The organism is Streptomyces sp. CA-210063 (genome assembly GCF_024612015.1).
Classification (GTDB): domain Bacteria; phylum Actinomycetota; class Actinomycetes; order Streptomycetales; family Streptomycetaceae; genus Streptomyces.
The window spans coordinates 9,762,380-9,877,722 of the sequence record NZ_CP102512.1 but is presented as its reverse complement, the minus strand read 5'-3'; the positions used below and the strand labels follow the sequence as shown (position 1 = coordinate 9,877,722).

Below are 115,343 nucleotides of genomic sequence, written 5' to 3'. Positions count from 1 at the left end.
ACGCGGTCGCGGACGCCGCGGGGCGCCCCCGTCCACGTATCTGGGTGTCGTTCCGTCCGATCATCGCGCCCACCGAGGAGCTGGCCTGGGAGAAGGCCCACCGCACGCTGGGCGTGCTCCAGGCCGAGTCGGCGTCGTCGGACGCGTTCCGGCACTACCGGACCAGTGGGCGCCCGGCGAACGTCGGCTCGCAGCGGCTGCTGGACATCGCCGAGCGCGGGGAGGTGCACGACCGCTGCCTGTGGACCGCGCCGGCGGTCGCCACCAACGCGGCCGGGGCCTCGACCGCCCTCGTCGGCACGCCGGAGACGGTCGCCAAGGCCCTGCTCGACTACGTCGACATCGGCTGCGACCTGCTGTCGATCCGGGGCTACGACCCGCTGAACGACGCCATCGACTACGCCCGCCATGTCCTGCCGCTGGTCCGGCAGGAACTCGCCCATCGCGCCGCCGGCGCCCAGGCCGCCTGACCTCCGCCGGTCAGCGACACCCCCTCATGGAGATCCCGTGTTCCAGCGCACCCTGCGCGCGTCCGCCGCCGCTCTGTTCCTGACGCTCACGGCGGCGTGCGGCGCCTCCGCCGAGGCCGAGTCCTCGTCGTTCTCCTCGTCGTCCTCCTCCGACCTGTCGTCCGTGACCTTGAGAGTCGGTGCCACCGGCTGGAAGAACGAGGAGGCGATCCTGAAGTACGCCGGCCTCGACGACACCCCGTACAAGGTCACGTGGAACCTCTTCCAGGGCGGTGACCAGCAGCTCCAGGCGATGCGTGCCGGGGCCCTGGATCTGGCGTCCTCCAGTGAGATCCCGCCGATCTTCGCGGCGGCCGACGGCGAACCGAACTTCAAGGTCGTCGCCGTGCAGCGCGCCGCCACCCTCAACCAGGAGGTGGTCGTCCCCAAGGGATCGAAGGTCACCGACATCGCCGGCCTGAAGGGCAAGAGGGTCGGCTATGTGCAGAACACCACCGCCCACTACTTCCTGTACGAGCTGCTGAGGCAGGCGGGCCTGGAGTGGTCCGACATCGACGCGAAGCCGTTGCTGCCCAACGACGGTCTCGCCGCCCTCAACGGCGGCAGCCTCGACGCCTTCGCCTCCTACGGCACCTCGATCATCACCGCGCACCAGCAGGGCGCCACGACGGTCGGCTCCGGCAAGGACATCCTGTCGGGCAACTTCCTGTGGTCGGCCAAGGACAGTGTGCTGAAGAGCCCCGCTCAGAAGGCCGCGGTCGCCGATCTGATCGCCCGGATCACGCGGGCGTACGCGTATGTCCGGGACGGGCACGAGGACGGCTTCGCGAAGATCACCGCCGAGGCCACGCACCAGCCCCTCGCCCAGGCGAAGAAGGATCTGCTCGACGCACAGGCCCAGCGGCCGACGGCGGCCCGGACCGTCGGCGACGACACGATCGCCTCGCAGCAGGAGGTCGCCGACGTGTTCACGGAACTGGGCGCGTTGAAGACCAAGTTGGACGTGAAGTCGTTCTGGTCGACGGCGCTCGACGCCGATCTGGAGAAGGCCCTGTGAGCAGCCGCCGACAGGTGATCGACCGTCTCGCCGAACTGGCACCCGTGTACGACCGCTCCGGCGACTTCCCCGCCGAGTCACTCCAGGTCGTCCACGAGGCCGGGCTGCTCACCGCCACCGTCGGAGAGCGGTACGGCGGTCGCGGCGCCGGGGTGGAGGAGACGGCCCGCATACTGCACGCCCTCGGGCGGGGCGATCCGTCCGTCGCCCTGATCTCGGCGATGACGCTCGTCGCGCACGCCCGGCAGGCCGCACAACCGCACTGGCCCGAGGAGCTGTACGCGCGGATCCTCAAGGAGTCCGAGGAGGGGCCGGTGCTGATCAACCATGCGCGCGTGGAGCCCGAGTTGGGGTCCCCCGCGCGGGGCGGGCTGCCCGCGACGCGCGCCCGGCGGACGGCCGACGGCTGGGCGATCAGCGGCACCAAGCGGTTCGTGACGGGCGCGGAGGGGCTGGGCTGGTTCCTGGTGTGGGCGACCACCGAGGAGGCCGAGCCGCGGGTGGGCACGTTCCTGGTGGCCGGCGGCTCGCCCGGTATCGAGATCGCCGGTGACTGGGACCAGTTGGGGTTGCGGGCCAGTGGCAGCCACGACGTGACGTTCCGGGCGGTGCAGGTGCCGTACGAACAGGTCATCGGGCTCACGCCGTACGGGCCCGCCGCCGAGCAGGACAACCGGGCGGGCGCGGCGATCCATCTTCCGCTGGCCGCCCTGTACTTGGGGGTGGCGCGGGCCGCGCAGGCGTTCTTCCACGCGTTCGCCCATGAGCGGGTGCCCGCCCGTCTCGGGCATGCGGTGGCCCGTACGGAACGCTTCCGTACGACCGCCGGGGAGATCGAGCTCCTGCTCACGGCGGCCGAGGAGCTGGTGTTCGGCGGCGCGGCGAAGGTCGACGCGGGTGACTCGTCGTACACACCCGAACAGGCCCTCGGTGCGAGGGCCTTGGCGGATCGGCACGGGGTGCGGGCGGTGGAGCTGGCCGTGCGGTTGCTCGGCAATCCGGGGCTGGCGCGGGGCAATCCGCTGGAGCGGCACTTCCGGGACATCCAGTGCGCGCCCGTCCACGCACCGCAGGCGGACATCGCACTGCTCGCGATCGGCGCGAAGGCGCTGGGCCTGTGACGGCGGCACCGGAGACAACCGTGTCCGCGCGGCTGCTGGGGCTGCTCGCCCGTGATCTGCCGCTCGACCGGCTCACCACCGACCCGGCGGGGCTCGCCGCGCACGCCACCGACCGTTCGGGCACCCGGCCGGACGGGGTTCCGTCGGCCGTGGTGCACGCCCGGCGGACCGAGGACGTGATCGTGACCCTGCGGCACGCGAACGCCCTGCGGGTGCCGGTGGTGCCACGCGGGGCCGGCACCGGCCTGTCGGGCGGGGCGAGCGCGGGCGAAGGGTCGCTCGTTCTGGACCTTTCCGGGATGAACCGGATCCTGGAGCTGTCGGCGGACGACCAGCTCGCGGTCGTCGAACCCGGTGTGATCACCGCCGAGCTGGACCGCGCGGCCGGCCCGCATGGTCTGCGCTACGCGCCCGACCCGGCGAGCGCGGCCCTCTCCACGATCGGCGGGAACATCGCGACCAACGCGGGCGGGCTGCGCTGCGCCAAGTACGGGGTGACCCGGGACAGCGTGCTGGGCCTGGAGGCGGTGCTCGCGGACGGCACCGTGGTGCGCACGGGCCGCCGTACGGTCAAGGGTGTCACCGGATACGACCTGACGGCCCTGCTCACCGGCTCGGAGGGCACTCTCGGGGTGATCACGTCGGCGACGCTGCGGCTGCGGCCCGTGCCGGTGGCGACGGCCACGCTCGCCGCGTACTTCGACACCTTCGAGGCGGCCGCAGAGGCCTCGTACGCGATCCAGCGGGCCGGAGTCGTACCGGCGCTCGCGGAGCTGGTCGACGGGTCGGTGCTGCACGCGATCGATCCGGCGCTGCGGGAACGGGGTGCGGCCCTGCTGGTGGTGCAGTGCGACGGGGCGGGCGCGGCGGCCGAGGCGGAGGTGGTCGCCCGGGCGGTCGGCCCGCTGGCGACGACGGTGGAGACGACCTCCGACCCGGCGGAGGCGGAGGCCCTGCTGGCCGCGCGCCGTCTCGCGCTGCCGGCGCTGGAGCGGCTGGGGCGGCCGTTGATCGAGGACATCGCGGTGCCGCGCTCCCGGCTGGCGGAGGCGGTCCGGGAGATCCGCGCGATCTCCGTACGGCACGACGTGCCGGTGTTCACGGTCGCGCACGCCGCCGACGGCAACCTCCACCCGATCGTCGTCGTGGACCCGGCGCTGCCGGAGCTGCCGGACGCGGCCTGGGAGGCGGCGGGTGAGATCTTCGCGCTGGCCCTGCGGCTGGGCGGCACGCTGACCGGGGAGCACGGGGTGGGGGTGCTCAAGCGGCAGTGGGTGGCGGAGGAGCTGGGGTCGGCCGCGCACGGGTTGCAGCGCCGGATCAAGGAGGTGTTCGACCCGCACGGGATCCTCAACCCCGGGAAGGGGCTGTGAGGGCCGTGAGGGCCGTTCCCTCGTCGGTTGTCCGTACGGGTCAGATGCCGTGTCCTCCCAGCAGGGTGCCCACGTCGTGGGCGTCGAGTGTCAGGCCGTGCGGGGAGCCGGCGTCGATGGTGAGGGACAGGTCGACGTCGGCCGGCCACTGGGAGGCGAGGGCGCCCAGCGGTACCAGGCGGTAGCGCGACACGTAGGGCAGGAGTTCGGCCATCGCCGGTTCCGAGGTGAAGACCGGCACGACCTGTTCGCCGCCCTCCTGCTCCAGGACGGGCAGCGCCACGGCCGTCGGATCGCTCACGGCCGCATCGTCGGCGTCGTCCGGTACGGGCACCAGCACGTCACTGTCGGCGAGCGTGTTCAGCGCGGCCGTGTCGTGGGTGTCGCGGGCGAGTACGGTCAGCGCCTGCTGGGCCGGCGAGGCGGCCTGGGGCGCGGGGTGGTTGTTCGAGGGTATGTCCATGGAAGATCCCAGGTAGTGATGGAAAAGGCCGCCCGGGACAGCGTCCGACCCGGGCGCGACGTCCCTCGCGTACCCGACAGGAGCGCGAGCATTCCTGTGCCGGGCCGATGCGCCTGATGTGCGCGGGGCTCAAGGGATCAGAGGGTTAGCGGACTCAGGGGACGCCCTGTCAGGGGGCCTGCAAGAAGAACCGGAAAATTCCTGAAACCTTCTGCAGAGCGGAAGGTACAGGGACATGACAGACGCGTACGGGATCGAGCAGCCTGCGAACGCGAGGGGGAAAATGAACCACCAGTGGTGACCGGCGCCCACGCGCCCTCCCCGACGCCCCGCCTAGCGTGGCCGCATGGCCATGCAACCCTGGTTTCCCGCCGCCAAGCTGGGCATCTTCATCCACTACGGCATCTACGCCGTGGACGGAGTGCCGGAGTCCTGGTCCTTCTACTGGGGCGAGGTGACGCACGAGCAGTACATGAAACAGCTCGACGGTTTCACCGCGTCCGCGTACGACCCGGGGGCCTGGGCCGAGTTGTTCGCCCGGGTCGGCGCGAAGTACGCGGTGCTCACCGCCCGGCACCACGACGGCATCGCCCTGTGGGACACCGCCCAGGGCGATCTGAGCGTCGTCCGGCGCACCCCGGCGGGCCGGGACCTGGTCGCCGGGTACGTCGACGCGCTGCGCGAGCAGGGCCTCAAGGTCGGCCTCTACTACTCGCACTCCGACTGGAACCACCCCGACTACGCGAGCATCCGCCACACCGAGATCGACGAGTGGCCGGACACCCACCCGGGCGGCAACGACGCCAACCCCTACGCGCACGCCGCACGCGGCGAGGAGGACCCGGCGGCCTGGGACCGCTACCTCGCCTACCGGAACGCCCAGGTGGGCGAGCTGGTCGAGCGGTTCCACCCCGATCTGCTGTGGTTCGACGGCGAGTGGGAGCGCACCGAACAGCAGTGGCGGATACGGGAGTTGGCGGAGCTGATCCTCGCGGAGAACCCGGACACGGTCCTGAACGCCCGGATGCTCAGCCACGGCGACTACGCCACCCCGGAGCAGGGGGTGCCGCTCGAAGCGCCCGACGGGCCCTGGGAGTTGTGCCTGACCATCAACGACTCCTGGGGTTTCCAGCACCAGGACGACAACTACAAGTCGGTGCGGCAGCTGGTGCGTTACTTCGCCGAGACGATCGGCATGGGCGGCAATCTGCTGCTGGACGTCGGGCCGAGGGCGGACGGGACGATTCCCGCCGAGCAGGTCGAGCGGCTGGAGGGGCTCGGCGCGTGGATCGGGCGGCACTCCGACGCCGTGTACGGATCGGTCGCCGGTGTGCCCGCCGGGCACCACTACGGTCCCAGCACCCTCTCCGCCGACCGGCGCACCCTGTACCTGATGTGCTTCGACGTGCCGCGTGAGTCCGTGGCGGTGCGGGGGCTGCGCAACCCCGTCAAGAAGGTCACCGTTCTCGGCACGGGCACGGAACTGGGCCACCAGGTGATCGGCGGCCTCGACGCCGTGCCCGGCGTGACGTGGATCGACGCCCCCGCGGAGGCCGACCTCGACCCGTACGCGACCGTGCTCGCCGTGGAGTTGGAAGGGGAGCTGGACCTCTACCGGGGAGCGGGCCGCGACTGACCGAGGACCTCGTCGACGGCCACCACCCGGACGAGCGGCCGGTACAGGTCCAGCACATCCAGGGCCTTGGCGTGCGACTCGTCGTCCGCACCCGCGCAGGCGTCGGCGACCACCAGCACCTCGACGCCCGCGTCGGCCGCCGCGAGGGCGGTGGACAGCACACAGCAGTCGGTGCTGACCCCGGCCAGGACCAGCCGTCCGTCCGTTCCCAGGCGGGCGGCCAGGTGCGGTCCCCACTTGCCGAAGGTGGGGGCGTCGACCAAGTCCCTTGTCTCGTCGGCGAGTTCGTCGACGAGTTGCCAGAGCCGTGCTTCGGGTGGCTGCAGCGCGAAGGGCCACTGATCGTAGTACGGCCGCCAGGCTCCCTCGGGGTGCTCGGGTGCGAGGAAGCGGGTGAACACGGTCCGCTCGGCGAAGGCCGGCAGCAGACGTCGTACGCCCGCCGCGGCCTCGTCGAAGCGTGGGGTCGCCCAGGGGCTGTCGGGCTCGGCGAACACGCGTTGCATGTCGATGACGGCGAGCAGGCCGGGTGGTGTGACCGGGTCGGCGTGGGGCACGTCCGTGCTCATGCCTTTGCCCCCGCGCCGCTCGCCGTCTCCTGCGCGCGCACCCGGCCGCGCGCGAGGAGCAGGGTGCCGAGGAAGCCGGCCGCCAGGGCGATCAGGACGCCCAGGTTGGCGTAGGCCCAGTCGCCGTTCCTGCCACCGAGGCCGAGGGGACCGAGCAGATAGCCCTGCCAGTCCAGCCAGCCGGCCGTCGAGTTGGTGACGAGACCCCAGCCGAGGGCGGTGGCGGCGAGGGTGAGGAGGAGGGGGCCCGGCGGGAGGTCGCCGTAGCGGCCGTCCGTGCGGAACAGGTCGTCGTCGGCGTAGTCGCGGCGGCGCAGCAGGAGGTCGGCGAGCATGACGCCGCACCAGGCGGCGATGGGGACGCCGAGGGTGGTGAGGAAGCCGATGAACGGGCCGAGGAAGTCGTCGGCGAGGAAGACGATGTAGACGGCTCCCGCGATCATCAGCAGTCCGTCGACGAGCGCGGCCAGCGGGCGCGGCACGCGCAGGCCCGCCGCGAGCAGGGCGAGGCCGGAGGAGTAGATGTCGAGGACGGCGCCGCCGACCAGGCCGAGCACCGCGACGGCGGCGAAGGGGATCAGGAACCAGGTGGGCAGGAGCGTGGTCAGCGCGCCGATGGGGTCGAGGCCGATGGCCGCGTTGAGTTCGGTCGAGGAGCCGGCGAGGAGCAGGCCGAAGACCAGCAGGAGCAGCGGGGCGAGGGAGGCGCCGAAGGTGGTCCAGCCGACCACGCCCCGGCCGGAGGAGTCGCGGGGCAGATAACGGGAGTAGTCGGCCGCCGCGTTGACCCAGCCGAGGCCGAAGCCGGTCATCATGAAGACGAGGGCGCCGATGAACTCCTGGGCGGAGCCGGCCGGTACGGCGCTGACGGTGTTCCAGTGGATGTGGTCGGCGACCAGTCCGACGTAGACGACCGTCAGCACTCCGGTGACCACCGTGACCACGGTCTGGAAGCGCATGATCAGGTCGAAGCCCATCACGCCGACCACCACGACGAGTGAGGCGACCAGGACGAGGGCCATCACCTTGGTCTCGGTGCCGCCGCCCGTGCCGAGCCGGCGGAAGACGGTGGCGGTGGCCATGGTGGCGAGCGCGCACAGCACGGTCTCCCAGCCGACGGTGAGCAGCCAGGAGACGACCGCGGGCAGCCGGTTGCCGCGCACCCCGTACGCGGCCCGGCTGAGCACCATCGTGGGTGCCGAGCCGCGTTTGCCGGCGACCGCGACGAAGCCGCAGAGGAGGAACGAGAAGACGATGCCGACGACGCCGGCGGTCAGGGCCTGCCAGAAGGAGATGCCGAAGCCGAGCGCGAACGCGCCGTAGCTCATGCCGAGGATGGAGACGTTGGCGCCGAACCAGGGCCAGAAGAGGGTGCGTGGCGTGCCCTTGCGGTCGGCGTCGCCGATCACGTCCAGGCCGTGGGTCTCCACCTGGAGCGGTCGGACGGCGGCGGTGCCGTCGGGGGCGCTGGAGTCCGTCATCGTCGACCTGCCTGTCTGATCGCGGACCTGTCCGTCCGATCACGCTGATCGCGTCGAGGGGAACCTAGGTGCGCCGGTCAGGGGCGTCAAGGTGGCACCCGTAGGGGTGCGGAGACCGGGCCGCCGACAATGTCCCACCGACTCCCCAACGCACCTTTTGCACATGTTTGCCGCACCTGCCAGCATCGAAGGGAAGAGCCAACACAAGGCGACACCGGGGGTGGGCGCTGTTCGCCGGTACGTCGGTGGCGGTGCCCCAAGTCGCGGGCGCTGCGGTGGTACTGCTGGGCGCCGGCCCGTGGGCGCGAAGCTGGTGAACGTCGACGCCGCCCTGTCCTACGTCCTGAGCCACTTCTCGTAGCTGTGCGCGACGGAGGGTGGAAGAACCATGTCGCTGTGGGACCGCACCCCTGAACGCCGGCGGGCGACCGCCTGGCCGGAAGCCGCGGCTACGGCTACGGCTACGGCTACGGCAGCGGCAGAGCCGGCGTTCGGCCCGGCGGACGAGGGCGGCGGGCTGCGGCCGGGGACGCTGTACCGCGGCGTCAGTGGCGTGGACCGGGGCCCGGTGCCCATGCCCGCGGGGCAGGCCACCGGGCTGCGGGACCCGATGGCCAGGGTGTTCTTCCAGCGGGATCGCTGGCCCATGACCCTGGAAGAGGTGCTGGACGGGCTGACGGGGGCGGGTGAGCTGACTGCGCAGTCCGTGTACTTGATCAGTGAGGCCGGGCAGATCCCGCCGGACGAGGCTCCGGGGCTCCGCCGCGACTTCCGTTTCGCGGTCTCCCGCGCGGCACCGGGCCAGGACCCGGACCTGCTGGTCAGCAGCGACCCCGGCTCGGTCTTCCTCCAGGTCGCCGCCTGGGACCCGGTGGCCCAGATCTTCAACTACTACATGCGGATCTCGCCGGCCTGGGTGTGGACGGGGGACTCCTGGTCGTCGATGGCGCCCGAATCCCGGGGGAAGGGCTGCTTCGACAGCCATGTCAACGGCAGCGTCGTCATGAAGGAACTCAAGCAGCCCTGGAGCAACTGGCAGTCGATGTCCGCGACGATCCAGCTCGCCCCGGACGACCCGTTGCGCGACAACCCGCTCCACGGCCAGGTCATCGGCGCCGAGCGGCTGGAGCTCACCGTGAAGGGGCTGGTCTCCCGGTGGACCTCGGCACGGCTCTCGGCGGTCGTCGACGACGGCATGGTGACCCACCCCGACCATCTGCTGCGGCAGTTGTTCACCACCACCACGGTCAACCTCGCCAGTACGTCCACGCAGAGCGCGACGGTCGCGTCCGGCGGCGGAGAGCTGAGCCTGCCCCTGGGCTTCTGGCTGAACGCCGACGCCCTGCTCAACGATCTCGGTCTGCCGGTGAGCACGGGGACCGTGCCGTCCGCGCCGGCGTCCCTGTACGCGGACAGCCTCAAGGCCTTCGGCTTCCGGCTGGAGGAGCAGGTGAGCGACTTCTCGCAGCGGGGCGACACGTTCTTCGCCTTCGTCGTCCCGGAGGCCGCCTACGAGGACAACGACGTGGTGCGGCAGCTGGTGGAGAAGGGCCTCGTGCCGGCCAGATTCGCGGCGTGCGCGCTGATGGTGGACTTCACCAACCCGGTCTTCAGCCCGGCCCGCGCCCGGCTGATGACCTATGTACCCACCGACCCCGTGCCGGCCCCGACGTGGTGCGACGACATCGCCGCGGCCGTCGTCGCCGCCGCGCGGACCGGGCCCGCCGACGGCCCGGAAGCCGAGTTCGCCCGCAACTGGGCGCTCCCCGAAGCCGATTGGCGCGGCGTCTTCGCCCGGCGCGTGGACGTGTACCTGGAGAAGGTCGCGGCACGGCTCCGTACGGCCTCGGGATTCGACGAGTTCACCAGGCTGGCCGAGTCGCGCCGCCGTGTGTTCAAGGAGATGAGGCTCAACGAGTTCGCGCTCACCCTGCCGACGACCGACATCCCGGCCGACGCACCCCGGCTGCGCATGCACGAGGACGGCACCGTCGGTGTCGTGACCACCGGAGGATCTCCATGACCACCATCACCGTGTACGGGCCTCCCGGACGGCTCACCGACCTCGACGACGTCGGGACGAAGGCGTGGCACGTCTTCATCAGCGACAGTGTCGACCGGGCGATCACCGGGCCGGACCCGGCCGAGGTGCTGCACGACAGCCCCCGGCCGCAGTTCTACAACCTCACCAAGACGGACACCGCGACGGACGCGGTCCAGGCGGCCGTCACCTGGACCGCGTTTCCCAACCGCCTCAGATCAGCGATCTCGGACCGGCAGCGCTGGCAACGCGCCGACGCCAGCCGCGATGTGCAGGACGAGTACTGCGAGTGGAGCGTGACCCGCGACAGCACGGGCAGGATCACTCGCGTCACCTTCACCTGCGAGGGCCCCGAGTACTGGGACGTGCTGGCGCAGACCAGCCCGGACAAGGCCCTCGACCTCTACCGCGCCCACATCGACCCGGCCGTGGGCAAGAGCGACCTCTTCGGTCCGAACGGCCGGTACGTGCGGCGCAACCAGTGGAACGACTCCACGACACAGGGTGCGATGCACCTCATCCAGCAGTCCAACACCCTCGGTGCGGAGATCGAACTCGCCGCCGCCGCCACGATCCGGCGCCTCATCGGCGGCCGGGAACTCACGGGCGCACAGGAACTCATCGCCTGCGGCAAGTACGGCGTGCCGGACCGCAACAGCGACCCGCACATCGGCGAGGTGGTCAACTCGATCGCCCGGCAGAAGGCGGACATCGCGCTCAGCGACCCGGTGGGGATCTACTTCGACGACCTGGCCACCGACGGTTGGCGCGCTCCCGACGGCTCCGATCCGAAGAGCTTCTGGACCTTCGAACGCGGCGCCGCCGGCTTCCCGGTACGCGCGGTCTACGAGGTGCCCGCGGACCGGGACTTCACCGTGGGCGACATCACCATCGCCGGCAGGCCCATCGAGTTCGGCGCCCAGATCGCCGACTTCGTCACCGTGAAACTCATGGCCACCGCCTGCCGCCTGGGGCAGAGCGAGGTCCAGCCGCGGACCTCCTGCGTGGAGCTCGCGGCGGGCGACGACGTCACGCCGGGCGCCTTCTCCCCCGCCGCGTTCTCCGCGCACGGCTACCTCGGGACCCACCCCGACCAGGCGTCACGCAGCACCCGGCTCGTGGCGTAGCGCGCCGCACACCACCTGCACCGCCCACCACCTACAACGCCCACGACCTGCACCGCCCACCACGGAAGGCGGACCCATGACAACGGCGGAACTCTTCTCCCCCACCGAATCCCACTACCTGTCACAGCTGACGAGGGCCGCGGAACGCTATGCGAACCGGTCCGGCGAGCGGGAGCGAACCCGAGAGCTGCTCCGGACGCGTGGCGTGCTGTACGCCGACGAACCGGAGCGGGTCGAGAAGCGGCTGGCCCGCCTCGGCGCCGACTGGTCACTGGCCAGGGCGATCGAGCGGGAGCCGTCGGAGCCGGTGACCGCGGCCGGGAGCACCCTGCGGCTGCCGCCGGAGAGCTTCGGCAGCGACGTGCTGGGCCTGGAACGCCTCATCGGGCGCAACAACCTCGCTCCGGTCGCGTTCCTGGAGGAGGGCGCCCTCGTCTCCCGCTCGGTCGGCCGGATCACCCTCAGCGGCCCCGGGGGCGGCCACGGCACCGGTTTCCTGGTGTCCCCCTCCCTGCTGCTCACCAACAACCATGTGCTGCGCAGCCAGGAGGAGGCTCGTCGCAGTGTGGTCGCGTTCTCGCTGCAGGCCGGGATCGACGGACATCCGCTGACACCGGCGGTGTTCCAGCTGGAACCGCACCGGTTCTTCGTCACCGACCGCGGACTGGACTTCAGCCTGGTCGCGGTGGCCGAACGCGGGGCGCGGGGCGAGGCGCTCTCCTCCTTCGGCCGGCTGACGCTCAGCGAGGCGCTGGGCACGGTCGTCATCGGGGAGTTCGTGAGCATCATCCAGCATCCCCGGGGCGAGCCCAAGCAGCTCGCGCTGCGCGAGAACCAGGTCGTGGACATACTCGACCGCTTCATGCACTACGAGTCGGACACCCGTGAGGGTTCATCGGGTTCGCCGGTCTTCAACGACCAGTGGGAGGTCGTCGCGCTGCACCACTCGGCCGTCCCGAAGACCGACGACGAGGGCCGACCCCTCAGCGTCGACGGAACCGTCTGGACGCCGGACATGGGCGACGACCGGCTGGCGTGGAAGGCCAACGAAGGGGTGCGGATCAGCCGTGTGCTGCGCGCCCTGCACGAACTCACCCTGACCGGTGCGGCCGCCCGGCTCCGCGACGAGGTGTTCAGCGCCGGGACCACGGCCGGGCCCGCTCCGGCCCCGGTCGAGAGCGCCCCGCCCGCGCCCTCGGGTGACGGGGCGGCCACGCTTCCGGGACCCGACGGGGCGCGGGCGTACATGACCGACGGCACCGCCCATCTCACCGTCCCGCTGCGGATCAGCGTCGGCCTCGACGCGTCGGCGTTCCCGGTGGAGACCGCCACCGCCCCACCGGCCGGGCTCACGCCCCCGGCAGCGCCCCCGGCCGGGCGGCCCGACGTGGCCTTCGCGGTCGAGCGGGACCTGAACGCGGCGCTGGTCAACCACCGGCTCGCGCGGGAGCGGCCGTACTACGACCGGACCGCCGACACCGCCGCCCGCGACGCCTACTACGCGGGCATCGGCACCGACAACGGGGACGCGCTGCGCCGCGCGCTCACCGAACTGCTGACGCGCACACACGACCCCCGGCCCAAGTACAAGCCGATCCGGCTCGTCTATCCGTGGGTCGACCTGCACCGGGACGGCCGGCTGCGCAGCATCTACTCCGGCAAGGACTTCTCCGCGGAGGAGTTCATACGGGCGGACGCCGCCGTGGAGGAGGCCCGGATGGCGCGCATCCAGGAACTCTTCCTGCACGAGGGCACCGCGGGCCCGGCCGAGTTCGAGGCGGAGTTCGACGCGCTGGAGGCGTCGATGCCGTTCAACTGTGAACACGTCGTACCGCAGTCGTGGTTCCTCAAGAAGGAGCCGATGCGGGGCGACCTGCACCATCTGTTCGCCTGCGAGGTCGGCTGCAACAGCTTCCGCGGCAACTTCCCCTACGTCGACTTCGCCGACTTCGAGGAGAAGATCCGGGACGCCTGCGGGATGCGCGAGGACATCGGGTTCGAGCCGAAGACGGGCAAGGGCGCGGTCGCCCGGGCCACCCTGTACTTCCTGCTGCGCTACCCGAAGCAGGTCGGCGACACCCGGCGCGAGTTCCCCGAGAACCGGCTGCCGACCCTCCTGGCCTGGCACGTCAATGAGCCGGTGACCGAGTACGAGCTGCACCGCAACGCCGCCATCGCCGAACTGCAGGGCAACCGCAATCCGTTGATAGACCACCCGGACTGGGCCGAGAAGATCGACTTCTCCGGTGTCTGGCCCTGACCTGCCGAACCTCGGGCTGACCCGCTCAAACGATCACGCCATCGCGCTCATGGGCCCCGATGGCGTGATCTGATCGGCGACCGTTTAGCATATGAGCGCCGCCTAGCTCGAAAGATAAATCTGTGACTGTCAACGAGGACTCGTTCACCAACTGGAAGAACCGCGAGGAGATCGCGGAGTCGATGATCCCGATCATCGGGAAGCTGCACCGCGAGCGGGACGTGACGGTCCTGCTGCACAGCCGCTCCTTGGTCAACAAGTCGGTGGTCAGCATCCTGAAGACCCACCGCTTCGCCCGCCAGATCGCCGGTGAGGAGCTCTCGGTCACCGACACCCTGCCGTTCCTGCGGGCCCTCACCACGCTCGACCTCGGCCCCTCCCAGATCGACATCGGCATGCTCGCCGCGACGTACCGGGCCGACGACCGAGGCCTGTCCATCGCGGAGTTCACCGCCGAGGCCGTCGCCGGCGCCACGGGTGCCAACAAGATCGAGGGCGGCGAGGGACGCGACGTCGTCCTCTACGGCTTCGGCCGCATCGGCCGTCTCGTGGCCCGACTGCTGATCGAGAAGGCCGGCTCGGGCAACGGTCTGCGGCTGCGCGCCATCGTGGTGCGCGGGGGCGGCGAGCGGGCCGCCGAGGACATCGTGAAGCGGGCCTCGCTGCTGCGCCGGGACTCCATCCACGGGCAGTTCCAGGGCACGATCACGGTCGACGAGGCGAACAGCACGATCGTCGCCAATGGCAACACCATCAAGGTGATCTACGCGAACGACCCGTCCGAGGTGGACTACACCGAGTACGGCATCAAGAACGCCATCCTCATCGACAACACGGGCAAGTGGCGCGACCGGGAGGGCCTGTCGACGCATCTGCGCCCCGGCATCGACAAGGTCGTCCTCACCGCGCCCGGCAAGGGCGACGTCCCGAACATCGTGCACGGCGTCAACCACGACACGATCAAGCCGGACGAGCAGATCCTGTCCTGCGCGTCCTGTACGACGAACGCGATAGTCCCCCCGCTGAAGGCGATGGACGACGAGTTCGGCGTACTGCGCGGCCACGTGGAGACCGTCCACTCGTTCACCAACGACCAGAACCTGCTGGACAACTACCACAAGTCCGACCGCCGTGGCCGCTCAGCGCCGCTCAACATGGTCATCACCGAGACGGGTGCCGCCTCGGCCGTCGCCAAGGCGCTGCCCGACCTGAAGGCGCCGATCACAGGCAGCTCGATCCGCGTCCCCGTCCCGGACGTCTCGATCGCGATCCTCAGCCTGCGCCTGGGCCGTGAGACCGACCGCGAGGAGGTCCTCGACTACCTCCGCGATGTCTCGCTGACCTCGCCGCTCAAGCGCCAGATCGACTTCACCAACGCGCCCGACTCGGTCTCCAGCGACTTCATCGGCTCCCGGCACGCCTCGATCGTCGACGCCGGCGCCACCAAGGTCGACGGCGACAACGCGATCCTCTACCTCTGGTACGACAACGAGTTCGGCTACTCCTGCCAGGTCATCCGCGTCGTCCAGCACGTCTCCGGGGTGGAGTACCCGACGTACCCGGCTCCGGCGGTCTGATCCACCGGGCCGTACGCCCTCGCAGCCGTGGGCCGGGAGAGCGATCCGCTCGCCCGGCCCGTGGTGTGATGACGCCGTGAGCCGAGCTTCCGAAGAGTCCAACCGCCGTATGCTGCGGGCCCGGGACGCCATGGACCGCGCCTACGCGCAGCCGCTGGACGTCCCCGCGCTGGCCCGGATCGCCCATGTGTCCGAGGCGCACTTCACGCGTACCTTCCGGACCACGTTCGGCGAGACACCGCACCGCTATCTCCAGCGCCGCCGGGTCGAGCGGGCGATGTTCCTGCTGCGGGAGACCGACCGCAGCGTGACGGACATCTGCTTCGAGGTCGGCTTCGGCAGCCCGGGGACCTTCAGCCGGACGTTCCGCGACATCGTCGGCCGGTCACCGAGGGAGTACCGCAAGGAAGCCGTGCCCGTGACCGTACCGATGTGTTTCGCGAAGGCGTGGATGCGACCGAGCGTCTGACGAGCCGGCCGGCTGAGCGGCTGAGCAGTTTTGGATAAGTTTTCGTCCGGCCCGCTCGGTAGCGTGATGCCCATGTTCACCGCTATCACGCACTCGCAGATCTACGTCCTCGACCAGGACGCGGCCCTCGACTTCTACGTCGGCAAGCTCGGCCTGGAGGTCAACACCGATGTCGACCTGGGCTTCATGCGCTGGCTCACCGTCAACGTGCCCGGTCACCCGGAGCGCCAGATCCTGCTGGAGAGGCCGGGGGCCCCGGCACTGTCCGAGGAGACGGCGGAGCAGGTCCGCGAACTGCTGACGAAGGGGGCCATGGGCGGCCAGCTCTTCTTCAGCACGGACGACTGCCGCAAGACGTACGAGACGCTGCTGGGCCGTGGCGTCGAGTTCACCGAGGAGCCCACCGACCGCCCGTACGGCATCGACTGCGGCCTGCGCGACCCCTTCGGCAACAGCATCCGCTTCGCCCAACTGAAGGGCTGAGCGCCGCTCGCTCCGGCGGCGGGCGGCGGGGGGCGGCGGCCGCGTCGTCGGTGGCCGGGGAGAGGGCGGCGGCCGCGTCGTCGGTGGCCGGGGGGAGGGCGGCTGCCGCGTTGTCGGTGGCGGGATCTACGGTTCGGCCATGCCCTTTCCCCTGCCTGACGGTCTGCCCGCCGGCCGGTTCGCCGCCCGCGGACCGGCGCACCTGTGGATCTCGGACGAATTCCCCGACGACCTCGAAGAGTTGTGGCCCCGGCTGCTGAGCGAGCACGAGGCCACAGGCCTGCTGCCGGTCCTGTACCGGGCCGATGCCATCGGCGAGCCCCTGGACCCGGGCCTGGTCGACGCCGTCCGCCTGGAGGACGTGCTGGCGGCGGACTTCGCCGAATACCGGCGTCGGCGGCTCCCGTTCTGGACGGACGCGACGCCGGAGCCGGTGCCCGAGGACGTCGAGCCGTGGCCGCACGATCCGGGCCCGCCCTTCGAACAGTGGCCGGGACTGGCACCGGCGATGCCGGCCACGCCCGGCGACCCGCAGCCTCGGGAGGCGGCCACGGAAGCTCCGGCCCGGCTCGCCGACACGGATGTCGACGTGTTCGACTGCCGTCTCGTGCTCGTGCCCGCCCGTCGCGGCAGCGACGCCCTGGCATTGCTCGGCTGGCGCTCCGGCGCGCCCCTGCCGCTGCTCTGTGCCCTGCTGCGCAGCTGGGAGGAACGGTTCGGTGCGCACCTGGTGGCCGTGTACGGCGGCCGGCTGCACGTCTCCGTCGCCCGGCCACCGGGTACGGCGGCGGACGCGGACCTGCTCGCCCTGGAGCATGTGCTCTCCACCGCCGACAACATCGTCGACGACCCGCCGACCCCGTTCCCCGAGTACGCGGCCGGCCTCGTGGGACGGGACCACTGGTCGTTCTGGTGGGACTAGGGCCCTTCTGATGGATCTCCGTGGGAGAAGGAGCGGCGTTCGGTGCGTGCTCTCGGCGTGCCGGGCGAAAGCCCTCGATGGGGGGCACCTCCCGCTCGAGCGAAGCCGAGAGTGGGGGAGGAGCTACTAGGGCTTTTGTCCGGTGCGGCGAGAGTGCGTGCCGAACGCCGCGACGCCGCGGAGATCCATCAGAAGGGCCCTAGCCGAGGCGGACGTGGCCGACCGGCTCGGCGCCGGCGCTCACGGGCCATGGAATGTCCCAACCATCATGACGAAGACGCTGAGCGCCTTCGCGTGCGGAGGGCGGATCGTCAGGCGCCAGGCGGGCGGCGATGTCGCCCATGACGACCAGCACACCGTCGGTGAACGTCCGCCTGGTCTCGTCCGCGCAGCGCCCGATCTCGTCGAGCAGAGGCGGCGGACGGGCAGCCGTCCTCGACGTCCGTGTGCGGGTGCGGCGCTTGGTGTGTCCCACGCGCGGCTGCCGGCAGCCCTTCCGCGAGCAGACGCCCGGAGTGTTTGAGCGTCACCAGCGACACGGCCCGTCTGACCAGGTAAGTCACGGCTGTGGTGATGGAGTTAGCGGGCCGGGCGGGATCTCGTTTGCTCGCGATACTCGCGGCGGGCCTGCTCGCCACACGGCCCTGCGCGCCCTGCTGCGCATCCCGTTGCCCACCGGGCGGACGCCCCGCGTGATCGGCGTCGACGACTTCGCTCTGCGCCGGCGGCACCGCTATGCCACCGTGGTGATCGACGCCGGGACCTATGAGCGGATCGACGTGCTGCCCGACCGCACCGCCGACACGCTGGAAGCTTGGCTGCGCGAGCATCCGGGCATCGAGGTCGTGTGCCGTGACGGCTCCGTCACGTCCCTGGCGAGCGCGAAGAATCGCTCGACGCGGGCGCGGTTGCCGGGGAAGGCGTCCTCCAGGGCGTCCACGGCGCCGGCCCAGTCGGCGGGCAGGGTCACATCGTGCCGGCCGGGTACCACGGCGCGATACAGGTCGTACACCTGGACGAACTACAGCGAGTCAGCGACGCCCAGCCTCTCGAACAGCCCGCGCAGCGTGTACGGGCTGGACTTCCAGGCCGACTCCGGACAGCTGGTGCAGCGCCGTCTCGAACTCGAAGCGGACTCGTCGAAAGGAGGTGGCGCAGCCGCCGGGGACGTTGTGGCGCTCCGCCAGGAGGGTGCGCAGTCCCAGCGTTGGAGGGTGGCGGCGGTCAGTCCGGCGTTGCCCCGCGCCGATGACCACCGCGTCGAAGTCCGTCGTCGTGGTTACTGTTCGGCGGCCTCTCGGGCGATCTGCTCGAACTGGGCGCCCATGGCCTCGCCGAGCGCCTGGGCGGCGGAGAGCGGGCGCACCATCACCGTGAACTCGTCGATTTTTCCGTCGTCGTCGAAGTGCAGGAAGTCGCATCCCTGGAGCTGCTTGCCGGCGACGGTGGCGGTGAAGACGAAGGCGTGATCGCGGCCGTCGGAATTGGCGATCTCACGGATGTAGGTGAAGTCCTCGAAGACCCGGAGCACGCCGCGCAGGATCGCCGCGGTGATCGCCTTGCCCGGGTAAGGCTTGAAGGTGACGGGGCTGGTGAAGACGACGTCGTCGGCCAGCAGAGCGGCCACGGCGTCCAGGTCGCCGCTCTCGACGGCCTTGCGGAAGGGATGCATGAGCCCACCTCTGATATTCAAAAATGCGAATAGGTGTAATGGAGATTAGAGGGCCCGTTAGAGCTTGTCTACAGGGAAGGGGGGACTATTATTCACGTTGTTGATTAATCTGTTAGCGTGCATCCATGGCTTTGCGGAACGCGGTGATGGCCGCACTGTTGGAGGGCGAGGCGTCCGGGTACGACCTCGCGAAGGCGTTCGACGCGACGGTCGCCAACTTCTGGATGTCGACGCCTCAGCAGCTCTACCGGGAGCTGGATCGCATGGAGGCCGAAGGACTCGTCACGGCCCGCGTCGTCGAGCAGAAGCGCCGCCCCAACAAGCGACTGTTCTCCTTGACGGAGGCCGGGCGGAAGGCCGTCCACGCCTACACCGCCGAGCCCTTGGGTAAACCGGCGGTGATCCGGGACGAGTTGCTTGTCAAGGTGCAGTGCCTGGACGCGGGCGACATGGAAGCGGTCCGGACCGCCATCACCGAGCGCATGGAGTGGGCCACCGCCAAGCTGGCCCGCTACGAGCGGCTCCGGCAGCGCCTGCTCGACGGGCGCTCCGAGGAGGCGTACTTCGCCGAGGCCGAGCGCATCGGCCCGTACCTCACCCTGCTGCGCGGGATGTCGTTCGAGCGGGAGAACCTCCAGTGGGGGGACATGGCGCTGCGCAGGCTCGAACAGCGCACGGCCACGCTCCGGGCCGACGGCTGACTGCGGCGGTCCCACCCACACAGTTAGTCAACAAAGTGACGAGCTGGACGGTCGTGAGCAGCCCGGCCTCCCAGGGGTCGTCGGTCTGTGTCCGAGCGAGGACCGGCTGCGGCTTCTTGTCGGGGATTGCGATGCAGTCCCTTGGGTCGTAGAACCGGGTCACGCCGAAGCCGAAGAGGCACGCGACCGCGAGTCCCAAGCCCAGGATCACCCAGCCTCGGGGCGGTCCGGCGTCGCCCTGGGCGGTCAGCTCCCTGCCTACCTGCGCATAGGCCGACTGGCCAGCACGGTGAGTGTCGGGCGGACGGCGTTGCGCGCCGCCTCGGGGCTGGTGAGTGCGGCGACGATGACAGTGTTCGCGGGGCGACGAGCGCGCCGAACAGCTTGCCCTTGCCGAGCTCCTCCGTCATCTCCTTCTCGTCCACCACCTTCCAGTCGATCCTGTCTCCACCCTGGGAGGACTTTTGATCGACTGGACGATCCGCACTCCGAGGTCGGTCTGCTGCCACGCTCCCGTCCGGTGAAGAGCAGTGCAGCACGAGGAGCCGCCGGCGTCGCGGCAAGCCAGAGCATCACACCGATGGGGAGGTGTCCCCAGCGGACGCGGCCACCGGAAGCAGCGCCGGCCGCTTGGCCTGGCGGCCGTCCCCAGAGGAGCGGCCACGCAGGCGGCGGCCGGCCCAAGGGCCGAGGAAGGTGCCGGCCCAGCGCACTTCGGCACCCACGGTCCTCCAGACAGAGATGTCTGTCCCCTCGGCCGGAAGGGGAAGGGTCCACTTGTCGTCGCTGCCCGGCAGACCGAGCGCCTGGGCCACGGCAGCCGCGATGCGCGCGTGTCCCAGCGGGCCGGCGTGCAGCCGGTCAGCACTCCACAACCGCGGATCGGTCGCCGCCGCGTGCGCGGCCGTCTCCGCCACCACCACGCCGTGGCGGTCGGCGGCCTCCCGGATGCGCGCGTTGAGCGCGAGAACACGGTGACCGATCGGGCGGGCCAACGGCGTGATACGCCCGACATCGGGAAACATGAGGGTCGCGACGGTGGCGCCCTGCGCGGTGAGGGCGGCGAACATCGCCTCAACATGGCCGGCCACCTCGTCGAGGTCGCAGCTCGGGCGCAACGCATCGTTGACCCCAGCCACCACGGTGGCGAGGTCGGGCCGCATCGCGAGAGCCGGAGCGAGCTGCTCGGCGCGCACCTGACCGGCCTTACGGCCGCGCACCGCGAGGTTGGCGTAGAGCAGGCCGGGGTTGTGGCGGGCGACCTGCTCGGCGAGCCGGTCCGCCCAGCCCCGAAGACCACGGACGTCGTCGCCGTCCCCGAGCCCCTCGGTGTGACTGTCGCCCAGGGCGACATAGCGCAGATACCCACTGCTCGACACGGGGCCGCCCGCCTCTCGTCAACGCTGCTGATGGAAGTGGCACACGGCCATCGCTAAACAACTAGGCACCTAGTCGCATTGTTGAATATGAGGATAGCTGCGGGATCACCTTCCTGCAAAGTGACGCCGCTCAGGCAGGAGCTGAGGCCGTCGAGGGCGGTCCACCGCCGCAGTCCACCGCCTTGGTCCCGCGCCGACCTCACCGCCCGTTCCCTCTTCAGACCTGAGCACCGACCACGGTCTGCGCCGGCACCTGAGCGCCCGGGTCATCAACGGCATGCACAACGAGGACGCGGTCGGCTTCATCACCGCCCGCCGTTTCGCGCCGAACCGCCCGTACCGGGTCACCTTCAACGGTGGCGTCCACGGCCCGGGCGACAACGCCTACTGCCAGGCCGCCATGCCCACGGCTCACCTCCGGCTCTCAAGAGCCGGGGACGGAGTTCACCCGGCCGATCCGGCCCGGGAGGGCCCGCCGGCGGCGGCCGGGCGCTCGGAGCCGGCCTTGTCGAGGGGTCAGGCGAGGGAAATAACGACCGACTTGGTCCTCGTGTACGCCTGCAGCGCCTCCGGCCCGGATTCGCGTCCGTAGCCGGACTGCTTGACGCCGCCGAAGGGCACGGCGGGATCGAGCATGGCCCAGTCGTTGACCCAGACGATGCCGGCGTCCAGTCGCGCGGCGACCCGATGGGCGCGCGTCAGGTCGGAGGTCTGCAGACCGGCGGCGAGTCCGTACGGCGTGCTGTTCGCCAGCGCGATCGCCTCTTCCTCGGTGTCGAAGGGCTGAACCGTCAGCACCGGGCCGAAGATCTCCTCCTGGACGGTGCGGGCGTCGTTGTCCAGGCCGGCGATGACGGTGGGCTTGAAGTAGTAACCGCCGTTGAGTTCCAAGCGCTCACCGCCGACGACGATGCGGCCGCCGTCCTCGACGGCCGCTTTCACGTACCGCTCGACGTTCTCCACGTGCCGCTCGCCGGCCATCGGTCCGACGACGGTGGCCGGGTCGAAGGGGTCGCCGACGGGGACCGCCGGAACCGCGTCGGCGAGGATGCCCAGCGTGGTGTCGTACAGGGACCGGTGGACCAGGAGCCGGGGTCCGCCCATGCAGAACTGTCCGGTGTTGAAGACGAAGGCCTTGATGATCGCGCCGATCGCCTTCCCGACGTCGGCGTCCTCGAAGACGATGTGCGGCGCGTTGCCGCCCAACTCCATGGTGACGGGCTTGAGTTGTTCGCCGGCCGTGCTCGCCGCCAGGCGGCCGACCCTCGTCGACCCGGTGAAGGCGACCTTGTCGACGCCTGGGTGACGCACCAGTGCCTCACCCAGGACGGGGCCGCTGCCGGTGACGACGTTCACCACTCCCGCGGGAACGCCGGCGTCGGCGAGTATCTCCGCCATCAGCAGCGCGCTGAGGGGGGTCTCGTCGGCCGGTTTGTGGACGATGGTGTTGCCGGCCGCCAGCGCGGGGGCGACCTTCGACGTGCTCAGAATCAACGGGAAGTTGAACGGGGTGATCGCTCCCACCACGCCGATGGGCTCCCTGCGGGTGTAGGCGTGGGCGGGTATGGCGACCTGCCGCGTGGCTCCGTCGAGGCTCTGCGCCAGCGCCGAGTAGTACTCGTACGTCTCGGCCACGGTCTCCACGTCCACCCCCCGGCTGAACGAGACGGGCTTGCCGACGTCGAGGCTCTCCACGGCGGCGATCTCGTCCGCCCGTTCGCGCACCAGATCCGCCACCCGGTGCAGCACGCGGGCGCGCTCGCGGGCCGGTGTCCGGGGCCAGGGCCCCGCGTCGAAGGCCTCGCGGGCGGCGGCCACCGCGGCGGCGACATCCGCCCCGTCGGCCTCCGCGACCGTGGTGACGACTCTGCCGGTGGACGGGTCGACGACGTCGCGCCGCTCCTTGGACTCCGCGTCCCGCCAGGTTCCACCGATGAAGAGACTGCCGGGTTCGATGTGCGGTCGCAGCACGCTCATGGCCCGCTCGCCTTCTCGGTGCGGCGCGCGGCCGTCACCGTGCTCACGCCGGTCGCGCCACTGCGACCGGCAGGTTTTCGGATGATGGCCCAGCGGTGACCGCCTGGACAGAGAACCGGGAGGCGAGCGCCGAAAGTAAGGACGAATGACGTATCCCGGCCACGACGTTCGGCCTTGCCAGGTCGGCCTGCTGTCGAATGGCCCGCCTCAACGGTCCGCGCTCGCACCGACCCGGCGGCTTTCCGTCCGATGGACCGAAGAGAGTCAGGACATTCGTCGCCGTACCCAATTACTTGAACTATCAAGAATTGGCCCAGGCGCCCAGCCGAACCGGCGGCCCGTCTTGGTTTCCGAGGAAGGACGATCGATGACAAGCTCTCTCGCACGCAGGCAGGTTCTCGGCGCGGGCATCGCCCTGGGAGCGACCGCCCTGGTCGGCGGTACGGCACAGGCCGCCCCGGGCACCGCCAGATCCTGGCCCAAGGAGTTCTCGCTGCCCAACGGCTGGGGGCCGGAGGGAGTCGCGATCGGCTCCGCGCCGTACGCCTACTTCGGATCGATCGCCACCGGCGGCGTGTACCGGGTGAACCTCACGAATGGCAAGGGCAAGGTGGTCCACCGCGGCCTGGGACGCATGACGGTCGGGCTGAAGGCCGACTCCTGGGGGCGGCTGTTCCTGGCGGGCGGCAGCAGTGGTGAACTGCGGGTCGTCGACGCCCACAGTGGTGCGCTGCTCGCCAACCACGTCGTCGCAGGGGAGGGCAGTTTCGTCAACGACGTCCTGCTCACCCGCGACGCCGCCTGGTTCACCGAGTCGTTCAGCGCACAGCTCTACAAGCTGCCGCTGGGCAGGAAGGGCCGCATCGGCGCCCCGGAGAGCCTCACGCTGAGCGGTGACTGGGTGCAGTCCGGTTTCACGTCCAACGGCATCTCGCTCACCCCCGACGGCAGCGCCCTGCTCGTCACCAACGCGGCCGCGGACGGCGGCTCACTGATGCGCGTCAACCCCCGCACCGGCGTGACCAGCAAGGTCGACCTGGGTGACACAACGCTGCCCAGCGGCGACGGGCTGGTGCTCATCGGCCGCACTCTCTACGTGGTCCAGCCCAACCCCAACCAGGTGGACGTGATCCGGCTCAACCGGTCGGGCACAAGGGGCACTGCGATCGGAGTGATCAGGGACGACCGCTTCGACCTGCCCACTACGGCCGCCGCCTACAAGGGTCAGCTGTACCTTCCCAACTCCCGCTTCACCACCCCGGACCGGGATGAGAACACCCCTTACAACGCGGTGTCCGTGCCGTTGGTGTGACGTACGACCGGAGTACCGCTGGACCCCGCCCACTCAAAGCCGGCGGGGTCCAGCGGTACTCGCCGTTTCTATCCGTGCGTCGTGATGGTGTGCGCTTCGGTGAAGGAGAGCAGGCCGTCCGGGCCCATCTCGCGTCCGATGCCGCTCTGGCGGAAGCCGCCGAAGGGGGCTCGGTCGTCGCATGCGACGGCGTTGGCGTGATTGATCCAGGTGGTGCCGGTGCGCAGCCGTTCCGCGAGGCCCGCCGCGCGGGCGGGGTCGGCGCTCCAGACCGAGGAGCACAGTCCCGACCAGTCGTTGTTGACCTGGTCCAGTACGGAGTCGACGTCGTCGAAGGGCAGGATCGGCAGGGCGGGGCCGAACTGTTCCTCGGTGACGATTCTCAGGCCCGGGTCGGGATCGAGGACGAGGGCGGGACGCAGGAAGTGTCCTCCTGAGGAGGCGGCGTTGGGGGCCAGGGTCCCCAGTTCGCGGATCTCGGCTCCGGCGTCGGCCGCCTCGGTCAGCATGGCGGTCACCCTGTCGCGCTGGGCGGCGCTGTTGAGCGGGCCCATGGTCGAGGCGGGGTCGGTTCCCGGACCCACGCGTTGGGTGTCCAGGGCAGTGGCGAGCGCGTCGACGAGTTCGTCGTAGCGGGAGCGGTGGACGTACAGCCGTTTGACGGCCATGCAGACCTGGCCGCTCGTCAGGAACGCGCCCTGGACGAGCCGTCCGATGTGCTCCTGATCGAGTACGGCGTCATCGAGGACGATCGCGGGGTCGTTGCCGCCGAGTTCGAGGGTCACCGAGGCGAGGTTCTGCGCGGCGGCGGCCATGATGTGCTTGCCGACGGCCGTGCTTCCGGTGAACACGATCTTCCGGACGCGGGGGTCGGTGAGCAGCGGGGCGACCGCTTCGTTGCTGCCGGTCACGACGTTCAGGACGCCGGCGGGGAGTCCCGCCGCGAACAGTTCCAGGGTGCGCACCATGGCCAGCGGCACGGTGGGCGGGGGCTTGACCACGGCCGTGTTCCCGGCAAGCAGCGCGTACGGCAGGCTCGCGCCGAGGATCGCGATCGGCCAGTTGAACGGGACGATGACAGTGACCACGCCCACGGGGAGCCGGTGGATGCGCGAGGTCAGCGGCGGGCCGTCGAGGTGCCTGACCTGGTCGAGGGAGTCGACCAGATCGATGGCCGCCCGGGTGCGGGCGACGAAGACGCTCATCTCGATCTGGCTCTCGAGGGAGATCTTGCCGTTCTCGCGGGTCATCAGCGCTGCCCGGTCGGCCTCACTGCCGTCGAGGAGGGTGAGCGCCTGGCCGATGATCTCCGCTCGCCGGCGCGCGGGCATCGCCGCCCAGCTCGGGAACGCCGCGTCCGCGGCGGCTACGGCCGCCCGGGCCTGCTCGACGGTGGCTGCGGCGGCGTGACCGACGATCTGCTCAGGGGCCGCCGGGTTGTGGACGGCTGTCCAATCGTCGGTCTCGACGGTCCTGCCGCCGATGAGCAGTCCCGTCCGGACCGGCGCCGCCCGGGTCTCCGCCGGTGCTGTGGGGATTCTTTCGGACATACAACTCTCCTGAGGATCAGGTGTGCCCCACCGTTCCGCGCCACAGTGCCGTGACGTGCCACTGAGCGTGCAGGACGGGGATGACCAGGAAGCGCGAGAAGGAAGGATCTGTGACGCCTGGCGGACAACCATCCGCATGGCGGACAGCCTGAGGTCAGCGTCACTTCGGACGCTTGCCGGTGTCAAGCCCTTGGCTGCGGAAGCCTCGCGGTGAACCACTGTCCGCATCACGGACACGCGTTAGGCTGATCGGTGGGAACCCGCAGCGCGACCGCAGCCGAGGAGTCACGTGCCACGCCAGGGAGCAGGACCGGACTTCATCGAGGCATTGGCCCGGGGGCTGGAGGTCATTGCCGCGTTCCCGCCCGGCCAGCCACAGATGTCGCTGGCGCAGGTCGCCGGCGCCACCGGGCTCGCCAGGCCGACCGCCCGCAGGATTCTGCTGACCCTGGAAGAACTCGGCTATGTCCGCTCGTGCGAGTCGGGGTTCGCGCTGACCCCCAGGGTGCTCGAACTCGGGGTGGCCTACGTGCGCTCCATGGGCTTGTGGGACATCGCACGGCCCCACATGGAGCGTCTGGTGGAGCGGACCAACGAGTCGTGCTCGGTAGCTCAGCTGGACGGATCGGACATCATCTATGTGGCCCGGGTGGCTGTCCCGAAGCTCGTGACCCTGTCGGTGCAGATCGGAACGCGCTTCCCGGCACTGCAGACCTCCCTGGGAAAGGTACTGCTGGCGGCCCTGCCGGCCGATGAGCTGAAGCAGGTGCTCGCCGAGCCTTCGCGCTCCGGACTGACACCGTGCTGGCAGCCCGCCCCCGGCGAACGCGACGCGGTCCTGCGCGAGGTGCGGGCACGCGGATGGGCGCTGACGGACCAGCAGTTGGCGCCCGGTATCCGGTCGGTCGCGGCCCCGTTGCGTGACGGCTCCGGTCAGGTCATCGCGGCACTCAACGTCAACTGCCACGCGGCCGAGACATCGGTCGAGCGACTGGTCGAGGAGTATCTGCCACCGCTGTTGCAGACCGCGGGAGACATCAGCGGGGATTTCGCCCGCATCGCCGCGGTGCCTCAGACCTGAGAAGGAGCCCCGGCCCCTGCACGAGCCTGAGGACCGGGAGAGCGACCACGGGCGCGTCACGCTTCTTCAAAGGCTGCCAAGTCGAGGGGTGTGGGCCTGAAGTCCTGGAGCCGGTCGGCATAGGCACTGGAGAAGAGTTCGGCGACCGACTCGGCGGTCCAGCCGCCCTGCCGGAATCGCTCCTCGGCCTCACCGGGGTGCGTCCACAGGGCGATCCGGTCGCCCCCGGCGGCGATGGCCTGTCCGGTGACGTGGGCCGACTCCTTCGACGCCAGATACACGATCATCGGCGCCACGTCGTCCGGCGAACCGAGACCCTGCCGCCGGAGGGCCTCGGGTACAGGCTCCCCCGCGTCGACCTTCGCCACGAGGTCACCTATCCGGGGCATGGTCGCCACCATGCGCGTCAGCGCGGTCGGCACGATGGCGTTGACCGTGACATCGATCTTCGCGAGTTCGACGGCCCAGGTGCGCGTCATCGCGACGATCGCGCCCTTGGAGGCCGAATACGCGGTCTGGCCGAAGCTCGCACGCTGCCCCGCCGGTGATCCCACCAGGATGAGCCGACCGCCCTCTCCCTGTTCACGGAAACGGGCCGCCGCCGCGCGGCCGCAGGTGAACGTGGAGCGCAGATGGCTGGTGACGACGAGGTCGAAGTCGTCGTCGGTGGTGTTGCGCAGGGTCCTGTCGCGCAGCGCACCGGCGTTGGTGATCATCACATCGAGCCGGCCGAACTCGTCGACCGCGCGCCGCACCAGCCCGTCGGCGAAGTCGGAACCGCCGACCGCGCCGACATGGGCGACGGCTGTTCCACCCGCGTCCGTGATGACGTCGACCGTCTCCGCGGCCACGTCGGCGTCCAGGTCGTTCACGACGACGGCGGCGCCCGCCGCCGCCAGCGCGCGGGCGTAGGCCCTTCCCAGGCCTCGGCCCGCACCTGTGACAATGGCGACTTTGCCGTCGAGCATGCTGTCCTCCTGAGCTGGGGTTCGGTACCCCTGAGCGTAGGAACGCTCCGAGCCCGGGAGGAACCCGCTGATGACGGCACCTGCGGCGGACCTGTGTCCTGCACCGCCCAGGACATCCGTCGCGGTCAGCCCTGCGGCGGGACCAGACCCTGCCGCACCGCGAACAGCGCGGCCTGGGTCCGGGAGGTGAGCCGGAGTTTGCGCAGGACGTTGCTCACGTGGGTGCGGGCGGTGCGCTCGCTGATCACCAGCTCGTCGGCGATCTGCTGGTTCGACCGTCCCTCGGCGACCAGTACGAGGACGTCGCGTTCCCGGCCGGTGAGCGAGGCCAGCCCGGTCGGTGGCGAAACGATCTCCTGGGTCAGTCCCCTGGCGACCGCGGGGTCGAGGAAGACCTCGCCCCGGGCGGCCGCGCGGATGGCGGCGACCACCTCACCCGCCTCGGCGTCCTTGAGCAGGTAGCCTGCGGCTCCCTGGGCGAGCGCCGCGTGGACGCGTTCCATCTCGCCGAAGCTGGTGAGCACCACGACCCGGAGACCTGGGTGGCGCTGCTTGATCACTCCGATCGCCGTCGCCCCGTCCATCCTGGGCATGAGCAGGTCGATCAGCACCACGTCCGGGAGTTCCTGGTGGGCGGCCATCGCGTCGAGCCGGGTGAGCGCCTCCTGTCCGTCGGCGGCCTCCGCAGCGACCTCCATGTCGTCCAGGACCTCGAGGTAGGCGCGGATCCCACGGCGTACGACGGCGTGGTCGTCGACGATCAGGACCCGGATGGGGCGGGGTCCGGTGTCTCCGGAAACGGCACCGCCCGCGGAGTGCTCCGTGAGCCGTCCGGCTCCGTGTCCGGGGGCTCCGGCACCCGTACGGGCAGGGGTATGACGACCCGTACGGCCGTACCGCTCTTCCCGGATCTGATCCTCATGGCGCCGCCCCATCGTTCCGCCCTTTCCCGCATGGTCGTCAGTCCGTAGCCGTGGTCCCAGTGCGCGCCGGTCGTCCGCCCGTCGTTTTCTCCTTGCCCCGAGCCGCCGCGCCCGCCGGATGCCGCGAGTCCGCGACCGTCGTCACGGACGCCGGCGGTCAGGGTGTGGTCGCGTACGCCGAGGCGGATGGTGACGGTGGTGGCCTCCGCGTGTTTGACCACGTTGTGGATGGCCTCGGCGACGATCCGGTACATGTCCTCCGCCAGGTCGGGTTCGACCGCGTTCAGCTCCGCGCCGAACAGCAGTCGGAAGCTGAGACCCGTCCGGTTCTCGGTGCTCTTGACGAGTGCTCTCACCGCCTCTTCCAGGCCGAGGCGGGTGGAGGAGGTGGGACGCAGTTCGTGCACCATCGCCCGAAGGTCGGCGAGGACCGTCTGCGACAGGGCCCCGACCTCCTCCGCGAACTGCCGGACCGCTTCCGCCGGCACCGGCCCGTCACGCGCCCCCAGCACTCCGACGGCGTTGGCCTGCATGCCGATGGAGAACACCTGCTGGACGATCGAGTCGTGCAGGTCGCGGGCGAGGCGCTGACGCTCGTTCCGGCGGGCCCCTTCACGTTCGCGCTGCAGCAGCGTGGCGTAGTCGACGGCGAGCGCGGCCTGCTCCGCCATGGCGGCCAGGAACTCCAGCGTTCGGCCGCCGATCTCCTGACCGGGTGCGAAGTACGCGTTGAGCACCCCTTCGGGTCGGCCGCGCGCCATCAGCGGAACACTGACGAAGGAGTCCCAGTTGAGCTCCCCGAGGTAGGCGTGCAGCGGTTCCCAGGCCGGATCCTCGCGGATCTGGGCCCACCGGTGGGGGACGACGATCGGTTTGCGTTCCCGCAGGGTGTCCAGCATGCGCAGCCGGGCGCCGCGGTCGCGGCACTCCAGCAGCCGGTCGAGGAACGCGTCCCAGTGCCGTAGCCCCGCCGAGCCCATCAGCCGCAGTTCGCGGCCCGTGCTGTCCAGGATGAGGATCTGCACGCCGGCCAGGCCGTCGGTCTGGACGATCTGCCGGGCCACGGCGTCGAGGGTCGAGCCGAGCGAGCCCTCCGAAGCAAGTGCGATCGACGACTGGGCTATCGCCGCGATCCTGCGCTGCCGGTGCCACTCGTCGGTCACGTCGCGGAACGACACCACCGTGAACTTCGGGTCGCCCGGCAGGCCGCGGGCCCGGTAGGCGAACTCCCGGCGGGTCCCGGAGGCGGGCATCCAGTGAGCCACGCTCTCGTCCGACTGCTCCTCCAGCAGCCCTGCCCGGCACGCGCCGGTGGCCCCTTCCGCCAGCGCGAACGGCGATGTCCTACCGAGCAGGTCGGCCTCCTCGCGTGCGCCACACATCGCGACCCCCGCGGGGTTGAGGCGGACGAACCGGCCGACGCAGTCCAGTACCGCCAGGCCGTCCGGCGCGACGGCGGCGACCTCGTCCCACCCCACGGGTGATGCGGACATGACCGACCTCCTCATCGTCGTCGTGATCGGCGGGCGTTGGAGCCTGCTGTCGAAGTCCGCCCTGATGCCGATCCGACGCGTTGGATTCGCCGTGCCGGTTCGCCACGCGGATGCTGGGTCAGGAGAACGCGCCAGTCGGTGAGCGGACTGGGGCCACTCGCGATCGCCCCAGCATCGTAGCCCGGCGGATTCGGAGCGGATCTACGTCATTCGTCCTGTTCACCGCCCTGTCGAAGCGCCGAGCCCGTCGAGTCATTGCACGCGTTCCTCAAGGAGTGCGCCCCGCTTACGGTGAGGAAGAAGCGCCCCGTGGATCGCTGCTCCCCCGAGACATCCACGGGGCGCTCCGGCCGCGCCCGGCCGTGCAGTCTGCCCATGCCCCGAGGACGAGGAGGTCTGAGGTATGGACGTGTCCATCGGCACGATCTGGGAGGCGGTCTCCCGTGCGCTTCCCGACGCCGTCGCCATCACCGAGCCCGGCCGTGACACCACCTACCGGGAGTTCGACGAGCGCGCGTCACGGCTGGCCGCCGCGCTGGAAGCGGCCGGGGTGCGCGAGGGCGACACCGTGGCCTGCTACCTGTTCAACGGTTCCGCCTACCTGGAGACGGTCTTCGCCGCCTTCAAGCTCGGCGCCGTCCCGGTGAACGCCAACTACCGCTACACCGGCGAGGAACTCACCGAACTCCTCACCGACGCCGACGCCGCCGCGCTCGTCTTCAGCGGCGCCCTGGCCGACCGGGTCACGCACGCCGCCGGACACGTACGCACGCTGAAGCTGCTGGTGAGGGCGGGCGATCCACCCGCCGACGGCCCGGCCGGTCCCGCCGTGCCCGAACTGGAGGAGCTACTGACGGCGCACGCGCCGCGCGAGCCGCAACGACGGCCCGGAACGGACCAGCTGTTCATGTACACCGGCGGGACCACCGGCAAGCCCAAGGGCGTCATTTGGCAGCTGAGCGACCTGCTGCGCGCCCACGTGGTCCCGTACTACCACCCGCTCGGAGTCACCGAACTCCCCGCGAGTCTCGACGAGGCCGTGGCCATCGCCGTCAAGGCACGCCACGAAGGCCGCGCGCCGACCACTATGCCCGTCGTACCCCTGATGCACGCCACCGGGCTGTTCAACACCATGGGCGCCCTGATGACGGGAGGCCGGGCGGTCACGGCACGATCGGGCGGCCTCGCCCCGGAGCATGTCTGGCACATGATCGCCGAGCAGCAGGTGGACACGGCGATCATCGCGGGCAACGCCGTGTGCCGCCCGCTCGTCGACGAACTCCTGCGGGCCGAGAAGGCCGGGACGCCTCACGACCTGCGCTCGTTGCACAGGATGATCAGCTCCGGCACCGCACTCAGCGATCCCCTCAAGAGAGCGCTGCACGAACGTGCCGACGTCACGATCACCGAAGCCATCGCATCGAGCGAAGGGGGCCCCTTCGCCTTCGCGATCACCTCCTCGGTAGCGGATCTGCCCTCGCGTTTCCGCCCCGTGCCCGCGACACGGGTGATCGGCTCCGATGACCGCTTCCTCGAACCCGGCAGCGACGAGACGGGCGTCCTCGCCTACCGCGGGCCCATGCCGCTCGGCTACTACAAGGACACCGACAAGAGCGCGAAGGCGTACCGCACCATCGACGGGGTCCGGTACGCGATCCCCGGCGACCTGGCTCGAATAGAGGCCGACGGCGCGATCCGGTTCCTCGGACGCGGCTCCGGCGTGATCAACACCGGCGGGGAAAAGGTGCACCCACAGGAGGTGGAGAACGTCCTGCTGGCGCACCCCGCTGTGACGGACTGTGCCGTCGTCGGTGTCCCCGACGAGACCTGGGGAGAACGGGTGGCGGCCGTCGTGGCGGTCCGGCCGGGCAGCACCCTCACCGGCGACGAACTGCGCGACCTGGTCCGGCGCAGCCTCGCCGGCTACAAGGTGCCGCGTTCCGTCGTCCTGACGGACGTCCTGCCTCGCACCCCCACCGGCAAGCTCGAAGTCGCCTGGGCCAGGAAGACGGTCCAGGACGCCGACGCGGGTGCCGGCGGCGGAATGTGACAGTCGAGTGCCTGAAGCCCTGAACGGGAACGGCGGCAGGGCACATCGTGCCCTGCCGCCTCGCCGTGCCTCAGCTCGCGCGCTCCTGGCGGGCTTCGAGCGCCCGCAGCGCCTCCCCCACGCTCGCCACGTGGTCCCGCATGGCCGTTTCGGCCGCCACCGGGTCCCCGGCGGCGATCGCCGCGATGATCCGCTGGTGCTGGGGCAGCGACGCCCGAGCCCGCCCCGGCACCAAGGACAGCATGAACTGGTGCCCGACCACTTGGGCCCGCAGTCGTTCGACGACCTGGTTGGCGGTCTCGTGGCCGGCGATGTCGCGCACACCCCGGTGCAGACGGGCGTTGAGGTCGCTGTACGCCATCAGTTCGCCGTCGGCGACCGCCCGAGCCATGTCCGCACCGATCGCGCGGAGCTCCTCGGCCTGCGCGGGGCTGACCCGCTCCGCCGCGCGAGCGGCGATCAGGCCCTCCAGGACCATCCGTACCTCCGTCACCTCGACCGCCTCGGCGAAGGAGATCTCCCGGACGCGTGCGCCGCGGTTGCGCTGGATCTCGACCAGGCCCTCCGTCGCCAGCTGCCGGAGTGCCGACCGCACCCCGGAGCGGCCGGCGCCGAACTGTTCGCAGAGGTCCGCCTCGATCAGGCGCTGTCGCGGCACGTAGTCACCGCGCAGCAGCGCGGCCCGGATCGCACCGGTGACGTCGTTTTCCATAGAAGTGCTCACGGTGTGCGGTCCCCATCCACCACAGGTCCAGGGCGAGAAAGCCGGCGGTCAGTCCTGGTAGGTGACGCCCAGTTCGGCGAGCCTGGCACGGAGCCCGTAGTAGTCGACGCCCAGCGTCCCGGAGCGCAGGACCTCGCGCGTCGCTGCCTCCTTGGCGATCCGCTTCTCGGCGAGTTCCGCCGCTTCTCCGGCCTCGGCGAGGGGCACCACGACCACGCCGTCGTCATCGGCGACGATGACGTCACCGGGGTGTACGGACACCCCACCGAGCGTCACGGGCACGTTGACCGAGCCCGGGGATGCCTTCACCGTGCCCTGGGGCGGACACCGACCGGGCCCAGACGTGGAAGCCCATCTCCCTCAGCTCGGCGGTGTCGCGCACCCCGGCCGCCGTGACCAGCCCGATGACGCCCCGAGCGGCGAGGGAGGTCGCCAGCAGATCGCCGAACATGCCGTCCGTGGACGGCGAGGTGGTCGTCACCACCAGGATGTCGCCGGGCCGGCAGGCCTCCACGGCGGCGTGGATCATCAGGTTGTCTCCCGGGTGGGAACTCACCGTCACCGCCGGGCCGGCTATGCGCACGTTCCGCTGGTTCGGCCGCAGACCGGTCCCCGCGAAGCCGCGGCGGCCGATGGCCTCATGGACGGTGGACACCCCAGCCTGCGCGAGCCGCGCGACGACGTCGGCGGGGGGCCGGGTGATGTTCCTGACGACGAGATGGTGGTTCGGCACGTCTCCTCCGGGTTTCTCCAGGTTCGTCGTCGAGAGAATTCCCTACGTCAGCAGTATTGTCAACAATAAAGTCAGCGATATTGTGACTCTGTGGGACCAACCTCTTTCGTCCCGCACTCCTCGCGCGAAAACAGCGCTGTGGAACCGGAGCTCGTACGGCACCGGTCGACGCACCCCTTCGCACTCGATCCCAAGGAGCCCCTCATGACCCACGACACGTCCACTCCGTCCGAGGGCGCGCTGCTGGTCGTCAGCGCGCACGCCGGCGACTTCGTCTGGCGGGCCGGCGGCGCCATCGCGCTGGCCACCGAACGCGGTCAGCGTGTGAAGGTGCTCTGCCTGAGCTTCGGCGAGCGCGGCGAGTCCGCACGGGCCTGGCGGGACGGCCTGCGCCTCGACGAGATCAAGGAACTGCGCCGCACCGAGGCCTCCGACGCCGCGGCCGCGCTGGGCGCGGAGATCGAGTTCCTCGACGCCGGGGACTATCCGCTGCTGGAGACACCGGAGTTGGTGGACCGTATCGTGCGCGTGTACCGGGAGGTGAGCCCCGCGGTCGTCCTCACCCACACCCTCGCCGACCCCTATAACGGCGACCACCCGGCCGCCGCCCGCATGGCGCTCCAGGCCCGCGTGCTCGCCCAGGCGGTCGGCTACGACGCGCCCGGCGAACCGCTCGGCGCTCCCCCCGTGTTCTTCTTCGAACCGCACCAGCCGGAGCAGTGCGACTTCAAGCCCAACGTCCTGCTGGACATCACCTCCGTCTTCGACAAGAAGCGCAAGGCCATGGAGTGCCTGGCCGCCCAGCAGCACATGTGGGACTACTACACCGACCTCGCCAAGCGGCGCGGCGTACAGCTGAAGCGCAACGCCGGCCCCAACCTCGGCCTCGCGCACGGGACCATGGGCGAGGCGTACGTGCGGCTCTACCCCGAGACGACGGGGGTGCTGGCATGACGTCGGCGACGCACATCTGGGTGCCTTTCCGCGACACGTCCCTGTTCGTGGAGTTCGCGCGGGGGACCGACGACCCGGACGGCTCCCCGGGTCACCAGGAGTTGCTGACCGACGTCGTCCCGTCGGACGGCGTCACGCGGGACGACCGTTACGGCGAACCTCTGTGGCGGGTCGACGCCGAACATCTGCACGCCGTGGTGGAGGCCCTCTGGACCACGGACCACCCGCTGCACATCCACCTCGACCAGACCCCGCGGCACGTGCGGGAGCCCGGCGGGCGCGACCAATGACGTAGGCGGGTCGTGACCTTTCGCCGTCCGGGTCCGGTCATTAGCGCGACGACCTGCGCGTTCCCCCCGACTAGCGTCGACCGTGCCACCGCACCACCGACCGTGCCGAGGAGATGACGCACATGACGAGCTCGTCGACCGCCGCCCTGGACGCGCTCCCGCTCGGGACGGCAGCAGCGGCGACCAGCCCGGCGCCACGCGAGACCGAGTACGACGGCACAGTCACCGTCCTGTCCCGGCGGACGGCGGCGGACGGTGTCACCTCATTGCTGCTCGCACCGCACGACGGTGTACCCCTGCCGCGCTGGCAGCCGGGCGCGCACATCGACGTGGTCCTCCCCACGGGCGCCGTCCGCCAGTACTCGCTGTGCGGCCCGGCGGCCGTCACCGACTGCTGGCGCATCGCGGTGCTGCGGGAGCCCGACGGACGCGGCGGATCGCAGTGGATTTACGACAACGTCCGCGAGGGAAGCGAACTGCGGATACGCGGCCCGCGCAACAACTTCCCGCTGCGGCAGGCCAGGCGGTACCTGTTCGTCGCCGGCGGCATCGGCATCACCCCCCTGCTGCCGATGATCGCCGAGGCTGCCGCGGCCGGGGCCGACTGGTCCCTGCTGTACGGGGGCCGGAGCCGCGCGTCCATGGCGTTCCTGTCCGAGCTGGAGGGCTACGGCGAGCGCGTGATCGTACGGCCGCAGGACGAGTACGGCCTGCTCGACCTCGCCGGTCACCTCGGTGAACCCTCCCCTACCACCCTGGTGTACTGCTGCGGCCCGGCCGGGCTGATCGACGCGGTCGAGGCCCACTGCGCCACCTGGCCGGCGGGATCGCTCAACGTGGAGCGGTTCGCCGCGGCCCCGGGGCAGCACTCCGGTGACGTCGAGGGCGACGAACCGTTCGAGGTGGAGCTGCGCTCGTCGGGGGTGACGCTCACCGTGCAGCCGGGACAGTCGGTGCTCAGGGCCGTGGAAGCGGCGGGCGCACCGGTCATGTCCTCCTGCGAGGAGGGCATCTGCGGTTCCTGCGAGACCGCCGTCCTGGCGGGCGAGATCGACCACCGGGACTCCCTGCTCACCGATGACGAGCGGGCCGCCGGCGACACCATGCTGATCTGTGTCTCCCGTGCCCGCGGCGGCCGCCTCGTCCTGGACCTCTGACCGGACTTCTGAAAGGAGAGAGTCGCCATGCCCACACAGCACGTCCGCAACGGCTGGTACCTGGGAGCCTGGTCCGACGAGATCGGCCGGACCCTCACGCAGCGCTGGATCACAGACCTCCCGGTCTGCTTCTACCGGCTGCCCGACGGAACCGTCACCGCGATCGAGGACCGCTGCCCCCACCGCAAATACCCGCTGTCCCTGGGGCACTTGGACGACGAGGGCATCCTCCAGTGCGATTACCACGGCTACCGCTTCGACGGCCAGGGCGTGTGCGTCGGGGTCGCCGAGCAGGCCGACCGGCCCAAAGCGGCCCTGCGCCGCTTCCCGCTGGTCGAGCGGGACGGCGTCATATGGATCTGGCCCGGCGCCCCCGAACTGGCCGATGAGAACTTGCTTCCCGAAACCTCGTGGCTCACCGATCCCGACTGGACCCACGTGCACGGCGTCGTCCCGCTGAAGGCCCGGCACCTGCTGCTCCTGGAGAACCTGCTCGACCTCACCCACGAGACGTTCCTGCACCCGACGAGCATCGGCAACGCCGCCGTCGCCGCCACCCCGATCGACGTGACCGTGGACGGCGACCGCGTCGGTTTCAGCCGCCGGATGGTCGGCATCGAGGCCCCGCCGTTCTACGAGAAGTCCTGCGGGCTGGCCTCTCCGGTGGACCGCTGGCAGGACGGCGACTTCTACCCGCCGGGCATCTTCGTCCTCAACATCCGCGTCGCTGCCACTGGGACCGAGGAACCGGAGGGCTTCCACATGAAAGTGTTGTACGGGATGACGCCGGCACGCGGCAACGAGACGCACGACTTCTACGCCCTGGGCCGCGACTACCTCATCCACGACGAGGAGTTGACGAAATTCCAGCACGAGCAGCAGCTCGCGGTGATGCAGGAGGACGTCGACGCCCTGGAGGCGCAGGAGGTGATGTACGCCACCGATCCGGGCGGCAAGGCCGAGTCCAGCATCAGGTCCGACCTCGCCGCGCTGCGCGGACGCCGCGCGGTGGCGAAGTTGCTGGCCCGCGAACAGCAGGGTGACAGCGCCCCGCGCACCAGGGCATCCGCATGAGCGGCCGCCACGTCTTCGTACTCCTCCACGGAGCGTGGCACGGCGGCTGGGTCTGGCAGCGGGTGGCACCACTGCTGCGCGCGGCCGGGCACGAGGTGCACACGCCCACACTGACCGGGGTGAGCGACCGCGCCCATCTCCTCACTCCCCAGGTCGGGCTCACCACGCACATCCAGGACGTGGTGGCGCTGATCGAGGCCCATGACGCCCGGGACGTCGTACTCGTCGGGCACAGTTACGCCGGTCAGGTCGTCACCGGCGTCGCGGACCGCGTCCCGGACCGCCTGGCCAAGCGGGTCCATCTCGACGCCTTCGTCGGCGACGACGGGGACGCGGCGATCGATCTGCTGCCCGACCGCGTCGCCGGGCACTACAGGGATTCCGTGTCCGGGCCCGGCTTCGGCTGGCTCATCCCGGTGCGCTCGCTGAGCGTGCTCGGCGTCGAGGACCAGGCGGACCTCGACTGGCTCGGCCCCCGGCTCACCCCGCACCCGTGGCTGACGTACACCGAACCGCTGCGGCTGACCGGCAAGGCGGACCAGGTCGCCGGTGTCTTCGTCGAATGCACCGACTGGATGCGGGTGTTCACCCCGCACGCCGAACGCGCCGCCGTCCGCAGCTGGCCGGTCCACGAGATCGCCACCGGACACGAGGCCATGGTCACGGCCCCCGGTGAACTGACCGAACTGCTGCTGGAGATCGCCGCAGCCTGACCCTCGTGAAGGAACGCCCCGTATGGAATTCCTCGTCCGTACCGAGAACACCCTGCCCCCGGACACCCCCGACGACGTCCGCGAGTCCCTGCGCAAGGGCGAGCGTGAACGGGCCATGCAGCTGCGGGAGGCGGGCATCCTCAAGCGACTGTGGCGGGTCCCGGGCCGAGGCGCCACGATCGGCCTGTACGAGGCGGCCGATCCGGCGGAGCTGCACGACGCCCTGGTCTCCCTGCCGATGTGGAAGTGGATGGACATCACTGTGGAAGCGCTCGCCACCCATCCGCAGGAGAAGGCACCGTGACGGGTTCGGACGGCGACGGCTCCCGGGTCGCGGTCGTCACGGGCGCTGCGGGTGGCCTGGGGAGCGCCATCGTCCACAGGCTGGCCGCGGACGGGTTCGCCGTCGCCGCACTGGACATCGCCGAACCGGACGGTACGAGCGGGGTCGTCCCCGGGGTGCGGGACTGGCGCTGCGATGTCAGCGACCCGGCGGCGACCCGCCGGACGGTGGACGGGATAGTCCAGGCGTACGGCGGTGTGGACGTCCTGGTCAACAACGCCGGTCTGCTGTCCGGCCGGGCCAGTCTGTTGGAGACCACCCCTGAGGAACTCCACCGCTTCTTCGACGTCAACGCCGTCGGCCCGCTGCTCATGGTGCAGGCGTGCGTGCCGTGGCTGCGCGAGAGCCCGTACCGCGGGCGCGTCGTCAATGTGGCGTCCCGCACCTTCTTCACCGGCGCGCCGGGCCAGATCGCCTACGCGGCCGGCAAGGGCGCGCTCATCGGCATGACCCGGGTGATGGCGCGCGAGCTGGGCGAGCACCGGATCACGGTCAACGCGGTGGCGCCCGCCCAGGTCGCGACCCCCGGGACCCGGGCGCACTCCGGCGACGAGGTCTTCGCCGCGACCATGCGGCAGCAGGCGATCAAGGAGTTCGTCACCCCGGAGCACTTCGCGGGGCTGGTCTCGTATCTCGCTTCCCCGGACGCGGTCATGGTCACCGGCCAGACGCTCGTCTGCGACGGCGGCGGACTCCTTCACTGACCGACACCACCACGGAAGGAGAGCAACGGGATGTCGTCCAGCAGCACGCCGAAGGTCCCCGGCACCTACGTCTTCGACGCCGCGGAAAGCCGCCGCGGACAGGCCCTGAACCGGCTCTGCGGTTCGCTCAAGCACGCCGAGAACCGGGCGAAGTTCAAAGCCGACGAAGCCGCCTACTGCGACGCGTACGGCCTCACGGCCGAGCAGCGGGACGCCGTCCTGCACCGGGGCTGGAACCGGATGATGGAGCTGGGCGGCTCCATCTTCTACGTCTTCAAGCTCGCCATGGTCGACCAGAAGTCCATGCAGTACCTCGGCGGTGTCTTCACCGGCATGACCACCGAGGAGTTCACACAGGCGCTCGAAGCGGGAGGGCGGAGCTTTGGCTGAGGTGATCTGGGGACTGGCCACCTCGCACGTGCCGTCGATCGGTGCGGCCATGGACCACGGAAAGACCGACGATCCGTACTGGAAGCCGCTGTTCGACGGGTACGCGCCGGCGCGTGAGTGGATGGCCCGGCACACCCCCGACGTGGCGGTCGTCGTCTACAACGACCACGCCAACGCGGTCGATCTGAGTGTCACGCCGACCTTCGCGGTCGGCACGGCCCCGTCGTACACAGTGGCCGACGAGGGGTGGGGCAGCCGCCCCGTCCCGGTCGTCACCGGCGCCCCGGAGTTCTCCGACCACCTCGTCGAGAGCCTCGTCGACGCGTCCTTCGACATCACCGTGTTCCAGGAACTCGACGTGGACCACGGCCTGACGGTGCCGTTGTCGGTGTACTGTCCCGACCCCGGTGAAAGCTGGCCGTGCGCGGTGGTCCCCCTCATGGTGAACGTCATCCAGTACCCGCAGCCGACCGCCGCCCGCTGCCTGGCCTTGGGCCACGCGCTCGGCGCGGCGATCCGGTCCTTCCCCGAGAACCTCAAGGTCGCCGTCTTCGGCACCGGAGGAATGTCCCACCAGTTGGCGGGCGCCCGCGCGGGACTCATCAACCAGGACTTCGACCGGATGTTCCTCGACGCGATCGAGCACGCCCCGGAGAAGCTGGCGGCGCTGACCCGCGAGGAGTACATCCGCGAGGCCGGCTCCGAGGGCATCGAACTCATCATGTGGCTGATCATGCGCGGTGCGCTGGGTCCCCGGATCCGCCGCGTGCACGAGACGTACCACGTGCCCGCGTCGAACACCGCTGCCGGGATGGTGCTGTTCGAGAACCTGAGCGCTCGTTGCTGACGGCTGTCCGGTGGCTCATGCGCCACTCTCCACATCACCGCCGGGAGCCCGTGACTTCCTTCTGCGCCTGTGCCCGTCGTGCGGCGGGCCCCTCGTGCGTGTGGAGCACGAGGGGACCTTGTGTCACGCCGTCAGCCCAGTTCGGCCAGCGCCTTCGCCGCCGGCGCCGCGCGGTGCTCGATCCAACGTGCCGGGGCGACGATGGCTTCGTCGATGCCCAGCGCGGCGTACTCGGCCATGGCCTCGGCGAAGCCGTCGAGCGTGCCGCCGGGGTCCGTGTAGAGGACGGTCCTCCTGATGGTCGTGTAGTCGCGGCCCACGTCATCGCGGTGACCGCGCGACTGGGCGTACACATCAGGGACCGTTGGCCTGCGGGTCCCACACCGCACCGGCCCGGCACCAACACCGGGGTCGCCGCGCACGCCGTGGACCCGGAGGCGGCCGCGCTCCTGCGGCAGGTCTCCGGGTTGCTCCTGGCCTGACCTCCCATTCCATCAACTCCCTTTTCCCACTGGAAGGTTCTCGTGTCCAAGACCTGGTTCGTCACCGGCTCGTCCCGCGGCTTCGGCCGCTCGTTCGTCGAAGCCGCGCTGGATCGCGGAGACTCGGTCGCCGCGACCGCGCGCAACACGGAGTTCCTGGCGGACCTCGCGATCGCCTACGGCGAGCAGTTGCTCGTACTGCCCCTGGATGTCACCGACAAGACCGCCGCGTTCGACGCGGTCCACAAGGCCCACGCGCACTTCGGCCGACTGGATGTCGTCGTCAACAACGCGGGCTACGGCCACTTCGGCATGGTCGAGGAGCTGACCGAGGCGGAGGCGCGTGACCAGATGGAAACGAACTTCTTCGGCGTGCTCTGGGTCACCCAGGCCGCGCTGCCGCTGCTGCGCACCCAGGGAGGCGGCCACATCGTCCAGGTCTCCTCCGTCGGCGGCGTGCTCTCCTTCCCCAGCCTCGGCGTCTACGCCGCCTCCAAGTGGGCGGTGGAGGGGCTGTCCGAGGCCCTGGCCGCCGAGGTCGCCGGGCAGAACATCAAGGTCACCCTGGTCGAGCCCGGCCCCTACCCCACCGACTGGCCCGGCGCCTCCGCGGTCAACTCCGAGCCCGACCCGCTCTACGACGGAGTCCGCCAGGCCCTGGCCGAGGGCCTGGACCTGTCCGACATGGGCGACCCGAAGGCCGTCGGTCCCGCCCTGCTGACGATCGTGGATACCGAGAACCCGCCGCTGCGGGTGTTCTTCGGCAGGCCGCCGATCCAGCTGGCCAAGGACCACTACGCGCGCAAGCTGGCCACCTGGGCCGAGTGGGAGCACGTCTCCCTCGCAGCCCACGGCTGACCCCATGGAGTTCACGGCCCAGGGTGCTTTCCAGCCAAGTACTTGAACTTTCAAGATCTACTGCCCGACCATCTGCCTCCCCGGGGAACCAATGGAACGCACCACACCCAGACGCTGGAAGCGCTGGCTGATCGTCGGCGTTTCCGCCGCCGCCCTCGTGGGCGTCGGAGGTCCGTACGTCTACATCAACTACATCCAGGACGACCCACCAGCCGCGCTGTCACTCGACAGTCCACCGACCACGCCGGAGAGCACCTCCGGCTCCGGCGAGCAGACGAGTGGGAGCGTCGAGGGCGCGTGGCGGGTCGGCAGCGGTTCACAGGCCGGCTACCGCGTCGACGAGGTGCCCTTCGGCCAGAACGTCACGGCCGTGGGCCGTACCGAAGAGGTCACCGGAGAGCTGGAGATCGAGGGCGACAGCGCCGTCAGCGGAACCATCACCGTCGACCTGGCCTCGGTGACGAGCGACTCCGACCAACGCGACGGCCAGTTCCGCGGCCGGATCATGAACACCGAGCGGTACCCGGAGGCCACCTTCGAGCTCACCGAACCCGCCGACTTCGGTTCGGCGCCGGCCGTGAACGAACAGGTCACCGCGGAGGCCACGGGCGATCTGACCATCCACGGCCAGACGAACTCCGTCACGTTCGACCTCACCGCCCAGCGCACCGACGACGGCTTCCGCACCAACGGATCCATCCCCCTCACCTTCGCCGGCTACGGCATCGACGCACCGAACTTCGGTGGGATCACCGTCGAGGACGAGGGATCCATCGAGTTCCTCCTCGCCTTCACCCCCGCGTGATCCGAACCACCAGATCCCACCCCCCTCTTCGCCGCACAGCATCGGAGAACACCGTCATGAGCAGCACCCTCCTGTCCCGCAAGGCCGTCGCCACCCTGGTGGCCGCGGCGACCGTCGGAGCCATGGTCGGCTTCACCCCCGTCGCCACCGCCTCCGCACCCTCACACGGCGGATCCACCGCGGGCGCCTGGCAGACGAGCCCCCACACACAGGAGCGCAACAAGGTCATCGCCGTCCACGTGCTCAAGCAGCTCTTCGAGCACGGCGACGTGTCGGCCGCCGACCGCTACATCCGCCCCGACTACATCCAGCACAACCCCAATGCGGCCGACGGCACGGAGGCGCTCAAGGACTTCGTCCGTTTCGAGACCGCGCGGTACCCGGACCTGAAGTACAACGTCAAGCGGGTCCTGGCCCAGGGCGACATGGTCATCGTCCACGGCAACGTGGTCAACGAGCCCGGCACCCGCGGCGTGGCCCTGGTCGACATGTTCCGCTTCGACCCGAAGAGCCACCTGATCGCCGAGCACTGGGACATCCTTCAGGACGTGCCGGCGACCACCGTCAACGGCAACGACATGTTCGGCACGGTCAGCAGGCCGCGGACGAACCAGCCCGGCCCGCGTTGGCAGACGGCCCTCAGCGAGAAGGTGGCGACCGGCTACTTCGACACGCTCCTGGTCGACAAGAACCCGGACGCGGTGCGGTACCTGGCTCCGGAGTACCACCAGCACAACCCCACCATCCCCAGCGGCTCGGCCGGTCTGCGCGAGCAGTTCACCCAGTTCTTCCAGCAGTTCCCGGGGCTGATCGTCGAACGCAAGCGGGTCATCGCCGAGGGCGACATGGTGGCCATCCACGCCCACTACCGCCTCACGCCCGAAGACCGCGGCCAGTCCGTCGTGGACATCTTCCGCGTCAAGAAGCAGAAGAACGGACAGCTGAAGATCGTCGAGCACTGGGACGTTCTGCAGGACGTGCCGGCGACCTCCGCCAACGACAACACCATGTTCTGAGCCAATCCCGTCCCGAGGGCTTGTTTTAGGCATCAACCATGCGCCATGGTGACCGCTGTACGGACGATTGTCCGCACAGCGGTCGGGCCGGAACGAATCAAGGAGGATTCCATGGCCTTCGTGACGGAGGACAACCTCACCGACCTCGCGGTGGAGCGGTGGGGCACCGCTCACTCGTCCCGGCTCGCCGAGTTGATGACAGCGCTGGTGCGGCACCTCCACGCGTACGCCCGCGAGGTCGGACTCACCGAGGAGGAGTGGGCGGCGGCCGTCGAGTGGCTCACGGCCGCCGGCCGGATCAGCGACGACAAGCGTCAGGAGTTCATCCTCGCCTCCGACGTCCTCGGCCTGAGCACGCTCGTCGTCCAGCTCAACCACCGCTTCTCGGCAGGCGCTACTCCGGCGACGGTGCTCGGCCCGTTCCACATCGACGGCTCGCCCACGGCGGCGTTCGGCGCCGACCTGTCCGACGGTATCCCGGGCACCCCGCTGTTCGTCACCGGCCGCGTGCTGGACCTCGACGGCACACCGCTCCCGGACGTCGTCCTGGACGTGTGGCAGGCCGACGCCGACGGTACGTACGAGGCGCAGCTCCCGGAGGTCGACGAGGCGCGGCTGCGCGCGAAGTACCGGACCCGGGCGGACGGCACGTACTGCGTGCGCACCATCGCGCCACGCGGCTACGCGATCCCGATGGACGGCCCGGTCGGAGCTCTGATCAGCGGGACCGACATCAGCTACTTCCGTCCCGCACACATCCACTTCCTGATCGAGCACCCCGGCTACGAGAAGCTCATCACCCACCTGTTCCGGCAGGGCTCCGAATTCCTCGACACCGACGTCGTGTTCGGCACGAAGGACGAGCTGATCGTGCGCTTCACGGAGGAGCCCGCCGGCGCCTCCCCCGACGGCGGCACGGTCGACGAGCCCTTTCTGCGCGCCGAGTTCGACTTCGTGCTCCAGCCCCGGCCCGCGGACGAGCCGCGGCCATGAACCTGGGGCTGCTCCTGCTGCGGTTGCTGCTCGCCGCGCTGCTGTTCGGCCACGGCACCCAGAAGTTGTTCGGCTGGTTCGGCGGGGCCGGGCTCGCCGGGACCGCCGCCGTCTTCGACCGGTGGGGCTTCGTTCCGGCCCGGCGGATGGTGCTCGTCGCCGCTGCGGCCGAACTAGGTCCTGTCTCCCCGGTCTTCGCGGGCGCACGACGCCTGGCACGGCACCTCGCCGCACGGCCGCATCACCCAAGTACATCCAGTACGAGGGCGATGCGGCCGCACGCCGATGCACCGCACCAGACGCCGCGCGCTGATCCGCGAAGATCGGGGAGACAGGACCTAACCGGAGTGGCCTCGGTCGCGGCCGGCCTGCTGACGCCCGGCGGCTGCGCGGTGGCCGTCGGCACGATGACCGTCGCCGCGGTGGCGACCGCGCCGAACGGCTTCTGGGCCCAGCAGGGCGGCTGCGAGGCGCCCTTCTGGTACGGCGCGGTGGCCGCCGTCCTCGCCTTCACCGGCCCCGGGACCTGGTCCCTCGACCACGCCCTCGGCCTGACCCAACTCGGTGGCCACGCATGGGGATTCGCGGCGTCGGCCGTTGGCCTGGCCGCCGCGGCCGTGCCGCTCATCGCCCGCTCCCGGGTCCTCAGCGCCCGGACGACACCAGCATCCACAACGAGGTGACCGCATGACGATCCAAGAACCGCGCCACGAGGACTTCACCCCGCAACGCCCGATCCTGTTCCGCGACGGGACCGTACTGTCCATGGATCCCGCGATCGGCCTGCTCGACCGCGGCGACGTCCTGGTCCGCGGCGAGCGGATCGAGCAGGTCGGAAGGGACCTCCAGGCACCGGACGACGCGGTGGTGGTGGACTGCGCCGGCGGCGTCCTCATGCCCGGCATGGTCGACACGCACCGCCACATGTGGCAGACGGCCCTGCGCGGACTCGGCGCCGACTGGACCCTGTCGCAGTACTTCGTCTTCTACTACCTCACCTGGGGCAAGATCTTCCGCCCCGAGGACATCCACGCCGGCAACCTGCTGTCCGGCATCGAGGCCATCGACGCGGGTGTGACCACCACACTGGACTGGTCGCACGGCTTGCAGACGCCCGAGCACGGGGACGCGGCCGTCGAATCCCTGCGCGCGGTGCCGGGCCGCTTCGTACTGGCCTACGGCAACCTGCTGGGTGCGCCCTGGGAGTGGACCAGCTCGCCGGAGTTCCGGTCCTTCATCGACCGCAACTTCGCCTCGCGCGACGACATGCTCGGCCTTCAACTCGCCTTCGACGTGACCGGTGACGACGCGTTCCCCGAAAAGGCGGCGTTCGAGGCGGCGCGTGAACTCGGCCTCCCTGTCACCACCCACGCGGGCGTCTGGGGCGCGACGAACGACAACGGCATACGTCTGATGTGGGACCACGGGTTCATGACTCCCGACGTCACCTATGTCCACTCGGCGACGCTCAGCGAGGACTCGTACCACCGGATCGCCGCCTCGGGCGGCACGGTCTCGGTGTCGGCGGAGAGCGAGCACAACGCCGGCCAGGGCTACCCTCCCACCTGGCGGCTGAGGCGCCACGGCATCCCCGTGTCGCTGTCGATGGACACCAGTGTGTGGTTCAGCGCCGATCTGTTCTCGGCGATGCGCGCCACCCTGTCGGCCGACCGCACGCGCGAGCACATGGCGGCCCACGCGGCCGGGGAGACCGTGGTGCACCACAGCCTGCGGGCCCGGGACGTCGTGGAGTGGGCCACGATCGGCGGCGCCGGAGTGCTCGGCCTCAGCGACACCATCGGCTCGTTGACGCCGGGCAAGAAGGCCGACCTCGTCCTGCTCAAGAACGACCGCAGCCCGGCGATGTACCCGATCCTGCACCCCTACGGGCACGTGGTCTACCAGGCCACCCGCGCCGACGTGCACACCGTGCTGGTCAACGGGACCGTGGTGAAGTACGCGCACGAACTGGTCGGCGTGGACCTGGAGCGGGCCCGCACCGCCGTCGCCGCGACCGTGGACCACGCGCGGACCACCATGGGCGAGGACGCGTGGCGGGAGGCCGTGGAGCCGGAGATCCCGACAACCGAGGTGATCTCCAACCCCTACACCTACAGCGAGTACCGTGGCGAGGGCGTCGCCGTGCAGAACGAGGGGGCGTAGCCCGTGAACAGCGGTTCAGCCGGCTCACGCGGACCGCTCCACGGGCTGCTCGTGGCGGACTTCTCCCGCATCCTCGCCGGTCCGTACGCGACGATGCTGCTCGCCGATCTGGGGGCCGACGTGGTGAAGGTCGAGGGCCCCCAAGGGGACGACACCCGCACGTGGACGCCGCCGGTGCGCGACGGTGTGTCGACCTACTACCTGGGGATCAACCGCGGGAAGCGGTCCCTCGCGCTCGACTTCCGCGACGAGGCGGACGCGCGGCTGGCGAGGAAGCTCGCACGGCGCGCGGACGTGGTGATCGAGAACTTCAAGCCGGGCGGACTGGCACGGTACGGCCTCGACCACGCCTCGGTGAGCGCCGGGAACCCGGGCGTGGTGTACGCGTCGATCAGCGGTTTCGGAGCCGGACCGGGCCGGAACGTACCCGGCTACGACCTGATGGTGCAGGCGATATCAGGGCTGATGAGCCTGACCGGCGATCCGGACGGGCCGCCGTACCGGGCGGGGATCTCCGTCTTCGACGTGATGGCGGGCAACCACGCCACCATCGGCATCCTCGCCGCACTGCGCCACCGCGACACCACCGGGCGGGGCCAGCTCGTCGAGGTGAACCTGCTGTCGTCGGCGCTGACCGGGCTGGTCAACCACAGTTCCTCCTACGTCGCCGGCGGCACCGTTCCCTACCGGATGGGTAACGCACACCCCAGCGTCTTCCCCTACGAACCGCTGCCGACGGCCGACCAGGACCTGATCGTCACCGCGGCCAACGACGGGCAGTTCCGCAAGCTGTGCGAAGTACTGGGGATCCCCGAGACCGCCGACGATCCCCGCTTCCGGCACAACGCCGACCGTACCCAACGGCGGAAAGAGCTCCGGCCGCTCCTGGTCCAGCAGTTGAGGACGCGGACCGCCCTCGAGTGGTTCGATCTGCTCGTCGACGCCGGGGTCCCGTGCGGACCGATCAACACCATCGACGGCGGCTTCGCGATGGCCGAACGCTTCGGGCTCGACCCGGTCGTCGAGGTCGGCGACGGCGACCGGGCCGTACCCACCACCCGGCACCCGATCCGCTTCTCCGAGACCCCCGCCGCCTACCGGCTGCCACCACCGGAGCTGGACGAACACGGAGCCGAACTGCGCAAGTGGCTCGCGGACGGACCGGAGGACAGTGATGCCTGAGTACCCGACCGCGCTCGGCGCCTCGTCCCTGCACAGCATCACCCTGCTCGGGCAGGACCTCGCCGAGGACGTGATGGGCAAGGTGGGATTCGGCGAGCTGGCGTTCTGGCTGGCCACCCAGCGCCGCCCGACCCCCGGCGAGACACGGGTGTTCGAGGCCGTGCTCGCCGCACTCGCCGACCACGGCTTCACCCCGACCGCCATAACGGCCCGGCTGACCTACCTGTCGGCCCCCGACTCCGTCCAGGGGGCCCTCGCCGCCGGGTTGCTCGGCGGCGGCTCCCGCTTCCTCGGCGTGACCGAGGACTGCGGCCTGTTCCTGCACAACGTGCTGTCGACGCTGGAAGGCGATCACCCGACCGACGAGGCCGACTGGGACGAACTCGCCCTCGTCACCGTACGTTCCGCGCGGGAGGCCAGGAGGATGATCCCCGGCCTCGGGCACCACGTCCACAAGCAGGGCGACCCCCGCACCCCGCGCTTGTTCCAGATCGCTGACGAGGAAGGCCTGCTCGGCCCGCACCTGTCGCTGTTGGCGGCCATCGGCCGTGTCCACCCCCAGGTGCTCGGCAGGACACTCCCCCTCAACGGCGCCGGAACGTGCGGCGCCGCGCTCGCCGATCTCGGCCTCCCGCTGGAGCTGCTGCGCGCCTTCGCCCTGCTCGCCCGCACGGCCGGACTCATCGGCCAGCTCGCGGAGGAGAGCCGAACCCCCGTCGCGAACGACATCTTCCTCTCGGTGGACCTCAACAACCGGGCCGTACCGCCGCACCCTGCCGACGGAGGCGAAGCTTCAGCAAGCGGCTGATCAGGAAGGGACTGATGCCGTACGACGGTAGCGGCCGGGCGCGATGCCCTGTTCCCGGGAGAACGCCCGCGAGAAGGCGAACTCGGAGCGGTATCCGACGGCTTGCGCGATGTCGCCGACCGGGTTGTCGGTGTCGCGCAGCAGGCGGGCGGCCAGGTCGATCCGCACGCGAGAGAGGTAGGCCAGCGGGGTGAGGCCCACCACCTCCTTGAACTGGCGAGCGAAGGCCGGGCGGGACATCGTGACGGTGCGGGCCAGGCTCTCCACCGTCCAGTCGCGGTGCGGCTCTTCGTGCATCAGTGACAGGGCGGTTCCGATGCGCGGGTCGCGCAGGGCGGTCAGCCAGGACGGTCCCGTCTCGCCGGCGGTGTCGGCCCGTTCGATCCAGGCGCGGATCGCGAGCACGAAGAGCACCTCGGTCAGACGGGTGGCCACTGCCCGGGAGCCGGGCTGCCCGCCCGCCGTCTCGGTGGCGAGGGTCCGGACGACATCCTGCAACCCGGGGTCGGCGCTCATGCCGGGCACATGGACGACCTCCGGCAGCGCCGACAGCACCGGATGCCCGTCGGTATTGCCGGCGTAGTGGAACTTGCCGCACACCACCCGCACGACGGGCCCGGCCCCGCCGAGGTCGACCACGCCCTCCCCGCCCGGCGGGTGAGCGGCCTCCAACTCCGCGTACGGGATGGCCTCTTCGTCGGGGCCCCGAGCAGTCGGTGCGGCGTGCCGCGCGGCAACAGCACCACGTCCCCGGACACACACCGGTGGCGCCTCGGCGGTCCGCAGCCAGCAGACGCCCTCGGCGATGAGATGGAACCCCGCGGTGCCAGCCGGTCCACGGCACAGCCCCAGCCGGATCCGGACGACCGCAGCTGGGCGAGCAAGTCCGGACCTCGCCGCCTCACAACCGGATGATGACGAGGGCGGTGTCGTCGGTGGCGCGTCCGGAGGGGAGCAGGTCGAGGAGGAGGGCGTCGGCGAGTGGCTCGGGGGCGGATCGGCGGTGGCGGGTGAGGGCGTCGGCCAGCCGGGCGAGGCTGTGGTCGATGTCCTCGCCGCGCCGTTCGACCAGACCGTCCGTGTACAGGACCAGGGTGTCGCCCTCGGTGAAGCCGAGGGTGGCCTCGGGGCGGGGGATGTGTTCCGGGCGGGCGCCGAGCGGTGGGTCGGTGGCCTGGTCGAGGAAGGCGACCGTGCCGTCGCGGCCCAGCAGTACGGGCGGCAGATGGCCGGCGCTGCTGTAGGTGATCGTGTGGGTCTCCCAGTCGATGCAGGTCTGGACGACGGTGGTGTTCTCGGCGCCGTCGACGGAGCGGGCGTACAGGCCGAGGGCGTCCAGCGCCTCGGCGGGACCGTCCGCGACGAGGGACGCGGCGCTGAGCGCGCTGCGCAGCTTGCCCATGACGCAGGCGGCGGCCAGGCCGTGACCGACCACGTCACCGACGGCGATACCGATGCGGTCGGCGCCGGACAGGTCGACGAGGTCGTACCAGTCGCCGCACACGTTCAGCGCGTCGGTCGCCGGCTGGTAGCGCACGGCCGCCCGGTGGTGTCCGATCGGATGGGGCGCGGGCAGCATCGCCGTCTGCAGGGCGAGCGCGACCTCACGCTCATGGGCGTGCGCCTCGCGCAGCCGTTCGTTGACCTCCTGCAGCTCACGGGCGCGGGTGTACAGCTCGGCCTCCAGCACGCGGGCCCGGTCGTCGGGGGCGCGCTCGCGGCCCCGGATCAGCTCGGTGACCTCCTCGACCTTGTGGATCAGCAGCATCACGCTTCCGTCGGGGCCGACGACCGGCACGTTCACCGGGCTCCAGTACCGCTCCTCCCACTCCCCCGGCCGCTGCACCGACTCCACGTCGTACCGCTGCAGCGCCATGGAGTCCCGCTCACCGCTCTCCGCCACCCGGATGAGAGAGGCCGCCAGGTTCCGCATCCCGCTCGCGGACGCGTCGGCCGGGTTGTCGGGGAACACATCGAAGAGATACCGGCCGACCACCTGCTCACGGGTGCGGCCCGACATCCTCAGAAACTCCTCGTTCGCGTCCGCGTACACCAGCTCCGGTGTCAGCAGCGCCACCATGCCCGGCAGCGCCTGGAACACCGCCGCGTAGTCGATCGCCGTATCCGCCATGGTCGCCGCCTCAGCGTCCGTCGCCTTCGTGTGATCTCCACCATAGGAGCCGGAGGCCACCGGGGCGCGCTCCTCTTCCGCGGGTAAACAGGCAGGTCACGCTCGGTTGTGCGCCAGGGGACAGGGCGTCGCGGGTGCGGCGCGCGTCCGCACGGGGTGTGAGCCGGCCCGTCAGCCGCTCAGCGGCGATCACCGCAGCCACCACTGACACCCCACGTCGCTCGCGCCCATCGGTCACCGGGCGGTGCGGAGCAGGATGTCCCGCATGGAGCCCATGCCGTACTTGTCCTCCCGGCTGGACAGGTCAGCCGCCTCGCGCAGGAGCGGGCCGAGGTCGATTCCCGCCTCCCGCGCCTGCTCGCACAGGTCGCCCAGCGCCAGCAGTTCGTCACGTGTGTCGGAGCCCTGGTCGACGGCGGACAGGTGGAGCAGGCGCAGCCGGAAGCCCTCGGGGGTGGGTTCGAAGGGCAGGTGCACGCCCCAGCGGAACGCGGTGTGGCGATCGAAGAGGCCGCGGATGGACGTACGCAGTTCCTCGTCGCCGTCCGCGTAGGCGGTGAGCATGGCGCGCAGCACGGACTCGGCCTCCGCCCGGACACCCGCCTCGTCCATGGCGTCCGGCCGCTGCCGCGTCTTCTCCGCCCAGTCGGGATCACCGATGTCCACCGGCGCCTCGGCGATGGGCCGCAGCGCCGCGTCCACCAGAGCGACCTGTTCTTCGATCCCGGTCGGCCACTCCATGCCGTCCTCCTGATTTCGCGCCCATGACGGTCAGCCCATGACGGTCAGCAGGGCTGCCGCCACACTCCGAGTTCGAGTCGCTTCACCATGGAGGACAGCTTCAGTCGGCGGGACTCGGCGCAGAAGCTGCTCCTGGGTTCCGTGTACTCCACATGGAACACGGCCTTGCCGGCCTCGATGAACGGTGTGAGCCGCGCGCACTCCTCGTACTGCGCGCACTCCTCGTTGACCGCGAAGTCGAAGTCGGCCAGGAGCTGGGGGATCTGGGGCAGGTCGTTCTTCAGGCCCACCGACAGTCCGCGCTCGTGGGCGATGTCCGCGATCATGCGGTTGTAGGTGAGCTGGTCGCGTGCGGTGAGCGGGAAGCCGGTCTCGTTGCCGTAGCCCTCCACGAGGTCGGGCTCGACCGCGTCGAAGCCCTTGTCGCGGCACATGTCGAAGCGTCGTTCCATGAGGGGCCGCAGGACGTCGAGTCGCCGGATGTCCAGCCACCGTTCGCCCGCCCAGCCGTTCCGCTCGCCGAGCACCGAGCGCGGGAAGGCGTCCTTGTCGGGCCGGAAGTCCTCCCAGGCGCCGACGTTGATGTAGCAGATGACCTTCCGGCCGTCCCGGTGCAGCCGGGCCACGTCCGCCGCGGAGTTCTCGAAGCCGTCGATGTCGTAGACCGGCACATCGGCCGAGGGGTCGGCCCTTCCGTCCAACTGCCACTGCCAGGCGAGCCCGGGCCGGGGTTTCCAGAGCGTCCTGGAGTCCGTGTCGCCGTCGCGGGCGCAGCCCGTCAGCGTCGAAGCCACCAGTGCGGCGAGCAGGGCCGCGTACGCGAGCGTCGTCCTCCTCATCGCTGCGTCCCGGTGAGTGCCGGTGTCAACTGCGCCCAGGGGTTGGGGGGTTCGCCCGTCACGGGGCCGCAGACCCCGGCGCCCCGGTCGTGTGCGGTGCGGACGGCGAGCGGTACGAGCGCCTCGGGGACGCCGTAGACGAGATGGCAGAGCCGCTCGGGTGGATGCCGGGCGGCCCAGGTGGGCCGGCTGAACGCCGACACGTACGTCGACCAGTGGCCCTCGAAGGTGACGGTCAGGTCGGCGAGGCGGGCGTATCCGGGGGCGGGATGGACCCCGGGGTTGAGGACGACGGTGCCGGCGCCGAGCCGGCGTACGGTCCGGACGAGCCGGCGGCAGGCGGGCAGGCCGTCCGGCGTGGCCGTCACCTGGTCGAGGAAGCAGCCGTCGGCCGCGTACCACTCCTGGTGTCGGCGTACGTCGTCGGCGATCTCGGCGCGGTCGCGCACCCCGTAGTCGGTGTCGACGTAACCGAGCAGCCGGGCCCCGGCGGCCCGCAGTGCTCCGGCCGCGGCGGTGAAGGCGGGGTCGGGGCCGTCGCCGGGACCATTGGCGGGGTTGAGGACGACGCCGTATGTGCGGGTCGCGGCCCTGATCAGCCGGTGCCAGGCCCCCGGGTCCTCGGCCGGGTGAACGTACAGCGGGATCAACAGGCTCACGACCCACCGTCGCCCTTCCGACCGCCCCCACCCAGTCGGCCTCCGCCGCGTTCTCTGCCGTCCCCGCCTTCGCCGCCCCCGCCGCGCTCCCCGCTTTCCCACAGTGCCGTGAGCGCGTCGTCGAGGGTGTGAGTCGGGCGCCAGCCCAGGGCCGCCTCGGCGGCGGTGATGTCGGAGCACTGCCACGACACGTCCGCCGAGCGGACCGAGGCGAACGCCTGAGCCGAACCGGTCGGCCCGGCGCCGCCGGCCGCATGGGCCGCATCGGCCGACGCCGCCCCACCGACCACACGAGCGGAACCGGCTGCCCCCGCGGCGCCGCCCGCACCCGCCGCCCCGGCCGGCCCTGTCCTGCCCACCGCGCCCCCCGATCCCGCCGCGTTCTCCGCGATCCGCCCCCGGAACCCGGCCTTGTCGGCCAGCCCCCGGACCACCTCGCGCACCGGTACGGCCCGGCCCCCGCCGATGTTGAGGACGGGGGGCAGCGGGCCGGGGGCCGTGGCCGCGAGGACCGCCGCCCGGGCTACGTCGCGTACGTCGACGAAGTCACGGTGGGCGGAGAGGTCGCCGAGAGGCAGTACGGCGTCGGGGTCGGGGCCGGCCGCCCGCAGCAGTCCCGCGATGCGGCCGGGCAGGCCGGTGGACGGCGCCCCGGGGCCCACCGGATTGCCCACGCGCAGGACGACGGCGTCCAGGCCGGAGGTGGTGACGGCGATCGTGCCCGCGAGCTTGGTCGCGCCGTAGGGGGCGAGCGGGCGGGTGGCCGCCGACTCCGTCACCCGGACGTCCGGGACGCCGGGGCCGTACTCGGCGGCCGACCCCAGGTGCACCAGCCGGGCGCCCGGGGTCGCCTCGCGCAGGGCGGCGCACAGCACCGCGGGGCCGCGGGCGTTGACCTCGGCGAGGGTGACGGGATCGCCGCCGGTCGCGCCCGCGCAGTTGATCACGGTGTCGGGCGCGACCGCCGCCAGGGTCTTCGCGAGCTGGTCCCGGCCGACGGTGGCGAGGTCGATGCGGTGATCGGCGGTGGGCGCGCGGCCACCGCCGAGGACCAGCGCGCCCGGCAGGGCACGCAGTCCCTCGACGACGTGGGTGCCCAGATATCCGGTGAACCCCAGGACGAGAATGCGCATGTGGTGCTCAGGCTCCCTTGAGCAGAAGCGACTTGCGGGTGGTGAACTCGGCGTTGGCCCGGTCGTAGTCGTCGGGGCGGCCGATGTCCAGCCAGTACCCGTCGAACTCGTAGGCGTGCGGCTGGTTCTGAGTCCTTATCAGGTCCAGGACCAGTTCGTCGAAGCCCAGCGGCAGTCCGGGTGTGTAGCCGTCCAGCGTCGAGCGGGACACGCCGTAGACGCCCATGGAGACGCGGTAGTCGATGCTCGGCTTCTCGGTGAACGCGACGACCTTGCTGTCGTCGGTGGTCAGTACGCCGAAGTCGATGTGGACCTTGCGGGCGTAGGTGGCGATGGTGAGCGGTGCGCCGGACTCGCGGTGGTGGCGCAGGACGTCGGCGTAGTCGAGGTCGGTGAGGATGTCGCCGTTCATGACGAGGAACGTCTCGGGCAGGCGCTCGCGCAGGGTGAGCAGCGGGCCCATGGTGCCGAGGGGGCTCTCCTCGGTGGCGTAGTCGACGGTCAGGCCCCACTGCGAGCCGTCGCCGACGTAGGCGCGGATGATCTCGCCGAGGTGGCCGATGGCGATGGTGACGTGGGTGAAGCCGGCCGTGGAGAGCTGGCGCAGCACGATCTCCAGGATGGCGTGCTGGTCTCCGATGGGGACGAGCGGCTTCGGCAGCGCGGTCGTGTAGGGCCGCAGCCGGACGCCCTTGCCTCCCGCCAGGATCACTGCGTGCATGGTGCTCCTCCTTCGTGGACTGCGTGGACTTCGGGGATGTGCGGCGGACGTGCCGGACGGGAGTCAGATGTTGTAGATGCCGGTCTTGTAGCGGGCGAGGTTGGCCGGGTCGCGGAAGAACTCCACGGTGTGCGCGAGGCCTTCCTCCAGGGTGTGGGCGGGTTGCCAGCCGGTGGCGGCGGTGAGCCGGCTCGCGTCCGCGACGAGCCGCATCACCTCGGAATGGGCGGGCCGGATGCGTGCCTCGTCCTCCCGTATGTCGAGTTCGCTGTCCATGACCTTGCCGATCAGCGCGACGAGGTCGCCGATGGAGATCTCGCCGCCGGTACCGGCGTTGAAGGTGCGGCCCACGACCTGCTCGGCCGGCGCGGTGCCGACGGCCAGGAACGCCCGCGCGGTGTCCTTGACGAAGGTGAAGTCGCGGGTGGGGCGCAGATCGCCGAGGGTGATGGTCCGCTCCCCCGCCGCGACCTGGCCGATGACCGTGGGGATCACCGCGCGCATCGACTGGCGCGGCCCGAAGGTGTTGAACGGTCTCAGTGTCACCACGGGGGTGTCGAAGCTCGCGTGGTAGCTGTCGGCGAGCCGGTCCCCGCCAGCCTTCGAAGCGGCGTACGGGGACTGGGTGTTGATGGGATGGTCCTCGGTGATCGGCACGGTCTGGGCGGTGCCGTACGTCTCGCTGGTGGAGGTGTGGACGAGCCGGGGCGTGCCGAGGGCCCGGACGGCCTCCAGGACGTTGAGGGTGCCGGTGACGTTGGTGTCCACGTAGCTGTGGGGCGCCTGGTAGGAGTACGGGATCGCGATGAGGGCGGCCAGGTGGTAGGCGGTGTCGGCGCCTTCGAGGAGGCCGCGTACCGAGCCGGGGTCGCGGACGTCGCCGAGGACGATCTCCACCTGGTCCAGGACGTCCGGGCGCAGGGTCTCCAGCCAGCCGTAGGAGGAGAAGGAGTTGTACTGGGCCATGGCCCGGACCCGGTGTCCGGAGGCGACGAGCGCCTCGGTGAGGTGGGAGCCGATGAAGCCTTCGGCTCCGGTGACGGCGGCGAGCGGTGCGGAGGTCAACTCGTGTGTCCTTCCGGTCGGTCGGATGTGGGCTGTGGGTGCCGGTCGTGGGTGAGCGCGGGGCTCAGGCGTGTGGCGCGGGCCGGCCGAGCAGCCGCAGCGCGCACGCCGACAGACAGAGCGCTGCGGCGGCGCAGCACAGGGGCAGCGCCAGGTCGCCGGGTGGCAGGCGCAGCAGGGTGACCGCTCCGGCTCCGCCCGCCGCGGCGAGGCAGATCGCGGCCGACGGCCAGGCCGCCCCGAACGCCTGGAGCAGCAGCGCGGTCCACAGGACGGCCGCGAGCAGGAGCAGGGGAGCCGGGTCGGCGTCGGTGAGCAGGGCCGCGGGTAGCAGTGGCAGCAGGTAGGCGAGCAGGCAGAGGCCGAGTATCCCGGCCGAGCGCAGCAGGAATCCGGCGGGTGTGGCGACGGCGCGCAGCGCGGCGACCGACAGCCCTCGGTAGCGGTAGAGCAGCCACTCCGCCGGGCCCATGCTCAACGTCAGCACGATCACCGCGTACGGGTCCTCCCGCCCCTCCAGCAGCACCAGCACTCCGGCGGCCAGGCCGAACAGGCCGTACGGCAGCGACCACAGCACGCGTGGCCGGGTGGCGCCGGGGACGGCCTCTGCGGCGAGGGCGGTCCGCAGCGCCCGGCCGGTGACGGCGAGGGTGGCGGCCAGCGCGAGCAGTGGCAGACCGGCCCTCAGCACAGGGCCCGGCTCCCACCACGGCAGGACGGCGGCGCCCGCGATCAACGGGCTGAGTGCGGCGAGCAGTTGGCGCTCCCGGCCCAGGACCAGAAGCACGCCCGCCGCCGCGAGGTACGCGGACTGCGCGGCCGCCACCAGTGTCACCGGGCCGCCCTCGGCGGGCAGCGCCGCGACCGCCGTGGCCAGCACGGCTCCCACGGGCGCACCGGTCAGGAGCGTACGGCCCGCCTCGCGCCGTCCGGTCGCCATCCGTAGGTGGGCGCGGTGGCCGAGTGCCTGGCCCCAGGCCCAGGAGGCGAGTCCCGCCACGATCAGGGCCGGTGCGTACGCGCCCGGGTTCCACAGGGGTGCGGTCAGCAGATAGGCCAGCCCCGGCAGGGCGAACAGCACGCCCCGCAGGAGGCAGCGCACGGTGTCGGGGCGCCACGGGTCGGCCGTCGGCGCGGGTTCCGGGAAGGTGCGGGGCACCCGTTCGTACAGGGCCGAGGCGAGCGAGAACAGATTCGGGTGGCCGTACCGTTCCTTGATGAGGGAGGCGGACAGTCCCTCCGCCTCCAGCAGGGCGGCCACTTCGTAGGGGTGGACGGCCGGGCCGACGCGGTCGGCGAGTTCGGCGGCGAGTTCGCTGACGGCCTCCTCGTCCGGGCCCTGTTCCGGCAGACGGATGGTGAGGGTGGTGTCGTCGCCGAGGGCCCAGCTGGGGCGGCGGCGCGGGCGGCGCCGGTCGGCCAGCCGGATGGCGAGGGTGTCGTGTTCGGCACCGCCGGGTTCGAGTGACATGGGCCCGCTCATCCGGCCACCGTGCTGATCGGGGACAGCGCCTCCACCGGGGCCGCCGTGACCTTCGACTTCCGGTTCAGCGTGGGCAGTTCGAGGTAGATGGACCGGAAGGTGTCGATGGTCTGGCGGAGGGTGAACTGCTCGATGACCCGCAGCCGTGCCGCTTCTCCCATCGTCCGGCGGCGCGCCGGGTCGCCCAGCAGGTCCAGCGCGGCCCTGGCCATTGCCTCCGGGTCGCGCGGCGGCACCACGAGCCCGGTGTCGCCGACGGCCTCCCGTACGCCGCCCACGTCGGTGGAGACGGTGGCCCGGCCGCACGACATGGCCTCGATCAGGGTGAAGGGGAAGCCCTCGCTGATGCTGGAGAGCATCACGACGTTCCCGGCCGCGTAGGCGTCCTTGATGTCGTCGACGCGCCCCTCGAAGGTGACGGCGTCCCCGTGCCCGAGTTCGGCGGCCAGTGCCTCGCACCGCTCCCGGTAGGCCTCCCCACCCCGCGGTGTGCCGCCGAACAACCGCAACCGTACGGCCGGGAGTTGGGCCCTGACGAGGGCGAACGCCCGGATGAGGGTCTCCAGGTCCTTGATCGGGTCGACGCGGCCCGCCCAGCTGAGGGTGAGCGTGTCCGGCTCGGGCCCGGCCGGCGGGAACGCGGTGGGGTCGACGCCGTTGTAGACCGTACGGATGGACTCGGGGTCGGCGCCGCCCTGTTCCTCCCAGAGCCGGTTGTAGCGGTTGCCCGGGGTGATCAGGGCGGCCCGGCGGTAGGTCTCCTCGGCGAGGAGGCGGAAGAAGCCGAGGACGACGGCCTTGACGGGCCAGCGGTAGGGCGCGGTGCGGTAGCCGAGGTAGCGCTCGCGCAGATAGACGCCGTGTTCGGTCAACAGCAGGGGCACGCCGTGCCGTTCGAGGGCGGTGAGGCCCGGGAGGACGGCGACGCCGCCGCTGACCGCGTGCGCGACGCCGGTCTCGGGGGGTGGTGCGGCGAGTGGGCGCAGGGCGTGTTCGAGCAGGGAGGTCGCGGTGAGCGCGTCGTGCAGGGTGGGCCGGGACTCGCGCACGGCCACGCCGGGGCGGTTCCAGACGGCGGTCAGGAGGGCGATCGCCCGGTCCGAGCGCAGAAAGGGGCTCAGCGTTCCGTCCGCCGCGGCCCGTCCCATGGCGTAGAGGGCGGGCGCGAACCCGTCCTCGGCACCCGGATCGAGCAGGGCGGTGAGGAACTGCTCGTAGGCGGTGGTGAGTTGGTGGCAGGCGCGGCCCCGGGGCGGGCGGCCCTCGGGCGGGTCGCCCCACATGGGGACGGACCGTACGCGGGTGACGTGTGCGGGCAGGTCCCAGAGCACGGGTTCGCGTCCGGTGCCGGTGACGGCGATGACGTCGAAGTCGAGGTCGGGCATGCCCTGGACGAGCTGGTCGCACCAGACGCTCACGCCGCCGTGACTGTGGGGATAGGTGCCTTCGGTGAGGAGGGTGACGCGCGTCGCGCCGAGTCCGCGCGCGTCGTGAGGAACAGGCATCGGTGTGCTCCACGGCCGTGGTGTGGGGTGGTTCCCTGCCGGTCCCGGCCGCCGTTGGGCGGCCGGGACACCTTGTGGGCGGGTGCCGCAGGTCAGTTGTCCGCGGTGTACGGCACTCTCTCGCCGACGCCCGCTGGGACGCGGGTGTCCGGCGCGGGATCCGTGGCCTCGGCGGACTCGCTGGAGGCGACGGCCGAGGTCACGGCGGTCGCCGGCAGGGTGAGGTCGAGGGGCTCGCCCGTGGAGGGGGTCCAGCCGGAGACGGCGCCGGCGTAGGCCTCGCCGAAGGCGGCGCCGGCCAGGGTGGTGCCGGTGGGGAGGGTCGCGGTGACCGCCAGCTCGTCCGGTGCCTCGACGGTCACGGTGTCGCCGATGCGGTAGGCGGTGACCTCGCCGGCCTGGAGGGCGGCCTGCCAGGTGGCCCGGCGCCGCAGTTCGGCGCCGATGTCCTTCATCCTCAGGTTGACCACGGGGGTGTTCTCGGCGAACAGCGCCGCGTAGCCGTCGAGGACGCCGCTGAGCACCGGGTAGGCGATGCGGTCCTCGGCCAGGTTCGACTGGTGGATGAAGTGCGGCTTCGGGTCGTTGGCGAGGACGTGGCCGAGGGCGATCCGCTTCTCCAGGGGCACGATGACCTCGTCGTATCCCGTGGCCGTGTCGAGCGGTGCCGACAGGCAGGTGGTGGTGGCCGGGTTGTCCTCGCAGATGCCGCTGCCGCCCTGGGCGCGGCTGGTGTAGATCCAGTTGTACTCGTCGACCTGCTCGGCCGCCCTGCCCGCGTTGTAGAAGACGTTCATCGGGTAGCGGGGGACGGTCGTGGCCGGGCCGACCTGACGCTGGGCGGGCTCGCGGGAGTTGTCGGAGCCGAGCCAGGTGATGTCGTTGTCGTCGAGGGCGAGCGCCAGGTTGGGGTTGTCCTCGGGCTGCTGCGGCAGCACCCTCATGCCGGAGTGCTCACCGGTGACCAACTCGCCGTTCTCCAGCGGGAGTCCGGCCGTCTCGCCCCAGACCCGGTTGGTGGCGATCTCGTCGGATATCTCGTTCCGGCTCACCCACTGGGTGGAGCCGTCGGCGTTGGTCGCGCATCTCCAGGGGACCACGCTCGTGTCCTGGACGCAGCCGAGGAAGGGGTGCGAGTAGGTGTGGTTGATCCAGCGGAACCGGTTCCGGTCCGCGATCAGCCGGTCGGTGAGCGGGTCGTCGCCGTTGTTGTCCTCGCGGTGGTCGACGCTGCCGGCGCCGTTGTACGCGAAGTCGAGGGTGAAGCCCTTGTCGGTCTGCCAGGCGGTGGCGTGGTCGACGTCGTCGGGCGTCATGCGGATCGGGTCGGGCTCGACGCTCGGGTCGGTGCAGTCGACGTCGCCGGGTGTGCAGTTGAGCTCGGTGTTCCAGCGGTCGTCGGCGGCGAACACATCGTCCACGTGTACGGCGAAGTAGTTGCGTGAGGCGCCCAGGTGCACCCCGCCGGTCATCCACTCCACGATGCCGCGGGCCAGCAGCCGGAACTGCTGCTGGTACTGGTTGTAGACGAAGGTGACGACCAACTCGCGCCGCCCGTCGTGCCGGTACTCGCCGACCAGCGTGCCGCGCGTGGACTGCCCGGGGATCGCCGCCTCGACGTAGGGCGTGAAGTCCGCTCCCGTCACGGGCTTCGAGAGGTAGGCGTAACTCTCGCCGATGGCGGGGTCGTTGTCCTCGAAGGGCACCGCGCCGTCGAGGTAGCCGAAGGGGCCCGCCTTCCCGGCGTCGGTCACCTCGGCCTCGGCGCCGTCGATGCTGCCGGAGTAGCCGCCGTGGATCGGGTACTGCAAACCGGCTTCTGGACGCGCGTAGGTGTAGGCGTCGACCTGGGGGATCGCGTATGTCTGCTCGTACGTCGCGAGCGCCGCCATCTCGGTGGATCCGGCCGGGAACGGGTTGTCGTTGGGCAGCACCACGGCCTGGAACCTGGCGCGCGGCCGGCCGTCGACGGTGTCCGCGAGGAAGCCGGCGTCGATCACGGTCCGGTCGGACCGCGTGAGGTCGATCTCGGTGTACGGCGTGCCGGCCGCGGTCAGTTCGGCGGCGATCGCGTCAGTGGACGGGCCACCGTCGCTCACCACCAGCACCCGCAGGTCGATACGGGGTGTGGTGTCGTCGGCGTGGGCCGGACCGGCCGGCAGCCCCAGCGCGGCGATCAGCGCGCCCGCCGTGAGCACGGCGGTGCGTAAAGTCCGCTTCATGCGGTGAAGTCCCCTCCCCGGGCAGGGGTGAGCACGCCTCTCCTGAGCGGACGCACCCCCTTGCGTGACGCCGGCGTCCCCCTCAGAAGCCAGTCGTCGACGCATCCGTCGCGTCACATAGTGGTGTCTGTGTGTGGCTTTCGTGGTCATGCCGCGAAACATGACGGAAAAGCGCAGGTGTCCAAGTGGGCGCCTCTGCAACCGAATTGGACCTTTTCTCATCAGAGTCCGAACAGGGCGTACGACGACCATGAGGGCCCGGCGCGCTGGTCCGGGCCCCGCGGGGCGTACCGGCGGACCGTTCGGGTCCGCCGGACCGATCGCCAGTGGTCCAGACCATGACGGATGCCTGATCGCAGATCATTTCAGGTCACTCCCGTCACGGCCGCCCATGTCCTCGTGGACCGTCAGGCGCAGAGCACCCGGGTCTCGGGCGTGTACACCGGGCCGCCGCTGATGTTCGTGCTGTCGCTGAACTCGGCGTAGAAGTACGAGTAGAAGCCGATGTTGCCGTTGCAGCCGGAGTCTGCGGCGACCTGGAGCGTCAGCGTGACGGTACGGCTCTGGCCGGGCGGAATCGTGGCGCCGTAGTTGGTGCCGAGGTTGGCGGGGCCGGTCCCGGAGCAGGGGGTGGCGCCGGCGGCCGTGGCGAGGGTGCAACCGGTGAAGCCGTACTTCAGGTCGGGGCGCTGGTTGGTCAGCCAGGTCGGCTCGATCGTCTGGTAGATGAACCAGATGTCATAGGTGTGGTTGTTCGTGATCGTCATCGACAGGTCGACCGTGCCGCCGGGCGTGGTGGTGGCGCTGCCGGTGGCGAACGTCAGCTCGGCGGGGGCCGCGTCGACCGCGCTCGCACTGGGGGCCATACCGAACACGGCGAGGGCGAGGGCCAGGACGGCACCGAGGCCGAAGCGTCTCATCAGTGGTGATCGCATGGGCCGGGAGGCTAGGCATCCGGCGTGCACACCGTCTGCCCCACCGGATGCCACCCGGCCGGAAGTGTGTGCCTCGTGAAGGCTGCGTGGTGAATCCGTGGCGGCCATCGGGAGGCCCTCACAAGCGCACGGTAACGGGGGTGTGACGGGGGGTGCGAGGGGGGCTGGTGATGCCGGACCGACCCATGATGCGGACGCCGACGCATTGGCGTGTATCGCACCTGGCGGGCCGCTCCCCCGCCGCAGTGGCTTCCGGTGTCCAGGCGGTCGGGCACGACGCGACGGCCGGCATCCTCCATGGGGTGACCCGGGCCCGGTCGAGCGGCAGGTGCGACCGGCCGGGCCCGGGAGGGGTCAGCGTTCTGCCGGGCGGGTGGCGGGCAGACCGCTGACGACCGCCACCGCTGTGGTGGCGAGGGCGGCGCTGACCCACACGGCATCCCGGTAGTCGCCGGTTGTCTCCGTCACGGCGCCGGCCAGCAGCGGGCCCAGAAACGCACCGGCGTTCAGCGCGACGGTGGCGAACGACCCGCTCATGGCGGGGGCGTCGGACGCCACGTGCATGACACGGCTGACGAGAGTCGATCCGATTCCGAACGACAGCCCGCCCTGAACGACCGTCACAAGAAACAGCGGCATTGTCTCGCCGCTGGTGGTGGCCATGACCGCCCACCCGACAGGCAGCGACCACAGGGCGAGGAGCATGCCCCGCCGGAGCTGACCGGCGGCCGTGCGTCCGGCGATGTTCACGCCGATGAAGGCTCCGACGCCGAACGCGGCGAGCAGCCCGGGGACGGCGGACGCCGGCAGGCGAGTGACCTCCGTGGCGATGACGGCCAGGTAGGCGAAGGTCGCGAAGGTCGCCCCGTTGACCATCGCCGCGAGCATCAACGCCGACCACACCGCACGGGACTTGAGGGTGCGTACTTCCCGGCGGACCGAGATCTCGTGCCGACGGGCCGCGTCGGCGGGCGCCGACCGGAACACGAGCGCCAGTGCGGGCAGGCACAGGAGGGCGACCGCCCAGAAGGCCGAACGCCAGCCGGACCACTCACCGAGCAGAGCCCCCGCCGGCACTCCGGCGACACACGACAGCGTGACCCCCGACAGCAGGACGGCCGTGGCCCTGGCCCGCTGCGCCGGCGCCACGAGGGCGGTCGCCACGCTCATGGCGACCGCCAGGAACCCGGCGTTGACGATCGCGGCGACGATCCGGGTGCCGAACAGCACCGCGAAGTCCGTGGTCACCGCACCGACGACGTGCACGGCGACAAAGGCCGTCAGAAACCCGGCGAGTGCGCGACGGCGGGGCCACCGCGCGCTCAACGCGGCCATCACCGGCGCACCGACGATCATCCCGACGGCATACGCGGACGTCAGGCTCGCGGCGGCTCCCACCGACACGGACAGATCACGGGCGACACCCGGTACGAGACCGGACAGCATGAACTCGGAGGTGCCTTGCGCGAAGACGGCAAGGCCGAGGACGTAGAGGAAGACGGGCACGAAGTCGGCTCCAGCGTGGACGGGTGCGGGCATGAACATCCGCGCGCCTGCCGTCGAACAGCGTCACTCGTCGTGAGGAAGTGAGCCGAAACGGGGCCGGACACACGGAGCACGTGTCCGGCCGCCCGCGACGAGTCCGACCTACGAACCGGGATCGGCTGCGTCGGTCAAGGGACGATCCGCCGCCGGGCGACCGGCGGCTCCGCTCTGTCCGACTCGGGGCTCATCACCCGAGGCACCGTACTCATGGCCGCGCCGGCCCTCAACCGGATTACCGCGCCGTGCGATGACGGCACCGCGCGCCACTGCGGAGGGTGACCGGACCGGCCGCGCGGCATCGGGATCGGTGACTGGCCGGTAATACGTGCTCCGGTTACGCGGGTCTACGGATGCGTCGGCGTTCTCGCTTCGATCGGCCTGCCGGACGCGGGAGGGATCGTCTCGCGTGCCTGCTTCGTCGTCGGGGGTTCCCGGTACGGCGGGCGGGCCTTGTCGGGAGGGGCCCCGGATCGAATGTCAGTGGCTGCCGCTAGCGTTCCGCACATGGTCGCACTGGGGCCGGGTTTTCCGGGCTGAACTGTGCTTTCTTCTTGTGGAACTGACGCGGAGGGCTGGGGTCTCGTGGGTTGGCTGTCGGCGGGTGACGGGTATGAAGTCGCCCTTGTGGAGGGGCGGGTGGCGGCGCGAGCCACCTCGGGCCGGGCGGCGGGACGGCAGTTGAAGTCGCTGCCGCGCGCACTGAAGGACCACCCGGAGGTGGACCGGCTGCGGCGATTCACCGAGTGGCTGGATCGACACGCGGCGGCGTGCGTCGCACAGGTGGACGCCTGGATGGTGTCGTCACTGCCCGTACCCACCGGTCTGCTGGCCCGGGTGTGGCCCGACGAGGCGTGGCAGGCCGCGCTGCGCGACCTCGCGGTGGTCGGCGACGACCCGGACGAGGTGGGCTTCCTGCGGGGCGCCACCGAGGGCGGCGAGTTGCGCGTCGTGAACCTGGACGGTGAGACGGTCCGCCTCTCCCCGCGCACGGTGACGCTGCCGCATCCCGTGTTGCTGCCGGACCTCGACGACATCCGGGAGTTCGCCGCCGAGCTGGGCATCGTCCAGCGGGTCGAGCAGATACACCGGGCGACCTGGCTGCGTCCGGACGACTTCGACCACAAGGCCACCCAGGTGCGGGACTTCACCGGGGGCTCGTTCCGCTCCCGCTTCGCCCTCGCCGCGCGCGCCACTTCGCTGGGCTACCGCGTCTCCGGCGGGTACGCCACCGCCCGGGTGCGGGACGGCGAGCACACCGTCGAGGCGTCGGTGTGGATCGGGGAGCCGTACTGGGACGACGAGGTGGAGACCGGCAGCCTCACCTGGCAGAGCCAGGACGGCCGTGCCCTGCCGCTGCGCGAGGTGGGCCCGGTGGCCTGGTCGGAGGGCATGCGGATGGCCGCGGGGCTGTACGCCGGGCGTGAGATCAAGGAAGGCAAGGACGCATGAGCGGGGGGACGCGGGTGTCGTACGAGGAACTGCTGGCGGCGGGCGGGGTGCTGCCGCCGGACACCGAGGGGGCCGGGGAGCGGGCGGTGCCGCTGACGGCGCGGACGTACCGTCATCCGGGTCTGGACGACCGGGTGGTGGTGCGGCTGGTCGCCGGGGAGCTGGGCGCGGCGGAGGACCTGGCCGCCGGGTTCCTCGGTCTGGAGCAGGACGCGGAGCCGGCCGTGGTGGGCCTCGGGCTGCGCCAGTCGCTGGGCTTCCCCGAGTGGGTGCTGGTGCACCACCCGGCGGACGGCCATCACGCGCTGGGCATCGTGCCGGACCTGGAGCGGGCGGCCCGGCAGGCGAAGACCAAGCCGAAGGCGGCCATGGACGCCTATCTGGAGCTCGGCGGGCGGCTGGCCGCCTCGGTGCCGCACTTCCTGCCGACCTTCTACGAGCAGGCCGGTCGCGTGTTCCTCGCCGAGGAGAACGCCACGTACGCGGCCCAGTTGTTCACCCGCGCCCGCAAGGCCGAGGCGGAGCACGGGCTGACGGTCGAGGAGGAGCGGCTCGACGCCGTGTTCCTGGAGTTCGCGCTGGCCGGCGCGCTCCCGGTGAAGGTGCTGTCGGCGTACGCGAGGGAGCTGGCCGCGCGGGTGCCGGCCGAGGAGGCGCTGCGGCGCTTCATCAAGCTGTGCCTGCGCCGCACGGCGGGCGGTCTGCCGCCGTCGGCGCAGATGGCGAACGATCTGCGCAGGCTGGCCCGCGCCGCCGGCCGGGACGCGGATCTGACCGAGCAGGACTATCTGGCGGAGTTGCTGGAGCTGCCGTCCACGCTGCGCGCGGCGGCGGGCTGGTGGAAGGGCCACCGTACGGCGCTGGTGGCGCTGGCCGCGCGCGAGCCGAGGGTACGGGGCATCCTGCTGGACACGATCCCCTCCTGCCACGACGACGAGATGCCCGCGATGTGGTTGGAGGTGCTGGAGGCGTCCGGTGCCACGGCGGGGCTGTGGGACGGCTCCCTGCCCGCGGAACAGCGGCCGCACGACGGTACGGCGGGCTGGCTGGAGCGGTTCCTGACGTTCCGGGAGCGGCTGCGTTCGTGGCGCGGCTCCACCCGGATGCCGGAGCTGTACCCGCTGGTGGAGCGGGCGGTGGACCAGCTGCGGGCCGAACTCACCGCGTCCGGCCGTGAGGTGCGGATCACTCACGACATCGACCTGATGGACCGGCTGCTGTCCTTGGACGTGCCTGTGGCCGCCCCGGAGAAGGACGGGTCGCTGCCGCTGGAGCAGTGGGCCCCGGGCGAGGGACACCGCGAGCTGCTGGCACTGGCCGCCGACGCCCGTTTCCACCCGGCTTTCCTGGCGGGCGCGGACCGGTTCGGCGACGACGACTCCGGCCGGCGGGCGATCCGCGTCCTGGCGGCGTCGCCGGGCGGGCGCCCGCTGCTGGCGGAGTGGGTGCGCGGGGTCGTCCGGCGGTTCGCCGCCGTCGGTCTGCCCCGATTGCCCGACGCGCTCGCCCGGCTGAAGTGGCTGCCCGCCGAGGCGCTGGCGCTGGCCGAGGACGAGGTGCGCGCGGCCGTCGCCACCGACCTCGCCCCGGTCCTGTCGCGCACACTGCGGGCCGGGCTCTTCGACGAACTGGGCTGGCCCGCCTGGGAGGAGGCGGCCGCCGGCCTCGTCCCCAAGGACGACGTCGAGGACCTGATCGTCGCCGACGCCTGGCCGCACCTCATCGTGGCGGGCGCCGCCCAGGCCCGCGTGATCGGCGCCGAGGGCACCCTCCTCACCCACGACCTGCGCATTCCGGCGGACGACCGCTGGGGCGACCCGGGCTTCCACCACGTGGACGGCGAGTTGCTCGTCTACTGGCGGTCCCGCAACGACGGCCTGCGCGGCTACTGGCACACCCGCGCCGACCGCCCCCAGGCCCTGGAGGGCGCCCACCACACCCGTGGCACCGAGATGGACTGGTACAAGGCCAACTTCCCGCTCACCCTGCCGGTGCCGGGCGGGGGCCGGACCACCGGTGCCGGTGTCGTGCACGCCGGGGACACCACGATCCCCGAGGAGCGGTGGCTCGTCTTCGACGGCACCTCGTACTGGGTGTGGCACGCGGAGTCCGAGGACGTCGACGCGCGCGGCCTGTACGAGTACGACCCCGCGACGAACAAGCGCGGGCGCATGAGCAAGCCCGCCTTCCTGGCCGACGCGCTGCGCGACGCCCCCGAGGGCAGCGCCTACGACAGCGGCCGGCTCGGCCCCTCGCCGACCATCGGTCACGGACCGGCCTGCGCGCCCGTGGACGGGGTGGTCGGCCTGCGCACGATCAGGCTGCCCGACGGTTCCTGGCGCACCCAGGACCTCGCCGGGCACACCGTCACCCTGCCCGCGGACATCGGCAAGGCGGATGTGCTCGTCGTGTTCCCGGGCGACGACCGGGCCCGTGCCGTCGTCCGCAGCGGCTGGCAGCTCCAAGTCGTCGACGCGGACGGCGTCGTGACGTCCGTGGCCAAGACGGACCGCACCCCGGGCGTCTTCGGCGAGGGCACGCTGCTGCTGCCGCCGGTGCAGTACTGGGAGTGCATGACACCCCGCGATCCGGAGGGCTCCGCCGCGCTGCGGCGCATCGACCGGGACACATCGGCGGCCCTGCTGGCGGCCGCCGCCCGGGACGACAAGGACGCCCTGTCCGACGCGGTCCGTGCGCTGCTGCCGGTCACCCATGACGCGCTCGTCGCGGGCGTCGCCGGAGTCGTGCGTCACGCCGCCGGCCAGCAGGCCGTCCTCGACGCGGTGGCCGCCCGGCTCACCCGGGCCCTCGACGGCGGCCCGGAGGTGACGGAGGGCCCCGCCGGGCCGGCGGACACCGTGCTCCAGGACGCGATGAACGGCCTCGGCAGGACCGGCGGCCACTGGTGGAACCGCGACGAGCAGGCCGACACCGCGTTCCGCGCCCTGCGCGTGATGAGCAGGGCCGCCGGGCTGTCCGGTAGCCCCGTGCCGGACGAGCCGGCGGTGCGTCTCCACCTCGACGGGCCCGCTCTGCCGACCGGAGCCCCGGAACTGCGGACGCTGATCGACCGCGCGACCGCCCTGGCGTTCCGGGCGGCGGCCGGCACCACCACGGAGGAGCACCGGGAGGCGCTGCGCGCGCTGCTCGAACGGTTCGACGCGCTGGGGCTGGGTGACTCCACCACGTCGGAGCGGTGGCGCAAGGTGTCCCTGCACCTGGACGCCGGCCCGCTCCGCACCCCGTTGGGCGAGTGGCGCGAGGGCCAGTGGACCGGACTGCTGCCGCTGGGCGGCGGCGCCTTCGTCGCGATCACGGGACACCACTCCCTCGACAACGACGGCTGCGTCTTCACCGGCTTCTTCCACGACCCGACGGGACGGTTCGAGACACCGGATCCCTACACGCTCCGTGAGTCGTCACCGCTGGGCGGAGCGGGTGCGTCGGCCCGGCTCGGCACGTTCCTCGCGGAGCTGATCGCGCGCGGACCGGCGCCCTGGTTCCCTGAGGCCGCCGAGGAGTTCGCCCGCCGCACCGGGGTCACCGAGACGATGGCCCGTCTGATCGTGGCCGGTCTGCCCCGGGTCGACGTCTACGAGCGCACGTTCCTGACGGCGGAGGCGCGCGCCGCCATCGGCGTGAAGTCCGCTCCCGCGGCCGTCGCCAAGGACGAACTGCGCGGCGTCGACGAGACGGTCCGCGCCGCGGTCGTCGCCGCGCTGCTGCCCGCCGAGCCCGCCCTCCTGTGGACCCAGGGACCGGACGTGGCCGCTGCGGCCGAGGTCTGGAACAGCGAGGTCGGCAGGCGGACGGCCGTCCCCGAGGAACTGGTCGGCGACGCGCTCCGCGCGATCAAGCATGTCCAGTGGGGCGTGCGGGACGCGCTGCCCGCGCTGCTGCACCCGGCCGGTGAGCCCCGGCTCACGCGGGATCTGGAGTGGGCGGTGAGCGGCGACCGGGTCCGGCCCGTCGGCGACAAGGCGGTCGGGTTCACCGCGGACACGCTGGTCGGCTCGGTCGGCCTCGCCGCCTGGCTCGCTCACCGGCTGCCCGCCGGCGACCCGCTCCGGGCCGCGCTGCCCGCCGCGCTCACCGCCGTACGGGAGCGGCTGGCCCATCCCGGGCTGGTCCTGGACCTCGGGCGGTACATCGGGCTCACCAGATTCCGGAAGACCGCGGGCGCCCCGACCGAGGTCGGCCAGGGTTTCGAGCGGTACGGCGCCGTCATCCTGGCCACCCACGACGACCAGCCCGCGCCCGGCCTGAAGGTCGCGCTGCTCGACGAGGCCGGCCAGGACCCGTACCTGCCCGCGCTGCGCGTCGAGGACCAACAGCCCTTCGCGGCCGAGGTGGCGCTGCGCATGGCCCGCGACCCCCGGTACGCGGCCCTGCTCGCCGACCCGGGCGACCCCCTCGCGGGCGAGCGCGACAAGGACGGCACCTGGTGGCCGCAGGACCCGGGCCGCTCGGTCCCCGAGCTGGTGACCGAGGTGGCGAAGGAGTACGGCATCGGTGAGGACGCGGCCACGCTCTATCTGATGCTGCTCGCCATGCCCGACCCGACCGACCGTATGACGGCCCGCTGGACGGGGTGGAAGCCGGCCCGGCTCAAGGCGGCCCGTGCCGAACTGGCCGCCGGAGACCTGGTCGTCGAGGCCAGCCGGACCAGGGCCGGGCGTTCGCTCTTCCTGCCCGGCGGCTGGGTCGACCCGAAGGCTCCGCGCCTTCCGCTGGAGCAGTGGAAGCTGCCGCTGTTCAGCGACCTGATGAGCGACGAGCATCCGACGTTGGGCGTGATCGTGCCGACCGAACCGGCGGCCGAGCTGTACCGCAGGGCCTGGCAGCGCGTCCAGGACGGCGACGCTCCCCGGTTCGAGGAGCTGAAGGTACGGCGGGGCCGCCGCCGCTGAGCGACGGGGGCGCCCGGCCACGGGCGCCCCCGGCCATCGCCCCCCCGGGCCCCGGTTCCCACCCCCGAAACGACAGCCAGACCCACCGACCCACCGACCCACCGACCCACCGAGCAAGGACATTCATGACCCCGACCGACACGGCGACGGCCCTCCCGGCCCGGCAGACCCTGCCCGCCGAGGAGCGACACGCCACCGAACTCGCCTTCCTCGCCGCCCACGACGAGGGCCCCCGCCCGCCCGGCTGGCGCCTGACCCCGCGTGCCGCGGTCACCTTCGTCTGCGGCAGCGGCGGCGAGACGTTGAAGCTCCCCAAGCCGCACGAGACACTGCCCGACAAGCTGGTGATCGCCCCCAAGTTCGTCGGCGAACGCGCCCTGGTGGAGCGGTGCGTGGTCACCCTCGCCGGTGAGCGCGGCCTGCTGCTCGTCGGCGAGCCCGGCACGGCCAAGTCGATGCTCTCCGAGCTGTTGTCGGCCGCCGTGTGCGGCACCAGCGCGCTCACCGTGCAGGGCACCGCCGGCACCACCGAGGACGCCTTCCGCTACGGCTGGAACTACGCCCTGCTGCTCGCCCAGGGCCCGACCCCGCAGGCACTGGTCGACTCGCCGGTGCTCGGCGCGATGCGCTCCGGCCGGGTGGCGCGGGTCGAGGAGATCACCCGCTGTCTGCCCGAGGTGCAGGACGCCCTGGTGTCGATCCTGTCCGACCGGCGGGTGAGCGTGCCCGAGCTGTCCGGCACGGACGACGCTCAGGTGGCGGCGGCCCCCGGGTTCACCGTCATCGCCACGGCCAACCTGCGCGACCGGGGTGTCTCGGAGATGTCCGCCGCGCTCAAGCGCCGCTTCAACTTCGAGACGGTGCACCCGATCGCGGACGTCGACGCCGAGACGGCACTGGTCCGGCGGCAGGCCGAGGCGGCCGTCCAGCGGGCGGGCGCGGCCTTCGGCGTGGACGACGCGGTGCTCGATGTGCTGGTCACCGTCTTCCGGGATCTGCGCGAAGGGCGGTCCGCCGAGGGCTGGGACGTGGAGCGGCCCGGGACGGTGATGTCCACCGCCGAGGCCGTGCAGGTCGCCGCCTCCCTCGGTGTGGCCGCCGCCTACCTGCCCGGCGGGGACGCCCTCGATCTCGTCCCCGGCCACCTGCTGGGTGTGGTCCGCAAGGACGACCCGGCCGACCACGCCCGGCTGCTCGGCTACTGGGACGGTCCGGTACGCCGCCGCGCCGAGGACGGCTCGGCGACGTGGCGCCGCCTCTGGGACCTGCGGGAGAACCTTCGGTGACGCTCTCTCAGGACCCGCGGGCGGCCGTCACCGCCCTCGCCGACTCCACGGTGCCGTACCTGCTGGGCGTACGGCACCACAGCCCGGCCCTCGCCGCGGCCGTACCCGCCCTGCTGGACGCCTCCGGCGCCGAGGTCGTCTGCGTGGAACTCCCCGCCGACTTCCAGCCCTGGCTCACCCACCTCGCCGCCCCGGGCACCCTCGCGCCGGTCGCACTGGCCGGCGCGAGCGAGGGCGGCCGACTCGGCTTCTACCCCTTCGCCGACTTCTCCCCCGAACTCGCCGCGGTCCGCTGGGCACGGGAGCGTGGAGCGGAGGTCGTGTGCTGCGACCTGCCGATGTCGGATCCGGGGTGGAGCGCGGACCTTGCGGGGGTGGGCGCGGGCCGCCCGGGGGCGGGCGCGGGCCGCCCGGGAGCGGACGCGGGCCCCCCGGGAGCCGGCGCGGGCCGCCCGGGAGCCGGCGCGGACCGGCCGGAGTCGGGCTCGGACCGGCCGGGAGCGGGCTCGCATCGGCCGGGAGCGGGCTCGCATCGGCCGGGCTTGATCACGCTCCGGCCGGGCACGGACGCGGACCGGCCGGACTCAGGCACAGACCGGCCGGGATCGGATACGGGCCAGCCGGGGTTGAGCACCGGCCAGCCGGGGTCGGACACGCGTCGGCCGGAGTCGGGCGCGGGCCAGCCGGAGTCGGACACCGACCGGCCGGAGTCGGACACGCGTCGGCCGGAGTCGGAGGCGGACTGTTCCGCCCCGGACAGGGAAACAGGGAGTGCGCTCGCCGAAGCCGTTCCCGTCGCCACGCCCACCGCCTTCGCGGACGCGCTCACCGCCGCCGGGACCGGTCGCGAGGGGGACGACCTGTGGGACCGCTGTGTGGAAGTGCTCGCTCCCGGCTGCGCTCCTGAGGCGATCCGGCGCGCCGCCCTGGGCGTGGGGTGGGCGCTGCGCCGCGACGCCGAGTCGGCGGGCGGCGTACCGCCGGTGGACCTGGCCCGTGAGGCCCATATGCGCGACACGATCGCCCGTGCGGCTGCGGACGGACGCAGGGTCGCGGCCGTCATCGGCGCGTTCCACGCCCCGGCGCTCATGGACGTCGCAGGCGTGGGCACCGACACGGCCGGCACAGAAGCGGCCCACGCGGGCACCGACACAGCCGACACAGAAGCGGCCCACACGGGCGGCTCGGTGCCGTCCCCGCACGCGGCCGACGCGGCGTCCGGGGGCCGGGAAGCGGGCCTCGTCGGGGAGCACCCGCCTGTCGTCACCTCACTCGTCCCGTACGCCTTCGATCTGCTGGACTCCCGTTCCGGGTACCCGGCGGGCATCCGCGACCCACGCTGGCAGCAGGCGGTGTTCACGGCCGGGGGCGACCCCGAGCGGCTGCACGCTGCCGCCGCCCGGGCGATCACCGATGTGTGCCGGGAGCTGCGCGCGGCCGGGCACACCGCGGGGACGGGTGAGGCCACCGAGACCCTGCGGATGGCGTGCGACCTGGCCAGTCTCCGGGGACTCGCGGCCCCGGGCCGGGGGGAGGTGCTGGAGGCGCTGACAACCGTGATGGGCCAGGGCGAACCCCTCGGCCGTGGCCGGGCCCTCGCGCGGGCCCTCGAAGTGGTTCTGGTCGGCACCGAGCGCGGCCGAATCGCACCCGGCACACCACGTTCCGGGCTCGGCCCGTCCGTGGAGGCGGAGTTGGCCGTGCTGCGGCTGCCCGGCCCGGACGACCCCGCCTCGCGCGAGCTCCGACTCGACCCGCTCCGCTCCGCCCTCGACGGCCGCCGCGAGATCCTGCTCCAGCGCCTCGCGGTGTGCGGCGCGGGCTACGGCGAGGCCGTGGAGGTGGCCGGTACGGGCGATGGCACGGCGCTCACCACCCGGTGGCGGCTGTCGTGGACGCCCGCCGTTCCCGTACGGCTCGACCTGGCCGGAATACGGGGCGTGACCGCGGCCCTGGCCGCCGAAGGCAGCCTGCGGGAGACCTTCCGCAGGGAGTCGGCGGACGGCGGGCCCACCTGCGCCCTCGTCCTCGCCGGGCTCCGGGCGGCCGCCCGCTGCGACCTGCCCGCGCTGGTCGCCGACCGCCTGGCCGACGCCGCCGCGGTGCTCCCCGCCGCGGCCACACTCCCCGAACTCCTCGAAGCCCTGGACCTGTTGGAGGCACTGCGCCGGGGTCACCTGCCCGGCACCACGCCGAAAGGCAGGCAGGAGGCCGCCGAACTCACCACCGACCTGCTGGAGGCGGCGGTCCGTGCCCTGCCCGGCCTGGCGGGCAGCGACCAGCCGGAGGACGCGACCGCACTCATCGGGCTCGCCTCGCGGGCCGGTGAACACCACCTCGGCCTGCGGATGGACGACGCGTTGGGCACCCTCGCCCGCACCGGCTCCCCGCTCGTCCAGGGTGCCGCCCTGGCCGCCCGGGTCATGCTCGACCTCGACGACGCCGACACCCTCGGCGCACGTGCGGCCGGCTGGATCGACACGGCCACCGGCCCCGACGGCCGCCTCGGGCTGGCCCGCCGCCTCACCGGGCTGCTCAGCGGCGCGGCACCTTTGCTCCAGTCGGCGCCGACGGCACTGGACCCGTTGCTCGACCGGATCGACACACTCACCGACCAGGGGTTCCTGGACCGGCTCCCCGCGCTGCGCGGCGGCTTCGACACACTCACCCCGGCGGGCCGCGACCGCCTGCTCGACACCGTCACCGAGCGCCTGGGCGACCGCCTCGACCTGTCGCTGAGCGCCTCGCCGGAGCTCCTCGCCCTGTGGACGGCGGCGGACACGGCGGGCCTGGCGGCGGTCAACGCCCTGCGACTGACGATCGGAACGGACGCCACCGGGCTGCCCAAGACCACCGAGGTCACGGTGATCACCGAGGCCACCAACGCTCCGAGCTCAGCCGGGACACCCCGCCCCGCCGAACCGGCTCCCCCAGCGCCCCCGGCGCCCCCAACGGCCCCCCGCCCTCCGGAAACGCCCGCCCCCACCCCCGCCCCCACGGCCCCCTCCCCCCTCCACCTCTCCCCCACCGACCGCTGGCGGCTCCTCCTCGGCCGGGAGAGCGAGAAGTTGCCGCAGGGCGCCCGCCGTTACGCGCACGCGCTGGACGAGCTGTACGGCACCGGCCGGGGCGAGGGCTCCTCGGATCTCGGCCGGGGCGGCGGCCAGGGCCAGGGCGGCGGCCAGGACGCGTCGTTCCCCACGGCCAGGGAGTGGGCTGAGGAGTTGGACGCGCTGTTCGGCACGGAGGTCCGCGAGGAAGTGCTGGCACGGGCCGCCGACCAGGGCCGTACGGACGTACTGGCCGAGCTGGACCCCAAGGCGGTCCGCCCCTCGGTCGACCTGCTGACGTCCGTGCTGTCCCTCGCCGGAGGGATGCCCGAGCAGCAACTGGCGAAGCTGCGCCCGCTGGTACGCCGCCTGGTCGACGAACTGGCCAGGGAACTCGCCACCCGTATGCGCCCCGCACTCACGGGTCTGGCCACCCCGCGCCCGACCCGTCGCCCCGGCGGTCGGCTCGACCTGCCACGCACCCTGCGGGCCAACCTGGCCCACACACGCCGGACAGCCGACGGCCGGACCGTGGTCGTACCGGAGCGGCCGGTGTTCAGCACCCGGTCCCGCAGGGAGGCGGACTGGCGGCTGATCCTCGTCGTCGACGTGTCCGGGTCGATGGAGGCGTCCGTCATCTGGTCGGCGCTGACCGCGGCGGTCCTGGGCGGGGTGCCCACCCTGTCCACGCACTTCCTGGCGTTCTCGACCGAGGTGATCGACCTGACGGACCAGGTGGAGGACCCGTTGTCGCTGCTTCTGGAGGTGCGGGTCGGAGGCGGCACCCACATCGCGGCGGGGCTCGCGCACGCCCGTTCCCTGGTGACCGTGCCGAGCCGGACCCTCGTGGTGGTGGTGAGCGACTTCGAGGAGGGCTACCCGCTGGGCGGACTCCTCGGTGAGGTGCGGGCCCTCGCGAGTTCCGGCGTGCATCTGATGGGCTGCGCGGCCCTGGACGACACCGGCACCCCGCGCTACTCGGTGCCCGTCGCCCAGCAACTCGTCGCGGCCGGCATGCCCGTCGCCGCCCTCAGTCCCCTCGCCCTCGCCCGCTGGGTGGGCGACCGCCTCCGCGGAGAGACCCGATGAACCCCGAACTGCCCCCGGCGGCACCCGACGTGGTCGCCGCCGCCGTCGAGAGCCTGACCTCCCGGCTGCGCAAGAAACTGGACGCCGCGATCGAGACGTACGCGGCCCTGCCCATCACCGTCGACGACGGCGTTCTGCGCATCCGGTGTGGTGAGGACGCCGAGGTCACGCTCACGCCCAACCCCTCCGGCGCGGTCACGGACGCCGAACACGTGGTGTGCGGCTGCCTGCTCGCACCCCGGTGCCTGCACCGCGCCGCCGTCCTGAGCGCCTGTCCGGTAGCCGACGCCGACACGGAGACGGCGCCTGAGCCATCCGGCACAGCGACAGGCGCCCGCACAGGGGGAGAGGACGCGCCATCAGACAGGGCAGCACCCCGGTCCACAGGCCCGTCCGACACTCCGGCAAGCGCCGGGCCGACCGATACCGCCCGGTCCACCGAAGGCACGGGTCGCGCTGAATTCCCCTCGCGGACCGGCACCAGAAGTACTCCAAGTACTCCCCACGCCCCCGAGCCCACCGGCCCCACGCCGGCCCAGGTCGCCGCAGCCACCGGTCTCTGGGCGGCCACCGCGGCCGTACTCGCCGCCGGAGTCCCCGCTGCGGGCGCGGTGCCGCAGGCGGAGTTGCTGCGGGCCGCGCACACGGCCCGGCTCGCCGGGCTGCACCGCGCCGAGACGGCCGCCCTACGGGTCGTACGCGGGCTGCGCGGTGCCCGGGCCCGGCAGGACGGCCACCGGCTGGCCGACCTCGTCGCGAACGTCCGCGAACTGCTGCTCACCACCGGTCTGTTGTCGGCGGCGGACCCGGATCCAGCCCTGGTCGGCACGGCCCGCCGCGCCTACCGGCCGGGCGGCGGCCTGCGGGTCCACGGCGTCTGCCGGGAGCCGGTGATCGCGGCCACCGGCTACGGCGGTGTCGTCACCCATCTCGTCTCCGACGACGGGCGCTGGTTCTCCGTGGCCGACGTCAAGCCCGGCGGCCCGGCCCGCGCCCGGGGTGCCGCCACGGCCACCGTCGCGCTCGGCTCCGGCACCCTCAACCACGCTCAACTCGCCCGTGGCGGACTGCTGATCTCGGGCGCCACGCTCTCCCCGGACGGCCGCCTCGGCTCCGGCAAGGGCGTACGGGCCACTCCGCTCGCCGGTCTCTCCTGGACGTCGGGGCCGCTCGCCGCCCTGTTCGCGCGGCCCTTGGCCGAAGCGGTCGCCGAACGGCTCACGGGCACTCCCGGAGCCGACCCCGAACAGGCCGAGCAGGCAGCACGCCGACTGATCGGCTGCGACCTGGTCCTCGTCGGCGCGGCGGGCGACCACCTGCTCGCCCGCGAGCTGTCCCCCACCGGGCAGCAGTCCGCGAGCGACCTCCTCGTCCGACTCACCCCCGCCCATGGCCACCCCGATCTCGCCCACACCGCCAATTTCCGTCAGCTCGCCTCGCGGCCCGGCCTACGGCTGCGCGTGATCGGCCGCCTCGACCCCGACCGCGCCGCCACCCTCCGCCCCCTCGCGGTCGGCCCGGTCCCGGACACCGACGCGACTTTGCGGCTGCCCGCCGACTGGCAGGGCCACGCCGACCTGGGCTACGACCGTCTCCAGGGCGCGCACTTCCCACCACCGTCCGCCCCGCCCACCGTGGACGGCCTCGCCGGCATCCCGACCGACCCCCTCGCGGAGGCCCCACTGTGGCGGCTGCGGCGCCTGGTCGAGGTCGCCGTCTCCGGAGGCCGCCGCGCGGTCGCCGAACCCGCCCGCGACGGCGACCGCGACGGCGGTGGCGCGGCCCTGCGCCGCACCGGATTCCGCACGGCCGCCGACCTGGCGACCACCCTCACCACGGAAGCCGACCGCCGCTCCCGTGACGTCTTCGGCCGCATCACCGACCCCGACCCGGACCGCTACGCCCGGGCCTGGCTCACCACCGCCGTCTACCTGGCCGGCACCGAACGCGCCCTGGTACAGGCGACTTGGCAGCCACCGACTACGCACCACTGACCGCCGAACCGCCCCGCCCCAAGGCCTTCGGCGAGCAGCGCGGACCGCATGTCGTCGCCGCGTTCGACCCCACCAGGGTCTCGGACGCCCAACTGGCGCGGGCGGCCAGGCAGTCCGGCGTGTCGGCGACCGGGTCCACCGGGCCCCGGGGACCGTACGTCCCGGTCCGCCGCGCCACGCGGCTGACGATCGCGGAGGTGTCGCACCACGCGTGAGGGAAGGAGAATCGAAGATCCCGCCGACTCGTGAGGACGGGCGGACAATCGGGCACCAAGTACATCGACACACCAGGACGTGAGAGCACCATGACCGAACCTTTCGAATCAACCGTGGTGGTGACCGGAGCCACGGGCCGCCTCGGCGGGCGCGTCGCCCACCGTCTGGCCGAGCGGGGTGTGGCGCAGCGGCTGCTGGTGCGCAGTCCCGAGCGGGCTCCCGCACTGCCCGGCGCGACGGCGGTCCGCGGCGAGTACGGCGACCGTGAGGCGGTCGTTCGCGGCCTCACCGGCGCGCGGACCGTGTTGATGGTGTCCGCTTCGGAGAGCGCGGACCGGGTCTCCCAGCACAGGGCTTTCGTGGACGCCGCCGTGGCGGCCGGGGTCGAGCACCTGGTGTACGTGTCCTTCTTCGGTGCCGCGCCCGATGCCGCGTTCACCCTCGCGCGCGACCACTTCCACACCGAGGAACACATCCGCGCGAGCGGCCTGGCCCACACCTTCCTGCGCGACAACCTCTACGCGGAGATCGTCCCCGACCTGGCCGGCGAGGACGGCGTCATCCGGGGCCCCGCCGGGCAGGGGCGTGCGGCCTTCGTCTCCCAGGACGACATCGCCGACGCCGCCGCGACGGTCCTGGCCCGTCCCGCCGACCACGCCGGCATCACGTACGACCTGACCGGCCCCGAATCCGTGACGCTGGACGAAGCGGCCGCGATCCTCTCCGAGCAGCTCGGGCGCACCGTCCGCTACCAACCCGAGACCATCGAGGAGGCGTACGCCTCGCGCGCCTCCTACGGCGCCCCGCCCTGGCAACTCGACGCCTGGGTCTCCACCTACACGGCCATCGCGGCCGGCGAACTCGACGGCGTCAGCAGCGCCGTCCCCGACCTCACCGGCCACCCCGCCCGATCCCTCACCGATGTCTTCCGCGCCACCACCCAGAGCCACCGCCGGAGCTCTTAGGATGGCGCCCTCGCCATCCCTTCCACTCGACAAGCGCGGTCACCGATGTCACGGCCGAACCTGACCACCTCCCTCGCCACCCGACTGGTGGACCTGTTCCGCCGCAACGGGCTGAAGGAGGGCGCGCACGTCACGGAGCAGTGGGCGGCGGACACGCTGGAGGTCTCGCGTACGCCGGTCCGCAAGGCCATGCTCTTCCTCGCCGAGGTCGGCATTCTCGAACGGGTCCCCCACCGCGGTTTCTTCCTCGCCCGTGACGCGAGCGCCCTCGCCCGGGCGGATCTCGGCGACGGTGACGACGTGGAGCAGGCGGCCTACTTCGAGATCGCCGACGACTATGTCGGTGGGCGCTTCACCGGCTCCTTCACCTCGGCCGACATCAGCCGCCGCTACCGTCTGACCCCGCGCCAGGCGGACCGGGTGCTGGTCCGGATGGAGGGCGAGGACTTGGTGCGGCGCAAGACCGGCGGCCGGGGCTGGGAGTTCCAGCACGTCATGGCCACCGTCGAGGCGCACGCCCAGAGCTACCGCTTCCGGATGATCGTCGAACCGGCCGCGCTGCTGGAGCCGGGCTTCACCGTGGACGCGGCGGCGTTCGCCCGGCACCGACAGCAGCAGGAGGCCCTGCTGCACGGGGACATCCTGTTGCTGCCGCGCGCCGAACTGTTCCAGGTCAACGCCTCGTTCCACGAGATGCTGGTCGGCTGCTCCGGCAACCCGTTCCTGCTCGACGCCGTACGCCGCCAGAACCGGCTCCGTCGGCTGATCGAGTACCGCCACCAGCTCGACCGCTCCCGCCTGACCCAGCAGGCACGCGAGCATCTGCGGCTGCTGGACCTCGTCGAGAACGGCGACCTCAAGGAGGCATCGGCCTTCCTCCACGAGCACCTGAACAAGGTGCGGTCGATCAAGACCGGAGCCTCGCCGGAGGCGTAGCCGGAACAGCGCGCGCCGAGAAGACGCTTGGCCACGCCCGGCACGGTTGTACTAATAAGCGGCTTGAGACAATATGGCCCGGCACTTGGAAGCCGGACGCCCTCACCGCAGCAGGGACTCATGAACGCTGACCGCACAGCCGTGTCCGCCGTCCTCACCGTGGACGGCCGGCCCCACCGCTACCTGCCCCTGAGCGGACTCCTGCCGCATGCGGAGCTGGACGCCCTCCCCTACGCGATACGCGTCCTGCTGGAGAACGTCGCCCGCCGGGCACCGGAGGCGCTGGCGGACGTACTGACCCGGGTGCGCGCCGGGAGCGGTGCGTGCGAGGTGCCCGTGCATCCGAACCGGATCATGCTGCACGACACCACCTGCCTACCGGCCCTGGCCGACTTCGCGGCCATGCGCGACAGCGTCGCCGAGCTGGGCGGCGACCCCGGACGGCTCCAGCCGTCGATCCCCGTCGACCTGACCGTCGACCACTCCGTCATCGTCGAGGAGTACGGGCGCCCTGACGCCGTCGAGCGCAACCTCCTCATCGACTTCCGCCGCAACGGCGAGCGCTACGAGATGGTGAAGTGGGCCGAGCGCAGCCTCGACAACTTCCGCGTCGTACCGCCCGGCACCGGCATCATCCACCAGGTCAACATGGAGGCGCTGGCCCGCGTGGTGTGGACGGACGACGGGACAGCGCAGGGGCACGCGGCAGACGGTGAACCGCCCGTCCTCCACCCGGACGTGCTCGTCGCCACCGACAGCCACACCCCGATGATCAACGCGCTCGGTGTCGTCGGCTGGGGCGTCGGAGGCCTGGAGGGCCAGGCGGCGATGCTGGGCGAGCCGGTCACCATCCAGTACCCCGAGGTGGTCGGCGTCCGCCTGACCGGAGGCCTGCGCCCGGGTCTCGGCGCCACCGACCTGGCCCTCACGCTCACCGAACTCCTGCGCGCCCACGGCGTGGTGAACAAGTTCGTCGAGTTCTCCGGCCCCGGTGTCACCACCCTCGGCTGGGCGGAACGCGCGGCCGTCTCCAACATGGCCCCGGAGTACGGGGCTACCTGTGTGTTCTTCCCGTACGACGACGAGACCGCCGCGTATCTCCGGCTCAGCGGCCGGGACGAGGAGCACGTACGCCTCGTCGACGCCTACCTCACCGCCCAGGGCCTCAAGCGCACCGACGACCGCCCCGAACCCCGCTACGACGACGTCATCGACCTCGATCTCGGCACGGTCGAGCCCAGCATGGCGGGACCCAACCTTCCCCACCAGCGGCTGTCACTCTCCCGCGTGCCGGAGTCGTACCGCGCCGCCGCCTCAACGCCCGCCCGGGACACAGCCGTTGACGAGTCCGCCTTCGGTGCGCCGCTGCCCGACGGTCCGGTCGCCCTCGCCGCCATCACCAGCTGCACCCACACCGCCAACCCGGCCCTGCTGATCCAGGCGGGTCTGCTCGCCGAACGGGCCGTGGACGCCGGGCTGACCGCGAAGCCCTGGGTGAAGACGTCCCTCTCCCCCGGCTCCCGCGTGGTCGAGGAGTATCTGCGCGCGTCCGGCCTGCTGCCCGCCCTGGAGAAGACGGGCTTCCACATCGTCGGCTTCGGCTGCATGACCTGCATCGGCAACTCCGGCCCTCTGCACCCGGCGATGGAACAGCTCGCGGAGGAGGGCACGGTCGATCCGGTCGCCGTGCTCTCCGGCAACCGCAACTTCACGGGCCGGGTCAACCCCCGTACTCCCCTGTCGTATCTGGCCTCCCCGCCCCTGGTCGTCGCCTACGCGCTGGCCGGCTCGATCCTGCACGACTTCGAGAACGACCCGCTGTGCACCGGCCCCGACGGCCGTCCCGTGTATCTGAGGGATCTCTGGCCGTCCGACGAGGAGGTGCGGGACCGGATCGCCGAGTACGTCCGGCCGGAGATGTTCCGCGCGAACGCCGAGCGTCTGCGCGAGGGGACCGAGGCCTGGTGTCGGCTGGACGCGCCCGCCGGCACCTTGTTCCCCTGGGACCCGGAATCCACATATATCCGTCGCCCCCCGCAGCTGACCGGCCTGTCGGCGACCGCGCCGGACCGGCTCGCGCTGCGCCGCGCCAAGGTGTTGCTGCATCTCGGCGACGACATCACCACCGACCACATCTCCCCGGCCGGCCGTATCCCTGTCGACAGCGCGGCGGGCCACTGGCTCACCGAGCGCGGAGTCGCCCGCCGGGACCTGAACCAGTACGCGACGCGCCGCAGCAACCACGAGGTGATGCTGCGTGGCGCCTTCACCAACCCGGCCGTCATCAACCTGACGGTGCGGGGCCGGCAGGGACAGGGCGGTCACACGTACACGGCCGACCGCACGCGCGTCCTCCCCGTGCACCAGGCCGCACCGACCCACCGGGAGTCCGGCCACGACCTGGTCGTCGTCGCCGGGCGCAACTACGGCGCCGGTTCCAGCCGCGACTGGGCGGCCAAGGCCCAGGCACTCCTGGGTGTCCGTGCCGTCATCGCCGAGTCGTACGAGCGCATCCACCGCAGCAACCTGATCGGGATGGGCGTACTGCCGCTGGAGTTCACCGAGGGCGACCACGCGTCGTCGTACTCCTTCACCGGCGAGGAGGAGCTGACGTTCGAGGGGATCGACGACCTGTCCGTCGGCACCAACCCGGTCGGCCTGCGCATCGCGCGGAACGACGGTGGCCACACCGCCGTGGGCCTGCGGCTGCGGATCTTCTCCGGGCAGGAACTGTCCTACCTCCGCCACGGCGGCATCCTGCCGTACGTGGTCCGCCGGGCGCTGACCCGGTCGTGAAGCCCGACCTCACGTCCGTCCGGGTGCTCCCGTGCGCAGGCCGCGCATGATGAGGTCGAAGAGGCGGTCGGCCTGGGACCGCCAGTCCCCCTGGGGGTCGATCTGCCAGATGCCGGCGATGGCGAGGAGGAAGTCGTCGGCGGTCACGCCCGGGCGGATGGTGCCGGCCTCGTGGTTGGCGTTGAGCAGGAGGTCGATCGCGGCGACGAGGAGCGGGTACCCGGGCTTCGCCGGGCCGCCCGTCGCAGCCGTGGCCTGCCGCAGCGCGTCCGCCAGGCCGGCCTTGGCCGTGGCATAGCGGGCGAGGTCGTCCATCCATTCCCTCAGGGCCTCGTCGGGCTTCCGGGTCTTCAGCAACTCGGCCGCGCTGTCGACGAGTTGCCGCACCTCTTGGCGGTGCACCTCCAGGACGAGCGCCTCGCGACTGGGGAAGTTGCGGTAGAAGGTGGCCTGCCCGACACCCGCCTTCCTGGCGATCAGGCTGAGCGGGACGTCGGCGGAACGCGACAGCTCGGCCAGCGCCACCCGCAGAATGCGCTCACGATTCCGCTGCGCGTCCGACCGCTGGGGCACCTCACTCATCGACTCCACTCGCCCTCCTCCCTGACCCGTCCTACGACGCACCGGACGGAACAGCCGCCCGTCACACCTCGCACTAGTGGACACCTGTCCACTTAGGGTCACCTTACCGGCGATTTACGGCCAACGCGACCGCCCACCCGCCGCCACACCCCCGTTGGGACGCTCACCCCGCCCTTCAGCCGGTGTGGTGTCGCCGGGGCCGACCGTCGGATCAGTCGACCGCCCAGCTGTCGAACGCCTCGGCGGCGGCCGCGAGGGCCGGGGGAGCGCGCGTCGTCTCCCACGTCCTCGACTGGGAACAACTCCCCGACGCGCTCCCCCAGAAGCACCTCGAGCCCGTCTTCGTACGCGCCGACGGCTGACCCCGTCCGAAGTCCAGTCCACCGACGCGACACGCCCCGGCCGGGAAGCCCGATCCACACGGTTCCCGAGCCTGCGGGCACGCAAGCCGACGCCGCCCTGTGATCCACATGTGATCAGCGGTCCGTAGTCTCCACTCGACCCAACTCACGGGGTACGCGGTCGAAACGGGGGGCAGTACATGTCATATCGGCGTGCGGCGATACCGGCGGTGGTCGGAGGGCTGCTGCTCACGGTGTTGTTGTGGTGGGCGGGGGCGAGCGAGAGCGCGCTGCGGCTCCAGGGCTCCACCGACGTGCTGGGCGCCCAGGCCGCCGCCGAGCTGGAACGCTGGCTCGCCCCTTGGGCGTACGACCCGCCGGGCTCGGCGCGGATCGGCGCCGAGCTGTCGGGCGGGATCGGGGACACGGCCCTGAGCGACAGCTCCCGTTACCTCCCGCTGTACGAGACCGCGTTACAGATCCGGTTCGCCGCGGTCTTCGCCTTCTTCGTGCCCGGGGCGCTGCTCCTGGTCCGCAGGCTGCCGCCGGTGCGCGGCCGGGTGACGGCGGCGCTGCTCGCGGTGTGGGCCTGGGGTCTGGTGGCCGGCACGCTGGCGGTCACCGTCTCCGCGCCGTGGCTGATCGCCGCGCAGGGGCACGGCAGTTACCGCTTCCTGCCCCAGCTGGCGGGCGTGATCTCCTCCGGACGGCAGATCCTGGTGGCGACGGCGCTGGTCGCCGCCGTGGCGACGGTGCTCATCGCGTGGGTCACCGCCAAGGGCGCCGGACCACTGCCGCAGGAGGTCGTCCCGGCGCACGCCGCCCGTCTGGCCGCCACCGCCGGGACCGCGCTGATCGCGCTGTCGCTGGTCGTCCTCTCCTACCAGTCGGTCGCCGCCTCCCTCCAGACGGCCTACTCGGGCGGTGGCCTGCTCTCCGAACCGGGCGACCTCCTGCGCCAGTGGCTGCTGCTCGGCGCCTGGTCGAGCCCGGCGGGCACACCGCTCGGCGACTGGCTCCTGTACCGCGCCATCGACGTCCTGCTGCTCGCCCTGGTCTGGTGGGCCCTGCGCCTGCTGCCCGGCCTGCTCACCCGGGCCACCGTCCCCGCACTGGCGATCGGCGCGGTCTGCGCGACCGTCCTCGCACTACTGACGAGCCAGCTCCTACGGATGCTGCTCGACGGCACAAACCTCCGCTGGGACCTGTACCTGGCCGCCAACCTCGGCGGCGGCGTCCCGGCCGCCCTGACCTGGGGCCTGCTGGCGGGAGTCACGACGGCCGTGACGCTCCGGGTGACCGTGGCCCGCACGGAGACCAGGGACCCCGCAGAGCCGATGAGGACCACGGACACCGCGACCTCCGCCAAGGACTAGTAGGTGTCGTCCCCGTCCTCACCCGCGCGTCGGCCACCGGCCCGCACACGTCCCGACCTGGCGTCGGGCGTCAGGGCGTACGGGCCGGTGGCGCCCTCCGGCAGGTCAGCGGACCGTGGCCGGGCGGCCCGGCCGAACGGGATGCCGGCGAGGAGAGAAGACCGGCTGGTGTCGTTCGGCCTCAGGCCGTGGGGTCGAACCAGGCGGGTGCGTCGGACATCGACTGCTTGATGCGGAACAGCGCGAACTCGCTCAGATCCGGCAGGGCGTCCAGCGAGAACCAGCCGACGTCCAGGGACTCGTCGTCGTTGACGCGCGCCTCGCCGCCCACGGCACGGCAGCGGAACGTCGTGTCCATGTACTGGCAGACGTCCCCGTTCTCGTACCGGACCTGGTCCAGCGCCTGTACGAGAACGATCCGCTCGGGCACGCAGTGGACCGCCGTCTCCTCGAAGACCTCCCGCACCGCGCAGGCCGCGGGCTGCTCCCCCGGCTCCGGGATGCCGCCGATCAGCGACCACTTGCCGTTGTCCGACCGGTGGTTGAGCAGCACTCTGCCCTCGTCGTCGAAGACGAGGGCGGTGACTCCGGGGAGCCAGAGCAGCTGGTTGCCGGCGGATGCACGGAGTGTGCGGATGAAATCAGGGGTAGCCATGGAGCCGACCCTAACGGGCCGGTTCCGTCACCCCGTTGCTTCCAGGTCGCGCACGAGAGGCGTACGGCTACACGCCACCGGCGCGCCTCCCGCGCACACCCGCCCCGATCGCCCAGCCGAGGCCACCCGCCGCGACCAGCACCAGGAGCATCTCGGGCGCGATGCCGAGCTTGGTGGCGGGCGTCTGTGACGAGCGCAGCGGCACCTTCTGCACCAGCGAGTCCGGGACGAACATGCCGGTCTTCTGGGTGATCTTCCCGTCCGGCATGATGATCGCGCTGACGCCGCTGGTCACCGGCACGGTGACGGTGCGGCTGTGCTCGACGGCCCGCACACGGGACATGGCGAGCTGCTGGTAGGTCATTTCGCTGCGGTCGAAGGTCGCGTTGTTGCTCGGCACCGAGATCAGCTGCGCGCCGTCGGTGACCTCGGAGCGCACGGCCCAGTCGAAGGCCGCCTCGTAGCAGGTGACGAGGCCGATCTTGGCACCGTCCATGGTGAACACGCCCGGCTCGGTGCCCCGGCTGAAGTCCTTGCGGACCATGGACGTCCACTCGCTGTTGATGGCGCCGATCAACGACCGCAGGGGCAGATACTCGCCGAACGGCTGGATCTGCCGCTTGTCGTAGGTGTCGACGGGACCCTTCACCGGGTCCCACAGGATCTGCTCGTTGTAGAGCTTGCCGTCCCGCTCGACGACACCGCCGACGGAGATGGGGGCGCCGATGGCGGTGGCCGCCCGCTCGATCACCTCACGGGCGTCGGGGTTGGCGAAGGGGTCGATGTCGGAGGAGTTCTCCGGCCAGAGCACGAAGTCGGGCTGTGCCACCTTGCCGTCCTCGACCTCGGCGGCCAGGCGCTCGGTCTCCTTGACGTGGTAGTCGAGCACGGCCCGCCGCTGGGCGTTGAAGTCGAGCCCCAGGCGCGGAACGTTCCCCTGGATGACCGCCACGGTCGCGGTACCGGCCTCCGCCTCGTCACTCACCAGGGCGCGGGACGCGAACGCGCTCACCAGGGGGACGGCCACGGCCAGGGCCGCCACGGCCGCGGTGCCCCGGTGTACGGCCGCCCCGGTGCGCCGGTTGTCGACGACCAGCCGTACGACCTCGTACAGCCCGAAACCGCAGAGGACGACCGCGAAACCGAGCACCGGGGTGCCGCCGAGCGCGGCCAGCGGCAGGAAGACGCCGTCCGCCTGGCCGAAGGCGATCTTGCCCCAGGGGAAGCCGTGGAACGGGGCACGCGCGCGTGCCGCCTCACCGGCGATCCACAGCGCGGCGGCCCACACCGGCCAGCCGGGCAGCTTCGACACGACGGCGACGCCCGCGCCGACGAGCGCCACGAACACCGCCTCGATCACGACGAGCGCGAGCCACGGACCCGGACCGACCTCCACGCCGGTCCACACCAGCAGCGGCAGCAGGAATCCGAGGCCGAAGAGGTAGCCGAGACCGAGGCCCGCCTTCCACCCGCGTCCGCGCAGCACCCAGCCGAAGACCGCGAAGGCCGGCAGCGCCAGCCACCACAGGGTCCGGGGCGGGAAGCTGACGTAGAGCAGCCCCCCGGAAAGAGCCGCGACGACGGCCGGGAGCAACGCCCGGAACTTGGGCGTGGCCTGGGGTTCGGGCACTTCTGGCTCGTCTACGGGAGCGGCGGTGACGGTCACTCGGGGAGTGTACGGCGCGTCACCCCGGCCCCGACAGCGAGGCCCGTGCGTCCCGGGTGAGGCATATGTCGCACATCTGCTGCAACGTTCCTGCGCAACTCATCCACAAAGCGGCGCATCACCCGTCGTGGTTTGCGCGAGCCTCTGACGTGCGGCCTGATGCGGCCGGGCGGTCGGGGCCCTCGACGACGGTCAGGCGGAGGCGTCAGCGCGCGGCGCCGGACGCCCTCGGGCTCAACCGGGCGCGGATCACGCGTACGGCCGTCTCGGCGTTGTCCACGGTGATCGTGAACGTGTGGCCGTCCCACAGGCGCAGGACCACGGCCTCACCACGGCGTACGACGACGGCGGTGCCCTTCTCCGGGCGCCAGCGGTAGCCCCAGCCGCCCCACTGGTGGGGGGTGACGCACGGTGCGAAGACGACGTCGGCGACCTGGGAGAGGGGGATGCGGCGGCGCGGCACGCCGATGTGGCCGCAGCGCACTTCGAGGCACTCCTTGTCGACCTTCACGGAGACGTGCACGAACGCGAGCGTGCCGAAGAGGACGAGCAGCCCGGCCGCGATGCAGCCGACGACCGACATCATGAGCGGGGCGGCACCGGAGGTCCACGCGGAGTCGACCGCGAGTTCGATACCCAGTGCCATGCAGGCGGCACCGCCGAGTGCCAGCAGCCACTGGCCGCGGTTGGTCGCGCGGCCGGTCCAGACCTCGGGGTGCGGGGCTTCGGGGGCGCCCGTGTCGCCGTGGGGGTGGTCCCTCATGGTTTGAGACTACTCAGGTTCCGCAGCGCGGGCACCTGGTTGCGGAACGTCACTGCTCCGGGCGGGCGGCCAGCGCGGCGCCGACGGCCTGGAGCAGCCTGCCCTCCTCGTACGCCAGTGCCGGGGCGGGCAGTGCGCCCTCGCGTCCGCTGAGGATGACCGTCAGCGTCGCCTCGGTCCAGTCCGCCTCGGGCTTGGGGAGTTGCCCGATGCGACGCAGCGCCTGGGCGGCCACGGCGCCGGCGGAGCCGTGCAGGACGAGGGGCGGGTGGCCTGGCTGCTGGACGGCGGCGCGGATGCGTTCGGCGACGAGTTCGTAATGGGTGCAGCCCAGGACGACGGTCGTCACATCGTCGGGGGTGAGCGCGGCGGCCGCGGCGATCGCGGCGTCGATCGCCGCGTCGTCGGCGTGCTCCACCGCTTCGGCCAGTCCCCAGCAGGGCACCTCGGTGACCGTCACCCCGTCGGCGAACTCCTCGATGAGGCCGCGCTGGTAGGGGCTGCCGGTGGTGGCGGGCGTCGCCCAGATGGTGAAGGGGCCGCCGCCGGACGCGGCCGGTTTGATCGCCGGGACCGTGCCGATGACCGGCAGTCCGGGTTCGAGGAGGGCGCGCAGGGCGGGCAGGGCGTGCACGGACGCGGTGTTGCAGCCGACGATCAGGGCGTCGGGCGCGTGCGCGGCCGCCGCCTCGGCGACGGCGAGGGCACGTTCTGTCAGGTCCTGTGGAGTGCGCGGGCCCCAGGGCATGCCGTCGGGGTCCGAGGAGATCACGAGATCCGCGTCGGGCCGCAGGCGCCGTACCGCGGCGGCGGCGGGAAGCAGACCGATACCGGAGTCCATGAGCGCGATCTTCACCCGGCCACGATAGACGATGGCCTCGGTGGGGCCTCTTCGGTGGGGCAGACTGCGAGGGTGAGCGCCATCGTGTGGACCGCCGCCGGATCACTCGCCGCCTGGCTGTGGCTGCTGCTCGGCCAGGGCTTCTTCTGGCGCACGGATGTGCGCCTGCCACCCCGCCGTGATCCCGACGACTGGCCGTACGTCTGTGTCGTCGTCCCCGCCCGCGACGAGGCCGCCGTCCTGCCCGAGAGCCTGCCGTCGCTGCTGACCCAGGACTATCCCGGCCGCGCGGAGGTCTTCCTGGTCGACGACGGCAGTTCGGACGGGACCGGTGAACTGGCCCGTGAGCTGGCCCGGCGGCACGGCGGGCTGCCCCTGACCGTCTCCTCGCCCGGGGAGCCGCCCGCCGGCTGGACGGGCAAGCTCTGGGCCCTGCGGCACGGAATGGGGCTGGCACGCGCGCGTGGACCCGAGTTCCTGCTGCTGACGGACGCGGACATCGCCCATCGGCCGGACAGCCTGCGCGCGTTGGTGGCGGCCGCACACGGCGGGGGCTTCGACCTCGTGTCGCAGATGGCGCGGCTGCGCGCCGAGAGTGTGTGGGAGCGGCTCGTCGTGCCCGCCTTCGTGTACTTCTTCGCCCAGCTCTATCCCTTCCGCCGGATCGGCGTACGGGGCTCGCGCACGGCCGCCGCTGCGGGTGGCTGCGTCCTGCTGCGGGCCGAGGCCGCCGAGCGGGCGCGGATCCCGGACGCGATCCGGCAGGCCGTCATCGACGACGTGGCCCTGGCCACGGCGGTCAAGAGGGGCGGCGGCCACATCTGGCTGGGGCTGGCGGAGCGGGTGGACAGCGTGCGGCCCTACCCCCGGCTGCACGACCTGTGGCGCATGGTCTCCCGCAGCGCCTACGCCCAACTGCTGCACAACCCGCTGCTGCTCGCCGGTACGGTCCTCGGTCTCACCCTGGTCTACCTCGTACCGCCCGTCGCGCTCCTGGCGGGCCTCACCACGGGAGGCCTCCCCACAGCGCTCCTCGGCGGGCTCGCCTGGCTGCTGATGACGGCGACGTACCTGCCGATGCTCCGCTACTACGGTCAGCCGCTGTGGCTCGCTCCCCTGCTGCCGTTCACCGCGTTCCTGTACCTGCTGATGACGGTCGACTCCGCGGTGCGGCACTACCGGGGACGCGGCGCGGCCTGGAAGGGCCGCACCTACGCGCGCCCGGACTCGGTCCCGGACGAAGGCTAGCGGCCGCCTATTGGCCCCCCTCTGTATGGGTCGCTATTTCCTGCCCGGCGTCCAGTTCATCCCCCACCCGTAGGCGTGGTCGACCGTGCGCTGTGGGCTCACGCCTCGCTCGGGGACCAGGTAGCGGGCCTCGCGCTGGACGATGAGGTCGCCGCCCTGGTTGGTGATGAGGGCGAGGGCGCAGACGGTGGAGGGGACGGTGCACTCGTCGAGGGAGAAGTCGACGGGGGCGCCGTGCTGCGGGTGGAGGGTGACCGTGGCGTGCAGATCGGCGAAGGAGCGGGCGCCCTGGTAGATGGTGACGAAGATGAGGATGCGCCGGAAGGCGTTCTTGTGGTCGAGGTTGACGGTGAGGTTCTCGCCGCTGCTCACGGCGCCGGTGCGGTCGTCGCCGTCGAGGTGGATGAAGGGCGGCTGGTGCAGTGCCCCGAAGGCGTTGCCGAGCGCCTGGACGACGCCCTTGCTGCCGTCGGACAGTTCGAACAGGGCGCACAGGTCGAGGTCGAGGTCCGCGTGGTTGGCGATGGCCCGGCCCAGCTTGCTGCCCCACCCGGTGAACTGCTTGTGCACCTCCCAGTTGAGGTTCACGCGCAGGGCGCCGGAATTGCCGCCCTGCTTGCTCAGGGAGACCGCCGGGGCCTCCTTGGTGAGCGTGACCTTGGTGAGGCGGACCGGGGCCGGCGCGGCGGGCGGCGGAGGCGGGGCGGTCCTCACCGGGGGCGGAACGGTGACGGGAGGAGTCACCGGTGCGGGCGCGGCCACGGGTGCCGCCGCCTGCTGCGGTTCGTCCACGGTGATGCCGTAGTCGGTGGCCAGGCCCTCCAGGCCACTGCTGTAGCCCTGGCCTACGGCACGGAACTTCCAGGCGCCCTGGCGGCGATAGAACTCGCCGAGCACGAAAGCGGTTTCGGCGCCGGCGTCCGCGCTGTCGAAGCGTGCGATCTCGGTGCCCGCCCGCTCGTCGAGCACGCGGATGTACAGCCCGGGGACCTGCCCGAAGGTGCCGCCGTCCGCGGAGGCGACCACCACCACGGTCTCGATGGCGGGCTCCACGCTCGCGAGGTCGACGAGGAGCGACTCGGTCACCTGGCCGCCGGCGTCCCGTTTGCCCTCGTGCCGGACCGCCCCTGAGGAGTGCGCGGGCTGGTTGTAGAAGACGAAGTCGGCGTCGGAACGTACCTTTCCGCCGACCAGCAACAGCGCCGAGGCGTCCGTGTCGGGCACGCCCGGTCCGGAACGCCGGCCCAGTTCCACACGCAGCGCGGCCGTCGGCACCGCGGTGTTCGATCCTTTCGGCATTGACATGTCCGCCCCCATCAGAAGGTCACCCAGAAGGTCGTCGCCAGGCCGGGTCCCGCACAGTCCTTCGGATCCGCCCCGATCCGTTGTCGGCGCCAAACCTATTCCCCCGACCCCCGGAACCCCCAGAACCCGTACCGAAAGATCCGTGGCCAACCGCCGGTAACCCGCCGGGAACTCTCCCTTTACACGATCAGAACGCGTTGCGCTGCCCCTTTTCGCCGAGTTCGCTCGCATTGGGGATCCAGCGTCACTGCCGACACGGAAAACAACCCTCTTATCGGTCTCCCCAACCAGCACATCGTGGGCTTAACTTATGTGCCATGACCTCCCCCCGCTCCACCTACGGCGGCGGTTACTACTCCGCCTCGTCCTTCGCGGACACCCCGATCTACGACTCTCTCGTCGCCGAGCGGGGAACCCCTCAGATCGCTCCCATCCGGGTACCGGCCCAGTACGACACTCCGGGCAGCAATCTGCCCGCGCTCCCGTCGGCGCTCCCCGCGCTGCCGGCCGGTCCCTCCCACCCGTCCCCCGCCTATGGTTACCCCCAGGCCCAGCAGCCCTCGCCGTTGCAGCAGGCGCCGAACGCGTACATCCCGCAGCAGGCCGCGGGTCCGCGTGGCTACCCGGGCGCCCAGCCGCCGCAGCAGCAGCGTCCGATGGCCGGCAACACCGGCTACGAGGCCATGCGACCGGCGGCTCCGCGCCCGGCCCAGGCCGCCCCGTACCAGCAGGAGCCGTACAACGGTCAGCAGTACCGCGGCTACTGATCCACTTGAAATATTCCGCGTGGGGTTGTCACCGCCTGCTGGCAGGATGACCCCATGGGGAATCCGTCACTGCACTCGATCCATGTCCACCCATTGAAGGCGGCCCGGGGCTTCGCCCCCGACGAGGCCGTCGTGGAGCCCTGGGGGCTGGCGGGCGACCGCCGCTGGGTGCTGGTCGACGACTCGGGCAAGGTCATCACTCAACGTCCGCATCCGCGTATGGCGTTGGCCGCCGCCGGGCTTCAGCCCGGCGGCGGTCTCTTGCTGTCCGCGCCCGGGCGTGAGCCGCTCACCGTCGCCGTGCCCGAGCCCACCGGGACGACCACGGTGGAGATCTGGCGGGACAAGGTGGAGGGGGTCCCCGCCGACGCCGCCGCGCACGCCTGGTTCAGCGCCTATCTGGGCATCGCCGTGCGGCTCGTGCATCTCGACGACCCGGCGACCCGCCGCCCGATCGATCCCGAGTACGCCCGCCCGGGCGAGACCGTCAGCTTCGCCGACGGCTATCCGCTGCTGCTCACCACGCTCGCCTCGCTCGACGCGCTCAACACCCTGGTCGCGGACGGCGACCACCCCGAAGAGGGCCCGCTGCCGATGAGCCGCTTCCGGCCGAACGTGGTCGTCGACGGCACGGACGCCTGGGCCGAGGACGACTGGCGGCGCGTCGCCATGGGAGAGGTCACTTTCCGGGTCGCCAAGATGTGCGGGCGGTGCGTGGTGACCACCACCGACCAGGAGACCGCCGAGCGCGGACGGGAACCGCTGCGCACACTCGCCCGCCACCGGCGTTTCGGCGACAAGCTGGTCTTCGGGCAGAACCTGGTTCCGGAAACCGGGGGCACGGTCCGTATCGGCGATCCGGTGCGAATCCTCGAATAGAGCGTTCGATCTCGCTGAGATCTGCGCGGACTTGAGGGAACCCTCCTTCCTCCCTTGAAAATTCAAACTCCTTCGATTGGGTTCGTGTGTAGGGAACACACGCCCTGGGACCGTCCGTTGAGTCTTGGTGAGAAGTTCACGAGAAGTCCGGTGGGAGGGTGATTTCGCTCTCTCTTGACCGGGAGCGCGCGTGGACGGCTCCGCCCGGGGTTATCACGGACGCGTAAGGGGGTGTGGGGCAGTGCGGGCAATCGGTGGACTGCGGGCGTTCGGCGGGCTGTGGCGGTGGCGGCACAATCCGCTGCGGCGGACGACCGATCTGGTCGAGGCGTGGCTGGCGTTCGCGGCCCTCGTGCTGATCCTCGTCGCCGCGCCCCTGATCGGCGCCCTCGTCGGCACCGCCGCCCAGAGCGCCCTGCAGCAGTCCGTGCGCGACCAACGGGAGACCCGGCACCGGGTGACGGCCACCGTCGTCAAGAAGGTCGACAGCTCCCCGCTGGACCCGGATCCGGAGACGGCCACGACCCGCGACCGACAGAGCCGGGTGGTCGCCGACTGGACCGGCCCGGACGGCACCGACCGGCACGGCACGGTCATGGCCAATCTCAAGACCCCGCGACCCGGCGACCACTTCACGCTGTGGACGGACGAGCAGGGCCGAACAGTGGGTCGCCCCCTGGACACCGCCACGGCCACGACGCACGCCGTGCTGGCCGGATTCGGCGCCACCGTGCTCGCCGCGGGGCTCGTCGAGGGCGGCAGGCGGCTGATCGTGTGGCGCATGGTCCGCCGCCGGTACACCCGTTGGGACCAGGCGTGGGACAAGGCGGGACCGGACTGGGGCAGGACGGGCACGGGCAGCTGACCGCCTTCCCACTCCGGTCAACTCCCCCTGCCCGCGCACGCTACGGTGGACCGACCAGCCGAACTGTTCGGCATCGACCCGCGTTCCACGAGGTGGGGGCACAGCAACGCCATGGCACAGGGCACGGTCCAGGTGACGCACACCGGTACATCGCGGTGGCGGCGCCGCACAGGTGAGTACACGTCGCTCGCCGCGGCCCTGGAGGCCGCGAGTGACGGCGATGTGCTCATCGTCGCTCCCGGCACGTACCGGGAGAACCTCGTCGTGCAGCGGGGGGTCACGCTGCGCGGCCCGGAGGGCTCGCCCGGCTCGGTTCGCATCGCGCCCCTCGACGGAGTGCCGCTGACGGTGTCCGCCTCTGCCGTCGTGCAGGACCTGCACGTGGAGGGCCAGGACGCGGCGGCGCCCGCGCTGCTCGTGGAGGACGGCACGCCCGAGCTCCTGGACCTGCGGATCGTCACGCGCTCCGCGGCCGGCATCGAGGTGCGCGGCGGCGCCCGCCCCACGGTCCGGCGCTGCACGGTCGACAACCCGGCCGGTATCGGCATCGCCGTGGTCGACGGCGGCGGTGGCGTGTTCGAGGAGTGCGAGGTCGTCGCGGCCGGCCAGGCCGGTGTCGCGGTGCGCGGCGGCGGCCATCCACGGCTGGAGCGGTGCCGGGTGCACCACACCTCGGGTTCGGGCCTGACGGCGACCGGGGAGAACTCCGCGCTGGAAGCGGTCGGCTGCGAGGTCTACGAGGTCCGGGGCAGCGGCGTACAGATCAGCGGGCGGGCCACGGCCCATCTCACCGACTGCGATGTGCACCGTACGACGGCCGACGGTGTCACGCTCGACACGGACGCCGTGCTCACCCTCGCGGACTGCCGCATCCACGACATCCCGGAGAACGCGGTGGATCTCCGCTCGCGCTCCGTCCTCACCCTGACCCGTACATCGGTGCGGCAGTTCGGGCGCAACGGGCTGTCGGTGTGGGACCCGGGCACGCGCGTGGACGCCAACCAGTGCGAGATCTTCGACAGCACCGGCGACTATCCGGCCGTCTGGATCAGCGACGGCGCGACGGCGGTGCTGGAGTCCTGCCGGGTTCACGACGTGCCGGACGCGCTGTTCGTGCTGGACCGGGGTTCACGCGCGGACGTCGTCGACAGTGATCTGTCGCAGGTGCGGAACACGGCGGTGTCGGTGAGCGACGGGGCGACCGCGCAGCTCGACGACTGCCGGATCCGGGATGCGGCGACGGGCGCCTGGTTCCGCGACCACGGCAGCGGTGGCACCCTCAACGGCTGCACGGTGGACGGCACGCAGACCGGCGTGATCGTCACCAAGGGCGCGGACCCGACCATCGAGCGCTGCACGGTCACCTCACCCGCCGAGGCGGGGTTCTATGTCTCCGCCGGGGGCCGAGGCAGCTTCCTCAACTGCCGGGTGACGGGCAGTGGCGGCTACGGCTTCCACATCATCGACGGCTCACGGGCGACGCTGCGCAAGTGCCGTACGGAGCGTTGCGCGCGCGGCGGTTACGAGTTCGCGGACGGCGGCCCCGGCGGCGCGGGCGGCGGCCCCGTCGTCGAGGACTGCACCAGCGACGAGAGCGCGGGGGTCCGGCCTCCTGCCCCGCAGGAGGCCGCCACGCAGACCACGGCCCAGTCGCCCGGGCTGCTGGGCTCGATCCCGGGCCAGCGCACCATCGATCAGCCGCCGGCCACCGTGCCCGCAGCGGAGCCCGAGACGTCGGCGCGGAGCTCGAAGGCCGTGCTCGGTGAACTCGACGCGCTGGTCGGCCTGGACAGCGTCAAACGCGAGGTCCGCGCCCTCACGGACATGATCGAGGTGGGCCGCCGCCGTCAGCAGGCCGGACTCAAGGCGGCTTCCGTCAAACGGCACTTGGTGTTCACGGGCTCCCCCGGCACCGGCAAGACGACGGTCGCGCGCCTGTACGGCGAGATCCTGGCCTCACTCGGTGTCCTGGAAAAGGGGCATCTCGTCGAGGTGTCCCGGGTGGACCTGGTCGGCGAGCACATCGGCTCCACGGCGATCCGCACCCAGGAGGCCTTCGAGCGGGCCCGTGGCGGTGTGCTGTTCATCGACGAGGCGTACGCGCTGTCACCGGAGGACTCGGGGAGGGACTTCGGCAAGGAAGCCATCGACACGCTGGTGAAGCTGATGGAGGACCACCGGGACGCCGTCGTGGTGATCGTCGCGGGTTATACGGCCGAGATGGAGCGCTTCCTGACCGTCAACCCCGGTGTGGCGTCCCGCTTCTCACGGACCATCACCTTCGACGACTACGTCCCCGACGAGCTGTTGCGCATCGTGGAGCAGCAGGCCGAGGAGCACGAGTACCGGCTGGCTCCGGGCGCGGGCGAGGCGCTGCTGAAGTACTTCACGGCCCTCCCGAAGGGCCCGGCCTTCGGCAACGGCCGTACCGCGCGGCAGACGTTCGAGGCGATGGTGGAGCGTCACGCGAGCCGGGTGGCCCAGGTCGACGAACCGAGCACGGACGAGCTGACGTTGCTGTACGCGGAGGACCTGCCGGAGCTGTCGTAGGGAGACCGTCGGAACCTCCGCAGGGATGTCGTAGCGGACGTGCCGGGGGCTCGCCCCAGGGGGAAAACCCCACCACAGGTGTGATGTCGGCAGGATGGGACCGGAGTGATCCGGCGGACAGCATGATCCCCATGACGCATCGCACTCGACGAGTCCTGGTCCTGGCCCTCTCCGTCTCGGCCGCCGCCACCACGCTGACCGCCGTCACCGGCCCGGCGACCGCCACGGCGGCCCCCTCCTCCCCCACCCTCACCTGGCGCCCCTGCGCCCAGCCGAACGGCCCCGCCGGTCAGGAGTGCGCGGAGCTGGCCGTACCGCTCGACCACCGCGATCCGGACGGCCCGCAGCTCACTCTCGCCGTCTCCCGCCTGCGCAGCGAGGACCCCGAGGCACGGCGCGGCACGCTGCTGATGATCCCGGGCGGGCCCGGCGGCTCCGGCGTCAAGCGGCTCACCCAGCAGGGAAACGCGCTCCGGAAGGAACTCGGCAGCGCGTACGACATCGTCAGCCTCGACCCTCGCGGTGTGGGCGGCAGTACGCGGGCGAGCTGCGGCCTCCCCGCCGACGACCGGCACCTGGTGACCCTGCGGTCCTGGCCCTCCCCCGACGGCGACATCACCGAGAACGTGGCACGGTCCCGGCGTACCGCCGAGGCCTGCGCCACCAACGGCGGGGCGGTGCTGCGCAGCCTCACCACCGCCAACGAGGTGCGCGACATCGACCTTTTCCGGCAGGCCCTGGGCGAGGAGCGGCTGTCCGCGCACGGGGTGTCGTACGGGACGTATGTGGGCGCCCTCTACGCGCAGAAGTACCCCGAGCGGACCGACCGTTGGGTGCTGGACAGCAATGACGACCCCGATCCGCGACTGGTCGCGCGGGGCTGGCTGGCGAGCATGGCGCAGGGCGCGGAGGACCGGTTCCCGGACTTCGCCGCATGGGCCGCCGACCCGGCCCGGGAGACGGCGCGCCTGCGGCTCGCCGAGAAGCCGGAGGACGTACGGCCGTTGTTCCTGTCCCTGGCGGCCGCACTGGACCGTGCGCCGAGGGCGACGACCACCGAGGGCGTGCCCCTGACCGGCAACCGGCTGCGGCAGGCGATGCAGAACGCGCTGTACAACGACAACTCGTTCGACGAACTGGCCCTGCTCATACGTCAGGCCCTGGACCCGAAGGCGACGCCGGTCCTGACACCCGACGTGGCCGGGCCGATGAGCGACGAGGAGGCGGCAGTGGCCATGGCGGTGGTCTGCAACGACGTGCGCTGGCCGGCGTCGTTGGGCGCGTACGAGCGGGCGGTGGCCGACAACCGTGTGCGGTATCCGCTCACGGCCGGGATGCCGGTGAACGTCACGCCGTGCGCCTTCTGGAAGAACAAGCCCGTGGAGAAGCCGACCCGGATCACCGACGAGGGGCCGTCCAACATCCTCATGGTCCAGAATCGGCGGGACCCGGCGACCCCTTACTTCGGCGCCCTGAAGCTGCGGGCCGCGCTGGGCGACCGCGCTCGGCTCGTCACACTGACGAGCGGCGGACACGGCGCGTATCTGGGGACGGGGAACGCGTGCGGCAACCGCACGGTGACGACCTTTCTGCTCACCGGAGAGCGGCCGGAGCAGGACATCTCCTGCCCGAACGAGTGACAGGGGCCGCGGGCGCGCGGTGAACCAGGAGTAGGGCCACCGCGCACTAGGACTTTCGTGGGCCCGGCAGCTCCGGGCCGATCCGTGCCAGCAGGTGCTGCCGCTCGTCGACGAAGGCCGGGTCCGCCTGGTAGTCGGAGTGGCCGAGGATCGGGGCGGGCAGGGGGTGGGCGCCGGTGCGGCCGTAAGCGAGCGGGTCCTTGAAGGGCTCCGCGTCGACCTGCGGCCCGCACTTGCTGGTCAGGTGCACAGGGCCGCCTATGGGGTCGGTGAGGCGGTACAGATTGCGCCAGCAGTCGACCTCGCGGTGCAGGGAGGCGAGCGGCTCAGGGCCGAAGTGGGCGGGGAACCAGCGTCCGTACAGCCGCTCCAGCGGTGAGCCGTACGTGAGCAGCGCGACCCGCTTGCGGACCGACGGGGTCAGCTGCCAGGCGGCGGCCGCCGCGAGGACGCTGCCCTGGGAGTGGCCGGAGAGAACGAGCCGGCCGCCCGTGGTACGGGTCCAGGTGGCCATGCGCCAGGTCAGGTCGGGCACGGCCCGCTCGGCGTAGCAGGGCGGTGCGAACGGGTGCGCGGCGCGCGGCCAGAACGTGCCCACGTCCCAGAGGATGCCGATCGTGCGGCGCGCGGAGGCGTCCTTGTAGGCCCGGCGCCCCCAGGTGACGAACAGCAGGAAACCCACGCCGATCAGCCAGGAACCCAGCGCCTGCGCGGTCTCGGCGGCGCCCGCGACGAAGTCGTACGAGTCGTGCGCCGCCTTCGCCGGTGTCTCGCGCGTCGTCAAGGCGCCGGTCAGGGCTCCGGCACCGAGGAGCAGCGTCACGGTGGAGGTGATGCCGATGATGCGGGGCGCGCGGTCGGTGAGGGCGGCCATGGCGCGCGTGCGCGCGATACGGCGGGTGCGGCCGGCGTCCTGGGACTCGTGCTCCTCACTCGGTCGTTCTTCGGCTTCCTCGCTCGGTCGGCCTCCTGCTTCCCCGTCCGGTCGGCCTCCTGCTTCCCCGTCCGGTCGGCCTTCTCCTTCCCCGTCCGGTCGGCCTTCTCCTTCCCCGTCCGGTCGGCCTTCTCCTTCCTCATTCGGTCGACCTTCTGCTTCCTCGCTCGGTCGCTCCTCCTCTTCCTCGCTCCGTCGCTCCTCCGCCGCGCGCTTGTGGTGGGGTCGGCCTTCCACCAGGTGGTACTCCCGTTCCACCGCCGCCATCTCCGCGCGCCGGAGCACCCATGTGCGGCGGGCCAGCCAGCCGAGGAGGCCGAGGACGACCAGGAGGAGGGGCGGGATGACGGAGGCCTGCCAGGTGAGGAGGACGGGTGGGCCCGGCAGGGCGTCGTCCGTGCCGCCCAGCCAGTCGGCGACGCGTTGGGCGACGCCGGCCGACATGACGCCGCCGAGGGCGCAGGCGAGCATCGCGACGGCGGGGCCGGCCAGACCGTACATGGCGGTGCGTGGGTCGGGGCGGGAGCGGTACAGGATGCGGGCGACCACGCCGAGCGCGATGACGAGCAGGCCCTGGACCAGAGTGATCCCGCCGAAGGTCATGTCTCCCGGCAGCCGGCCCGCCGACGTCCACTCGGGGCGTGACCACCCGGCGTACACCATGGTGAGCACGAGGAGGGCGAGCGAACCGGTGGGCAGGCGGCGCACCAGGTGCTCGTCCAGTTCCTTGTCGAGGCGGTTCTCGCTGCGGCCCCGGCGGCACACCACCCACACCACGACGACCGCGAGCACGACGAGTGCCGTGTTCAGCAGCCAGCCCAGGAACTCCAGGACGGCGGGGCCGCCCATCCGGCGGTCGTGGCGGGCCGCGGACGTGCCGACCGCCGCCGCGACCGTCAGGAACCCGGCCGCCGCGTGGGCGGCACGCAGCCTGGCCACCAGTCGGCGCCCGTACCAGAAGCCGGGGCGTCCGAGGGCGACGCGGGCGGTGTCCTCGACGTCGGGTGCGAGGCGGGCCGTCTTCTCACCGTCGGGGCGGGCGTCGTCGCGGTCCATGGGGCGCTGCGACTCGTACTCGTTCCAGGTGCGGTGGGACAGGTACCACAGGAGGCCGGTCAGCGCGGCGGGCACCAGGGCGGCCAGGGCGAGGCGGCGGCCTGGCTGACTCCACCAGCCGTCGTCGGAGACGGCCGGGGAGAGGAAGCCGAGCCAGGTGTGCTCCTCGGCGCACGCGCGTGCGCCCGCGCACTGCCAGGCGGTCAGGTCGAGGGCGACCTCGCAGGCGGCGGCGACGAGCAACACGGTGAGGGTCAGGCCAGTCAGGCGGACGAGGAGGCCGTAGAGGCGTATCGTCCGACGGCGGTTCCGGGTGGTGGGGCGCATCCAGTGGGCGAGGTTGACGACCATGAACGGCAGCAGCAACAGCCACAGGGCGCGGGAGCCGTTGCCGGACGTGAGGTTGCACCACACATAGGCCTCGGGGACGGGCTTGCCGCGGTGGTCCGCGGGCCGTGCCTCCGCGTCGGCGTCGTCGATGCGCCGGAAGACGGCGGCGGTGTCGTCGCCGGTGATCCGGACCGTGCGCGGATCGTCCAGCATGCGTTCGGGGGTGGTGCCGCCGACGCCGTGGACGAGGAGTTCGAGTGCGGTTCCGTCCGGCGTGGTGTGGGCGGAGTCCCGGTGCCCGCCCGCTTCCCTGGGTTCCGGCGCTTCCCTGGGTTCCGGATGTTCCCCGAGTTCCGTATGTGTCGTATGTTCCCTCGCACGATCCACTGTTCCGCTTCCCCCGTGATGCGCCGCAAGTCAGATGTGATGTGCAGGCATTGATGATCGCCGCTGGGCGGGATTCGTACACCTGTGGTCACGGAATCTCCCCGATCCATGTGATAGTGGCGGGCGCGAGCAACGGAACGTGACGTACCCGCGCCTGTGCAGGCAGTGGCGTCACCGGTGGTGGGGCGTGCGAATATGGGGCGTCCTCGGGACCGGGGACTGGGGGAATGTCCTCGTCGGAGGGGGTATGGGAGGCGTGTCGGACGTGATGGGGCGAAAGGACCGGAGCGGGCGTGAGTGAGAACCAGAACCTCCTCGCGGAGCAGCGCCGTGCCCTGATCCTCGACGAGGTGCGACGGCGGGGCGGGGTCCGGGTCAACGAGCTGACACGCAAGCTCGGTGTGTCGGACATGACGGTCCGCCGCGATCTCGACGCGCTCGCCCGCCAGGGCGTGGTGGAGAAGGTGCACGGCGGTGCGGTGCCGGTGGCCGAGGCGAGCACGCACGAGCCGGGGTTCGAGGCGAAGTCCGGACTGGAGCTCAGCGCCAAGGAGGACATCGCGCGGGCCGCCGCGGAGCTGGTCGCGCCCGGGTCGGCGATCGCGCTGTCCGGTGGTACGACGACGTATGCGCTCGCGCACCGGCTGGTGGACGTGCCGGATCTGACCGTGGTCACCAACTCGGTGCGGGTCGCCGATGTCTTCCATGCCGCCCAGCGCACGTCCGGGCCCCGGCAGGGGGCGGCGACCGTCGTGCTGACCGGTGGGGTGCGGACTCCGTCCGACTCGTTGGTGGGGCCGGTGGCCGATCAGGCGATCGCGGCGCTCCACTTCGATGTGCTGTTCCTCGGTGTGCACGGGATATCGGTCGAGGCGGGGCTGTCCACGCCGAATCTGGCGGAGGCCGAGACGAATCGGCGGCTCGTGCAGTCGGCTCGGCGGGTTGTGGTGGTGGCCGACCACACCAAGTGGGGGACGGTGGGGTTGAGTTCGTTCGCGGCGTTGGAGCAGGTGGACACGTTGGTGACGGACGGGGGGTTGGCTGCGCCGGCTCGGGCCGAGATCGCTGAGCATTTGCGGCGGTTGGTGGTGGCCGGCGAGGACTCTGAGGACAGCGCCGACATGTGAGCGCCGTTCGACTGAGGACGACTTTGGACTGCGGGCCGTCTGTGGCTGGTCGCGCCCACGCGGCGGAGCCGCATGTCGACACAGCCCCGCGCCCCTCAAAGACCGGCGCTGAGCCCCGCCCCCAGTCCCCCTAGTCTTCCCACACGCCCGTCTCCAGCAGGGTCTCGATGGCTGCCGCGTACGGCGCGATGTCCAGGCCCTGTTCCCTCAGCCACTCGTTCGAGTAGTACTTGTCGAGGTAGCGGTCGCCCGGGTCGCACAGGAGGGTGACCACGCTGCCTCGGCGGTTCTCCGAGACCATCTCGGCGATGATCTTGAGGGCGCTCCACAGGCCCGTGCCCGTGGAGCCGCCGGCCTTGCGGCCGATCTGCTGTTCCAGGGCTCGTACGGCGGCGACGCTGGCGGCGTCGGGGACCTTCATCATGCGGTCGACGGCGCCGGGGACGAAGCTGGGCTCCATGCGGGGGCGGCCGATGCCCTCGATGCGGGAGCCGCAGTCGCAGGTGACGTCGGGGTCGCCGGTGGTCCAGCCCTCGAAGAAACAGGAGTTCTCGGGGTCGGCGACGCAGATACGGGTGTCGTACTGCATGTAGTGGACGTAGCGGGCGATGGTCGCGGAGGTGCCGCCGGTGCCGGCGGTGGCGACGATCCAGGCGGGCTCGGGGAAACGCTCCAACTGGAGCTGGCGGAAGACGGATTCGGCGATGTTGTTGTTGCCGCGCCAGTCCGTGGCCCGTTCGGCGTAGGTGAACTGGTCCATGTAGTGGCCGCCGGTCTCCGCCGCGAGGCGGGCCGACTCCTCGTACATCTTCCGTGAGTCGTCCACGAAGTGGCAGCGGCCGCCGTGGAACTCGATCAGGCGGATCTTCTCGGCGCTGGTCGTGCGCGGCATGACGGCGATGAAGGGGACGCCGATCAGTTTGGCGAAGTACGCCTCGGAGACGGCCGTGGAGCCGCTGGATGCCTCGATGACGGGGCGGCCCGGCCGGATCCAGCCGTTGCACAGGCCGTAGAGGAAGAGGGAGCGGGCGAGGCGGTGCTTGAGGCTGCCGGTGGGGTGGGTCGACTCGTCCTTGAGATACAGGTCGATGCCCCATCTCTCGGGCAGCGGGAAGCGCAGCAGATGGGTGTCGGCGGAGCGGTTGGCGTCGGCCTGGACCTTGCGGACGGCTTCTTTGAGCCAGGTCCGGTAGCCGCTGTCGCTGTGATCGACGTCGAGGGTCACGCCCGGACGGGTGGGGTGGGGGGTGCTCACGGCGTGCTCCTCACGCATTGCGCCGACGGCGGATCGCGGCGTCGGACCTCCCGATGATAAACACCTTCCGCACGCTTCTCACCTGCATAAACATGCCTTTGAGTACCTCAAAGGCACTCCTGTGGTGGGGATGCGCGGGGCGCATGGGGGGGCGCATGCCGCGCGTGCGCCGGAACCCCGCCCCCGACCAACCGTGCGCACTGGTGCTCGACACCCGGGACGTGCAGACTTCACCGCACGGGCCGAGTCGGCACACCGGGGCCGCACAGGGGACAGCGACCTCGGGCACACTGGATCACGGTCCGCGACGGATCACCACACAGGACAGCCGAAGCGCACTAGGGGGCGGGGCACATGGCGGAGCCGGAGTTCACGGCCACGGGCGTGCGGATCGGAAAGAGGCTGCGGCAGCTCACCCGGGCGGGGCAGGTCCGGATCGAGGACGGCCGGCTGCAGTTGCTCACGAGTTACGGCAGCGAGATCGACAGCGCCCCGGTGCAGGCGGTGCGGGCCTCGAAGCCCTGGTTCGCGAACGAGGACCGGGCGTTGGCCGACGTCAACGGAACCCGTTACACGCTCACCCTCAACGAGCACGACCCGGCTCCGGGGAAGCCCGGGCCGCCCTCGGCCCGCCGCTTCATAGAGGCGGTGCGCAAGGCCGCGGGGCGCAGCGGCTGACGAACCGCGAGTTGCGGGACCGGACCCCCTGCGTCACTCTGGTCTCACGTCACTCTGGGTTTACCGGCGATAACGCTGCGAACCAGCCCGCCGGCCATGTCAGCGGGCGGTGGTCGTCAGCAGCCACCCCACGAGCAGGCGGCAGTCCAGGCTTCCGCCGAGGCGGCAGTCGCCAGACGGCCGCACCACAGCAGGCGGCGTTTTTCGCCCAGCCACCTCGCTGGATCCGTACTCCGATCTTCTTCCGGACTCAATTCGGGGAGTCGCAGCCGTGATCAGCCAGCAAAGCAGGCACTGCACGGTGGAGCTCCAAGCCCTGCCGTCGCGGATCGGCCAGGTCCGCAGAATCGTATCTGCGCAATTGCGCTACTGGCATCTGGATCCCTTGATAGAGCGGGCCGCACTCGGTGTGACCGAGCTGCTGTCCAACGTCCACCGGCACGCGGAGCCGGACAAGATGTGCACCGTGGAGATGGAGTTGCTCCTCGGCCGACTCACGGTCTCGGTGCACGACAACGACCCCCGCCTCCCCGTCGTCCAGGACGCGGAACTCTTCGCCACCAGTGGCCGCGGCCTCGCGATGGTCGCCGCGGTGAGCGAGAGCTGGGGTGTGCGGCCGCACGGCGAGTCGGGGAAGGTCGTGTGGTTCACGCTGCCGGCGTCCTCGGCCGCGGTGCCGAAGATCTCGCCGTACGACGCCCGGCAGACGCATGACACCGGACAGGTGTACGACACCGGACGCAGGCCCGCCGCACGTGGGCGCAGGTCCGAACACGCTCCCGCCCGGTCGGCCGTCGCAGGCTGACCGGGCGGTGACCCGCCGGTCGTGACCCAGCCGAGGAAGGCGCCGACGCCGAGGCCGCCCGCCGTGCCGAACGCGGCGCCCAGGACCGACTCCCACCGACACTCACCCCGCCCTTGGAGGCGACCCGTCCGGCGTGCGCCACGGTCCGCGGCGTCCGCGCCGGACGGTTCGCGAGGGTCTGCGTCTCGACGCTCGATTTCTGTAACTACTAGTATGTACAGTGGAGTCATGAGGACCCCTGAGCGTCTGATCGAGTCCACGCGCGAGCTGTTGTGGGAGCGCGGCTATGTGGGCACCAGCCCCAAGGCCATCCTGGAGCGCTCGGGCGCCGGCCAGGGGAGCATGTACCACCACTTCAAGGGGAAGCCGGACCTCGCCCTGGCCGCGATCCGGCGGACGGCCGAGGAGCTGCGGGCTGCCGCCCAGGGAGTACTCGACGGGCCGGGCTCCCCGCACGAGCGCGTCGAGGCGTACCTGCGGCGTGAGCGTGACGTCCTGCGCGGCTGTCCCGTCGGGCGGCTCACCATGGACCCGGACGTGATCGCGAGCGACGCACTGCGGGCGCCGGTGGACGAGACGATCGACTGGCTGCGCGAACGCCTCGCCGGACTGGTCGAAGAGGGCAAGGAGCGGGGGCAGTTCGCGCCGGAGCTGGACGCGGAGGAGATCGCCGCGACGATCGTGGCGACCGTGCAGGGCGGATACGTCCTGGCCCGCGCGTCGGGCTCACCGGCGGCCTTCGACGCGGGGGTGCGAGGGCTGCTCGCGCTGCTCCGGCCCGCTCGATAGACCGCTCATCCACTCGACAGCCCCATGGAGGCACTTCATGCACGCCATGCAGTACGAGATCACCCTGCCCGCCGACTACGACATGGCCGTCATCCGTCACCGCGTGGCGAGTCGCGGGCATGCGCTCGACGCCTGGGAGGGCCTCGGTCTCAAGGCGTATCTGATCCGTGAGCGGGGTGTGCACGGCTCGCCCGTGAACCAGTACGCGCCGTTCTACCTGTGGAACAGCGTGGCGGGCATGAACTCCTTCCTCTGGGGTGGCGGCTTCCAGGGCATCGTCGACGACTTCGGGCGTCCGTCGGCCCGCCAGTGGACGGGGCTGGCGTACGAGACGGGTGGCGGCCTCGGCTCCCCCGCGCGGGTCGCGGTGCGGGGGCGGCGGGACGTACCGGGCGGAGTGCCGTTGGGCGAGGTCGTCGCGGACGCGGTGCGTGAGACCGGGCGGCTCGCCTCTCTGGACGGGGCGGTGCTCGCGGCGGCGGCCGTGGACACCAGCCGTTGGCAGATCGTCCACTTCTCGGTCTGGGACCACGACGCGCCCGAGGCCGAGGGCGAGGTGTTCCAGGTGCTGCACCTGAGCGCGCCCGAACGCGACCGGCTGCCACGGGGCCGGCAGTGGCTACCGCCCCTTCAGCCCGCAGCCTCACGGGGTTCCGCCCCGAGCCCCGTCAACCTGGCCGGGACGCCTCTCGGGTAATGGCGTACCGGGCGTCGCGACGCCACGGAGATCCATCAGAAGGGCACTAGCCCACAGAGATGTCCACCGACGGCCGGAGCTTCGCCGCGGCGGCCGGGGCCTCGTGGACGGGGTGCGTGTCGAACGACGCCAACAGGGCCTGCTCGGCGGGGTGTTCGGCGGCCGGGTAGGCGATCTGTTCGTACGCGGTCTGGAAGCGGGGACCCCAGCGGCGGGCGCCTAGGCGGGCCGTGCGGGAGCAGTTGTCGACCATGTGGGCCACGTCGCGGGCGTGCATGTAGGGCAGCAGGGAGTCGACGGCCTCGATGACGGACTCGTTGACGATCTCCGACCAGGGGTGGCCGCGGTCGGCGAACTCGTCGATCTGGGCGGTCATGGTGGCGACGAAGACCCCGGCGGTGAACGGGTCGACGGGCAGGTCGCGTTCGTCCCGGCGGGCGCGCACCCGGTCGCTCACGGACCACATCGGTGAACCGCCGATCTTGCTCATCGGACGGGCGCCGAGGCGTCGTTCGGCCAGGATCACGCTGCGCAGCTCGGTGCCGTCGGCGACCTCGTCGTAGATCTCCGCGACGATCTCGCGGGCGGGCCCGTACGTGGCCGTGTACGCGCGGTCGAAGACGTCCCGGCCTGCCGCGTCGAGGTCCTCGCGCACCGCGCGGAGCCCGGCGCGGGAGATGGTGCGGGCGATCGGGCCGGTGACGTTCTCGCAGGACCGCTCGTACGCGGTCACCTCGTCGTCCCCGGCGAGCCGGTAGCGGGTGTGGAGGCTCTCGACGATGCCGTGGACGGCGCCGAGCAGGATGGCGCGCTCGCCGACGATGTCGGAGAGGTACTCGCTCTCCAGGGTGGTGCGGAAGGTGTACGGGGAGCCGAGGGCGACCGACCAGGCGAGGGCGCGGTCGCCCGCGTGGCCGTCGGGGTCGGCGTGGACGGCGTAACTGCTGTTGATTCCGGCGCCGTTGATCTCGGCACCCTGCTCGTACAGGCGGCGGACCGAGTCGCCCATGCCCTTGGGGCAGACCGCGATGACTCCGTGGCCGGGCGGGAAGTCGCCGCCGGTCTCCCGGAGGTGGCCGAGGAGGAAGCCGTGGGAGAGGCCGATGGTGGCGCCGGGCTTCAGGGCGGCGAAGATCTGCTGGTGGTGGGCGGCGAGTGCCGCGTCCGCGATCAGAAGGATGACGAGGTCGCTGGCGGCGGTGACGGCGAGCCAGTCGCCGAGGGTGCCGTCCGCCTCGGTGAAGCCGTGGGCGCGGGCGTCGGCGGCCGAGGCGGAGCCGGGGCGCAGGCCGACGGAGACGGTGAGGTCGGTGCCGGTGAGGGAGTCGCGCAGGTTGAGGGCCTGGGCACGGCCCTGCGGTCCCCAGCCGATGACCCCGATGCGGCGCACCCCGGCAAAGGCCTGCGGCAGCAGCGGGAAGAGGTGGCGGCCGCCGCGCAGGATGGTCTCGGTGCCGCCGGGCACGTCCATGGTTTCGAGGGCGAAGACAGTGGAGGTGGTCATGGTGGAGTTGTAGGGTCCGGGTGAGTGTTGCGGCAAGCGCAACCTTTGCAGCGGACTGTTGCGGATGATGAAAGAACCAGGTGAGCGGGCATGCGGGACGATCATCGCGAGCTTCGGTTGTTTCTGCATCTGGCCCGGACGCTGAACTTCGGCCGGACCAGCCTCGACTGCCATGTCAGCCCGGCGACCCTCACCCGCACCGTGCAGCGACTGGAGTCCGACCTCGGCCACCGACTCTTCGACCGTGGACCGAGGGGCGTCTCGCTGACGGCCGAGGGGCACCGGTTCCGCGAATACGCCGTCCAGGCACTGGAGTTGTGGCGCGCGTACCGCGAGGAACACCCGGACCCGGCCGAACTCACCGGGCGGCTGGCCGTGTTCGCGACGGTCACCGCGTGTCAGGCCCTGTTGCCGGACCTGTTGACGCCCTTCCGCAGGGCCCACCCCCAGGTCCGCCTCGATCTGCGCACCGGCGACGCGGCGGCCGCGCTGGCCCGGCTGGACGAGGGCGAGGTGGACGTGGCGGTCGCGGGCGTCCCGGCGCGGCTGCCGGAGCCGCTGGTGAGCCGGACGGTGGCGACGACGGACCTGGTGTTCGTCACCGCGCGCGACCGCCCTGACCCCGGCCTCGACGGGCCCTTCGTCCTCCCCCACCGCGGCCTGGTCCGCGACGCCGCCGACCGCTGGTTCCGCGCCCACGGCACCGCACCCGACCTGGCGGCCGAGCCCGAGGGCCACGAGGCGCTGCTGACCCTCGTCGCGCTGGGCTGCGGGACCGGCGTGGTCCCCCGGCTGGTGCTCGACCACAGCGCCGTACGCGACCGGCTCACGGCGATCCCCACCGACACGCCTCCGGAGCCGTTCCCGATCGGCCTGTGCGTGCGGCGGGCGGATCTGCGGCGGCCACAGGTGGCGGCGCTGTGGAGCCTCACGGCGGAGTTAACCTCCTGATCACCCTGGAGACAACTCCCGTCCCCTCAAAAGCAATTACCCATTTCCCCTCCCCCGCGGCATTCGGAATTACTGCTTTCACTTTTCATGGTCGGCACAACCTTCTCGGAGCGCCGAGCCTCTAATTCGGCGAATCGAATGTGGGGGTCAGCCGAAAAATGAAGTGGGTCGTTGAGCGGAACTCGGTGCGCCGAGCGGACAGGGACCGGATGTGAAGTCGAAAATCCGTTCCGCGGCGGTCCCCGGTCCACGGGGAAAAGCCGCTCTGTTCGCCGCCGTGTTCACCGTCGCCGTGCTCTGCGCCGCCGATGTCGTCGCCCGTAGCTACCCTTTCGGGCCGCGCACCCGGAGCGTGAACGACCTCGGCAACCAGTACGTGCCGTTCCACGCGCACCTGTGGGACCTGCTGCACGGCAGGGCCGACGGCGGCCTGTTCGTCAACTGGCAGTCCGGGTTCGGTTCGAGCTTCCTGCCCGACGTCGGTACCTATGTCAGCAGCCCGTTCGCCCTGCTCGTGGCGGTGTTCCCGAGGGACGAGATCGACCTCGCGGTGTATGCGATCACGCTGCTGAAGGTGGCGTCGGCCGCCGCCGCGATGGCCTTGCTGCTGATCGGCCTGCGCCCCGGCCGCTGGTGGGCGGCGGGCCTGCTCGGCTCGTCGTACGCGCTGTGCGGCTGGACCCTGGCGGACGCGGTCTACAACCCCATGTGGCTCGACGGCCTGATCGCCCTGCCACTGATGTGCCTGGTGGGTGAATGGGCGCGGCGGGGGCGGCGCCCGTTCCTCGGTGTGCTGATCGTGGCCCTCGCCTGGATCGCCAACTTCTACACGGCGTACATGGCCACCCTCGCCGCCGGCCTGGTGCTGCTGCTCCGGCTGTGGCTCGGCGACCTCTCGCGTCGCCAGCGGCTCTCGGCCGCCGGCCGCGCCGCCCTGATCACCGTCCTCGGCATGGGCCTGGCCGCACCGCTGGTGGCGGTCGTGTACTTCGGCACCCGGCACTCCTATCCGGGCCGGGTCCGGCAGTTCGTGCCCGTCCCCACCGAGGACCTGCTGGCCCGGCTGCTGCCGGGGACGTACAGCTACGGCACGCCGGCCGTGTTCGTGGGCACCACGGCGCTGCTGCTCGCGCTCGCCCTGCCCTTCCACCGGGCGGCCCCCGGGCGGGTGCGCGCCGGGTGGACGCTGCTGGTGGTGGGCGTGGCCCTGTCGATGCAGTGGGGGCCGACGCATCTGCTCTGGCACGCCTTCGCCACGCCGCAGGGCAGCTCGTACCGCCAGGCCTTCGTGCTCTGCGCGCTGGTGGTGATCGCCGCCTGGCACACGCTGTCGTACGGCGTTCCCGGCCCACGTGCGCTGGGTGCCGCGGGTGCGCTGCTGGCGCTGGTGATCGCCGTGGCGAGCGGCAGTGAGCGGACGCTGCACGTCTTCAGTCTCCCGCTCGCCCTGCTGGCCGCCGCCGGCGCGCTGGGCGGTCTGATCCTGCTCGGGATCAGGCGGAAGGACGGCAGGCCCCTCGCCGTCCTCGCCGTGGCGCTGCTCGTGTGCACGCAGTTCGGCGAGGCCGCGGTGACCTCCGCCGCGGACACCCGGCTGCGGCTCGGGCACATGGACGACTACGCGCCCTGGGGTGCACGGCAGCGGGACCAGGCGGCGGCGATCGCCGAGGCCGACGGCTGGCCCGAGTACCGGACCGACCCGGGCCGGGAGCAGACCGTCGGCAACGACCCGCTGCTGGTGGGCGGGCAGGGCGCCCAGTACTACAGCAGCCTCACCTCCGACGTCCTCAGCCGTACGCTCACCGCCCTCGGGGACGGCTGGACCTCGCGCGGCCGCAATGTGCAGAGCCTGGACAACGCCGTCACGGACGCGATCTTCTCCGTCGGCGCCCGGGTGCACTCCCCGCCGGACCCGCACCAGAACTGGTTCCCGCAGGACGGCGGCGGGGTGACCGTGACCCGGCAGGACGTGCCGCCGCTGGTGACGGTACGGCCGCACACCGACCGGGCCGACGGCCGCCGGGACGTCTCCGCGTTCGGGCCGTCGCCGTACCGCAACCAGGAACTGCTGCTGGGCTCGCGGGTGTACACCGTGCCCCGGTTCACCGTGCGCACCGCCGCCGGGAAGCCGCCGTCGCCCAGCGACGACGGGCGGCCGGGGGTGCGGGTGGGCCCGCTGCCCTACGCGAGCGCGCCGAAGAAACCGACGATCACGGGCAGTTGCCCGGCCGGGTCCGAGCTGTACCTGTGGGCGCCGCACTTCTCGGGCACCGCGTGGCTCGTGGACGGTTCCGCCGCCGGCGAGGGGCTGACCGGGCGTTTCCGCTCCGACCAGCCCGTCACCAAGATCGCTCCCATGCAGCGGCTGGGCACGGTCGGGGACTCCGGACGGTTCCGGATCGACCTGTCGCCGAACAAGACGAGCCTCGTCCCGGACGGCGCCGTCGGCTGCCTGGACACCGCCCGGCTGCGCACCGCCGTCGAGGAGCTGAAGGCCACCGGCGCCACCCGCGTGAGCGTGTCCGACGGGACCATCCGGGCCGAACTCCCTGCCAACAGCACAGGTGTCGCGGTCGTCGCGACGCCCCGGATCTCCGGCTGGCGCTGTGCCGCCGACAACGCTCCGGCCGTACCGGCCAAGGACCACTACGGGCTGATCGCCGTGCCCCTGTACGGCTCCGCGAGCAGCGTGACCTGCACGTTCCATCCGCCCGGACTACGCCTGGGCACGGCGGTCGGGGCCGTCTCGCTCACGGCCGCGCTGCTGCTCGGCGCGACGGGCGCGATCCGCCGCCGACGGGCCCGGGTGGCGTTCACACCTGTACCTCTGGCCACCACTCGACCCACGCCCGACGACCCGACCGCACGTGAGCGCATGACCACCGCTCTGTGAACCGCACCCCTGGGGGAGACCCATGCTCATCTCGATCGTCGCACCCTGTTACAACGAGGAAGCCGTCGTCGCGCGCTTCCACGAAGAGATCCAAAAAGTCGCGGAGGAACTGCTTCCGTTCGGTCACGACATGGAGTTCGTGTACGTCGACGACGGCAGCCGCGACCGCACCCTCGCCGTCCTGAAGCAGCTGGCCGAACTCGACGCGCGCGTACGGTACGTCTCGTTCAGCCGGAACTTCGGCAAGGAGGCGGCGCTGCTCGCGGGCCTGCGACACGCCTCGGGGGACTCCGTGATCATCATGGACGCCGACCTCCAGCACCCGCCGGAACTGATCCGGCGCATGGTCGACCTGCGCGAACAGGGCTACGACCAGGTCATAGCCCGCCGCAACCGGACCGGCGACGGCCTCATGCGCACCGCGACCGCCCGCCTGTACTACCGGCTGGTCAACCGTGTCGTCGACGTGGAACTCGTCGACGGAGTGGGGGACTTCCGGCTGCTGTCGCGCCGGGTGGTGGACGCGGTCCTGGACCTCACCGAGTACAACCGCTTCTCCAAGGGCCTCTTCGCCTGGGTCGGGTTCCCCGGCACGACCTTCGAGTACGAGAACGCCGTACGGGAACACGGCCGCAGCTCGTGGAGTTTCCGGTCCCTGCTCAACTACGGGCTGGACGGGCTCCTCTCCTTCAACAACCGGCCGCTGCGCGCCGCCCTCCACCTCGGTCTGTGTCTGCTGGTGTGCGCGGGGCTCTACACGGCGTGGATCGTGGGAGCCGCACTCGTCAACGGCGTCGAGACACCGGGTTATGTCACCATCGTTACGGCCGTCACCGCCCTCGCCGGCGTACAGATGATCATGCTCGGGGTGATCGGGGAGTACACCGGGCGGATCTACTACGAGGTGAAGGGGCGCCCGCACTTCCTGGTGAAGGCGACCAATGTGGAGCGGACGGAGGGACACGCGGCGTGCGGCACGACGAAGGACCTCATCCGCTGATGGGGACGGCGACGCGTACGGAGACGCCCCCCGAGGCCCGCCCGATGCCGGAGCGCCGCATATCAGGACAGATCGTCACCTTCGCCCTGGTCGGGGTGGTCAACACCGCGACCTATTACGGCCTTTATCTGTTGTTCCTCAATTGGCTTCCTTATCTCGCCGCACACATTCTCGCTTTTACCCTGAGCATGACGGGTTCTTTTTTCCTGAACGCGCGATTCACCTACCGGACGCGCCCGACCCTGCGGAAATTCCTGCTGTTCCCGCTGACCAATGCCACCAATTTCCTGATCACGACGGCAGGTGTGTATGTGATCGTGGACGTCCTGCACGCGGGCAACCGGTTCGCCCCCCTGCTCGCGTCGGGGGCCGCGATTCCGGTGACGTTCGTGGTCTCCCGCATGATCATGCTGCGGGGTTCCCAGGCCCGGTGAACGGGGTCAGACCAGCGCGCCCAGCGGATCGTCGAGCACCGGCTGCCACGCCAACTCGGCGGCCCCCACCAGGCTGTTGTGGTCCAGCGTGCAGGCCAGGATGGGGACGACCCCGCTCTGCCGGCCCCACAGGCTGCGGTCGGCGACGACGGCGCGCAGCCGGTCGGGGTCGGCGTCGAGGAGGTGACGGTGCATGCCGCCGAGGATGATGCGGTCGGGGTTGAGGATGTTGACCAGGCCCGCGAGGCCGAGGCCGAGCCGGTCGATGAGAGCCTCGGTGGCGGTGCGGACGCCCGGGTCGGCGTACTGGGTGCGGATCAGGTCGTTGGCCTGCTGGAGAGTTGAGACCTCGGGGCCGGGGTCGCGGCCGGCCGCGGTGAGGAAGGCCAGCGGGTCGGCCTCGACGTCGAGGCAGCCTCGGCTGCCGCAGTGACAGGGGCGGCCCTCGGGGTTGACGGTGAGGTGGCCGACCTCGAGGGCGAGGCCCGAACTCCCCGAGTGCAGACGGCCGTCGAGGACCAGCGCGCCGCCGACACCCCGGTGACCGGTGGCCACGCACAGCAGGTCGCGGGAGCCACGTCCGGCACCGTGCCGGTGTTCGGCGAGAGCGGCGAGATTGACGTCGTTGGCCGCGAACGCGGGCCCCTCGATCCCGGCCGCGCGGATCCGCTCGGCGAAGATCTCCCGGACGGGCGCGCCGGCCGGCCAGGCCAGGTGCAGCGGGTTCAGGGCCAGCCCCGCCGGTTCGGCGACCGCGGACGGTACGGCGAGGCCCGCGCCCACGCACCGCCGCCCGGTCTCGCGCAGCAGCTCGGCGCCCGCGTCGACGACCGAGCCGAGCACCTTCGCCGGGTCGGCGTCGACGGTCTCACAGCCGGGAGCGGTGGCGACGATCCGTCCGCCGAGCCCGACCAGCGCGGCCCGCCAGCCGTCGGCGTGCACCTGGGCGGCGAGCGCGACGGGCCCGTCCTCGGCGACTTCGAGGCGGTGCGAGGGCCTCCCTTGCGAACCGGCGGCGGCGCCCGGGTGCGCGTCGACCCGGATCAGCCCCAGCGCCTCCAGCTCGGCGGCGACGGCGCCCGCCGTGGCCCGGGTGACACCCAGTTCGGCGGTGAGCACGGCCCGGGTGGGCGCCCGGCCGGTGTGCACGAGTTCCAGCGCCGGACCGAGCGCGCCCCTCCCCCGGTCCAGCCGAGTGCGTGTCGTCGCTGTCCCTTCGCCCGCCGCCTTGGGGGCCGCCTTCCCGTCCATGAGTGCGAGTCTCCCATGATCCGCACGGCGGCGAACCCCGCCCGGCGGGCCTCAGCCACCGGCGAAGCCGCTGACCCGCAGGGTGATGTTCAGCCGTCCGGTCAGCCCCAGCCCGGGCGGCGCCGTCCCCGCGTGCACCCGGGGCACCCCGTGGTACGCCTGCCGGGACGCCCCGCCGAACACGAAGAGATCACCGCTGCGCAGCTCCACGTCCGTGTACGGCCGCGACCGCGTCTCGGGGTTGCCGAAGCGGAAGACACAGGTGTCGCCGAGGCTCAGGGACACCACGGGCGCGTCCGACTTCTCGTCGCTGTCGCGGTGCATGCCCATGCGGGCGTCACCGTCGTAGAAGTTGATCAGGGCGATGTCGTACGGGGCCGTCGCCTCCTCCGCGCCGAGGGCGTCCTCGACCGCGCGCCGGCCCAGTTCGCCCAGCCAGTCCGGGAACGGCTTCACGGGCGCGCCGTCGCCGTCGACGACCGTGCGGGCGTAGGCGTACGGGTACCAGTGCCAGCCGAGGCAGACCTGCCGGGCGGTCATGGTGCCGCCGCCCGGCGTGCGGACCGTGCGGAGCCCGGCGGGCGGCCGGGCCCAGTCGCGGCAGGCGTCCAGGAGCCGCCGCTGTTGTTCCGCGTCCAGCCGGCCCGGCACATGGACCGCGCCCGGCGCGATCTCCGTACGGCCGCGGGGGAACAGCTCGGCGTCCATAAGGGCCATCATCCCGCACAGCGGCTCGGAGAAGGGGCGTGAGCTGGGCTCGGGTTAGCCTGGGCACACGATGAGCGACCCGATGACCACACCCTGGGGCGAGTACGCCCTGGCCCGCTTTCCCGAGGACCCACGTGACCGGCTGCGCGCGTGGGACGCGTCCGACGCGTATCTGCTGCGCCATCTCGCGGAGAGCGGGACGCCGTTGGACGGGTCGGTCGTGGTCGTCGGCGACCGCTGGGGCGCGCTGACCACGGCGCTCGCCGGGCACGGGCCGACGCATATCACCGACTCGTTCCTGAGCCGGGAGGCGACACGGGAGAACCTGACGCGCAACGAGGTCGCGGCGGACACGGTACGGCTGCTCACGACCCGGGACACGCCCCCGGACCGGGTAGACGTGCTCCTCGTCCGGGTTCCCAAGAGCCTCGCGCTCCTGGAGGACCAGCTGCACCGGCTCGCGCCCGCCGTGCACGAGGGGACGGTCGTGGTCGGCACCGGCATGGTCAAGGAGATCCACACCTCGACGCTCAGGCTCTTCGAGCGGATCCTCGGCCCGACCCGCACCTCGCTCGCCCAGCAGAAGGCACGGCTGATCTTCTGCACGCCGGACGCGGCGACGCTAGGGGCGCGGGGGAACGACCCATGGCCGTACACCTATCAACTCCCCGACGACATCGGTCTGTTGGCCGGTCATACCGTCGTCAACCACGCCGGCGTGTTCTGCGCCGACCGGCTCGACATCGGTACCCGGTTCTTCCTGCGGCATCTGCCGGGTGGCCGGGGTGGCGGGCGGGTCGTGGATCTGGGGTGCGGCAACGGCGTGGTCGGCACGGCGGTCGCGCTGGCCGATCCGGACGCCGAGGTGGTGTTCGTGGACGAGTCGTACCAGGCGGTGGCCTCGGCGGAGGCGACGTACCGGGCGAACCGGCCGGACGCCGACGGCAAGGCAGAGTTCCGGGTCGGTGACGGGCTGGAGGAATGCGCGCCGGACAGCGTGGATCT

The 115,343-nt window shown here is 71.7% G+C and carries 100 protein-coding genes and 2 pseudogenes (2 of these 102 running past the window's edge); 63 read left to right on the top strand and 39 right to left on the bottom strand.

Features of this window, described 5'->3' with window-relative positions; translation table 11 throughout:
- The 4 genes in view from JIX56_RS43340 to JIX56_RS43325 are tightly spaced (at most 37 nt apart) and all read left to right on the top strand, a layout consistent with a single transcriptional unit that may run on beyond the window.
- Positions 1-470, top strand: partial view of an LLM class flavin-dependent oxidoreductase gene (locus JIX56_RS43340; protein ID WP_257549365.1) — the 3' portion only. The gene continues 631 nt to the left of window position 1, outside the view; the window shows 470 of its 1,101 coding nt (coding positions 632-1,101); its start codon lies off the left edge, out of view; the stop codon is at positions 468-470.
- 37 nt (positions 471-507) lie between these two features.
- Positions 508-1,527 carry an ABC transporter substrate-binding protein gene (locus JIX56_RS43335; RefSeq protein ID WP_257549355.1) on the top strand — a complete coding sequence of 340 codons (1,020 nt, stop codon included), beginning with the start codon at positions 508-510 and terminating at the stop codon, positions 1,525-1,527.
- The gene (locus JIX56_RS43330; RefSeq protein ID WP_257549353.1) at positions 1,524-2,648 is read left to right on the top strand and encodes an acyl-CoA dehydrogenase family protein; all 1,125 of its coding nucleotides are present in this window, start codon (positions 1,524-1,526) and stop codon (positions 2,646-2,648) included. Before JIX56_RS43335 ends, JIX56_RS43330 begins: the two co-directional genes overlap by 4 nt.
- Before the next feature lie 20 nt (positions 2,649-2,668).
- Positions 2,669-4,021, top strand: coding sequence for an FAD-binding oxidoreductase (locus JIX56_RS43325; RefSeq protein ID WP_443031978.1), 1,353 nt, complete (start codon positions 2,669-2,671; stop codon positions 4,019-4,021).
- 40 nt (positions 4,022-4,061) lie between these two features.
- Here the strand turns inward: JIX56_RS43325 and JIX56_RS43320 are convergent, their stop codons facing one another.
- Positions 4,062-4,484 (bottom strand): SseB family protein, encoded by a 423-nt coding sequence (locus JIX56_RS43320; protein ID WP_257549349.1) that lies wholly within the window; start codon positions 4,482-4,484, stop codon positions 4,062-4,064.
- 346 nt (positions 4,485-4,830) lie between these two features.
- Here JIX56_RS43320 and JIX56_RS43315 point away from each other — a divergent pair, with 346 nt between their 5' ends.
- Positions 4,831-6,120: an alpha-L-fucosidase gene (locus tag JIX56_RS43315; protein ID WP_257549347.1), complete on the top strand. Its 1,290-nt coding sequence runs from the start codon at positions 4,831-4,833 to the stop codon at positions 6,118-6,120.
- Here JIX56_RS43315 and JIX56_RS43310 read toward each other — a convergent pair.
- Complete coding sequence (locus tag JIX56_RS43310) at positions 6,096-6,689, bottom strand: cysteine hydrolase family protein (RefSeq protein ID WP_257549345.1); 594 nt, start codon at positions 6,687-6,689, stop codon at positions 6,096-6,098. The two genes, JIX56_RS43315 and JIX56_RS43310, sit on opposite strands and share 25 nt — an antisense overlap.
- Positions 6,686-8,170 (bottom strand): purine-cytosine permease family protein, encoded by a 1,485-nt coding sequence (locus JIX56_RS43305; RefSeq protein WP_257549343.1) that lies wholly within the window; start codon positions 8,168-8,170, stop codon positions 6,686-6,688. Before JIX56_RS43305 ends, JIX56_RS43310 begins: the two co-directional genes overlap by 4 nt.
- 388 nt (positions 8,171-8,558) lie before the next feature.
- On the opposite strand from JIX56_RS43305, the gene JIX56_RS43300 reads away from it, so the two are divergent.
- The 7 genes from JIX56_RS43300 (at position 8,559) to JIX56_RS43270 (ending at position 17,049) form a co-directional block, all read left to right on the top strand.
- A complete protein-coding gene (locus JIX56_RS43300) occupies positions 8,559-10,193 on the top strand; it encodes a hypothetical protein (RefSeq protein ID WP_257549341.1) in 1,635 nt (544 codons plus the stop codon).
- Entirely contained in the window at positions 10,190-11,338 is a 1,149-nt protein-coding gene (locus tag JIX56_RS43295; protein WP_257549340.1) for a hypothetical protein, read from the top strand. The genes JIX56_RS43300 and JIX56_RS43295 overlap by 4 nt, the downstream gene beginning before the upstream one ends.
- A gap of 76 nt (positions 11,339-11,414) precedes the next feature.
- On the top strand, positions 11,415-13,598 hold the full coding sequence (locus tag JIX56_RS43290) for an endonuclease (protein WP_257549338.1): 2,184 nt from the start codon (positions 11,415-11,417) through the stop codon (positions 13,596-13,598).
- Positions 13,599-13,720: 122 nt separating this feature from the next.
- Positions 13,721-15,175, top strand: a complete 1,455-nt coding sequence (locus tag JIX56_RS43285; protein ID WP_257549336.1) for a glyceraldehyde-3-phosphate dehydrogenase — start codon at positions 13,721-13,723, stop codon at positions 15,173-15,175.
- 76 nt (positions 15,176-15,251) lie between these two features.
- On the top strand, positions 15,252-15,644 hold the full coding sequence (locus tag JIX56_RS43280) for a helix-turn-helix domain-containing protein (RefSeq protein WP_257549334.1): 393 nt from the start codon (positions 15,252-15,254) through the stop codon (positions 15,642-15,644).
- A 72-nt stretch (positions 15,645-15,716) separates the two neighbouring features.
- Positions 15,717-16,127, top strand: a complete 411-nt coding sequence (locus JIX56_RS43275) for a VOC family protein (RefSeq protein WP_257549332.1) — start codon at positions 15,717-15,719, stop codon at positions 16,125-16,127.
- Between the two features lie 139 nt (positions 16,128-16,266).
- Positions 16,267-17,049, top strand: a complete 783-nt coding sequence (locus JIX56_RS43270) for a DUF4253 domain-containing protein (protein ID WP_257549331.1) — start codon at positions 16,267-16,269, stop codon at positions 17,047-17,049.
- A gap of 199 nt (positions 17,050-17,248) precedes the next feature.
- Here the strand turns inward: JIX56_RS43270 and JIX56_RS43265 are convergent, their stop codons facing one another.
- A complete protein-coding gene (locus JIX56_RS43265) occupies positions 17,249-17,524 on the bottom strand; it encodes a hypothetical protein (RefSeq protein ID WP_257551586.1) in 276 nt (91 codons plus the stop codon).
- On the opposite strand from JIX56_RS43265, the pseudogene JIX56_RS43260 reads away from it, so the two are divergent.
- A pseudogene (locus JIX56_RS43260) lies at positions 17,469-17,918 on the top strand (transposase); the annotation flags it as partial. The gene JIX56_RS43265 and the pseudogene JIX56_RS43260 sit on opposite strands and share 56 nt — an antisense overlap.
- Here JIX56_RS43260 and JIX56_RS43255 read toward each other — a convergent pair.
- Together JIX56_RS43255 and JIX56_RS43250 are read right to left on the bottom strand one after the other, a co-directional pair.
- Positions 17,813-18,061, bottom strand: coding sequence for a hypothetical protein (locus JIX56_RS43255; protein WP_257551584.1), 249 nt, complete (start codon positions 18,059-18,061; stop codon positions 17,813-17,815). The pseudogene JIX56_RS43260 and the gene JIX56_RS43255 overlap by 106 nt on opposite strands.
- 267 nt (positions 18,062-18,328) lie before the next feature.
- Positions 18,329-18,721 carry a nuclear transport factor 2 family protein gene (locus JIX56_RS43250; protein ID WP_020269986.1) on the bottom strand — a complete coding sequence of 131 codons (393 nt, stop codon included), beginning with the start codon at positions 18,719-18,721 and terminating at the stop codon, positions 18,329-18,331.
- A 125-nt stretch (positions 18,722-18,846) separates the two neighbouring features.
- Between JIX56_RS43250 and JIX56_RS43245 the strand changes: the two genes are divergently transcribed.
- Complete coding sequence (locus JIX56_RS43245; protein ID WP_257549329.1) at positions 18,847-19,422, top strand: PadR family transcriptional regulator; 576 nt, start codon at positions 18,847-18,849, stop codon at positions 19,420-19,422.
- A gap of 572 nt (positions 19,423-19,994) precedes the next feature.
- Here JIX56_RS43245 and JIX56_RS43240 read toward each other — a convergent pair.
- The gene (locus JIX56_RS43240; protein ID WP_257549328.1) at positions 19,995-20,801 is read right to left on the bottom strand and encodes an SGNH/GDSL hydrolase family protein; all 807 of its coding nucleotides are present in this window, start codon (positions 20,799-20,801) and stop codon (positions 19,995-19,997) included.
- 516 nt (positions 20,802-21,317) lie between these two features.
- Complete coding sequence (locus JIX56_RS43235; RefSeq protein ID WP_257549326.1) at positions 21,318-22,778, bottom strand: aldehyde dehydrogenase family protein; 1,461 nt, start codon at positions 22,776-22,778, stop codon at positions 21,318-21,320.
- Positions 22,779-23,145: 367 nt separating this feature from the next.
- Here JIX56_RS43235 and JIX56_RS43230 point away from each other — a divergent pair, with 367 nt between their 5' ends.
- Positions 23,146-24,090, top strand: coding sequence for a superoxide dismutase (locus tag JIX56_RS43230; protein WP_257549325.1), 945 nt, complete (start codon positions 23,146-23,148; stop codon positions 24,088-24,090).
- A gap of 68 nt (positions 24,091-24,158) precedes the next feature.
- On the opposite strand, the gene JIX56_RS43225 is transcribed toward JIX56_RS43230, so the two are convergent.
- Positions 24,159-25,640 (bottom strand): aldehyde dehydrogenase family protein, encoded by a 1,482-nt coding sequence (locus JIX56_RS43225; protein WP_257549324.1) that lies wholly within the window; start codon positions 25,638-25,640, stop codon positions 24,159-24,161.
- Between the two features lie 289 nt (positions 25,641-25,929).
- Between JIX56_RS43225 and JIX56_RS43220 the strand changes: the two genes are divergently transcribed.
- A complete protein-coding gene (locus tag JIX56_RS43220) occupies positions 25,930-26,721 on the top strand; it encodes an IclR family transcriptional regulator domain-containing protein (RefSeq protein WP_257549323.1) in 792 nt (263 codons plus the stop codon).
- Positions 26,722-26,777: 56 nt separating this feature from the next.
- Here the strand turns inward: JIX56_RS43220 and JIX56_RS43215 are convergent, their stop codons facing one another.
- The 3 genes from JIX56_RS43215 to JIX56_RS43205 all read right to left on the bottom strand — a co-directional run bounded on the left by JIX56_RS43215 (position 26,778) and on the right by JIX56_RS43205 (position 30,105).
- On the bottom strand, positions 26,778-27,689 hold the full coding sequence (locus JIX56_RS43215; protein ID WP_257549322.1) for an SDR family NAD(P)-dependent oxidoreductase: 912 nt from the start codon (positions 27,687-27,689) through the stop codon (positions 26,778-26,780).
- 125 nt (positions 27,690-27,814) lie between these two features.
- Complete coding sequence (locus JIX56_RS43210) at positions 27,815-28,462, bottom strand: response regulator (protein WP_151475520.1); 648 nt, start codon at positions 28,460-28,462, stop codon at positions 27,815-27,817.
- The gene (locus JIX56_RS43205; RefSeq protein ID WP_257549321.1) at positions 28,450-30,105 is read right to left on the bottom strand and encodes a sensor histidine kinase; all 1,656 of its coding nucleotides are present in this window, start codon (positions 30,103-30,105) and stop codon (positions 28,450-28,452) included. The genes JIX56_RS43210 and JIX56_RS43205 overlap by 13 nt, the downstream gene beginning before the upstream one ends.
- On the opposite strand from JIX56_RS43205, the gene JIX56_RS43200 reads away from it, so the two are divergent.
- Together JIX56_RS43200 and JIX56_RS43195 are read left to right on the top strand one after the other, a co-directional pair.
- Positions 30,104-30,247: a hypothetical protein gene (locus JIX56_RS43200; protein WP_257549320.1), complete on the top strand. Its 144-nt coding sequence runs from the start codon at positions 30,104-30,106 to the stop codon at positions 30,245-30,247. The two genes, JIX56_RS43205 and JIX56_RS43200, sit on opposite strands and share 2 nt — an antisense overlap.
- A gap of 261 nt (positions 30,248-30,508) precedes the next feature.
- Positions 30,509-32,155, top strand: coding sequence for an AMP-binding protein (locus tag JIX56_RS43195; RefSeq protein ID WP_257549319.1), 1,647 nt, complete (start codon positions 30,509-30,511; stop codon positions 32,153-32,155).
- 70 nt (positions 32,156-32,225) lie between these two features.
- Here JIX56_RS43195 and JIX56_RS43190 read toward each other — a convergent pair whose 3' ends face one another.
- Positions 32,226-32,867: a GntR family transcriptional regulator gene (locus JIX56_RS43190; RefSeq protein WP_257549318.1), complete on the bottom strand. Its 642-nt coding sequence runs from the start codon at positions 32,865-32,867 to the stop codon at positions 32,226-32,228.
- Positions 32,868-32,927: 60 nt separating this feature from the next.
- Positions 32,928-33,612, bottom strand: a pseudogene (locus JIX56_RS43185) (4-carboxy-4-hydroxy-2-oxoadipate aldolase/oxaloacetate decarboxylase).
- 204 nt (positions 33,613-33,816) lie between these two features.
- On the opposite strand from JIX56_RS43185, the gene JIX56_RS43180 reads away from it, so the two are divergent.
- From JIX56_RS43180 to JIX56_RS43140, 9 genes are all read left to right on the top strand, one after another.
- A complete protein-coding gene (locus tag JIX56_RS43180) occupies positions 33,817-34,566 on the top strand; it encodes a PIG-L deacetylase family protein (RefSeq protein ID WP_257549316.1) in 750 nt (249 codons plus the stop codon).
- Positions 34,563-34,856, top strand: coding sequence for a hypothetical protein (locus tag JIX56_RS43175; protein WP_257549314.1), 294 nt, complete (start codon positions 34,563-34,565; stop codon positions 34,854-34,856). Before JIX56_RS43180 ends, JIX56_RS43175 begins: the two co-directional genes overlap by 4 nt.
- Before the next feature lie 122 nt (positions 34,857-34,978).
- On the top strand, positions 34,979-36,013 hold the full coding sequence (locus JIX56_RS43170; protein ID WP_257549312.1) for a PDR/VanB family oxidoreductase: 1,035 nt from the start codon (positions 34,979-34,981) through the stop codon (positions 36,011-36,013).
- Between the two features lie 27 nt (positions 36,014-36,040).
- Positions 36,041-37,087, top strand: coding sequence for an aromatic ring-hydroxylating dioxygenase subunit alpha (locus JIX56_RS43165; RefSeq protein WP_257549310.1), 1,047 nt, complete (start codon positions 36,041-36,043; stop codon positions 37,085-37,087).
- Entirely contained in the window at positions 37,084-37,800 is a 717-nt protein-coding gene (locus JIX56_RS43160) for an alpha/beta hydrolase (protein ID WP_257549308.1), read from the top strand. The genes JIX56_RS43165 and JIX56_RS43160 overlap by 4 nt, the downstream gene beginning before the upstream one ends.
- A gap of 22 nt (positions 37,801-37,822) precedes the next feature.
- Entirely contained in the window at positions 37,823-38,104 is a 282-nt protein-coding gene (locus JIX56_RS43155; RefSeq protein WP_151475282.1) for a muconolactone Delta-isomerase family protein, read from the top strand.
- Positions 38,101-38,847, top strand: a complete 747-nt coding sequence (locus JIX56_RS43150; protein WP_257549307.1) for an SDR family NAD(P)-dependent oxidoreductase — start codon at positions 38,101-38,103, stop codon at positions 38,845-38,847. Before JIX56_RS43155 ends, JIX56_RS43150 begins: the two co-directional genes overlap by 4 nt.
- Positions 38,848-38,877: 30 nt before the next feature.
- Positions 38,878-39,237, top strand: coding sequence for a protocatechuate 4,5-dioxygenase subunit alpha (gene ligA, locus JIX56_RS43145; RefSeq protein WP_257549305.1), 360 nt, complete (start codon positions 38,878-38,880; stop codon positions 39,235-39,237).
- Between the two features lies 1 nt (position 39,238).
- Complete coding sequence (locus JIX56_RS43140; RefSeq protein WP_257551450.1) at positions 39,239-40,084, top strand: class III extradiol dioxygenase subunit beta; 846 nt, start codon at positions 39,239-39,241, stop codon at positions 40,082-40,084.
- Between the two features lie 131 nt (positions 40,085-40,215).
- On the opposite strand, the gene JIX56_RS43135 is transcribed toward JIX56_RS43140, so the two are convergent.
- Positions 40,216-40,404 carry a hypothetical protein gene (locus tag JIX56_RS43135; protein WP_257549303.1) on the bottom strand — a complete coding sequence of 63 codons (189 nt, stop codon included), beginning with the start codon at positions 40,402-40,404 and terminating at the stop codon, positions 40,216-40,218.
- Between the two features lie 9 nt (positions 40,405-40,413).
- On the opposite strand from JIX56_RS43135, the gene JIX56_RS43130 reads away from it, so the two are divergent.
- From JIX56_RS43130 to JIX56_RS43090, 9 genes are all read left to right on the top strand, one after another.
- Positions 40,414-40,566 carry a hypothetical protein gene (locus JIX56_RS43130; protein ID WP_257549301.1) on the top strand — a complete coding sequence of 51 codons (153 nt, stop codon included), beginning with the start codon at positions 40,414-40,416 and terminating at the stop codon, positions 40,564-40,566.
- 42 nt (positions 40,567-40,608) lie between these two features.
- Positions 40,609-41,424, top strand: coding sequence for an SDR family oxidoreductase (locus JIX56_RS43125; protein ID WP_257549299.1), 816 nt, complete (start codon positions 40,609-40,611; stop codon positions 41,422-41,424).
- 91 nt (positions 41,425-41,515) lie between these two features.
- A complete protein-coding gene (locus JIX56_RS43120; protein WP_257549297.1) occupies positions 41,516-42,229 on the top strand; it encodes a YceI family protein in 714 nt (237 codons plus the stop codon).
- Between the two features lie 56 nt (positions 42,230-42,285).
- Positions 42,286-43,245, top strand: coding sequence for a nuclear transport factor 2 family protein (locus JIX56_RS43115; protein ID WP_257549295.1), 960 nt, complete (start codon positions 42,286-42,288; stop codon positions 43,243-43,245).
- A 111-nt stretch (positions 43,246-43,356) separates the two neighbouring features.
- A complete protein-coding gene (locus tag JIX56_RS43110) occupies positions 43,357-44,238 on the top strand; it encodes a dioxygenase family protein (protein ID WP_257549294.1) in 882 nt (293 codons plus the stop codon).
- A complete protein-coding gene (locus JIX56_RS47765; protein WP_306819911.1) occupies positions 44,235-44,921 on the top strand; it encodes a DoxX family protein in 687 nt (228 codons plus the stop codon). Before JIX56_RS43110 ends, JIX56_RS47765 begins: the two co-directional genes overlap by 4 nt.
- 4 nt (positions 44,922-44,925) lie before the next feature.
- Complete coding sequence (locus JIX56_RS43100; RefSeq protein WP_257549292.1) at positions 44,926-46,401, top strand: amidohydrolase family protein; 1,476 nt, start codon at positions 44,926-44,928, stop codon at positions 46,399-46,401.
- Positions 46,402-46,404: 3 nt separating this feature from the next.
- On the top strand, positions 46,405-47,583 hold the full coding sequence (locus tag JIX56_RS43095) for a CaiB/BaiF CoA transferase family protein (protein ID WP_257549290.1): 1,179 nt from the start codon (positions 46,405-46,407) through the stop codon (positions 47,581-47,583).
- Entirely contained in the window at positions 47,576-48,391 is an 816-nt protein-coding gene (locus JIX56_RS43090; protein WP_257549288.1) for a citryl-CoA lyase, read from the top strand. The genes JIX56_RS43095 and JIX56_RS43090 overlap by 8 nt, the downstream gene beginning before the upstream one ends.
- On the opposite strand, the gene JIX56_RS43085 is transcribed toward JIX56_RS43090, so the two are convergent.
- The 13 genes from JIX56_RS43085 to JIX56_RS43025 form a co-directional block, all read right to left on the bottom strand.
- Positions 48,392-49,237 carry an AraC family transcriptional regulator gene (locus JIX56_RS43085; RefSeq protein ID WP_306819955.1) on the bottom strand — a complete coding sequence of 282 codons (846 nt, stop codon included), beginning with the start codon at positions 49,235-49,237 and terminating at the stop codon, positions 48,392-48,394. It lies immediately after the preceding gene.
- Between the two features lie 55 nt (positions 49,238-49,292).
- Positions 49,293-50,522, bottom strand: a complete 1,230-nt coding sequence (locus JIX56_RS43080; RefSeq protein ID WP_257549286.1) for a PP2C family protein-serine/threonine phosphatase — start codon at positions 50,520-50,522, stop codon at positions 49,293-49,295.
- Positions 50,523-50,756: 234 nt separating this feature from the next.
- Positions 50,757-51,263, bottom strand: coding sequence for a hypothetical protein (locus JIX56_RS43075; RefSeq protein WP_257549284.1), 507 nt, complete (start codon positions 51,261-51,263; stop codon positions 50,757-50,759).
- A 44-nt stretch (positions 51,264-51,307) separates the two neighbouring features.
- Positions 51,308-52,102 (bottom strand): endo alpha-1,4 polygalactosaminidase, encoded by a 795-nt coding sequence (locus tag JIX56_RS43070; RefSeq protein WP_257549282.1) that lies wholly within the window; start codon positions 52,100-52,102, stop codon positions 51,308-51,310.
- The gene (locus JIX56_RS43065; RefSeq protein WP_257549280.1) at positions 52,099-52,761 is read right to left on the bottom strand and encodes a spherulation-specific family 4 protein; all 663 of its coding nucleotides are present in this window, start codon (positions 52,759-52,761) and stop codon (positions 52,099-52,101) included. The genes JIX56_RS43070 and JIX56_RS43065 overlap by 4 nt, the downstream gene beginning before the upstream one ends.
- The gene (locus JIX56_RS43060) at positions 52,758-53,894 is read right to left on the bottom strand and encodes an NAD-dependent epimerase/dehydratase family protein (protein WP_257549278.1); all 1,137 of its coding nucleotides are present in this window, start codon (positions 53,892-53,894) and stop codon (positions 52,758-52,760) included. The genes JIX56_RS43065 and JIX56_RS43060 overlap by 4 nt, the downstream gene beginning before the upstream one ends.
- Before the next feature lie 7 nt (positions 53,895-53,901).
- Positions 53,902-54,615, bottom strand: coding sequence for a nucleotidyltransferase family protein (locus JIX56_RS43055; protein ID WP_257549276.1), 714 nt, complete (start codon positions 54,613-54,615; stop codon positions 53,902-53,904).
- Positions 54,616-54,678: 63 nt separating this feature from the next.
- The gene (locus JIX56_RS43050; RefSeq protein WP_257549274.1) at positions 54,679-55,680 is read right to left on the bottom strand and encodes a GDP-mannose 4,6-dehydratase; all 1,002 of its coding nucleotides are present in this window, start codon (positions 55,678-55,680) and stop codon (positions 54,679-54,681) included.
- A 64-nt stretch (positions 55,681-55,744) separates the two neighbouring features.
- On the bottom strand, positions 55,745-57,163 hold the full coding sequence (locus JIX56_RS43045) for a hypothetical protein (RefSeq protein ID WP_257549272.1): 1,419 nt from the start codon (positions 57,161-57,163) through the stop codon (positions 55,745-55,747).
- Positions 57,160-58,668, bottom strand: coding sequence for a GT4 family glycosyltransferase PelF (pelF, locus tag JIX56_RS43040; protein WP_257549270.1), 1,509 nt, complete (start codon positions 58,666-58,668; stop codon positions 57,160-57,162). The genes JIX56_RS43045 and pelF overlap by 4 nt, the downstream gene beginning before the upstream one ends.
- Positions 58,669-58,760: 92 nt before the next feature.
- Positions 58,761-60,890: a hypothetical protein gene (locus JIX56_RS43035; RefSeq protein WP_257549268.1), complete on the bottom strand. Its 2,130-nt coding sequence runs from the start codon at positions 60,888-60,890 to the stop codon at positions 58,761-58,763.
- A 407-nt stretch (positions 60,891-61,297) separates the two neighbouring features.
- Positions 61,298-61,825, bottom strand: a complete 528-nt coding sequence (locus JIX56_RS43030) for a hypothetical protein (RefSeq protein ID WP_257549266.1) — start codon at positions 61,823-61,825, stop codon at positions 61,298-61,300.
- Between the two features lie 354 nt (positions 61,826-62,179).
- A complete protein-coding gene (locus JIX56_RS43025) occupies positions 62,180-63,364 on the bottom strand; it encodes a Cmx/CmrA family chloramphenicol efflux MFS transporter (protein ID WP_257549264.1) in 1,185 nt (394 codons plus the stop codon).
- 588 nt (positions 63,365-63,952) lie between these two features.
- On the opposite strand from JIX56_RS43025, the gene JIX56_RS43020 reads away from it, so the two are divergent.
- The 9 genes from JIX56_RS43020 (at position 63,953) to acnA (ending at position 82,061) form a co-directional block, all read left to right on the top strand.
- Complete coding sequence (locus JIX56_RS43020; RefSeq protein WP_257549262.1) at positions 63,953-64,819, top strand: DUF4132 domain-containing protein; 867 nt, start codon at positions 63,953-63,955, stop codon at positions 64,817-64,819.
- Positions 64,816-69,729 (top strand): DNA-binding protein, encoded by a 4,914-nt coding sequence (locus JIX56_RS43015; RefSeq protein WP_257549260.1) that lies wholly within the window; start codon positions 64,816-64,818, stop codon positions 69,727-69,729. Before JIX56_RS43020 ends, JIX56_RS43015 begins: the two co-directional genes overlap by 4 nt.
- A 125-nt stretch (positions 69,730-69,854) precedes the next feature.
- Positions 69,855-71,015, top strand: coding sequence for an ATP-binding protein (locus tag JIX56_RS43010; RefSeq protein WP_257549258.1), 1,161 nt, complete (start codon positions 69,855-69,857; stop codon positions 71,013-71,015).
- Complete coding sequence (locus JIX56_RS43005) at positions 71,012-75,154, top strand: vWA domain-containing protein (protein ID WP_257549256.1); 4,143 nt, start codon at positions 71,012-71,014, stop codon at positions 75,152-75,154. The genes JIX56_RS43010 and JIX56_RS43005 overlap by 4 nt, the downstream gene beginning before the upstream one ends.
- Positions 75,151-77,148: a hypothetical protein gene (locus JIX56_RS43000; RefSeq protein ID WP_257549254.1), complete on the top strand. Its 1,998-nt coding sequence runs from the start codon at positions 75,151-75,153 to the stop codon at positions 77,146-77,148. Before JIX56_RS43005 ends, JIX56_RS43000 begins: the two co-directional genes overlap by 4 nt.
- Entirely contained in the window at positions 77,121-77,363 is a 243-nt protein-coding gene (locus JIX56_RS42995) for a hypothetical protein (protein WP_257549252.1), read from the top strand. Before JIX56_RS43000 ends, JIX56_RS42995 begins: the two co-directional genes overlap by 28 nt.
- A gap of 90 nt (positions 77,364-77,453) precedes the next feature.
- The gene (locus JIX56_RS42990; protein WP_257549251.1) at positions 77,454-78,329 is read left to right on the top strand and encodes an SDR family oxidoreductase; all 876 of its coding nucleotides are present in this window, start codon (positions 77,454-77,456) and stop codon (positions 78,327-78,329) included.
- Positions 78,330-78,374: 45 nt separating this feature from the next.
- Positions 78,375-79,265, top strand: coding sequence for a GntR family transcriptional regulator (locus JIX56_RS42985; RefSeq protein ID WP_257549250.1), 891 nt, complete (start codon positions 78,375-78,377; stop codon positions 79,263-79,265).
- A 120-nt stretch (positions 79,266-79,385) separates the two neighbouring features.
- On the top strand, positions 79,386-82,061 hold the full coding sequence (acnA, locus tag JIX56_RS42980) for an aconitate hydratase AcnA (RefSeq protein ID WP_257549249.1): 2,676 nt from the start codon (positions 79,386-79,388) through the stop codon (positions 82,059-82,061).
- A 9-nt stretch (positions 82,062-82,070) separates the two neighbouring features.
- On the opposite strand, the gene JIX56_RS42975 is transcribed toward acnA, so the two are convergent.
- Positions 82,071-82,643: a TetR/AcrR family transcriptional regulator gene (locus JIX56_RS42975; RefSeq protein WP_257551448.1), complete on the bottom strand. Its 573-nt coding sequence runs from the start codon at positions 82,641-82,643 to the stop codon at positions 82,071-82,073.
- A gap of 182 nt (positions 82,644-82,825) precedes the next feature.
- On the opposite strand from JIX56_RS42975, the gene JIX56_RS42970 reads away from it, so the two are divergent.
- Positions 82,826-83,005, top strand: coding sequence for a hypothetical protein (locus JIX56_RS42970; protein WP_257551582.1), 180 nt, complete (start codon positions 82,826-82,828; stop codon positions 83,003-83,005).
- Between the two features lie 179 nt (positions 83,006-83,184).
- Positions 83,185-84,360: a hypothetical protein gene (locus tag JIX56_RS42965; protein WP_257549248.1), complete on the top strand. Its 1,176-nt coding sequence runs from the start codon at positions 83,185-83,187 to the stop codon at positions 84,358-84,360.
- A 181-nt stretch (positions 84,361-84,541) separates the two neighbouring features.
- Here JIX56_RS42965 and JIX56_RS42960 read toward each other — a convergent pair whose 3' ends face one another.
- The 4 genes from JIX56_RS42960 to JIX56_RS42945 all read right to left on the bottom strand — a co-directional run bounded on the left by JIX56_RS42960 (position 84,542) and on the right by JIX56_RS42945 (position 88,300).
- Entirely contained in the window at positions 84,542-85,015 is a 474-nt protein-coding gene (locus JIX56_RS42960) for an NUDIX hydrolase (RefSeq protein ID WP_257549243.1), read from the bottom strand.
- Positions 85,016-85,082: 67 nt separating this feature from the next.
- On the bottom strand, positions 85,083-86,681 hold the full coding sequence (gene lnt, locus JIX56_RS42955; RefSeq protein ID WP_257549241.1) for an apolipoprotein N-acyltransferase: 1,599 nt from the start codon (positions 86,679-86,681) through the stop codon (positions 85,083-85,085).
- 205 nt (positions 86,682-86,886) lie between these two features.
- Positions 86,887-87,444 carry a hypothetical protein gene (locus JIX56_RS42950; protein ID WP_257549239.1) on the bottom strand — a complete coding sequence of 186 codons (558 nt, stop codon included), beginning with the start codon at positions 87,442-87,444 and terminating at the stop codon, positions 86,887-86,889.
- Positions 87,445-87,493: 49 nt separating this feature from the next.
- Positions 87,494-88,300, bottom strand: coding sequence for a glutamate racemase (locus JIX56_RS42945; RefSeq protein ID WP_257549237.1), 807 nt, complete (start codon positions 88,298-88,300; stop codon positions 87,494-87,496).
- A 57-nt stretch (positions 88,301-88,357) separates the two neighbouring features.
- Between JIX56_RS42945 and JIX56_RS42940 the strand changes: the two genes are divergently transcribed.
- The gene (locus JIX56_RS42940) at positions 88,358-89,533 is read left to right on the top strand and encodes a glycosyltransferase (protein ID WP_257549235.1); all 1,176 of its coding nucleotides are present in this window, start codon (positions 88,358-88,360) and stop codon (positions 89,531-89,533) included.
- A gap of 33 nt (positions 89,534-89,566) precedes the next feature.
- On the opposite strand, the gene JIX56_RS42935 is transcribed toward JIX56_RS42940, so the two are convergent.
- Positions 89,567-90,838: a TerD family protein gene (locus JIX56_RS42935; RefSeq protein WP_257549233.1), complete on the bottom strand. Its 1,272-nt coding sequence runs from the start codon at positions 90,836-90,838 to the stop codon at positions 89,567-89,569.
- 317 nt (positions 90,839-91,155) lie between these two features.
- Here JIX56_RS42935 and JIX56_RS42930 point away from each other — a divergent pair, with 317 nt between their 5' ends.
- From JIX56_RS42930 to JIX56_RS42910, 5 genes are all read left to right on the top strand, one after another.
- Positions 91,156-91,605: a DUF6643 family protein gene (locus JIX56_RS42930; protein ID WP_257549231.1), complete on the top strand. Its 450-nt coding sequence runs from the start codon at positions 91,156-91,158 to the stop codon at positions 91,603-91,605.
- A gap of 54 nt (positions 91,606-91,659) precedes the next feature.
- Positions 91,660-92,484 (top strand): MOSC domain-containing protein, encoded by an 825-nt coding sequence (locus JIX56_RS42925; RefSeq protein WP_257549229.1) that lies wholly within the window; start codon positions 91,660-91,662, stop codon positions 92,482-92,484.
- A gap of 241 nt (positions 92,485-92,725) precedes the next feature.
- Positions 92,726-93,349 (top strand): Rv1733c family protein, encoded by a 624-nt coding sequence (locus JIX56_RS42920; protein ID WP_257549227.1) that lies wholly within the window; start codon positions 92,726-92,728, stop codon positions 93,347-93,349.
- Between the two features lie 111 nt (positions 93,350-93,460).
- A complete protein-coding gene (locus tag JIX56_RS42915) occupies positions 93,461-95,899 on the top strand; it encodes a right-handed parallel beta-helix repeat-containing protein (protein WP_257549225.1) in 2,439 nt (812 codons plus the stop codon).
- A gap of 131 nt (positions 95,900-96,030) precedes the next feature.
- Positions 96,031-97,539 (top strand): alpha/beta hydrolase, encoded by a 1,509-nt coding sequence (locus tag JIX56_RS42910; protein ID WP_257549223.1) that lies wholly within the window; start codon positions 96,031-96,033, stop codon positions 97,537-97,539.
- A 46-nt stretch (positions 97,540-97,585) separates the two neighbouring features.
- Here the strand turns inward: JIX56_RS42910 and JIX56_RS42905 are convergent, their stop codons facing one another.
- Entirely contained in the window at positions 97,586-100,072 is a 2,487-nt protein-coding gene (locus JIX56_RS42905; protein ID WP_257551447.1) for a hypothetical protein, read from the bottom strand.
- Positions 100,073-100,539: 467 nt separating this feature from the next.
- Between JIX56_RS42905 and JIX56_RS42900 the strand changes: the two genes are divergently transcribed.
- Positions 100,540-101,373 (top strand): DeoR/GlpR family DNA-binding transcription regulator, encoded by an 834-nt coding sequence (locus tag JIX56_RS42900; RefSeq protein WP_257549222.1) that lies wholly within the window; start codon positions 100,540-100,542, stop codon positions 101,371-101,373.
- A gap of 130 nt (positions 101,374-101,503) precedes the next feature.
- On the opposite strand, the gene JIX56_RS42895 is transcribed toward JIX56_RS42900, so the two are convergent.
- Positions 101,504-102,646 carry a PLP-dependent cysteine synthase family protein gene (locus tag JIX56_RS42895; RefSeq protein WP_257549220.1) on the bottom strand — a complete coding sequence of 381 codons (1,143 nt, stop codon included), beginning with the start codon at positions 102,644-102,646 and terminating at the stop codon, positions 101,504-101,506.
- A gap of 336 nt (positions 102,647-102,982) precedes the next feature.
- Between JIX56_RS42895 and JIX56_RS42890 the strand changes: the two genes are divergently transcribed.
- The 4 genes from JIX56_RS42890 to JIX56_RS42875 all read left to right on the top strand — a co-directional run bounded on the left by JIX56_RS42890 (position 102,983) and on the right by JIX56_RS42875 (position 105,597).
- Positions 102,983-103,306 carry a hypothetical protein gene (locus JIX56_RS42890; protein WP_033525756.1) on the top strand — a complete coding sequence of 108 codons (324 nt, stop codon included), beginning with the start codon at positions 102,983-102,985 and terminating at the stop codon, positions 103,304-103,306.
- A gap of 271 nt (positions 103,307-103,577) precedes the next feature.
- Positions 103,578-104,111, top strand: a complete 534-nt coding sequence (locus JIX56_RS42885; RefSeq protein ID WP_257549218.1) for an ATP-binding protein — start codon at positions 103,578-103,580, stop codon at positions 104,109-104,111.
- 228 nt (positions 104,112-104,339) lie between these two features.
- Positions 104,340-104,900 carry a TetR/AcrR family transcriptional regulator gene (locus tag JIX56_RS42880; protein WP_257549216.1) on the top strand — a complete coding sequence of 187 codons (561 nt, stop codon included), beginning with the start codon at positions 104,340-104,342 and terminating at the stop codon, positions 104,898-104,900.
- Positions 104,901-104,937: 37 nt separating this feature from the next.
- Positions 104,938-105,597: a DUF4865 family protein gene (locus JIX56_RS42875; RefSeq protein ID WP_257549214.1), complete on the top strand. Its 660-nt coding sequence runs from the start codon at positions 104,938-104,940 to the stop codon at positions 105,595-105,597.
- 46 nt (positions 105,598-105,643) lie between these two features.
- Here the strand turns inward: JIX56_RS42875 and JIX56_RS42870 are convergent, their stop codons facing one another.
- A complete protein-coding gene (locus tag JIX56_RS42870) occupies positions 105,644-107,101 on the bottom strand; it encodes a ketol-acid reductoisomerase (protein WP_257549212.1) in 1,458 nt (485 codons plus the stop codon).
- Between the two features lie 90 nt (positions 107,102-107,191).
- Between JIX56_RS42870 and ilvY the strand changes: the two genes are divergently transcribed.
- The 4 genes from ilvY to JIX56_RS42850 all read left to right on the top strand — a co-directional run bounded on the left by ilvY (position 107,192) and on the right by JIX56_RS42850 (position 112,379).
- Positions 107,192-108,052 (top strand): HTH-type transcriptional activator IlvY, encoded by an 861-nt coding sequence (gene ilvY / locus JIX56_RS42865; protein WP_257549210.1) that lies wholly within the window; start codon positions 107,192-107,194, stop codon positions 108,050-108,052.
- Positions 108,053-108,329: 277 nt separating this feature from the next.
- On the top strand, positions 108,330-110,945 hold the full coding sequence (locus JIX56_RS42860) for a YfhO family protein (RefSeq protein ID WP_443031975.1): 2,616 nt from the start codon (positions 108,330-108,332) through the stop codon (positions 110,943-110,945).
- 22 nt (positions 110,946-110,967) lie between these two features.
- Positions 110,968-111,945 (top strand): glycosyltransferase family 2 protein, encoded by a 978-nt coding sequence (locus JIX56_RS42855; RefSeq protein WP_257549208.1) that lies wholly within the window; start codon positions 110,968-110,970, stop codon positions 111,943-111,945.
- 44 nt (positions 111,946-111,989) lie between these two features.
- Positions 111,990-112,379: a GtrA family protein gene (locus tag JIX56_RS42850; protein ID WP_257551445.1), complete on the top strand. Its 390-nt coding sequence runs from the start codon at positions 111,990-111,992 to the stop codon at positions 112,377-112,379.
- Between the two features lie 6 nt (positions 112,380-112,385).
- On the opposite strand, the gene JIX56_RS42845 is transcribed toward JIX56_RS42850, so the two are convergent.
- Positions 112,386-113,630 (bottom strand): ROK family protein, encoded by a 1,245-nt coding sequence (locus JIX56_RS42845; RefSeq protein WP_257549206.1) that lies wholly within the window; start codon positions 113,628-113,630, stop codon positions 112,386-112,388.
- Between the two features lie 51 nt (positions 113,631-113,681).
- Positions 113,682-114,338 carry an alpha-ketoglutarate-dependent dioxygenase AlkB family protein gene (locus JIX56_RS42840; RefSeq protein WP_257549204.1) on the bottom strand — a complete coding sequence of 219 codons (657 nt, stop codon included), beginning with the start codon at positions 114,336-114,338 and terminating at the stop codon, positions 113,682-113,684.
- 82 nt (positions 114,339-114,420) lie between these two features.
- Between JIX56_RS42840 and JIX56_RS42835 the strand changes: the two genes are divergently transcribed.
- On the top strand, positions 114,421-115,343 hold the 5' portion of the coding sequence (locus tag JIX56_RS42835) for a methyltransferase (protein ID WP_257549202.1). Its footprint extends 229 nt past the window's final position; the window shows 923 of its 1,152 coding nt (coding positions 1-923); the start codon lies at positions 114,421-114,423; the stop codon falls past the right edge of the window.

Excerpts from the sequence above, each read along its gene's own strand:
- JIX56_RS43320 (WP_257549349.1), bottom strand. The coding sequence starts at position 4,484 with ATGGACATACCCTCGAACAACCACCCCGCGCCCCAGGCCGCCTCGCCG.
- JIX56_RS43315 (WP_257549347.1), top strand. The coding sequence starts at position 4,831 with ATGGCCATGCAACCCTGGTTTCCCGCCGCCAAGCTGGGCATCTTCATC.
- JIX56_RS43310 (WP_257549345.1), bottom strand. The coding sequence starts at position 6,689 with ATGAGCACGGACGTGCCCCACGCCGACCCGGTCACACCACCCGGCCTG.
- JIX56_RS43305 (WP_257549343.1), bottom strand. The coding sequence starts at position 8,170 with ATGACGGACTCCAGCGCCCCCGACGGCACCGCCGCCGTCCGACCGCTC.
- JIX56_RS43300 (WP_257549341.1), top strand. The coding sequence starts at position 8,559 with ATGTCGCTGTGGGACCGCACCCCTGAACGCCGGCGGGCGACCGCCTGG.
- JIX56_RS43295 (WP_257549340.1), top strand. The coding sequence starts at position 10,190 with ATGACCACCATCACCGTGTACGGGCCTCCCGGACGGCTCACCGACCTC.
- JIX56_RS43290 (WP_257549338.1), top strand. The coding sequence starts at position 11,415 with ATGACAACGGCGGAACTCTTCTCCCCCACCGAATCCCACTACCTGTCA.
- JIX56_RS43275 (WP_257549332.1), top strand. The coding sequence starts at position 15,717 with ATGTTCACCGCTATCACGCACTCGCAGATCTACGTCCTCGACCAGGAC.
- JIX56_RS43270 (WP_257549331.1), top strand. The coding sequence starts at position 16,267 with ATGCCCTTTCCCCTGCCTGACGGTCTGCCCGCCGGCCGGTTCGCCGCC.
- JIX56_RS43250 (WP_020269986.1), bottom strand. The coding sequence starts at position 18,721 with ATGCATCCCTTCCGCAAGGCCGTCGAGAGCGGCGACCTGGACGCCGTG.
- JIX56_RS43245 (WP_257549329.1), top strand. The coding sequence starts at position 18,847 with ATGGCTTTGCGGAACGCGGTGATGGCCGCACTGTTGGAGGGCGAGGCG.
- JIX56_RS43235 (WP_257549326.1), bottom strand. The coding sequence starts at position 22,778 with ATGAGCGTGCTGCGACCGCACATCGAACCCGGCAGTCTCTTCATCGGT.
- JIX56_RS43230 (WP_257549325.1), top strand. The coding sequence starts at position 23,146 with ATGACAAGCTCTCTCGCACGCAGGCAGGTTCTCGGCGCGGGCATCGCC.
- JIX56_RS43225 (WP_257549324.1), bottom strand. The coding sequence starts at position 25,640 with ATGTCCGAAAGAATCCCCACAGCACCGGCGGAGACCCGGGCGGCGCCG.
- JIX56_RS43215 (WP_257549322.1), bottom strand. The coding sequence starts at position 27,689 with ATGCTCGACGGCAAAGTCGCCATTGTCACAGGTGCGGGCCGAGGCCTG.
- JIX56_RS43200 (WP_257549320.1), top strand. The coding sequence starts at position 30,104 with ATGACCGACCTCCTCATCGTCGTCGTGATCGGCGGGCGTTGGAGCCTG.
- JIX56_RS43205 (WP_257549321.1), bottom strand. The coding sequence starts at position 30,105 with ATGTCCGCATCACCCGTGGGGTGGGACGAGGTCGCCGCCGTCGCGCCG.
- JIX56_RS43195 (WP_257549319.1), top strand. The coding sequence starts at position 30,509 with ATGGACGTGTCCATCGGCACGATCTGGGAGGCGGTCTCCCGTGCGCTT.
- JIX56_RS43190 (WP_257549318.1), bottom strand. The coding sequence starts at position 32,867 with ATGGAAAACGACGTCACCGGTGCGATCCGGGCCGCGCTGCTGCGCGGT.
- JIX56_RS43180 (WP_257549316.1), top strand. The coding sequence starts at position 33,817 with ATGACCCACGACACGTCCACTCCGTCCGAGGGCGCGCTGCTGGTCGTC.
- JIX56_RS43175 (WP_257549314.1), top strand. The coding sequence starts at position 34,563 with ATGACGTCGGCGACGCACATCTGGGTGCCTTTCCGCGACACGTCCCTG.
- JIX56_RS43170 (WP_257549312.1), top strand. The coding sequence starts at position 34,979 with ATGACGAGCTCGTCGACCGCCGCCCTGGACGCGCTCCCGCTCGGGACG.
- JIX56_RS43165 (WP_257549310.1), top strand. The coding sequence starts at position 36,041 with ATGCCCACACAGCACGTCCGCAACGGCTGGTACCTGGGAGCCTGGTCC.
- JIX56_RS43160 (WP_257549308.1), top strand. The coding sequence starts at position 37,084 with ATGAGCGGCCGCCACGTCTTCGTACTCCTCCACGGAGCGTGGCACGGC.
- JIX56_RS43155 (WP_151475282.1), top strand. The coding sequence starts at position 37,823 with ATGGAATTCCTCGTCCGTACCGAGAACACCCTGCCCCCGGACACCCCC.
- ligA (WP_257549305.1), top strand. The coding sequence starts at position 38,878 with ATGTCGTCCAGCAGCACGCCGAAGGTCCCCGGCACCTACGTCTTCGAC.
- JIX56_RS43120 (WP_257549297.1), top strand. The coding sequence starts at position 41,516 with ATGGAACGCACCACACCCAGACGCTGGAAGCGCTGGCTGATCGTCGGC.
- JIX56_RS43115 (WP_257549295.1), top strand. The coding sequence starts at position 42,286 with ATGAGCAGCACCCTCCTGTCCCGCAAGGCCGTCGCCACCCTGGTGGCC.
- JIX56_RS43110 (WP_257549294.1), top strand. The coding sequence starts at position 43,357 with ATGGCCTTCGTGACGGAGGACAACCTCACCGACCTCGCGGTGGAGCGG.
- JIX56_RS47765 (WP_306819911.1), top strand. The coding sequence starts at position 44,235 with ATGAACCTGGGGCTGCTCCTGCTGCGGTTGCTGCTCGCCGCGCTGCTG.
- JIX56_RS43100 (WP_257549292.1), top strand. The coding sequence starts at position 44,926 with ATGACGATCCAAGAACCGCGCCACGAGGACTTCACCCCGCAACGCCCG.
- JIX56_RS43090 (WP_257549288.1), top strand. The coding sequence starts at position 47,576 with ATGCCTGAGTACCCGACCGCGCTCGGCGCCTCGTCCCTGCACAGCATC.
- JIX56_RS43080 (WP_257549286.1), bottom strand. The coding sequence starts at position 50,522 with ATGGCGGATACGGCGATCGACTACGCGGCGGTGTTCCAGGCGCTGCCG.
- JIX56_RS43075 (WP_257549284.1), bottom strand. The coding sequence starts at position 51,263 with ATGGAGTGGCCGACCGGGATCGAAGAACAGGTCGCTCTGGTGGACGCG.
- JIX56_RS43070 (WP_257549282.1), bottom strand. The coding sequence starts at position 52,102 with ATGAGGAGGACGACGCTCGCGTACGCGGCCCTGCTCGCCGCACTGGTG.
- JIX56_RS43060 (WP_257549278.1), bottom strand. The coding sequence starts at position 53,894 with ATGCGCATTCTCGTCCTGGGGTTCACCGGATATCTGGGCACCCACGTC.
- JIX56_RS43055 (WP_257549276.1), bottom strand. The coding sequence starts at position 54,615 with ATGCACGCAGTGATCCTGGCGGGAGGCAAGGGCGTCCGGCTGCGGCCC.
- JIX56_RS43045 (WP_257549272.1), bottom strand. The coding sequence starts at position 57,163 with ATGAGCGGGCCCATGTCACTCGAACCCGGCGGTGCCGAACACGACACC.
- pelF (WP_257549270.1), bottom strand. The coding sequence starts at position 58,668 with ATGCCTGTTCCTCACGACGCGCGCGGACTCGGCGCGACGCGCGTCACC.
- JIX56_RS43035 (WP_257549268.1), bottom strand. The coding sequence starts at position 60,890 with ATGAAGCGGACTTTACGCACCGCCGTGCTCACGGCGGGCGCGCTGATC.
- JIX56_RS43030 (WP_257549266.1), bottom strand. The coding sequence starts at position 61,825 with ATGCGATCACCACTGATGAGACGCTTCGGCCTCGGTGCCGTCCTGGCC.
- JIX56_RS43025 (WP_257549264.1), bottom strand. The coding sequence starts at position 63,364 with ATGCCCGCACCCGTCCACGCTGGAGCCGACTTCGTGCCCGTCTTCCTC.
- JIX56_RS43015 (WP_257549260.1), top strand. The coding sequence starts at position 64,816 with ATGAGCGGGGGGACGCGGGTGTCGTACGAGGAACTGCTGGCGGCGGGC.
- JIX56_RS43010 (WP_257549258.1), top strand. The coding sequence starts at position 69,855 with ATGACCCCGACCGACACGGCGACGGCCCTCCCGGCCCGGCAGACCCTG.
- JIX56_RS43000 (WP_257549254.1), top strand. The coding sequence starts at position 75,151 with ATGAACCCCGAACTGCCCCCGGCGGCACCCGACGTGGTCGCCGCCGCC.
- JIX56_RS42990 (WP_257549251.1), top strand. The coding sequence starts at position 77,454 with ATGACCGAACCTTTCGAATCAACCGTGGTGGTGACCGGAGCCACGGGC.
- JIX56_RS42985 (WP_257549250.1), top strand. The coding sequence starts at position 78,375 with ATGTCACGGCCGAACCTGACCACCTCCCTCGCCACCCGACTGGTGGAC.
- acnA (WP_257549249.1), top strand. The coding sequence starts at position 79,386 with ATGAACGCTGACCGCACAGCCGTGTCCGCCGTCCTCACCGTGGACGGC.
- JIX56_RS42975 (WP_257551448.1), bottom strand. The coding sequence starts at position 82,643 with ATGAGTGAGGTGCCCCAGCGGTCGGACGCGCAGCGGAATCGTGAGCGC.
- JIX56_RS42965 (WP_257549248.1), top strand. The coding sequence starts at position 83,185 with ATGTCATATCGGCGTGCGGCGATACCGGCGGTGGTCGGAGGGCTGCTG.
- JIX56_RS42960 (WP_257549243.1), bottom strand. The coding sequence starts at position 85,015 with ATGGCTACCCCTGATTTCATCCGCACACTCCGTGCATCCGCCGGCAAC.
- JIX56_RS42950 (WP_257549239.1), bottom strand. The coding sequence starts at position 87,444 with ATGAGGGACCACCCCCACGGCGACACGGGCGCCCCCGAAGCCCCGCAC.
- JIX56_RS42935 (WP_257549233.1), bottom strand. The coding sequence starts at position 90,838 with ATGTCAATGCCGAAAGGATCGAACACCGCGGTGCCGACGGCCGCGCTG.
- JIX56_RS42930 (WP_257549231.1), top strand. The coding sequence starts at position 91,156 with ATGACCTCCCCCCGCTCCACCTACGGCGGCGGTTACTACTCCGCCTCG.
- JIX56_RS42925 (WP_257549229.1), top strand. The coding sequence starts at position 91,660 with ATGGGGAATCCGTCACTGCACTCGATCCATGTCCACCCATTGAAGGCG.
- JIX56_RS42915 (WP_257549225.1), top strand. The coding sequence starts at position 93,461 with ATGGCACAGGGCACGGTCCAGGTGACGCACACCGGTACATCGCGGTGG.
- JIX56_RS42910 (WP_257549223.1), top strand. The coding sequence starts at position 96,031 with ATGACGCATCGCACTCGACGAGTCCTGGTCCTGGCCCTCTCCGTCTCG.
- JIX56_RS42905 (WP_257551447.1), bottom strand. The coding sequence starts at position 100,072 with ATGCTGGACGATCCGCGCACGGTCCGGATCACCGGCGACGACACCGCC.
- JIX56_RS42895 (WP_257549220.1), bottom strand. The coding sequence starts at position 102,646 with ATGCGTGAGGAGCACGCCGTGAGCACCCCCCACCCCACCCGTCCGGGC.
- JIX56_RS42890 (WP_033525756.1), top strand. The coding sequence starts at position 102,983 with ATGGCGGAGCCGGAGTTCACGGCCACGGGCGTGCGGATCGGAAAGAGG.
- JIX56_RS42880 (WP_257549216.1), top strand. The coding sequence starts at position 104,340 with ATGAGGACCCCTGAGCGTCTGATCGAGTCCACGCGCGAGCTGTTGTGG.
- JIX56_RS42875 (WP_257549214.1), top strand. The coding sequence starts at position 104,938 with ATGCACGCCATGCAGTACGAGATCACCCTGCCCGCCGACTACGACATG.
- JIX56_RS42870 (WP_257549212.1), bottom strand. The coding sequence starts at position 107,101 with ATGACCACCTCCACTGTCTTCGCCCTCGAAACCATGGACGTGCCCGGC.
- ilvY (WP_257549210.1), top strand. The coding sequence starts at position 107,192 with ATGCGGGACGATCATCGCGAGCTTCGGTTGTTTCTGCATCTGGCCCGG.
- JIX56_RS42855 (WP_257549208.1), top strand. The coding sequence starts at position 110,968 with ATGCTCATCTCGATCGTCGCACCCTGTTACAACGAGGAAGCCGTCGTC.
- JIX56_RS42850 (WP_257551445.1), top strand. The coding sequence starts at position 111,990 with ATGCCGGAGCGCCGCATATCAGGACAGATCGTCACCTTCGCCCTGGTC.
- JIX56_RS42845 (WP_257549206.1), bottom strand. The coding sequence starts at position 113,630 with ATGGACGGGAAGGCGGCCCCCAAGGCGGCGGGCGAAGGGACAGCGACG.
- JIX56_RS42840 (WP_257549204.1), bottom strand. The coding sequence starts at position 114,338 with ATGGACGCCGAGCTGTTCCCCCGCGGCCGTACGGAGATCGCGCCGGGC.